This is a genomic window from Nitrospirota bacterium, from assembly GCA_040757595.1.
Taxonomy (GTDB): domain Bacteria; phylum Nitrospirota; class Nitrospiria; order Nitrospirales; family Nitrospiraceae; genus JBFLWP01.
This window is the reverse complement of record JBFLWP010000001.1, coordinates 269171-353442: the sequence shown is the minus strand read 5'-3', so window position 1 is coordinate 353442 and position 84272 is coordinate 269171. Positions and strand designations below refer to the sequence as shown.

Below are 84272 nucleotides of genomic sequence, written 5' to 3'. Positions count from 1 at the left end.
ACTCTCTTCCTCTTGTACCCGCTTCTTAAGCGGGGCGCCTTCCGTCCGAATACTTCGGCGCACCCACGCGGCTCCGATGCCCGCTCTGGTAACCCAGCCTCTCCGTTTGCACAGGTTGCACATGCCGTGGAATTTGGCTAGAATCTGGACAGAATGCGGTATGAGATCATTCTTGCCCCTGAGGCCGCCGAAGACCTGGGAAAACTGAAGGCGTATGTGCGGGCGACAGTACGAGACGCAGTTGAAAAGTACCTTCGCCATGAGCCGAGCAAGACAAGCAAAAGTCGAATCAAACGTCTCAGAGGCGTGAGGCGTCCCCAGTATCGCTCACAGGCGGGGGATATCCGGGTGTTCTATGATGTCGCGGAAGGAGCCGTTGAAATCCTGGCCATCGTGCCGAAGTCTCAAGCCGCTTCGTGGCTTGAAGCCATAGGAGAAACAGAATGAAAAAGGTAGCGCTCTCAGAGGTGAAAGACGACCTGTCTAAATATTTGCGCGCGGCGGAAAAGGAAGAAGTTCTGATTACGCGGCACGGGAAGCCGGCCGGCATCTTGATTGGGTTTGAATCCGAAGACGAGTGGTTTGAGTACCGCCTGGAGAACGATCCGCGATTCTTGAAGCGAATCGAGTCGGCCCGGCAGAGTTTACGAGCAGGACGCGGAGTGCGGTTAGAGGAAGTTGAGAAGTAGGCAAGTCAGGCCGCACGCTGCGGCCAGTTGTGGCCTGCCCGTTGATCAAGGCTTCAGCAGAATTGGCATTCTGATCGAGGTCAGCTTCCAAGAAAGCCCTTGTCGCTGTCTAAATGGGGAGCAGTATACCGTCGCCGACGAGCGTGCGGGTTTTGTCCAACACTTCCACTTGCAACACGCCACCAGCAATTGTCTGAATCTCTTCGGCGGTGAGCTGGTAGTTCTGGACCTTGGTGTAGCTCTCGACATAGGTGCCCGCTTGCTCCAACGCCACCTGTTTGGCCTTCTGCAAGGCCATGGATTCGGCGAAGGTCATGGTCTCCCCCTCGCCCATCGTATAGGTGCCTTCGGCGGTCAGGACTTTGGTGTCGGCGTGGGCGGGTAGAGGCAGGCTCAGGCTGAGCAGGATGGGAAGTGTGAGGATGGCCGAACGCAGGTTCAGCATCTTGGACGCAGCGGTCACGAGAGCGGCCCGCGAATTACGGCTTGCGGCGGTGGGTCCGCCAATAGGTGATCCCTGCGCCAATGGTGGCGATGATGAGCAGGACTAGTAAGTTCCAGTCAAAGGGTGTCATCTTTTCCCTCCAGCCAATAGGCCCATAGGAAAAGCACGCCTGTTAATATGGCTCCTAACGACCGCTATCCGATCCGACGCGGCTTTTGACAGGGCAAGGGCAGGAGCAGGAGAATACAATCGTCAGTGCTATGGGCACCTTTTCGATCAAATTCGTTCTCAGGCACCCGCTCCGTTCCGAGCAGCAATTGGAACTCGAAGGACTGGTTGATACCGGTGCGCTGTTCACGCGGGTTCCCGCCGATCTGCTGGGTCGGATCGGCCTGGCTCCATCGGGGACGAGGGCGGTGCATTATGCGGACGGCACCAAGGATGCCGTGCCGGTGGCGAAGGCCGATATCGCGATCAACGGAGTGGAAACCGCGGCCATGGTGCTCTGCAGCAAGCCTAACTCGCTCGTGCTCTTGGGCGCCACCACTCTCGAAAGCCTTGGCCTCGGCGTTGACCCAATCCACAAGCGGCTGATCCCCATCGAAGCTCCCATGGCCTGATTTTGCCCGCCCTTCGCCAGACTGCCCCTCAAATCTTCATCGCTTCCTTCACTTCTTCCAGCGTCTGGCGGGCGACCTTGGCGGCGCGCGTGCTACCTTCCTGGACGATCTCCTCGACCTGGCTGGGCTTGGCGGTCAGCTTGGCGCGGCCCTCCCAGATCGGCGCGAGCTTCTCCACCATCACGTCGGCGACGAGCTTCTTGCATTCGATGCAGCCGATCGCAGCCGTCCGGCACTCGCGGTTGACCCGGTCGAGCACCGGCTGCTGGGAGTAGATCTTGTGGAAATCGTACACCGGGCAGATGTCCGGGTTGCCGGGATCGGTCCGCTTCACCCGCGCCGGGTCCGTCACCATCGTCTTGAGCTTCTGCCGCACGACGGTCTCGGAGTCGGAGAGGTTGATCGTGTTCCCGTAGCTCTTGCTCATCTTGCGCCCGTCGGTGCCGACGACCCTGGGGAACCTGGTCAGGTGCTCCATCGGTTCCGGGAAGACCGGCTTGTAGAGCTTGTTGAAGCGCCGGGCGATCTCGCGCGTGAGCTCCAGGTGCGGGAGCTGGTCCTTCCCGACCGGCACGAAGTCCGGCTTGTAGAGGAGAATGTCGGCCGACTGGAGCACCGGGTAGCCGAGGAACCCGTAGGTGGAGAGGTCGCGCTCCTTGATCTCCTCCTGCTTCTCCTTGTAGGTCGGGTTCCGCTCCAGCCAGGGGATCGGCACGATCATCGAGAGGAGCAGGTGCAGGATCGCGTGCTCGGGCACGTGCGACTGGACGAAGACGGTCGAGCGCCGCGGGTCGATGCCGGCGGCGAGCCAGTCGATCAAGACCTCCCGGGAGAATTCCCGGATGCGGCTCGTGTCGGCGTAGTTGGTGGAGAGGGCGTGCCAGTCCGCGACGAAGAAGAAGCACTCGTACTGCTCCTGCAGCGCCTTCCAGTTCTCCAGCGCGCCCAGCAGGTTCCCCAGGTGCAGGAGCCCGCTCGGCTGCATCCCGCTCAGGACTCGCTTCCGTGCCTGTGGTGTCATGCGCTTGCTCCTATTGAAGGACCGCGGTCAGGATCGTGCCGGCCATGAGGTGGACCATCGTGCCGGTGATCGTCCGGATCACGTGGATCTGCGGGTCCAGGACGATCAGCCCCACGATGATCAGCATGCCGTAGGGCTCCAGCCGGGTCAGGGCGATGGCCGGCCTGGCCGGCAGGAGGCTGGTCAGCACCCGCCCGCCGTCCAACGGCGGGATCGGGATCAGATTGAACATCATCAGCAGAATATTGATGAAGACCGAGTAGAGGGCCATGGCCGCCAGGGGGAGCAGCAGCATGCCCAGGAGGTCCTGGCGCGGGGCCGTGCCCGGCTGCGGGGGCCAGGAGGCGGCCAGGGACGGGTCAACGGCCAGCAGCAGGCTCAGCAGGAGCGCGCTCGCGACGGCCAGCAGCAGGTTCATGCCCGGCCCGGCTGCGGCCACCAGCGCCATGTCGCGGCGGGGATTGCGCAGGTTGGCCGGGTTGATCGGCACCGGCTTGGCCCAGCCGAGGAAGAACCCGCCCGGCAGCAGGAGGCACAGGAGCGGCAGGATCACGGTGCCGAAGGGATCAATGTGCGCCAGCGGGTTGATCGTCAGACGGCCCTGCAACCGGGCCGTCGAGTCCCCGTGCCGGTCGGCCACCCAGCCGTGCGCGTACTCGTGCAGGACCATCGCCAGCAGCAAGGGTAGGGCCATGTAGGAGATCGTGTGGAGAATTTGACCCAACGAGTTCATGACGCGATCCTGGTGCGCTCCGGAAAGCTAATCCAACTGGACGAACCGGCCGTTCTTGACCTGCACGAGCACCACGTGACGGTCCAGCGTGCCGCCGGGCGTGAAGGCCGCCGGTCCGCTCAGCGTGGGCAGATCCGTCAGCTTCGTCAGGTGCTCGCGCACCGCCTTGCCGGAGGAGGCGCCGCGCTTGATCGCCTCCAGCACCAGGCGCGTGGCGTCGTAGGCCTGGGCCGCGAACAGCGTCGGGTTCGCCTGGAACCGCCGCCGGTACCGTTCGACGAACTCCCGCGTGCCCGGATCCGGACTGTCCGGGAAGAGCCCGGACACGAAGACGCCGCCTTCCACCGTCCGCTCGGCCAGGCGGAGCAGCTCCGGCGAGTTCCAGGCGTTGCTCCCGAGCAGGGGCACCTTGACGTCGTAAAAGAGCAACTGGGGGGCGAGCATCGCGATCTGTGAATAGCTGCCCGGGAGGAAGATCGCGTCGAACCCGGGCGTGTAATTGATCTTCGTCGCCCCCTTGCTCGTCTGCGTGGTCTCGGCGGTGCCGTAATGTTTGAGATCCTCCGCCTTCAGCCGCTTGATCTGGGGAGCGAAGTCCGTGTCGGATTCCGCATAGGACTCCGCCGCGATCATCTCTCCGCCGCGCTGCCGCACTTCCTGCCCGAAGAAGCGGGCCAGCTCCTGCCCGTAGGGGGAGTCCGGGTACAGGGTGCAGAAGCGCCGGTAGCCGAGCCGGTCCATCGCGTAGTCCGCCAGGCGCTTGGCCTGCTGCTGATAGGTCAGCGCGGTGCTGAACAGGTAGGGGCTCAGGCGGTGCACGTCCGGCAGCGTCGCGGCCGGGGTGATGAACGGGGTCTCGGATTCCTCCGCCAGCGCTGCAGCCGCCTGGAGCTCGCGCGAGAGCAGCGGGCCGACCACGGCCAGCGGCCGGTACTCCCCGATCAGGTCGCTCAGCTCGGCCCGCAGCACGCCCTTCTCGAGCCCGCCGGTGTCCTTGACCACCAGCCCCACGGAGGCGAGCCCCAGGGTTTCCTTCCCCTTCTCCAGCGCCAACCGGATGCCGTTGAGCGCCTCCAGACCGAACGAGCCCAGGCGGCCGGAAGTCGGCAACGCGACGGCGATGACGTACTGGCTGGCCTTGACCTTCGACTTGAAGGTCCGGAGCTGCTCCGCCGCCGTCTGCGCGTACTCGTGGTCCGGGAACCGCTCCACGAACAGGCGGAGATTGCGCTCCGCCAGATGCTCCTCCCCGCGGTTCGTGTGGTACTCGATCAGGCGCATCAGGGCCATGTCACCCGGGAACGTGGCCGGATAGGCGTCGCGCAACTGGAGCAGGGCTTTCCGGTCCATCCGATCCTGCACCAGCGTCCGGAGCCGGTCCCGGACCTCCGCCTGCTGCGGCTCGGGACTCAATCCCAACTCCTCCAGCCACGCCTGCACGGCGCGCGAGTAGTCCTTCTTGTAGGCCTGGACCTCTCCGATCAGGTGGAGCGCCTGGCGCTTCGTGTCCAGATCGAGATCCTGCTGGCGGGCCGGGGAGAGGGCGGACAGGGCCGCGTCCAGGTTGCCCGCCTGCATGTGAGCCGTCCCCAGCAGGACCCTGGCCCGGTCGGCATATTCCGAGTCGGGAAATTCCGTCAGCAGCCGCTCCAGGTGGCTCACCGCGTCGGGATAATTCTTTTTTCCGATCAGGGCCGCGCCCATGAGGAGGTACGCATGGGCCAGTTGCGGCGGCGAGGAGGTCGCCATGACGCTCTTGAGCGCGGCGATCGCCTCGTCTTCCTTCTGGGCGTCGAGCAAAGCCTTGGCGCGGGCCAGCGGATCCTTGGGCAGAGGTTGAGGGGCTGCATCGGTCTGCTGGGCTCGTGCGAGGCTCGGCTGGGTCCGGGGCAAGCCGTCCGGCAAGGGGACCCCGAGCAGGGCGAGCAGGACGGCGCACAGCCCGGCGACGCTCTTGCGCGACGGGCTGGGACGGGCCTGCCGCGTTGGAAAACCGTGGCGAGACATGATTTCACTGACTATAGGGAGCGACCTGCGGAGTGTCAAGGCAACGACGACGCGCCCCTTGTTGTGTTCCTGATCCCTCGCCGCTATAGTCTGGCTGGGGCAGCCGGCGGTGAGCCGAACCGGCGATCGAGTTGCCTCCCAAACGGCCCGATGGACGAGAGGACGGAGCAGCCGCTAGCCGAACCCTTCATCGAACGGTACCTGACCGACCTGCGCGTCGAGGGCGGGCTGTCCGACAACACCCTGGCGGCCTACCGGCGGGACCTCCAGAAGCTTCAGGACTTCCTCGCGCTGAGGCGCGTGCGCGACCTGGCCGACGTCACGCGTCAGACCGTCTCCGAGTTTCTCGCCCACCTCAAGCGCGCCAACCTGTCGCCCGCCTCGACGGCCCGGTGCGTGGCGGCGCTTCGCGGCTTCTTCCGCTTCCTCGGCCGGGAGCGGGTCACGCGCCAGAATCCCGTGCTGAGCCTGAGCACGCCGCGCCCGTGGGTGCGGCTTCCCAAGGTGCTTTCGCAGGCTCAGGTGACCGCGCTGCTCGACTACGCCGGCGGGAGCGGGCCGGAGGACAGGCGTGACGCCGCGATGGTGGAGCTGCTGTATGCGACCGGGCTCCGGGTGTCGGAGCTGGTCATGCTGCAGCAGGGACAGGTGAATCTGGCGGTGGGCTACGTGCTGGCGAGCGGCAAGGGGGCGAAGCAGCGGGTCGTGCCGATCGGTGAGACGGCCCGCCGGAAGCTGGAAGTCTACCTGGAACAGGCGCGCGGCGCCCTCGTGAAGGGGCGGCCGTCTCCCTATCTCTTCGTGACCAGGCGGGGCGGGCGGCTGACGCGGCAGGGATTCTGGAAGGCCTTGCGGGCTCGCGCGCGCCGGGCCGGCATCGTCAAGCCGATCTCCCCACACATGCTGCGGCACTCGTTCGCCACGCACCTGCTGGACCACGGCGCCGACCTCCGGTCGGTCCAGGCCATGCTCGGCCATGCGCGCATCACCACCACGCAGATCTACACGCACGTGGAGCGCGCGCGTCTCAAGCAACTGCACGCCGACCGGTTTCCGCGCAAAGTGCGACGCCGCCCGCGCCGGCCGCAGCCGGAGCCAGGAGCCGGTGATTGACAAGCGGGAAGGCCGCTCGTTACCCTCAGAGAACCAGAGAGGCGGGCCGCCGACGGCCAGACGACGAGATCACCCCGTGCGCACGCGATTCCAGAACTTCGACCCCAGGACCTTTTCGTTTCACCGCGACCCAGTGCTGGTGCTCGAGGAATTCTGGTCGCCGGACGAAATGGCCTATTTCCGCGAGGCGATGAGCCGGCAGAAGTGGACCGCGCTGAGCGAGATGCCCGAGGTCGCACGCTCGTTTCCCAACTGCGGGAACTGGGCCAAGGCCCAGATCAACGCCCCGGAGGCTTCGATGTTCCTGAACCGGGTGACGCTGCCCTGCATCGCCGACTACATCGAATCGTTTCCGAACATCAAGCAGCGCCACCTGGGCTTCTGTTATTACTCCTACGCGGCCGGGGACTGTCTGCCCATGCACGACGACACCGACCAGGGCTACGGAGCCGCTCCCGGCGCCTCGCTCCCGGCGAGACGGCTGGCCCTCGCCACGTATTTTCACCAGACCTGGGAGCCGGATTGGGGCGGCGAACTGTTGATCTACGAGCCCAAAGGCTCCCGGCAGGGAGAGCGCACGCTGGAGCTCTCCCATTGCATCATGCCCCAACCGGGAACCCTGGCGATCTTCGCCGTTCCGCGGTTCCACCGGGTGGCCCGCGTGGACACGTTGGCCGGAACGAACCGACGGCTCTCGATCGCCGGCTGGTTCATGACCGAGCATTGGTGACCTCACGTTCAGAGGGTCGTAAAGGATTCCTCGACGTCCCGCGTCGCGAAAATCCTCCGCGACAGAGCCGGCCACCGGTTGACAAGGCGGAGCGGACTTGGTACCATCCGCACCGTTCGCGCAACCATTCGGCAAGCTTGAAGATTCGGGCGGATAGCTCAGGTGGGAGAGCGCTGCCCTTACAAGGCAGAGGTCACAGGTTCGATCCCTGTTCCGCCTACCAGATTTCGGTGCCAGGTGGATGGGGGAGCCGCTTTTCATCGAACGTCATTCTTCCCTGCGTCAATGTCTTCAGGCTGTATTGATTCGTTGCCGGGCGGCGTCGGGCGCGCCGTCCTGTCCGCTATCTTTCCTGGATTTATGGGGCCGTCGTTCAGCCTGGTTTAGGACGCCAGATTGTCAATCTGGAGGTCGCGGGTTCAAATCCCGTCGGCCCCGCCATTTCCCCCGCGCGACATGGTGCAGGTTCGGAGCGTTCAGTTCCCTGGTCAGATCGGAGGGGATGCCCTAACGGAATGATGTTTCAAGCCGGTCCCATTGCCCTCATCGGCTCCCTCGGGTCGGTTTCGAAAATCGTTCTCCTCGTTCTCTTCCTTTTTTCGGTCGTTTCCTGGGCCATCATCCTGTACAAATGGCGGACCTTCCGCAGCGGCGAGCAGGAAGATCAGCGATTCCTGAACGCCTACGCCCGGGCGCAGGATAAGGACGAATTACGGCGCCACGCGCGCCGCCTGCCGGCCAGTCCCCTCGCGTCCGTGTTCCTCGGCGTCATGGAACGGCTTGAGCCGGAGGGGGACGGCCTTGCCCGCACATTCATGAGTCAGAGCGCGTCCGAGGCGCTTGAAGAAGCCGGAGGCGTGGATCGTCAGTACCTGGACCGGGTGGTGGCGCACCTCTTGCAGGATCAGATCTCGAAGCAGGAGGCGTACCTGCCGTTCCTGGCTACGACCGGCAACATCACGCCCTTCATCGGGCTGCTGGGAACGGTGCTGGGGATCGTCGACGCCTTCGGGGAGATCGGCAAGCAGGGGACCGCGAGCATCGCGGCTGTGGCACCGGGCGTAGCGGAAGCGCTGGTGGCCACGGCGGCCGGACTCTTCACGGCGATTCCCGCGGTGGTCGCGTACAACTATTATCTCACGAGGATTCGCAAAGCCGTCTTTCGGGCCGAGGCTTTCACCATCGAGTTCGTGAACTCGCTCAGGACCCGCGGGAAGGCGGTGGGAGTGCGCGGATGATCTTCGAGACGCGCCATCGCCGGTTCCTGGCGGAGATCAACGTCATCCCGCTGGTGGACGTGGTCCTCGTGCTGCTGGTGATCTTCATGGTCACGGCGCCCATGCTGTATCGGGGGATGGACGTCAAGCTGCCGACTTCGGCGAGCAACACGATCAAGCCGGAGGAGCGGATGGTTCTCACGGTCGAACGGGATCAGAAAATCTACCTCGACAAGGATGCGGTGCCGCTCGGCCAGTTGCAGGGGCGATTGCGTGCGGCCAAGCTTCGGAACGAGGACGTGTCCGTCTACCTTCGAGCCGACCGGGACGTGCCCTACGGGACCGTGGTGCAAGTCATGGACGAGGTGAAACGGGCCGGAATCGAGAAGCTCGGCATGGTGACGGAGCCAGCCCGGGAACCCATTGCCGGGCTTGGTGCAATGGGTGCCGAGCGGGTGGCCGACCGTCCGATCGGCCGGCCGGCCGGCAAGTGAGCGAGGGCGACGGGCGAAAATCATCGAACGGGAATCGGCGGGGATGACGGTCGAATCAGTGTTCCATCTGACAGCTCCGGAGCAGGATCCGGCGATCAAACGGATGCTGGCGCTCTCTGTCCTCCTGCACCTGGGCGTGCTCCTGCTGATCGGGAGCACCCGTTTGATGCCGAAAGGCGACCAACCCCTGTCCGCCTATCAGGTTTCGTTGGTGACGTTGTCCGTGCCGGCGTCGCGGCCGACTCCCCCGCCGCCGGTTCAATCCAAGCCGGAGCCTGCGCCGTCCAAGTCGGTTGAGGCGCCCGTTGCGTCCAAGCCGGTTCAAACGGCCAAGCTCGCAGCCAGGCCGAGTGCGATCAAGCCTGCGCCGGTGCCGCCGCCTTCCGTGGCCAAGCGATCCGGCAGCCAGATCCGGGACCTGCTCCGCGGCATCGAGCTGCCTCCCGACGTGCCCCAACTGGGGGACCTGCCCCGCGAGACGGCTCCGACCGCCCGCGTCAATCCGTCCCGCAACGATCCGGTGCCCCAGAAGTTTCGCAAGGACCTCGAACGGCTCAACGTGCCGGAAGCCGTGGCCCCGACGGTTTCGCAGGAGGTTGCGCCCAAGCAGCCGGCCAGCTCGCTGGCCAAGCAGTTCGAGAGTTTTCGAGCCGAGCAGGCGGCGAGGGCGAAGACCGCGCGCCCGATGCAGGACCACGAACCGGCCAAACCGGCTCCGACCGCGGCCGAGAGGCCGCCGGCCCAGCCCGTCCCGGCCGTCAACATGCGTGTCCCCGGCGCGTCCGCCGGCTTCGATCCCTACTGGGCGAAGGTCCAGCGGAAGATCAGCAGCCAGTGGGTGGCGCCGCCGGTGGACCTGTCCGGACGGTTCCTACAGGCCGTGATCAGCTTCCGGATAGACCGATCGGGCGTCGTGAGCAGGGTGATCGTCGAAAGGACCTCGGGCAACGGGTACTACGATGACGCGGCGCGGCGCGCCGTGTTGAGCGTCGACCGGCTCCCGCCGTTCCCGCCCGAGTTGTCCGGGCAGTCCCAGGACGTCCACTTCATCTTCACGGTCGGGCAGGAGGCGGGGTGAAGACGGTGAAGCGCATCCTCCTCCTCTCGTTCCTGCTGCTCGCGGTCCTGCTCGGCAGGCTCCTGGAGTCGGACGCCGCCGACGTGTTCCTGGAGGCGACGCGCCCCGATTTCCAGAAGATCCCAATCGCCGTGCTCTGGTTCCAGGATCGGGGCCTGAGCGACCGTCCGGGCGAGCGAGCCGCCGAGGTGCTCAAGAAGGACCTCCACCGCTCTCAAATCTTCTCGGTCGTTGACGCGGTGAAGCTGGGGATCAGGCCGGAGGACATCAACGACCCCCAGAAGGCGCTGTTCAAGAGAGCCGCGGAGAACGGCGTCACGGCGGCGGTCTGGGGCAACATCGCGACGCGCGACGCCGACCTCGTCATGGACGGCTACCTGTACGACGGCGCAAAGAATGAGGGAATGGTCGGCAAGCGCTACGTGGGACTGCCGAGCGTGCTGCGGCTGATGGTGCACCGCTTGGCGGACGAGCTCGTGTACCGGTACACGGGGGAGCCGGGCATCGCCCGGACGAAAATCGCGTTCGTGTCCGAGCAGCGGGGCGGGCGCGAGCTCTATCTCATGGACTACGACGGGTACAACCCCCGCCAGGTCACCGCGGACGGGTTTCTGAACCTCATGCCCCGCTGGTCGCCGGATCGGCGCTTTCTGGTCTTCACCGCCTATCGGAGCCGGAGCAAGCAGGACATCGACCTGATCGAGCTGGCCACCGGCAAGCGGTCCACGCTGGTCTCGACGGACGGGTTGAACATCACGCCGGCTTTTTCGCCGGACGGGCGCGAGCTGGCCTTCGCGAGCAGTCAGCACGGAAACTCGGAGATCTACAAGTTCGATTTCGGCACCAAAGCCACGATGCGCTTGACCAACCACTCCGCCGGCGACCTTTCCCCGTCCTGGTCGCCCACGGGGCGGGAGCTAGCGTTCGTCTCGGATCGGGGCGGAGGGCCCCAGATCTACCTCATGGGCGCGGACGGCTCCAACCTGCGCCGGCTCACGTTCGAGGGGGATTACAACGCCGCCCCGGCCTGGTCGCCGAAGGGCAACTGGATCGCACACGTCTGCCGCACGCAGGAACGGCAATACAAGCTGTGCCTGATCACCCCGGACGGGCTGAAGCGAATCCAGATCACGGCCGGCACCGGCGTGGACGACTCGCCTTCCTGGTCGCCGGACGGGCGCCATCTGGTGTTCAGTTCGACCTCGGGAGGGAAAAGCCACATCTACATGATCACCAGCGAAGGGTTGGATCTGGAGCGGCTGACTTCGGGCGGGTCGCATCACAGTTCCCCGTCCTGGTCGCCGGCCTGAGGGGGCTGCGGCGTGCTTGCTCTGGAGTGAAAACAACGGGGCATCAATGGAGGGAGCGATGACAATGCGGCGTGCATGGCAATCGGTCTGTCTCGTGGGAGCGATGGGGGGGCTGCTCCTGCTGGCGCCCGGCTGCAGCAAGAAAATCGGGGCTGATGCGGGAGCGGGAGATTTCCAGCCGGGGGCGGCGAAACAAGACCAGAGTCCAGCCGCGTCTGCTCAAAGGGAGCCGGCAATCTCCGAGCGGACCACGAGGGAGGGGAGGCCGGAAGAGGGCCGGTCGAGCCAGCAGGCGGCCTCTGCGCCGGAGCCGGCGGGTTCCGGTGACAACTCGCTGAAGGGTTTTGAGCCGGTCACCCCCGGGAAATCTCCGAAGGAAGAGCAGTTGGGCGGGGAGTTGATGGTGGCCAGGGCCGAGCCTTCCGAGGCGGCCCGCCAGGGGATGGAGGAGAGGCAGAAGGAGCAGCTTGCGACAACCGCGGCCGGTCTGGCGGACGTGTACTTTGCCTTCGACTCGGTGAAGATCACGAAGGACGGCGAGGCGTCCCTCGCGCAGGACGCGGAATGGCTGAAAGCCAATCCCAATCAACGGCTCACGATCGAGGGGCATTGCGACGAGCGGGGGACGCAGGCCTACAACATGGTCCTGGGAGAGAAGCGGGCCAAGACGGTGCGCAATTATCTGATCGAGCTCGGCGTCGCCCCGGAACGGCTGATCGTGGCCTCCTACGGCAAGGATCGCCCCTTCTGCAAGGAACATGAAGAGACGTGCTACCGGCAGAACCGGCGGGCCCATTTGGTGGTGCGGGCGCAGTAACGTCCGGCGCGGAAGGCGGGAAAGGCCGGGGGCGGAATGGGTGACGCGCGCATGATCGAGCGGGGCGGCGATCTCGGCACGAGCCAGCCGGGCCGGTGGGTCCGTACGGGTGCCGCAGGCCTGACGACGGCGCTGCTGCTGGCGGGCTGTCTGGCGCAGAAGGCGGAGCTCACGCAGATGGAGCGGGGCCTCAATGCCAGGATCGAGAAGCTGGACAAGCGGGAGAAGGATCTGGAGGCCAACATCAAGAAGGCCGAGGGGGATCTCGACCGGCTCGTCCATGAGACACGGGCAAAGTTCCTCAACGAGATTCGGGAGCTGAAGGGCGAGGACCTCGCGAGAATCTCCGGCGAGATCGAGAAGGAGTCGGAGCAAATCAAGAAGCTTGAAGGGCGGCTCGACGACCACGCCGCTCGGCTTGATCAGGCGCTTGCCAAGCGGGACGCGGACGCCGAGCGACGGTTTGCGGCGGTCGAGAAGGCGGTGGCTGATCAGGCTGCCGCGCAGACCGCCGCGCTGAAGGCCGATCGAGAGCGCCTCAGCGGAGAGATCGGCAAGCTCGTCGCGCAGATGGACGCGCTGGGTGGCACCATCGGCAAGATGGCCGCGACGGTGGACCAGCGCCTGGCGGAGCACGACAAGGCCCTGGGGGAGAAAAAGGCGCAGGAGCGCCAGACGGCCCAGCAACTGACGCAGTTGGGCCAGGCGCTCAAAGAGTTCAAGCAGGCCTTGACCGGCTTGGCCGACGAGATGGACCGACGGGAGAAGCGGGGCAACGAGCGGGTCAACGAGCTGGAGGCCTCGTTATCCAAACGGACCGATGCGCTGGCGGTCAAGATCGAAGCGGATGCCAAGGCCACCACCGCGCACCTCGCCGAGGTGAATCGCAGCGTCGGCTCGGTGGCCAAGACCCTGGAGGCCATGGGGGGCAAGTTCGTCGCGCAGGCGGAGGAGCAGGAGCGTCAGCTCAGCCAGGTGTCGGCCCATGTCCAGTCGCTCAGCCAGGAGATCGAGGAACTGCGCGCTATCCGGTCCCGCAAGGGCGCAAAGCCGGAGCGCGGCCACAACGGACCGGCCGGGCGGAAGGGGGACCAGCCGCATCAGCCGGCCGCCGCCCCCCAGAGCCATGTGGGGGGCCAAGCGGAAGCCTCGGATGCGGTCCCCGCCGGTTCCGCGTCCGTTCCGGTCCAGGCGCCTTCGCCAGACGAGCCCGGCCCGGCCAAGGGCGAGGCGGCCGCACCGGTCGCCGGGAGCGAAGCCCAGCCCGGCCAGCGGGAGGTCTACGACCGGCATCTCCAACAGTACAAGCAGGGCAACCTGGCCGGCGCGCTAGAAGGCTTCTCGGAGTTCCTGCAGCGGTACCCGACCTCCGACCTGGCTCCCAACGCCCAATACTGGGTCGGGGAGTGCTATTATGGGCAAAAGGACTTCGAGCGGGCGATCGAAGCCTTCGATCAGGTCGTGCACCGCTATCCGGCCAGCGAAAAGGTTCCGGCCGCGCTGCTGAAGAAGGGGATCACCTACCTGGCCCTCAAGGACAAGAAGCGGGCCTCCTCGGTGCTCCGGCAGGTCGTGGACGCTTATCCCAAGAGCCCCGAAGCCAACAAGGCGCTGGACAAGCTGGCGCAGATCAAGCAGGGGCGATGAATCAGATGCAGACCGTCCGATTCTCCCATCGCTGGATCCTGCTCGCGGCGGGCCTCGCCGCGCTCGGCCCTGGTGCTTGCGCCAAACACGCCGACTTCATGGAGGTGCGGGACGACCTGCGGGCCGTAACCAAGAGCCAGGAGCAGGACCGCAGGCGGCAGGAAGAGCTCCGGACCAGGATCGAGGCGCTCGAGGCGAAGGCGAGCAAGTTGGGGGGCAAGCCCGCCGCGGCCAAGGAGCCGGACGGCAGGGACGAGGAGTTACAGCGGCGAATCGGGGATCTGTCGGACCGGGTCCGGGATCTGGAGGCCCGTCTGGCCCAGCTCCAGGGAACGTCACCGGCGATGCTGGCGAAACCCGAGACGCAGACGAAACCGGAGCCGGGCACCGACGTGGCGCGCCAGTCCAGGCCGGCGAAGGTGCCGCCTCTCGAGCCGAAGCTGCCGCTGCCCGGCACGCCGGGGCTCAGCCCGACCAATGCGTACAACCTGGCTTACAACGACTACCTGACGGGCCGGTACGAGCTGGCCATCGCCGGATTCGAGCGGTTCCTGAAAGATTTTCCGTCCACCTCGCTGGCGCCGAACGCCCACTACTGGATCGGGGAATCGTATTACAACATGAAGGAGCCGGGCCGCGCGACGCAGGCCTTCGAGAAGGTGGCTCAGGACTATCCGCGCAGCGAAAAGGCGGCCTCGGCCCTGTTCAAGCTCGGACTGCTCTCGGCGGAGACCGGGGACGTCCTGAAGGCGCGCACCTATCTCAAGCGCGTGATCGAAGAATTTTCCTCCTCCAACGAAGCCAAGTTGGCCAAGAACAAGCTGGCCGAGTTGAAATGAACGGCCTCAGGCGCACGCCCCGTCTCTCCGCCGCGGGGTGGTTCCCAGACAGGGCGGTCCCGCGACGCTTCCGCCCCCCGTTCCCGTCTCGTCGGACTGGCTCGCGGAGGTTCCTCACGTGACCGGCGGCCCCGGCAAGATTCATGTCCTGCCGGCCGACGTCGCGGGTCGGATCGCCGCGGGCGAAGTCGTCGAGCGTCCCGCCGCGGTCGTCCGGGAGTTGATCGACAACAGCCTCGACGCGGGCGCCGCCAAGATCACGGTCGAGGTGACGGACAGCGGCCTGGGCGTGATCCGGGTGACGGACGACGGCGAGGGGATGACGAAGGACGACGCCCGACTGGCCTTCCAGCGCCATGCGACGAGCAAGCTGCGGTCGGAGCGGGACCTCTGGGCGATCACGACCCTGGGGTTCCGGGGCGAGGCCCTGCCCAGCATCGCCGCCGTGTCGAACATCAACCTGGTCACGGCCCGCCGGCAGGATTCGATCGGGACCAGGCTCGTCGCGACGGGCGGCGTCGTGACGAAGGTGGAGGAGGCCGCGGCGGCGCCGGGCACCCAGATCGAGGTGGCCGACCTGTTTTACAACACGCCGGCCCGCAAGAAGTTCCTCAAGTCGAAGGCGACCGAGTTCTCCCACATCTGCCAGGCGGTCCAGCAGGCGGCCCTGGCCTGGCCGCTCGTGCACGTGCGCCTCCGGCACAACGGCCAGGACGTGTCGGAATATGCCGCCGCGGCCTCCTGGAAGGACCGGGCGTTGCAGGTCTATGGGGCCGGGGCGCTCAAGCAGTTCCTGGAAATCAGAGGCGAACGGGCGGGAGTCAGGCTCGAAGGCCTCGCCGTTGATCCGAACCAGACGCGCGCGGCGCGGACGCCGCAGGATCTCTTCGTCAACCGGCGGGCGGTCAAAAATCCGACCGTGGCCCACGCAATCTATGACGGCTACGGAGCGGCGCTAGCCAAGGGGCGGCATCCCCGCTACGTCCTTTTTCTGGAGGTAGACCCGGGGCGCGTGGATGTGAACGTGCACCCGGCCAAGCGGGAAGTCCGGTTTGCCGACCAGGACCTGGTCCATCAGGTCGTGCGGCAGGCCGTCCACTCCGCGCTGGGCGGTCCGCAGACGGAGCCGGCCGGGCCGGGGACCGAGCCCGTTTCGTGGGGTGAGACGTCCCGCCGGCCCAGCCCTGCACCGTATCATCAATGGACCGCCGTCGGCGGAGAACAGGCCCGCCTGCACCTCACGCACGGGCAGCCGGAGCCGTCCAAGGATGGAGCGGGGCATGCCGGGACGGCCAGTGAAGCCGCGGTCCCTTATGCGGCCGGACCGTCGGGTGCGTTCGGTTGGGAGGTGGTCCCCCTCGGGCAAATTGCCCGCACGTTCCTGATCGCGCAGGTCGGTCCGGAGTTGCAGGTCATAGACCAGCACACGGCGCACGAGCGGGTGCTGTTCGAGCGGCTTTGGCGGGCCTGGACCAGCCAGACCGTGGCGTCGCAGCCGCTGTTGATTTCCGAGCCCATCGAGCTGCCGCCCGACCGGGCCTCGTTGCTGCAGCGGCATCTGGCCGATCTGGAGAAGCTGGGGCTGGCCATCGAACCCTTCGGGACTTCGGCCTTCGTGATCCGGGCGGTGCCGGCCCTGCTGGGACACCTCGACTACGGCTCCCTCGTGCAGGACCTGCTCGAGGATCTTTCCGAGTGGAGCTCGACCTCCTCGCTCGACGCGCGGGTCCGCCCGGTCCTGGCCTCGCTCGCCTGCCACGGGGCGGTCAGGGCCGGGCGGGGAATGGAGCTGGCGGAGAGCAGGCGGCTGATCGAGGAATGGGTCGGGGAAGGGCTTCCGATGACCTGTCCCCACGGGCGGAGGATTGCGCTGCGCCTGCCGGAAGAGGAATTGGCCCGTATCTTTGGGCGTTAGACGTGAAACGCAAAACGTGAAACGGAAGAGAGAGCAAACATGACCGGCGGCCTGTTCACGTCTCGCGTCTCACGGCTCACGACGGAGCTCAAGCCCGTCGTGGTCATTGCCGGACCGACGGCGGTGGGCAAGAGCCGGATCGGCGTCCTGCTCGCGCAGGCGCTGGGCACCGAGGTGCTGACCGCGGACTCCCGCCAGGTCTATCGCGGGATGGACATCGGGATGGACAAGCCGAGCCTCGACGAGCGTCGGGGGATCCCGCACCGGCTGATCGATCTCGTGGAGCCGGACGAACCGTTCAACGCCGGCCTGTTTCGACGCCGGGCGCTCGCGGAGATCGAGCGGCTCTACGAGGAGGGCCGGGTTCCGCTGGTGGTCGGGGGGACGGGGCTGTACATTCGCACCCTCCTTCGGGGGTTGTGGGACGGCCCCGTGGCAGATTGGAGCCTGCGGGCGAGGCTGATGGAAACGGCGCGGGCGGAGGGGCCGGAGTCGCTCCATCGGGAGCTGGCTCGCGTGGATCCGGAATCGGCCGGCCGGCTGCATCCGCGCGACCAGGTGAAGATCATCCGGGCGCTGGAGGTTCACCACCTCTCGGGCCGTCCGCTCTCGGAAGCCCATCGCGCCCATTCGTTTGGCGAGCGACCCTTCTCGCCCCTGCTCCTCGGCCTGACCCGGGAGCGGGCCAGCCTCTATCGCCGTATCGAAGCCCGGGTGGAGGAGCAGTTAGCCAAGGGACTGGTGGAAGAGACGGGGCGGCTGCTCGACCGGGGCTACGGACGGCACTTGGGCTCCATGAAGGGGTTGGGCTACCGGCAGATCGCCGGCTATCTGGCCGGCGAGTACTCCTACGAGGAGGCGGTGCGGCGGCTCAAGCGGGACACCAGACATTTCGCCAAACGGCAGCTCACCTGGTTCCGCAAGGAGCCGGGTCTGGTCTGGGTGAGGATCGAAGAGCGGGAGTCGCCGGAGCAGGTTGCGGCCAGGCTATTGGAACTGGTCGAGCGGTTCCTTTCGGAGCTGGCGGCCTCGGTCAGGTCCGGAGCCGGGCCGGCGGCGACCGGCACGGACGGTCGGTAAAGGAGAGAAGGGAAACAATGGCAAGGAAGACGAGCACGAAGAAACCGCAGGCGGACATCGGGATCATCGGCGGGAGCGGCCTCTACGAAATGGAGGGGCTGGAACAGGTGAAGGAGGTCCGGCTCAGCACGCCGTTCGGGCGCCCCTCGGACGCGCTCGTGCTCGGCACGATCGACGGCGTGAAGGTGGCGTTCCTCTCGCGGCACGGCCGCGGCCACCGGTTCAGCCCCAGCGAGATCAATTACCGCGCGAACGTCTACGCGCTCAAGTCGCTGGGCGTGACGCGCGTCATCTCCGTGAGCGCGGTCGGCAGCATGAAGGAGACGGTGCGGCCCGGCGACGTGCTGCTGCCGGACCAGTTCGTGGACCTCACCAAGCGCCGCGCCGGCACGTTTTTCGACCGGGGCGTCGTGGCGCACGTCGCGTTCGCGGATCCGGTCTGCGGCAGGCTCGCCGAGGCCCTGCGCAAAGCCGCGCAGGAAACCGGCGCGACGGTCCACCACAGGGGCGTGTACCTCTGCATCGAAGGCCCGCAGTTTTCGAGCCGCGGCGAGTCGCTGTTCTACCGGCAGTGGGGCGTGGACGTGATCGGGATGACCAACATGCCGGAGGCCAAGCTGGCCCGCGAAGCGGAGCTGTGCTACGCCACGATGGCGCTGGCCACGGACTACGACTGCTGGCACGAGAGCGAAGAATCGGTGACGGTCGAGGCGATCCTGGCCACCTTGCACAAGAACGTGGCGCTGGCCAAGCGCGTGATCCGGGCCGCGCTTCCGGTCGCGGCCGAGCCGCGGACCTGCCTCTGCGGGACGGCGCTCGCGAAGGCCGTCCTGACCGCCCCGAACCGGATTCCACGGGAAGCGCGGAAGCGGCTGGACCTGCTGATCGGCCGGTATCTCAAAAAGACGTGATGGGCGACGGGTGATGCGTGACGTATGAAGTGTGAAAAGAGTCAACCCATCACCGATCACCCATCACACTTCACAGACAACGCGTAACGAAAGGGCTGTGGGAAATGGGAGAGTTGCTCGTCGTCGGGTCGGTGGCGCTGGATACGGTCCGGACGCCGTTCGGGGTGGGAAACGAAGTCCTGGGCGGGTCGGCGACCTATTTCGCGACCGCGGCCAGCTACTTTACGGGTGTGAACCTCATTGCGGTCGTGGGGGAAGACTTTCCGGAGCAGCATCTCGCGTTCCTCAAGAGCCGCGGCGTGGATCTGGCCGGGCTCGAGCGGCGGCCGGGACGGACGTTCCGTTGGAAGGGCGAGTACACGCACCAACTGAACGAGGCCCACACCCTCGAGACGCACCTGAACGTGTTCGAGACGTTCCGGCCCAGGATTCCGGACCGGTACCGGTCGCCGGACCTGCTGTTCCTCGGCAACATCGATCCGGAACTGCAGCTCGACGTGCTGCGCCAGGTCAACCGGCCCAAGCTCGTGGCCTGCGACACGATGAATTTCTGGATCGAGGGCAAGCGGGACGCGCTGTGGCGCACGCTGGCAGAGGTGGACGTGCTGATCATCAACGACGGGGAGGCCCGGGCGCTCGGCGGCCAGCCGAACCTGGTCAAGGTGGCCAGGGACGTCCTGGCCCGCGGGCCCAAGCACCTCGTCGTCAAGCGCGGTGAGTACGGGGTGTTGCACTTCAACCGCACGTACACCTTCGGGGCCCCGGCCTTCCCGCTGGAGGAAGTGCGGGACCCGACCGGCGCGGGGGACACGTTCGCGGGCGGCTTCATGGGCTACCTGGCGGCGACGGGGAACCTGTCGGACGCGGCGATCCGCCAGGCGATCATCTTCGGCAGCGTCATGGCCTCGTTCACGGTTGAGGCCTTCAGTCTTGACCGGCTGCGGTCCCTCGATTACAAAGAGATCCAAGGACGGTTCCGCGAGTTCAAGCGGTTGACCCATTTCGAGGACCTGTCGTGAACAGGCGCGTGCTCCGGCGTTCCGGCTGGCCCGTCGGGCTCCTGGGAGCCTGTGCGACCGTGCTGCTCGGCACGGGGGCCGGCTGCGGCGCCACCGAAGAGCAGATCAAGAAGGCGGACGGTTATTATCGGGAGGGGTTCGCGAGCCTGGAGGCCGACCGCCAGCAGGCCTACGTCTCGTTCCAGAAGGCCGTCCAGGAGAACCCGAACCATCGGGACGCGCACTACTACATCGGACACATCCTGGCCAATCAGCGGAAATATGGGCCGGCCGAGCGGGAGTTTCGGGAAGTCATCCGGATCGACCCCGATTATTCGGAGGCCCACACCTATCTGGGCGTGGTGCTGGCCAGTCAGGACCGGTGGCAGGAGGCGATCAAGGAGTACCGCCGCGCGCTCGACAATCCGCTGTACCCGACGCCCGATGTGGCCCTGTACAACCTGGGGCAGGCGCTGGCGCGTGAAGGCGACATGCAGGGCGCGGCGCAAGCCTTCGAGGACGCGCTGCAGGTCAGACCGCCCAACGTCCAGCCGGCCCAGCTTCACCTCCAGTTGGGCATCGCGTACTACCGGCTCGGGAGCAACGAGAAGGCCCGCGAGTCGTTGAGGCAGGTGACGGCTCTGGACAAGGGCGGGCAGTTTGCCGCTGACGCCGAGAAGTGGCTCCGGCGGCTGAAGCCGTAGCGAGGCATCATGGAATCAGTCGGCGACTTCTTCAAACAGGTGCGCGAGACCAAGGGGCTCACCCTCGACGAGGTGGCCTCGAAGACCCGCATCAACCCCGATTTCCTGCGAGCCCTGGAGGAGGGCAACTTCTCCAAGCTGCCCGATCAGGTCTTCGCCAAGGGATTCGTGCGGTCCTATGCCCGGTCCCTGGGTCTGGACGAGGAGGACGCCATGCGCCGGTTCGTGGAATCGGCGGGGACGTTCTACGAGAAGCAGTCCGAGCTGGAGCAACTGCGGGTCCGGCAGGAGGAAGACGAGCGGCGCAAGAAGGCCAATCGCAAGGTGGTCATCGCCGCCGTCGCCGTCGCCCTGCTCGCGCTGGTGTTGCTCCTGGGGCGTGAGCAGGCCGCCGTGTCCCCCGGTCGCCAGAGCGGGGAACCGGAGCAGACCGGCAAGAAGCTGGCGGTCCCAAGCCGGCCCGCCCCGGCTCAGCCAGCACCGGCGCCGTCAGAGACGGCGCCTGCGGTGGCGCCCCAGACCCAGGGGAGCCAGCCGAGCGAGCCGGCCGCCTCCCTGCCGATGACCAGCGCGCCGAACGAGCCGTTGCTCGGGCTTCCCTTGGAAGGGGACGCGTCCCGGGACGGGCTGACCTTGGATATTGAAGCGCTGGAGCTCAGTTGGGTCGTGGTGCAGGTGGACGGAGCCAGCCCGCACGAGGCCCTGCTCCGGCCGGGGGAACGGGCCCGGTGGAAGGCCGCGGACCGGTTCACGCTCACGCTCGGCAACGCCGGGGGCGTCCGCGTGGAGCTGAACGGCAAGCCGGTCGGACCGTTCGGTCCCAGCGGCAAAGTCGCCCGCGACATCGTGATCAAACGTCCATGACGGGTGACGGCTCTCCTTCCTCTCTGACGCAACAGGCGATCGACTCCCTCCGCTCCCGCCTCCCGGCGCTTCCCACGGTCGGCGTCATTCTCGGCTCCGGCCTCGGTCGTTTCGCCGATCAACTCCCCATTCTCGCCACAATTCCCTACACGGAGATTCCGGGATTCGCCGCCTGTTCCGCGGCCGGACACGCGGGCCGGTTGGTCCTGACGGACCGCTGCGGTCCCCGCGTGGCGATCCTGCAGGGACGCGTCCACCGCTATGAAGGCCATTCCCTGGAGACGGTCACGCGGCCGGTCCGCGTCCTGGCCGGGCTCGGCGTCAAGACGTTGATCGTGACCTGCGCGGCCGGAGCGCTGGACGACGCACAGCCGGGGACGCTCCTGCTCATCGAGGATCACCTGAACCTGATGGGCGACAATCCCCTGGCCGGCGCCGGATTTCAATTCGTCGAGATGGCGCGGGCCTACGATCCGGACCTTCTGGGCCAGGCCGAGGGCGCGGCCAGGGCCGCCGGCCTGCCCGTCCGTCGCGGGATTCTGGCGGCCGTCACGGGGCCGAGCTATGAAACGGCTGCGGAAGCGGCCATGCTGGCCCGGTTGGGGGCCCACGCGGTCAGCATGTCCGTCGTGCCGGAAGTGATCGTGGCGCGCGCCCTGGGCCTCCGGGTCCTGGGGCTGGCGCTGCTGACCAACCGGGCCGGGGCCCCGTTGAGCCAACAGCAGGGACACGAGCTGGTCGTCGCGGAGGCGGAGAGGCGCGCCGCGTCGGTCGGGGCCGTGCTGGAGGGGGTCCTTCGCCGCCTGTGAACGGAGCCCGGCAGCCCCTGGCCGACCGCACAGGGAAAGCCTCTGTCGCTGGCGGAGAAGCGGCTGAAAGGGCTCAAATTTTCTTGACAAGCCCGAGAAGCGGTTGCTATATTCCTGCCGCTTTAGCGGGGGTTACCCGTCTTTATTTTCTCGCAACCTTGATCCAAACAAAGGAGGAGCTGTGATGCGGTATGTTTCGAGGTCAATCGGTCTCTTGACCGCGCTGATGTTCGTGGCGGCCACCGCGGCGGTGGCGGAGGAGCGGGACCCGCTGAAGCCCCGGGTTCCGGCCGACAAGATCGCCGAGGCCAAGGCGATGAAGAACCCGGTTCCCGCGACGCCGGAGAACGTCGCCAAGGGCAAGGCCCTGTTCGAGGGGAAGGGCACCTGCTTCAACTGCCACGGCAAGGAAGGCAAGGGCGACGGCCCGGCCGGCCAGATCTTGAACCCCAGCCCGCGGAACTTCACGAACTGCAAGTTCCACAAGAAGCGGAAGGACGGCGAGCTCTTCTGGGTGATCAAGAACGGCAGCCCGGGGACCGGCATGGTGCCGCTGATTCCGGCCGCGATCAACGAAGAAGAGGCCTGGACGATCATCAACTACGAGCGGAGCTTCTGCAAGAGCGGCGACTAAGCGCCGCCAGGGCTTTGCGGAATCGGAGAGGCGGAGGGGCGTCCCCCTCCGCCTTTTCTTTTGCCTCGGCTGGCCGCCGAAAACCGGCCCACGCGGGTCGGCTAGCGGGCGGTTCTCGTCAAGGTGAGTCCGGCGGCTTTGCTGGAAGCGGTCAGCGGCGGCAAGATCTGCGGGCGCTGGTCCTGGCCGAAGTCGCCCTTGGCTGAAGTCGGAACGGCTTGGCGGAGGAACGAGGCCAACTCGCCCAGCGTCACGTCTCCGTCGCGATTCGCGTCGGCCTCGCCCGCAAGCCCGCGCAGGAGATGGTACGTGAACAGCCCGTGCTTGAGCTGCTCCGGCTCGAGCCCCGGCTGTGTGCCGGTCGTCCCGATCAGCTCGACCAGGTTGCCGTTGCCGCCGGCCCACTTGGGCCACTTGCCTTTCGCCTTCGCGTCCTTTCCGAGCCGCGTCACGGATCCGTCGAAGATGAGCAGGGCGTGCCGCGCCTTCAGCTTGCCGAGCGTGTCCTGGAGGTCCTTGACCGGGTAAAGCCGCGCCGCCGAGGTGCCGCTTCCTTCGTACGGCACCAGGTAGGTCTCGCCTGAGACGTCGACCTTGGCGTGGCCTGCGAAGTACACGATCACGACCGACTCGCCGGTCAGGCGGGGCGGCAGCCAGTCCATCAGCGTCTCCTCGATGTCCGCTCGCAGCGCCTTCCGATCCTGGAGCACCCGTACGTTCGAGGCCGACACGCCGCCCAGGGACTGAAAATACGAGGCAACGAGTTCGGCGTCCCGCGCGGCGTATTTGCGGGCCGGGATCTGCTGGTCGCGGTAGCTCCCCAGGCCGATGGCGACCAAGTGCGTCTGGGGCCGCTGGAGCCCCGAGGAGGCCGGCACCCGATCCACGTCTTCATAGGAGCGGGCTGCCTGCGGGCCGGCCGACGCGCGCGTTCCTGCCGGCCTGACCGTGACGGCCACAGTCTGGACCGGGGCCGCGACTGCGCCGGCTGCGGCGAGGGACACCTGCAGCTCGCCCCGCAATTCTCCGGCCGAGGGGGGGAGCGTCGCGGGAAACTCCACGGAGCGTGATTCGCCGGGCTGGAGCGTCCCGATCGGCAGGCTCGTGGCCGGGAATTGCGAAAGGATCGCGGGGGAGCCGCTCAAGGAAACGGAGACGTTCTGGGCTGGCGCTTGGCCGGCGTTGATCAGGTCCACGCGGACCTTGACCCGTTCGCCGCTCTCCAGCACGGCGTTGTTGTTCTCATCCAGGACCGTCGCCTTGAAGGTGAGGCCGGCCGGGCCGGCCTGTGGCGGGACTGGCGCAGGCGCGGCCTGGATCGCAGGGGCGGGTTGGACCGGGGGAGCCGGCTCGCCCGGCGGTCCGGCGGCCTGGGCGTAGGCCGCGTCGGGTGCGAGGAGGTTGCGCGCGTGCTGGACGAACTGGACGGCGAGGCCGACGGCTGCATCGTGGAGAAATTTTTCCGACCCGAGGTAGGCGCACCGGTGCTGAGTTGGTTCCAGGATCAGCTTCTCCTGCCGGTTCGCCTTGATCGGCTGTTCGAGCAGCACCTTGCCGGAGGAGTCCTTGAAGAGGGCCAACACCTCGAGGGTCAGGTCGGTGGGCAGGCGGTCGTAAATGCCGTCCGTCTGAATCTTGAGCCCCGCCTGCTGGAGCGTCAGGTACACCTCGACGTCAGGCTTCACGCCGGCCGGGACCTTGCCGCCGGTATAGACGGCCTTGAAGTTCTGATAGGCGGCCTGGATCAGCACCGATTCGAGCTCTTCCCCGATGCGCATCTCCTGGGGGGCGTTGCAGGCGTTGGTGAACTGGTCGCGAGCCTTGACCAGCGAAGGATCGAAGTCAATCCTGACCGACATGGGGATCGGCGGCCCCATGTCCGGCAGGGTGGCGCGCATGAAGACCCCCTTGGCCTTGTCGCATCCGGTCAGCAGCGCGATCAGCAGCACGGGTGCGAGCCCCGCGAGGCCGCATCGCAGCGGGATGCGACCCTGATGGGTGATCCGGAGGTTGCTCATGATTCGGCGACGGTGCAACGTTGAGAGGGGTGGAACGCGTGCCGCACGCCAGCCACCGTACCGGAATCGGGTGGCAATTGCAACCGGCGCGAAGCTTGCCCCAGTCGGGCCGCTCGTTTATCCTAGGCGGCCATGCGCGTCCTCGGGCTCCTGAACATGCGCGATGCGGCAGCGGCCCTGGTTCAGGACGGGCGCATCCTGGCCGCGGCCGAAGAGGAACGGTTCGTCCGCATCAAGCACGTCACCGCGCTCCCGCTCCACGCGATCCGATACTGTGTAGAGGAGGCCGGCATCCGGCTGGACCAGGTGGATGCGATCGCGGTCCCCTGGAAGTATTGGATGATCGGCCGCCGCGCCGCCCTGGCCCTGACCGCCATGCTGCGCTCGCCGACGCTCTTCCGGGTGAAGGGGACGAGGGGAGTCGAACGGTTGGGCCGCGAGTGGGCCGAATTGGCCCTGCTCTCGCGCAAGCTGGCCGCCGCCCTCGGGCCCGTTCGGGCCCAGCCGGTCTTTCTGGACCATCACCTTTGCCACGCCGCCAGCAGCTTTCTCGTCTCGCCGTTCGAACGGGCCGCGATCCTGGTCGTGGACGGGGCCTCCGAGGCCCACACGGCGATGCTGGGGGTGGGGGAGGGGAGCTCCATCAAGGTCCTCTCGCGGATCGCCCTGCCCCACTCGCTCGGCCAGTTCTACGCGGCCGTCACGGCCTTCCTCGGCTTTGTCCCGGATCAGGACGAATATATCGTGATGGGGCTGGCGGCTTACGGCGAGCCGACGCTCGCGCCGCTCCTCCGCGAGCACATCCTGCGGCTGGAGCCGGACGGCGGGTTTTCCCTGAACGTCCGGCTGTTCGATTTCCACCTGGCCCGGGTCGGCGTCTTCCTGCCGGACCTCGTCCGCCTGCTGGGGCCGAACCGGAAGCCGGGGGAGGAGATCACCCAGCGGCATCGCGATCTGGCGGCCAGCGCCCAGCTCGTGCTCGAAGAGACGTTGCTCCACCTGGCGCGCCACCTGCACCGCCTGACGAAGGTGGACCGTCTCTGTCTGGCCGGAGGGGTGGCCTTCAACTGCGTGGCGAACAGCCGGCTGCGCCGGGAGTCGGAATTCCGCGAAATCTATGTTCCGCCGGCGGCCGGGGATGCGGGCGCGGCGCTCGGCGCGGCGCTCTGGCTGTCCGCCCGGCGCGGAACCCTCGCCCGGCGCGAGGTCATGACCCAGACCTACCTCGGGCCCCGGTTCGGCGAAGCCGAGTACCGGCGGACCCTCGCCCAGGCCGGGCTGACCTGGGAGACGCTGCCGGACGAGGATTTGTGCGTCCGGGTCGCGACGGAGTTGGCCCGGGGGCGCCTGGTCTTCTGGTTCCAGGATCGTATGGAATGGGGTCCCAGGGCCCTCGGCAACCGGAGCCTGCTGGCCGATCCGCGGCGGGAGGACATGCGGGAGCTCATCAACAGCAAGGTGAAGCTGCGGGAGCCCTTCCGGCCCTTCGCCCCCTCCGTGCTGGAGGAACGGGCGACGGAGTATTTCGACCTCCCGGAGCCGTCCCCCTTCATGCTGTTCACCTGTCCGGTGCGCCCCTCGGCCAAGGGCATCATCCCCGCCGTGGTCCACGCGGACGGAACGTCCCGCGTCCAAACCGTGGATCGGACGGCGAACCCCAAGTACCGGAAGTTGCTCGAGGCCTTCGACCGGCTGACCGGCGTCCCCGTGCTCCTGAACACCTCCTTCAACGTCAACGAGCCGATCGTCTGCACGCCGGAGGAAGCCGTCCGCTGTTTCCTCCGAACGGACGTGGATTGGCTCGTGCTGGGCAACCTGCTGGTCAGGCGCCCAGGAGGGCGCGTGATCGGTGACGCGTGACGAGTGAGTAGGTGTGGAAGGGCAGCGGGTGAATAAGGTTTGAGCGGGAACAACCGTCTGTGAGATCCGAAGACAATACCCATCACCCATCACCCGTCACTCATCACTCATCGCCCCTAACCCTCGATATCTTTCTCCTGGTCTTCGTCCTGAATCTCGCCTTGCAGCCGCCCGTGGAGCCGGACTTCGGCTGGCACCTGCGGAACGGCCTCGATCTGCTGGAGCAGGGGCTGAGGGTGCCGGCCACCGATCCCTACTCCCACACCATGCCGGACTGGCCCTGGGTGAACCATGCCTGGGGGACGGACGCCCTGATCGGGTGGTTGTACGGGGGGCTGGGGCAGGCCGGGTCCCTGGGCGTCATCCTCTTCTTTGCCTCGGTGACCGCCGCCGCGTTCCTGGTGAGCGCCGGGCAGGCGAGGGCTGGAAGCACGAGCCGGCTGCTGGCCGTGTCCGGGGCCCTCTGGGTCGCTCTCCCGTTCCTCGGCACCAGGACCCAGTTGGTGACCCTGCTCGGGCTGGCGGTGACGTTGCGGTGCTTCGACTTGTATCGCGCCGGGCGGGTTTCGTCCCTCTGGGGCCTTCCGCCGCTGTTCCTCCTGTGGGCGAATCTGCACGGGGGGTTCACCGCCGGTCTGTTCGTCCTGGGTCTGTTCGTCGTCGCGGCGGTGATCGTGCAGCTCCTGCTCGTCCGCTGGCCTGCGCTGGCCTCCCGTTTGGACGAGCCGGCCTTGACCTGGCCCCAGATCGCACATCTTGCGCTCGTGCTCGTGGCGGCCTCAGCTGCGACGTTGGTCAACCCCTACGGCTGGCGGCTGCACGGGGAGATCTTCAGCTCCTTGACGGACAAGCTGATGATCCAGACCCTGCACGAGTGGCAGCCGGTCTCGTTGGGCAACCGGGCCGGGGCGACGTACGTGGGGTATTTGATCGCGCTGGGGCTGGCGGTCGCGGGGCTCTATCGCCGGATCGAGCCCCTGCGCTGGACGGTCCTGCTCGTCTTTCTCGCGCTCTCGCTGCGTCACTGGCGGAACCTCCTGTTCTTCCTCCTGCTGAGCGTGCCGCTCTGGGCCGAGTTGCTCGGCGAGGCGGCCAGGCGGGTCTCGGCGCGCATCGGTGAACCTCGCGCGCAGAAGCGGTGGCTCCTGGCCGCGACGGTGGCGGCGGCGCTCGTCATCGCCTCTTTGGGACCGGACCATCTGGAGCGGGTGCTGCTGGCAGGCTTGGAGCCGGAGGCCTATTTCAAGACGACCGACTATCCGATCGAGGCGGTGCAATGGATCAAGGGCCATCGGGAGCAGGTCGGGACGAAACTCTACAACGATTACGGGCTGGGCGGGTTCCTCCTCTGGTGGCTGCCGGAGGAGAAGATCTTCATTGACGGGCGGATGCCGGCCTGGCGGATCGGCGACCGGTGGATCTTCTACGACTATGTCGCGCTCACGGCCTGGGACCCGCCGGAACTGCGGGTGCTGGACAAGTACGGCGTGGACTGGGCCATCGTCGGGCGCAATACCCTCCTCGACGACACCCTGGCACAGGAGCCGGCTTGGCGGGAGGTCTACGGAGATCCGAAGGTCACGATCTTTGTCCGGCGGAAATGAATCGAGGAGGTAGGTTGGCCGGGTGACGAACGGCGCGCGCATTCGGTGGCGCCATGATGCGTTGGCGCTGGGCTGCCGGTTGCGGCCCTCCTGTTGGCCGCACCCCTCATCGGAATAACAGAACGGGGTGCGGCACCGGGTCCTGCTCTCGACAGGCAGTTTCACGCCATGTCGCGGCCCTCAGCGCGCATCCGTTCCACCCGGCCGTCAATCCGAGGCTAAAGAAACGGTGACGGGGACAGGTCGCTCGTTGGACCTGTCCCCGTAGATGTCAGTGCCTCGAGGATCTACACCAATGGACTTAAAAGGCACTATGCCGGTCTGTATAGCACGCCAGCCCTGCGCTGTGGATATCCTTGACAAGCCGTCGAAACATATGAGAATCGCGCAATCGATCCCAGTCTAGCGGGAGCGGGATATACCGGTCAGTATATTCATTAGTTAGCGGCCATCCGATTCAAACAGGGTTCAGCAAAACGCCAAAGACAGGCAAGCGCGGCTGCTGCCGATGCGCGGCGGAATCCTGCGCATGACGTGGTTTATCTGCTTGACCTGGGTCCGCCTGTGCGGACTCTGAGAAATAGGGGGCAATAGCTGATCCACCCGAAAAGGCTAGGGAATCAGGTTCGCTGTGGCTCTTACGGCGGTGGGAGCCACAGGACTTGATCGGTGAGATCGGCGCCTTGGTAGGTTGACAAAAAGGAATGGAGCCGCTTCACGAGGACCCGGTACGGAACCTGATGGGACAAGATAATGCCGCTGTGGGAACGGCCGGCTTGGCCCCACTCCCGGGCGAGTCGTAGGAAATCCCGCGTGTCATGGGTCAAGATTGCACGGCCAGTCCGGGTCGCGTGACGAAGCTGGTCTTCATCAGAGGCGCCGAGGCGACCAGCCTGCTGCGCCGTCTGACAGTCCACTCCTTGTTGTGAGAGGAACGAGGCCAGCACAGTCGAGACAGATTCGTCGAGGTAGAGCTTCACCGGATGCGTGTATGAGCGGGGGCTGTCTTCAGGGCTTGACGTCGATCGTTGGATCGAGGGATTCGTGTTCGGCGATTTCCCGATCGATCTCGTCCCGGTGGTCATAGTAGTAGGAGAGTGCATCGTGAATCGCCGCAAGGCTGAGATGGGGAAAGGTCACACGAAGTTCTTCGGGGGTATTCCCGTGCTGCAGGATATAGATCACCACGGCCCGGACGGTGAACCGAGTCCCTGTAATGCACGGGCTGCCGCCACAGACAGCCGGATCACTGGTGATATGAGGATGTAGCACCTTCGGCATGGCGATCAGACATCCTTGTGGCAACCTAGCCTATCTGAAAACCTAGATTCGGTCAAATGCAGCGTGCATCCAACGCGGTTAGAGATTAGGTAGCTAGGCCCGGGGGTGGTTGTACAGACCTCGTGCGTAGTTCCGCCGCACCGCCAGCAGTTCGCGGAACATCCGCAGCCCGTCGCGCAGGACCCGGACCTTGGAGCCGGGCTGGTCGGCCCAGTTGATCGGCACCTCCGCGATCCTGTATCCCCGCCGTTGGGCGACGTAGAGCAGCTCCAGGTCGAACCCGTAGCCGTCGATCCGGGCCACGGAGAAGAGAGCCTGGGCCACGGCCGCCCGGAACAGCTTGAACCCGCATTGCGTGTCGGCGATGCCGGGAACGCCCAGCCGCTGCACGACCCGGTTGAACAGGTTCCCAAGCAGGGAGCGGTGCCGGCGGACCAGGACCGTGTAGCGGGGGTCGCGATAGGCCAGGGGGCGCGAGCCGATGGCCAGGTCCGCCCCGTCGCGGATGGCGGCCTCCAGCCGTTCCCATTCCTGAATCGGCGTGGCTCCGTCCGCGTCGGCCATCAGGCGCAGCGCCCCTCGGGCTTGGAGCATGCCGGTCCGGACGGCGCACCCCTTGCCGCTGTTCCGGGCGAGGCGGATGACCCGCACGGCCGGCTCGTCGGTCCCGAATTTCTCGACCAGTGAGGCGGTCCCGTCCGTGCTCCCGTCGTCCACGACGAGGACTTCGTAAGGGACGTGCCGGCGTGAGAAATAGGCCGTGATGCCGGCGAGATACGGGGCGATACGGGCTGACTCGTTGTAGGCCGGGATGACGACGGAGAGGGTGATCGGGCCAGAGGTGGTCACGCAGGCTCCGGGCCTCCGCTGAGAGCGGGTGGCGACAAGTGGGCGCCAGCCTACCCCGCCGGGGAGAGGATTGCAAGCCGGATCCGGGCGCGAAGCCTCCGGCGCCCTTGCGTCAACGAGATAAGCAAGGGATAATGAGCAAAAGTTCTCTCCAGAGCGGGAGGTACGTCATGTCTCCGATCGGTTCCCTCGCACGGTCCGTCAGCCTGCTGGCGGGAACGGCGCTCCTGGCCGCATGCGCGTCCACGGTTCCCCCCAGCCGGATGGAAGCCTACATGGGCCAGCAGGCGCTGGCCGAGTCCCTGCCCGAGTCGGCGCTGCCCGAGCAACGGCCGATCCACGCGGGCCTGGTGCTGATCGCGGACACGACTGCGCCCGATGCGGCCCCCCGCCTACCCGACGAGGCGCTGAACCAGATGGCGGAGCAACTGCAGGCGGAGGTCTCGAAGGTCACGGCGATCCGCATCGACAGGATCGTGCCGGCGGAGGGCCTCAGGCCGGACGGAGAGGCCGCCCAGTTCTCGGCGTTGGGGAAGAAGCACGGGCTGGACTATCTGGTCGTCGCCGTGGTCTCCAGCACCGAGGTGGAGTATCCGATCTACGTCGCCGTGATGTGGACAAGCCAAGTCGTGCCGGGTCTGCGGCGCGACAACTGGTCGCTGGTCGAGGTCGCGCTGGTGGACGTGAAGGCCGGCCGCTCCCTGCTGCATGCGGAGGGGCGGGGCTGGGCCACGCTGGATCGGCCCACCGTGCCGGACGTCAACCTCTGGTATCCGGTCATCTGGAAACGGCCTCTGGAGCCCAACTGGCGCTGGTGGCCGCCGACCTACGAAGGCGCTCCCCATACGCTCCGGATCATCGCGATGCACGAGGCGGTCAAGCGCCTGGTGCTGAACCTCCAACAGGCCTGGCTCGTCAAGCGCGACGCAGAGATGGCGGCTCTGCGGAGCTGAGGAGCCGCCCATCCCTTTACTGAGCCGCGTCCGTTCGATTCCCTGTCGGCCCCGCGATTGCCGCGCCGACAGGGAGTTTTTGTCTTTGAAGGCGGCTCGCGGGTTGGTGTAGAATGGCCCCACGGCCGGGATGGAACCGGCGGACGGGACGGGGAAAAGACTTGAATTATTGAGGGCCTGATTATGCTGACGCGCGAGCGAGGTGACGAAGGGCGATGGGGTCGGAACGGCTGGCTGTCGGTCTGGCTGGCGGGCGTCCTGGGGGTGGGGCTGGTGGCTGCGTCCTGCGGCCTGCTGCCGTCGGTCGGGGACGCCGCAGTGCCCCCGTCGCTGGCCCAGGGCTTTTCGGAGATCGTCAAGAAGGTCACGCCTGCGGTCGTGAACATCGCGGTGACCGGCGGGGAAGGGCGACGGGAAGGCGGGCCGCGGCGCCGGCCGCTGCCGCCGGGGCCGTTCGGGGAGCCGCCCGGCGGCGGACCTCCGGGTGAGGAGCCGCCCGGCATGGAGCCGCCCATTCCGCCGCCGATGCCCGGCCCGCCCGGCCGCCCTGAGCAGAGCGCCGGCTCCGGCGTCATCATCGACGCGCAGGGCTACATCGTCACCAACAACCACGTCGTCGAAAACGCGAGCCAGATCACGGTGACGCTGAGCGATAAGCGCGAGTTCCCCGCCAAGGTCGTGGGCACGGACCCGAAGACCGATCTCGCGGTCGTCAAGATCGAGGCGCAGAACCTGCCGTCGCTCAAGTGGGCCGACTACGAGAAGGTGCAGGTCGGCGACCTGGTGCTGGCGGTCGGAAGCCCGTTCGGCCTGAGCTCGACCGTGACCCTGGGCATCATCAGCGCGCTGGGCCGCGGCAACGTGGGGATCACGGATTACGAGGACTTCATCCAGACGGACGCGGCGATCAACCCGGGCAACTCCGGCGGCGCGCTCGTCAACATGAACGGCGAGCTGCTCGGGATCAACACCGCGATCTTCTCCCGGACGGGCGGCTCCGAGGGCATCGGCTTCGCGATTCCCAGCAGCATCGCGCTGGACATCGCCGACAGCCTGATCAAGTCCGGCAAGGTCGTCCGCGGGTGGATGGGGATCGCGATCCAGGAGATCACGCCCGCGCTGGCCAAGTCCTTCAAGATTCCCGAGCAGCGCAAGGGCGTGCTCGTCAGCGACGTGAACGAGAACGGCCCGTCGTTCACCGCCGGCCTCAAGCGGGGCGACGTGATCATCGGGTTCAACGACCGCGAGGTCCAGAACGTCAGCCAGCTCCGGAACATGGTCGCGCGCACGACGGTCGGCCGCGACGCGAAGGTGAAGGTGCTGCGCAGCGGCCAGGAACAGATCGTCACGGTCAAGATCGCCGAGCGGCCCTCCGACGAGATGCTCGCGCGCCGCGAGCCGGCGGCGCCGGCTCCCTCGGAGCCGCAGGTGAAGCCCCCGGACAACGTGTTGGCGGCCTTGCGCGTCCAGCCGCTGACGCCGGAGACGCAAAGCCAGTTGAACGTGCCGGGCAAGGTCTCGGGCGTGGTGATCAGCCAGGTGGAGCCGGGGACCCCGGCGGAAGCGGCCGGCCTCCAGCGGGGCGACGTGATCCAGGAGATCAACCACGAGGTGATCAAGAGCCTGGAGGACTATCAGAAGGCCGCGGCCAAGATCAAAAAGGAAGAGATGGCGGTCCTCCTGCTCAGCCGGCAGGGCAACAACCTGTTCGTGGCGGTGAATCCGAAATAACCGGGAGCCGTCAGCATTCAGCCGCAGAGGTTCTGATTGCTCAAGGCTGAAGGCTGATCGCTGTCGCGCCGATGGACACCTCGAAGATCAAGAAGTGGCTCCAGGATTCGGTCTTCACGCCCCTCGAGGACAAGAAGATGCCGGTCATGGAGCACCTCGTGGAGCTCCAGGTCCGGCTCACCCGGGCGGTCGTGGTCGTGGGGCTGGTCTTCGTCGGGACGTTCTTCTTCGCCGACGAGCTGGTGCAGTGGCTCCGGGTGCCCCTCCAGAACATGTTCATCCCGGGCCAACTAGCCTGGGAGCCGACCGACCTGCCGTTGATCCCGTTCGTCTTCCTGGCTCCGGCCGAGGCCCTGTGGCAGAACGTCAAGGTGGCCGGCCTCTTCGCGCTGGTCCTTTCGACTCCGTACGTGTTGTGGGAGACCTGGCAGTTCGTGGTGCCGGGGCTCCACGTGCACGAGCGGCGGTTCGTCGGGCCGTTCGTGCTGATCAGCACGGCGGCGTTCTACGCCGGGATCCTGTTCTCGTTTTTCTTCGTCCTGCCGTTCGCGCTGAATTTCCTGATCTCCTACGGGGTCAACGCCGGGTTCATCCCGCAGCTCTCGATCGCGCAATACGTCGGCTTTGCCCTCTGGTTCCTGCTGATCTTCGGGCTGATCTTCGAGGTCCCGCTGGCCATCACGTTGATGGCCAAGCTGGGGTGGGTGGATGCGCCGTTCCTCAAGCGCTACCGGAAATGGGCCTTCCTGGGAGCGTTCCTGGTCGCCGCGATCCTGACTCCGACGCCGGACCCCTTCAACCAGTGTCTGATGGCGCTCCCGATGTACGTCTTCTATGAAGTCGGGATCGTGAGCGCCGGTTTCTTCAGCAAGAAGAAGACCCGGGCGACCGCGCCGGCCGAGGGCGGGGCGGCGGCGACGGCCGCGAGCGTCGCCCGGTCGGTCGTAGCCCAGCCGGCGGTGGCCGGCGAGAGCGAGTATGTGGGCGTGCAGACCGGCGGCCGGCGGCGCTGACTCGGTGTCGGCTTCCCGATGATCCGGGTGGCGGTCCTCGTGGTCAGCAGCAAGATCGCGACCGGCGCCGAGCCCGACCAGGAGCGCGAAGTGCTGGAGCAGATGGTCCGCGACCTGCCCGGCGAGGTGCTGGCTTACCGGGTGGTTCCGGACGACCGGAAGGAGATCCGGAACGGGCTGGTCCACTGGTGCGGGGAGCTCCGGCCGGACGTGATCCTGACGGTGGGCGGCACGGGCGTCCGTCCCACCGACTGGGCGCCGGAGGCGACGCGCGACGTGATCGAGAAGGAGGTCCCTGGCATCGGGGAGGCGATGCGGCAGGAGAGCCTGAAGAAGGTCCGGACGGCCATGCTCTCCCGCGGGACCGCCGGCATCCGGGGCGAGACGCTGATCGTCAACCTGCCTGGCAGTCCCAGGGGTGCCAAGGAGAACCTGGCGGTCGTCCTGCCGGTGCTGGAGCATACGGTGGAGAAAATGAAGGCGGTGAAGGGTCATGGGTGATGAGTGATGGGTGGCAAGACCAAAGAGCAAGGCCTCTGCTTCGTTCGTCGCTGCGCACCGATCACCTATCACCGATCACGGGGAGTTTGACGTGGCGAAGGAACTGAACATCATCCAGCAACCGGGCTCCGGCAGCGGGGACGTCTGCACCTACCTGTGGGCCTGCGCGATCTGCGACGAGACCGAGACCTGCCAAAAGGACAAGGAAGGGCACAGCCGCTGGCTGGTCGCCAAGCGCATGGAGCGCATCCAGTACAAGGTGCTCGTCATGAGCAACAAGGGCGGGGTGGGGAAGAGCACGGTCACCACCAACCTCGCCGTGAGCCTGGCGCTCAAAGGCCACGAGGTCGGTATCTGCGACATGGACATCCACGGGCCCAACATCCCGAAGATGGTCGGGGCGGAGGGGCAGAAGCTCAAGATCAGCACCTCGGGCGGGATCATCCCGTTCCAGACCTACAACCTCAAGATCGCCTCGATGTCTTTTTTGCTCCAGAACTCCGACGATCCGATCATCTGGCGCGACGCTTACAAGTACGAGTTCATCAACCAGCTCCTGGGCGGGGTGGAATGGCAGGACCTGGACTTCCTGCTCATCGACCTGCCTCCGGGGACCGGGAACGAGTCGGTGACGACCATCGACCTGATCGGGAACGTGAGCGGCTGCGTGATCGTGACGACCCCGCAGGAGGTGGCGCTGCTGGACTCGCGCAAGTCCGTCACGTTCGCCAAGGACAGCGAGATTCCGATCATCGGGATCGTGGAGAACATGAGCGGGCTGGATTGCCCCCATTGCGGGAAGCACATCGAGGTATTCCGGAAGGGCGGCGGCGAGGCCTCCGCGCTGGACATGGGCGTGCCGTTCCTGGGCCGCATCCCGCTGGACCCGGAGGTGGTCACCCAGTGCGACGCGGGAGAGCCCTTCGCGATGTTCTACTCGGACACGCCCACCGCCGACGCCTACCACGAGATCGCGAACAAGGTCGAGGCCTTCTGCAAGAAGAGCGGGTCGCTCCTGAAAATCGCGCCGAAACGGAACTGAGCCTGTGACAGGCGCGAGGCACGAGGCAATGGGCGAGAGGTTGAGGAAAGGGGTCGGCTTCCCCCATTGCCTCTAGCCTCTCGCGCCCCTAGCCGGGGAATTTATATGCAAGACTTGACGCCGTTACAGGACGCACAGAAGACGGTCCTGGCCGCCACGCCGGTGCTGGGCCTGGAAAAGGTCGGGCTGATGGAAGCGATCGGCCGGGTGCTGGGCGAGGATGTGATCGCCCCGCGGGACAATCCGCCCTGGGACAACTCCGCCATGGACGGCTTCGCGGTCCGCTGGGAGGACATCCGGCAGGAGCACGCGATCACCAAGCCGAAGGTCCTCACGGTCATCGAGGACGTGCCGGCCGGCAAGATGGCCGCCAAGACGGTCGGGCCGGGCCAGGCGATCCGGATCATGACCGGCGCGCCGGTCCCCAAGGGCGCCGACACCGTAATCAAGGTCGAGGACACCGAGTGCACCCCCGAGTCGGTGAAGGTCTTCAAGGAGGTGGAGCGGGGCGCGAACATCCGGCCCCAGGGGGAGGACGTCCGCAAGGGCGACTGCATCATCGCCAAAGGCACCCAGCTCCGGCCGGCCGAGGTGGGGATGCTGGCCATCCTGGCCAAATCCTTCGTGGTGGCCCACCAGCGGCCCCGGGTGGCGATCCTCTCCACCGGCGACGAGCTGGCCGACCTGGACGAGCGGCTCGACGAAGACAAGATCGTCAACTCGAACAGCTACGGGCTCGCTGCGGCCGTGCAGGAGGCGGGCGGCATCCCGATCCTGCTCGGCATCGCCAAGGACCAGCCGGCGGCGTTGAAAGAAAAGATCGCGCACGGGCTGAACGCCGACATCCTCGTGCTCTCCGGCGGCGTCTCGATGGGCGACTACGACTTCACCAAGGCGGTCTTCAAGGAGCTGGGCGCCGAGATGAACTTCTGGAAGCTCGCGATCCGGCCAGGACAGCCGCTGGCCTTCGGGAAGATCCAGGGCAAGCTGGCCTTCGGCCTGCCGGGCAATCCGGTCTCCTCGATGGTCACGTTCGAGATGCTGGTGCGGCCGGCCATGCTCAAGATGTCCGGACACCGCAGCTACGGCCGCCCGGTCATGCAGGCGGCCTTCCAGGAAAAATTCTCGAAGCGGAACGACCGGCGCCACTTCCTGCGGGGCATCCTGAAGAAGGAGGGCGACGTTCTGACCGTCCGCACGACGGGCGACCAGGGGTCCGGCATCCTGACTTCGATGGTGAAGGCCAACTGCCTGATCGACGTGCCGGAGGCCGTCGAGCGGCTGAATCCGGGCGACACGGTCACCGTCCACGTCCTCAGCAGGTATTGAGAAGAATGACAGGTTTATAACCATGCCGGCTCCCATTCCCATCCTCTGCTTCGTCGGCCGCTCGAACAGCGGCAAGACCACGTTGATCGAACGGTTGATCCCCGAGCTCGTGCAGGCCGGCTACCGCGTGGCCACGATCAAGCACGCGGGCCACGGGTTCGACCTGGACACGGAGGGGAAGGACAGTTGGCGGCACAAGCGCGCCGGAGCCAGCTCCGTGCTCGTGCTCTCCAAGGGCAGCCTGGCGATGTTCTCGGACGTGTCCGAGCAGATCAAGGTGGAGGAGCTCCGGGACCGGTTCCTGGACGCGGCGTCCGTGGACCTGATCATCGCGGAGGGCTGGAAGAGCGAGGGCTATCCCAAGATCGTCGTGCTGCGGGACCAGTTCGGCGAAGTGCCGGTTGCGCCGGACGGCCTGCTGGCGGTCGTATCCAACAAGCCGGTGGACCTCGGCGTGCCCTGCCTGCATCCGGACGACATCACGGCCGTTCGCGACGTCATCGTCCGTCACTTCCCCAAGACCCCGCCGGCATGATCAGTGCTCCCAAGGCCAGCGTCCTCATGGCGATCTTCGCCGGCGCGCTGATCCTGGCCCCGGCTGCGGTGTCGGTCACGGACCATCCCAAGTTCTGCGCGAGCTGCCACAACATCCGCCCCTCCTACGAGAGCTGGACCAGGTCGTCCCACAAGGAGGTCACCTGCGTGGACTGCCACGTGAGGCCCGGGGTGGAGGGGTTCGTCCGCGACAAGGCCGTCGCGGGGCTCAAGGACGTGGCGGTCTATCTCTTCGGCACCCCCACCGATCCGCACAACCTCCAGGCGACCGTCCACTCCGAGGTGTGCCTGGGTTGCCACCGGGAGATCCTGCGCGTCTCGGAAGTGGCCCCCCGCGACCTTCCGCCGCCCGTGAAGGACGTGGGCCTGGTCATGAGCCACCGGAAGCACATGGAGGCCTTCGCCAAGCGGGGCCGGGGGGAGGGCTGCACGACCTGCCACGCGCGGGTGGTGCACGAGCAGCCGATCAAGGGCTATCCGATCGTCATCCCGCGCGGCCACGTGGCGGTGGACACCAAGGCCTACGAGCCGGAGCACCCGGAAGGCTCCAGGTTGCGGGCCTCGTCGCTGGCCGACTGCTTCCGGTGCCACGACAACAAGACGACCTACGAGGGCAAGGTGCTCAGCAAACGCTGCGAGACCTGCCACCTGCCGGAGAAGATCGGGGAGTTTCTGTTTAACTAAGAACAGACCACAGGCAGCTTGCCGGGCAGGCAGAGGAGGTGAAGCAGATGCTTGCCACGCTCATCAAGAAGCTGAACACTGACAACCGATAACTTCTTATGCCGTTTCCCGTCGTCCAAGTCCAAAATCTGACCAAGCGGTTCGGCGACTTCACCGCCGTGGACGGGATCTCGTTCGAAATCCGGCAGGGGGAGATCCTCGGCCTGCTCGGGCCCAACGGGGCGGGGAAGACGACCACGATCCAGATGCTCCTGGGGCTCATCACGCCCACGGCGGGGACCATCCGGGTGTTCGGCAAGGACCTGGCCGCCCACCGGGAGGAGATCCTGAGCCAGGTGAATTTCTCCTCCACCTACATCTCGATGCCCTTCTCGCTCACCGTGGAAGAGAACCTGCGGGTGGTGGCGAAGCTCTACGGGCTCACCGAGGTTCCGCGGCGCATTGACGAGGTGGTCAAGAAGCTGGAGATGGAGGAGTTCCGGCACAAGGTCACGAGGCGGCTCTCTTCCGGCCAGATGACGCGGCTGACCCTGGCCAAGGCGATCCTGACCGAGCCGAAAATCCTGTTCCTGGACGAGCCGACGGCCAGCCTCGACCCGGACATCGCGCACAAGATCCGGGCCTTCCTGAAGGACGTGCGCCGGTCGGGCAGCCTCAGCATCCTCTACACCTCCCACAACATGCGGGAGATGGAGGAGATGTCGGACCGGATCATCTTCCTCCAGCGGGGGAAGATCGTCGCCGAGGGCACGGCGCAGGCGGTCATGGAACGGTTCGGGCAGAGGGATTTGGAAGAAGTGTTTCTGAAATTGGCACGTGAACGGTAGCAGCAGGCTCGGGGCACTGGGATCGAGGATCGAGGAGGAAAAACTCGGACATCCCTCGCGCCTCGTACCTCGAACCTCTTGCCGGAGTTGTTGAATGAAAGTGCACCGGATCAACGCGCTCGTCGCCCGCCACCTGTACCTCTACCGCCGCAGCCTGCCCCGGCTGATGGAGATCTTCTACTGGCCCTTCCTGGACCTGGTCGTCTGGGGCTTCATCACGGTCTACCTGATGAAGTTCCAGGGGCAGCTCCCCGGCGTGGTGACCTTCTTCCTCGGCGCCCTGATCCTCTGGGACGTGCTCTTCCGCGCGCAGCAGGGGATCACGATCTCGTTTTTGGAGGAGATCTGGGCCAGGAACCTCATGAACCTCTTCGCGAGTCCGCTCACGCCGGGCGAGTTCCTGGCGGCCACCATGGTGATGAGCGTCTTCAAGGTCGTGGCAGTCTCGGTCGTGATGGCGCTCTCCGCGCTCCTGTTCTATTCCTACAACGTGCTCGTCATCGGCCTGTCCCTCATCCCCTTCGTGCTGAACCTGCTCGTGGCCGGCTGGATCATCGGCGTCCTGACCACCTCGCTGATCATGCGGTTCGGGCAGGAGGCGGAGGTGCTGGCCTGGGGGATGGTGTTCCTCTTCCAGCCGATCTCCTGCGTGTTCTATCCGCTCGACGTGCTGCCTTCCTGGCTCCAGGCAATGGCCTGGGCCAACCCCGCCGCCCATGTGTTCGAAGGGATGCGGTTGGTGCTCACCCAGGGCACGCTGCCGGCCACCCACCTGGTCTGGGCCTTCGGCCTGAACCTCCTCTACCTGACGATCATGGTCGCCCTGTTCCACTACACGTTCAACGTCTGCAAGGAAAAAGGGTTGCTGGTGCGGGTCGGGGAATGAGGGTGTGCCTCGGCTGACGAAGGGACAGGAAGGACGCTGAACGGGGCCTGTCGCCGCCCACCCCGCCCGTCCTTGCGTCACCGTCTCTACCTAACAACGGGCAAGAACTGCCTGTATCCGTTCAGAATCTGTCGGGATGAATCTTGAGATTTACGCCGGAGGAGTGCCGGCACTGGTGTTGCTCAAGGGGAAACCCTTGCGAGCCGATAGAAGAGACGTGAGGCCAGCGGAGCCTGAACGGAATCGGGTCTGGCCGACGCGCAAATTAAAGGAAACGCGGGATGTCTTCTTTACCCGTCATCATGGTGCTGCTCATCGAGGCCGCCACTACGCTGCTCTGGCTGGTGAGCATCGTCACCGGGGCGATGAATTGACTGGCGATGGAAGGGACTATGCGTCACTCGAAACCTGAGTGGTGAGGCCGGGGATAGCCACCCAGGAGGTGTGCCATGCACTTCCTGCTGCTCCTCATTCTGCTTCTGGTCCTCCTGCAGCCCACTCCCTCACTGTATGCCTGCCAATCCGTTCCCGATCCGGACGCGTTTCTGCTCGGTTCGACCGCCGACATCCAGATCCTGCCCAACGGGCTTCTGATGGTGTCTTACGCCGATCCCTTGACCGGCCGGGTCACCCACGTGACCCTCCACCGGGTCCTGGCCACCCTGCCCGCCTCGCCGGATGACGTGTTTGCGCAGGACTCCGTGCCCGTGATCCTGTACCAGAGCGAGCGGACGGGCGGAGGCCTCGTCTATGCGGTCAGCGCCAACCCGCTCTACTTCGGGACCGACCCGGCCGGGGACGGCTTCCCGGCGCGTCTCTGGGAGGACGCCTTGGAGGACGGGCTCAACGGGAACGAGGTCTACATCCAGGCGGACGGGGCGGTGGAGATCGTGCCCGGCCAGGACGTTCCGGACGCCTGAGCGCCGCAATTCACTTGCAGATAGCCGGAGTGAAGGGGACGGACCGCTTCTTGTCCATGAGCCAGTCCACGTATTTGATCGACTCAGAGACCTTGGGCATGCTCCAGGTCACGTCCAGGAGATAGGGATCGCCCAGCCTCAGGTCGGGGAGCGGGGTGGTCTCGATCATGAGCACCGCATACTTGTTCCGGTAGTGGAAGATGACGCGGGCGGCCTTGGACTCTTCGTACTCGCGACGTCCGGTCAGGTCGTCTTTGCTCGCGACCAGGACCGTGATGCCCGCCTGCTGCATGCGGCTCATCACGTGGCAGAGCCCGCGCTTGGGCGCTTTGCCCGCGACGATGAAGATGCGCGTGATCTTCACGCCGCGCCCGGCCGCTTCCAGGTTGGCGCCGAGGTAGGGAGTGAAGTCCATCCCCTCCCAGTCGATCCCGTAGTCCACCGCGAGGATGTGGTCGCCCTTCTCGGTCCGCTCGATGCCGCGCAGCAATTCGAGGGGGGTCGTGTTGCGGAGCTGCGTCTGGAGACGCTCCTCCTTCAACTCCTTGGCCAACTCGTGCAGGACGTCGTGGATGCGGTCTTCGAGGTAGGGATTCCCCTTCGCCTGCTGCTTCATCTGGTCGAACAGGGTGTCAATCGGGGCGTCGGCGTGAGCCACCGGGATCCCCACGGCCACGGTCAAGGCCAGACACGACGCCAAGCCGGCCAGCTCCGCGAATCCCGTCAGCCTCGCCCTCCCGATCGAGTCGGCGACCCGGCCACAATCCTTCCGCATGCTCCCCCTCCTGCTGGCGGACGTTGCGTCCTCCGAAGGATATGCCAAGTCCTCCGGAAAAGCACGCCAGAGGGGGATTTTCAGCAGAACCCGTTCTGCCTGAACAGATACGCGGCGACGAGGACCAACGCGAGCACCGCCAACCGACGCCACCGCTGCTTCTTACGCATCTCGAGTTCAACGGGTGTCAGCGGATCATCCTGTCCCATGGTTCGTTCTCCTTTCGGGGCCCGCCGTTTCGCGGTCTTTCCGGGAGGGAGTCTCATCGGTCGGGGGAGGGGGCGCCCCCTCCGGTTTGGCGCGGCATGGCCGTAAAGGTCGGCGGGGAGAAGACCGACATCACGCTGTCCATCATGTTCCGGTATCGTTCTTCGAAGGTGGCCCCGTCGTACCGGGACAGCTCGTAGCACCCGAGCGGGTTCTCCAGGTCGTTCAGCAGGCACTTGTTGCAATAGGTGCATTCCTTCCCGGGATCAGGCCCGTCCTGCCGATCGAGTATCCGGGGCAGGTCGTTGTTGGCGATCAGGGGGCGCGCCATGGAGACGGCATCGCACCAGCCGTCCCGGATGACCTGGGCGATGCGCGACGCGTGCTGGAACCCGCCGGTGCAGAGGACGGGCACCTGCACGTGCCGCTTGATCTCCCTGGCGTACTCGGCGTTGATCCCTTCGATCACCGGACCTCGACGGCGCCGCCACAGCCACCGGAAGGCCAGCCCCGGCAGGCGGTGGTTGAAGACGAAGTAATTGAAGTGGGTCCGGACGCCCTGATTCAGCATGATGTCGTACCACCGTCTGGCCGCTACGAGCGGAAAGTCGCCGGGCGGGTTGCGGGGGTGGGGAAAGGTGCTGCCGCTGGAGATGTGGAAGGCGTCCACACCGTCGCCCCCGTCCTCCAGCCGCTGGCAGATCTCGATCGTGTCCTGGAGCGTATTGCCCTTCTTCTCCCAGGGGTACAGCCAGTCGTTGTGGTCCACGGCGTTGATCTTCATCTGGAGGTGGAAGCCGCGCCCGACCCGCTCGCGGATCGCCCGGACGATCTCGATCACGAACCGCGTCCGGTTCTCGACGGACCCGCCGTATTCGTCCGTCCGGTCGTTGATGCCGGAGCTCAGGAACTGCGTGATCAAGTAGCCGTTCGCCCCGTGCAGCTCGACCCCGTCCAGCCCCGCCTCCCTGGCCCGCCGCGCGCCTTCCGCGAACAGCGCGATCGTCTCCCGGATATCCTGCTTGGTCATGGCCTGACTCAGGAGGCCGTGGAAATAGTCCTTCCGGCTGGTCGAGCTCTGGGCCTTCTTGTACAGATTCTCGACCCCGCCCACGTCCTGCTGCCGGCCGGAGTGGCTCAACTGGAGGATGAACTTGCACTGATGGCGGTGGACGCGTTCGCCCACCGCGTGCCAGAACGGAATCTTGTCGTCGTGGTCAATCATGGCGTAGCTGGTCATGATGCGCCCGCGGACCGTCACGGGGGTGAAGGACGAGATGATCGCCCCCACCCCGCCACGCGCGAACTTCTCCTCCCAGTTGAGGCGCGCGTTGGTGCCGTGCCCGTTGTAGTCGTCGAACGTCCCCGAGACGTTCGACCGGACCAGCCGGTTCTTGACCTCCAGGCTGCGGAATCGCAGGGGTTGGAAGATGACCCGCCGGTCCTCATCGCTGGTGGGAGCGGGCGGCGCGACGGTTGTCCTGGAGCTGGGCATGGGCCCCTCCTTTCGTCTGTGCGCCAGGCGAGGCGAGACGGCCTAGCCGGGCCATCCGGCCATCGTGCCGGTCACCCAGGCCGGCACGTAGCGGCTCATCAGCAATCGGTAGATGGCCGGCTTGACGATCTGGCGCCGGCGCCGTTCGAGGCCCTCGACGATGGCGGAAGCCGCTTCGTCCGTCGTCAGGTCTCTGGCGAGCAGGGAGACCACCTTGGGGGCCTTCTCTTCGCTGCCGGGGTTGTGCGTCCAGTAGGAACTGGCGACCTTGCCGAGCACGACGAGCGTCACGTGAAGCCCCGTTCCCCGCAGCTCGGCCCGCAGGGCCTCGGTAAAGCCGCGCAAGGCGTGACGCGCCGCGATGTAGCCGCAGGCGTTGGGCCAGGCCAGGAAAGACGCGGGGGAGGTCACGTTGACCAGGTGGCCGCTTCCCCGCTTCACCATGTCCCCGAGGAACTCGCGCGTCACGTAGAGGGCGGCGAGGTAGGGCACCTCGATCATGCGCCGCGCGTCGTCAGGGGAGGTTTCGAGCAGGGGGAGCCAGCGGCCCGCGCCGGCATTGTTGATCAGCACGTCGGGGACGCCGGCGTCCGCGCGGACGCCGGCGGCCATGCGCGCCACCGCCGGCGCGTCGGCGAGGTCGGCCGGGTAGACCGACGCCCGTCCTCCTGCGGCCCTGACGTCCTCCGCAACGGCCTTGAGCCGGTCCTCGCGGCGGGCCGTCAGCAGGAGCCGGGCGCCTTTACCGGCCAGGGCCAGCGCTGTGGCCGCGCCGATCCCGCTTGAGGCGCCAGTGATCAGAACCGTCTGCCCGCGGAGCGGCATCGCCTGGCCACCAGCCGGCGAGCCGCCGGGTTGGGTTCCGGCTCAGAGGGGCGCGCGCCTGCTCACCGGCAATAAGAAGAAGCCGCAGGATGGGCCCAAGGCTAGGCCCCTTCGAGGCAAGTGTCAAGAGCGGCTCAGCCCAGCCCTTCCTTGAGCCGGTCCAATCGGGTGCGATCGAGCTGGACGAAGACGGCCTTCTCCTGCGTGACGGTCACCGTGCCGGGCGGCTGTCCCTTGGCCTTCCGGACCCATTTCCTTCTGGTGTAGATCACCTCTCCTTTGCCGCTCTTTTTCAAGTCGCTGTAGAGCAGGGCCAGGGTCGCCGCGTCTTTCAGGGTCTCGGGCGGCGGGGCGTCGCCCTTCCCCAGCCGCACGACCACGTGCGAGCCGGGGGCGCCCTGGGCATGGAGCCAGAGGTCGTCGCTGTGGGCGAACTTGAAAGTCAGCTCCTCGTTCTCGCGGGCGTTGCGGCCCACGTAGATGGGCAGGCCGTCGGCCGACGCGAAGCGGCGGAAGGGGCCGGAGCGGGAGGGGTGACGCGTGACGGGTGATGGGTGACGGGCGATGGGTCGGGAACGATCTTGTCGGGCCGGGGCCGATTCCGGTGGCGATGGGGTCCATTCTTCACGCTGCAGCGCCGCCATCTCCGCCCGGACACGCTCCAGCTCCCTCTCCGCCGCCTCCAGCCTGGGACGGATCTCCTGTTGAGCCGAGAGGTGCTTGCGGTGCTTGCGGAAACAGTCGTCCATGTTTCCCTGCGGGCCCTTGGCCGGATCGAGCGGGATGACCAGTTCGGGGAGCGCCGGATCGAAGTAGTCCACGACGGCGATCTGCTCCTGTCCCTTCTTGATCCGGCCGAGGTTGGCCTTCAACAGCTCCCCGTAACGTGCATAGTCCCTGTACCGTTCCGCCTTGTCCAGGTCCGATCGGAGCGCCTCGATCCGTCTGACGGCCTTCTTGACGGCCTTGCGCAGCTCCCCCAGTCGGGCCTGGCGCAGCCGCTCACGAGTCAACTCCTCCTCACGCTGCCCGTACCGCTCTTCGATGGCCAGAGACAGGGGAAAGGGAGAGGGACGACCGGGCTGAGGCAGAGGCTCCGCGACGTCTGCTCCGCCCGTAGCGTGGGGAGGTCTGGCCGGCGGGTGATAGAGCGCGCCTGCCTCCTCGGAGCCCTCGTTGAGGGTCGCAAGCACCCGCTCCTGGGCGTCCAGCAGCAGGAGATCGGACTTCTTGCCCGTCAGCTCGGCGAGCAACGCCCGGGGCCCGGCGTGGGCCGTCAGGCCCAGGCGGACGACGCGGTCCCCCCCGACCTGCTCGATCGCCTCGATGCGGGCGCCCTGAATCTGGGCGCGCAGGAACTGGCAGAAGGACGGCGGAAAGGGCGGGTTGGGCAGGCGCTGCGAGAGCAGGTGGAGGCGGGCCGTGCCCGGGTCGGCGGAGAGCAGAAGGAGCAAGGTCTTCCCGGACGATCGGATTTCCAGGGTGATCGTGTGCGGTGCGGGCTGGAAGACCTTCTGGATCCAGCCTCCGATCAACGCCGGACGGATTTCGCGGAGGACGGCGGCCAACTCTGCGGATGTAAGGCTCACGGGACTCTCTCAACGGTCGGCAACCGAGAAAAACCGCCGCCAGTGTGACGGGAAGATGGCCGCAAATCAAGGGAGCCGGTTGGCGCCTGAGCGCCGGGGGGCTGCCCTTTGCGCCGTTCCTGCCTGGGCCGGCAGGGAATGCCCAGTCGTCCGGGGAAGGGATGGTGCGCTCCTCGCCAGGCTCGAAGGGGAGCCGGCGGAAATCCGCGGTCTTCGCGTTGGCACAGCGGTTGCTGGGGTGTTGAGGGGGGACAGGTTAAGGAAAGTCCCGTGGACGCCGATAACGAACGCGGGGGGCGTATGGCACGGAACAGGAGCCGAATCGGCAAGCGGGGGCGCAAGCTCGACGCCGTGGTGAACGACATGAACCTATCGGCCACGATCGTGCTCTTCATGGGGGTGGGAGCCGCCAGTCTGCTGACGGGGCTCTCGATGCTCCTGTTTCGGTTGGCAGGAGGGTGAGCGAAGGCGGGCGACTCAGGCGCGCGACCGATCCGCGCGCAGAAAGGGGATGCCGCGATGAAATGCCAACGGTGCCGGGGACTCATGGTGGTAGATCATTACATCGACATGGAAGACGACAGCGGGCATCTCTGGCTGCGCGCCTGGCGGTGCATCACGTGCGGCGACGTGGTGGATTCGCAGATCCGCCAGCGCCGGCTGCTCCTGCGCTCGCGGCTGGGCAAGGCCCTGGCCGGTCGGGACGCCGGGCGGACCTACGAGACGGTGAAGCTCAGCGCATGATTCCGTTCTCCCCCACCGAATGGATCGCCCGGAAGGCGCAAGCCCTCCCGGCGAGAGGCACGGCTGGCCGCTCCGGCGGCCAGCCTGCCGCGCACCTCCGGCGGCGTGACCGCCGCAGTCAGCCAATCCGGCAGGATCGACACACGGCAGGGAATCCGCGATGAGTTCCGCCACGTCGGCACAGGGATTCAGCATTCGTGAGCTGATCGACGCCAGCCCCGCGATCATCTCGGTGATCGACACGGATCGGTGGGAGGTCCGGTATCAGAATCAAAGCGGCCGGCAGTTGATGGGCCAGCTCGACGGGAAGACCTGCTATCAGCACATCCCGAAGCAGCCGGCCCGGTGCGGATTTTGCCGGGCCCTCGAGGCCCTGCGGACCGGAAAAGCCACCTCCTCGGAGGTTCCCATGCCGAACGGACAGTGGCTGCTGGTCCAGTGGTCCCCGATCCGCTCGAAGGACAGCCGGCTTCTGGCCGTGGAAACCATTACCGACATCACGGACTCGAAGCAGCGCGAGCAGGAGTATCGTGAGCTCAAGGATCGGTTTGAGGCCTTGGCCTCGCTCGATCCCCTGACCGGGCTGCTGAATCGCCGCGGATGGATGGACAAGGTGGAGCGGATCGTCGGCCGGGCGGCCCACGACGCCGACGCGCTCAGCGTCCTGCTCGCGGACATCGACCACTTCAAGCTGATCAACGATTCCTGGGGGCACGCCGTCGGCGACCAGGTGTTGAAGACGCTCGGGACCCTGCTCCTGCAGCAGTTCCGTCCCACCGATGTCATCGGGCGGTGGGGCGGAGAGGAGTTCATCATCCTGCTCTCTCCCTCCGTTCAGGAGTTGCGGGACATCGCCGAGCGGGTCAGGGAAGCCGTGGCGGTCAGCCCATTCCTGCGCGAGGGAGGGGCGGAGACCGTTCCCGTCACCATCAGCATCGGCGGCGCCACCGTGGTTCCTTCTTGCGGAGGACGACGCGAGTTGGAAGAACTGATCCAGATGGCGGACCGCATGCTCTATCTCGCCAAGCAGAGCGGGCGGAACCAGGTCTGTCTGCGGTAATCCCTTCCCTCCCTTTCCCTTTCTTCTTCTTCCGTCCTGTCGGCGAGGCTTGACGGTGCCCGAGGCGCCCGATAGCATGCCTGCGACATGGATGGCCAGACGCCATTCCGACAGGCCGAGCGCGTGCTCGAATGGGACCGGGTCTTGGAGATCCTGGCCGGCCAGGCTCGCTCCACCATGGGGATCGAGCGGTGCCGATCCCTTCCGCCGGAGGCCGGGCTCGATGCGGCGACCAGCCGGCTCCGGGAAACCGCGGAGATGCTGGCGCTGGGCGAGGGCACGGACCCGTTCCCGTCGCCGGCCTTCCCCGACGTGCGCGAGGCCCTGGGCCGTGCGGCCAAGGGCGCGTCCCTGGAGGCTCACGACCTGCGGGACCTCTCGATCCTGCTGGGCGTGGGGAGGCAGGTCGTCCGCTACCTGCGGGCTCGGGCCGAGCAGGCCCCGGCCCTCTGCGCCGCGGCGTCGGGCGTGGAGGGGTTGGGCCAACTGGAGTCTCTCAGGGACGCGATCGACCAGTGCGTGGATCAGGAAGGCAACGTCCGCGAGTCGGCCACGCCCGATCTGCGCCGGCTGACCCGCCATGCGCAGGACCTCAAGCAGCAGATGCGGCACCGGCTGGAGGCGATCCTGGCCTCGGCCCGCTACGCCGAGGTCCTGCAGGAGCGGTACTTCGCGCAACGGGAAGGGCGGTACGTCGTGCCGGTCAAGTCGGAAATGCGCACGAAGATTCCCGGCATCGTGCACGACGTCTCGGCCAGCGGGGCCACGGTCTTCTTCGAGCCGCGCGAGCTGGTTGAGTTGAACAACGGGATCAAGGTCGCGGAGCTGGATGTGGAGCGGGAGGTCAAGCGGATCCTCGCGGACCTGTCCGTCCAGGTGGCGGCCCACGGGCTGGCGCTGAAGCTGGGCGCCGAAGGCCTGGCCGAGCTGGACTGCATCGCGGCCAAAGCGGCCTTCGGCCGGCTGGTCAACGGCCGGGTCGTCGCCTTGAACGGGGTCGGGCGCGTGGCGCTGCGGCAGGCGCGTCATCCGCTGCTCGTCCTGGCCAGGGAGCGGGTCGTCGCCAACGACATCCTGCTGGACGAATCCGTGCGGGTATTGATCGTTTCCGGACCGAACACCGGCGGGAAAACCGTCACCCTCAAGCTCCTCGGCCTGTTCGCGCTCATGGTGCGGGCCGGCCTGCCGGTGCCCTGCGGGGCCGATTCGGTCATGGCGTTCTTTCCGGAGGTCTACGCGGACATCGGGGACGCCCAGGACCTGACCCGGGACCTCTCCAGCTTCTCCGCCCACGTCACCCAGATGATCCGGCTCCTGGAGCACGCGGCCTCGGCGTCCCGGCCTCGCGGGGCCGGAGAGGCGCCGTCGGGAGGCAGCGGGGCGCTCGTGCTCCTCGACGAGCCCGTCACCTCCACCGACCCGGCCGAGGGGGCGGCGCTCGCGGAGGCCCTGTTGCTGCGCCTGGCCTCGCTGGGGATGAAGGTGATCGTGACGACCCACTACAACCGGCTCAAGGTCCTGGCCCAGACGACGCCCGGCTTCCTGAACGCCTGCGTCGAGTTCGATGTCGCCCGGCTGGCTCCGACCTACCGGCTCCTGATGAATCTGCCCGGCGGCTCCTCCGCCATCGAGATCGCCGGCCGTCTCGGGATGGACGAGGAGCTGCTGGCCCACGCCCGCGGACTCCTGAGGCGGGAGGACCAGACGCTGGAGCGGATGCTGACGGATCTCCACGACCGGCAGCGGCGGCTGGACGAGGACCTCGAGCGGACCGCGGCGCTCAGAGAGGAGGCGGAGCGGTCCGCGCGGGAGGCGGAAGCGATCGCGGAGCGGCTGCGCCGCTCGGAGCAGGAGGAGCGGAAGGGAGCCAAGCGGAAGCTGACGGAGACGCTCCTGCACGCCCGTGCTCAGGTGCAGGCCGCGCTGGACGAGCTGAAGCACGAACGGACGCAGGCCAGGGCTCGCGAGACCAAACAACGGCTGGCGGAGATTGGGGAGCGGGCCCGCCAGCTTCTGGTGAAGCCGGCCGAGACCGTGCCGGTCGAGCGGCTTCGTCCGGGGGATCGGGTCGAGATCGTCGGGCTGGGCACGGTCGGGACGTTGCTGGAGGCGCCGCAGGGGAGGAAGCGCGTGCGGATCCGCATCGGCGAGACTGAGATGTCCGTGGCCCCGTCGGGCCTCGTGGGGCTGGCCGGCAAGGGGGCGGAGCCCCAGCGGTCAAGCGGGCGGCCTGCTCCGGCGCGCCACGGGCAAGGGTCCTCCGCCGACTCCGAAGCCGCCGGCGTCGTGGACCTCCGCGGCATGGCCGCCGACGAAGCCGTGGAAGCCGTCACGGCCTCGCTGGACCGGGCGGCGCTCAACGGCGAGCCCTTCCTCCGCATCATTCACGGACACGGAACCGGCCGCCTCAAGACGGCCGTCCGGGAGTATCTGACCCACTCTCCCTACGTCGCCTCGTTCAGGCCGGGGGACCGGTCCGAAGGCGGAGACGGCGTCACGGTCGCCGAGCTGAAATAACGGCCCTCCGTTCAGCCGCGCCTGACCAGCTCCACCCCGGTCAGGATCGTGGCCCCTCCGAGCACCATCTGGGCCGTCACCGGTTCATCCAGAAACAGATAGGCCAGCACGACCCCGAAAATCGGGACCAGGTTGTGGAATGCACCGACCGTGACCGGCGAGAGGGCCCTCAGCGAGAGGTGGCGCAGAACGAAGACGCCGGCCGTGGCCAGCCCGATGTACAGGATCCAGAACCCGTCCTTGACCGTCAGGTGCAGGTTGTAGGGGACCGACCAGACAAGGCCCCCGAACAGGAGGATGAACGTGCTGCTGCCGAACATGACGGTGGTGGCGATGGGGGCCCCGTACCGTCGCACGATGCCGGAGCTGAGCACGATCGAGGCTGAGGCGGAAACCGTAAAGACGAAGACCAGCGCATCGCCGAACCCGACGCCCCGGTCCTGAAACCCCTCCGGGATCGAGAGCAGGCAACCGGCCAGCGACAGCAGGATCCCCGAGACCTTCGCGAGACTCAACCGCTCCTTTCTCATGAGAAAGCTGAACAGGGCGGTCAGGGAGGGGTTGAGGCTGTAGATCAGGGCGTAGTGGGTCACGCTGGTGTACAGCAGAGCCCAGGCGGCGCATCCGTAGGCCACCCCGACTCCCAGGAGACCCAGCAGGGTCAACCGGAACACGTCTTTCCACGTCAAGCCGAACAGCTCCTGGCGCGGGCCGGTCAGCGCGATCAGGAAGAGAAACAGGAAGGCGATCAACAGCCGCAGGCAGACCAGCTCGAACGGAGGGATGGTGCCCTCTTTCAACACGTCTTTGGTCACGGGCGACACCGTGCTGAGCATCAGCATGGCGGAGAGGAGGTAGACGAGGGAGGTGGAGTCGCGAGAGCTGTCTGAATGGCTGAAGACCATGAGCCGCTTCCCCTCAGCAGGTGCCTAAGCAGGCGGCCGCATGGTCCTCGATGAACCGGAAGAGCTGCCGTTCATGGTCGGGGGATATGACGGTAATCCGTCCCCCCACGTGCGGGTAGGCCGCATGGATCACCTGCAGCGTGCAGCGGAGCGGGTGCCGGGCTGAGAGCGCACATTCGAGCTCTATGGAATCGCCCTGGGCCAGAGTCATCTCCGTCTTCAGCCCGATCCCCTTCTGGGTGACCTCCACAACTTCACAGGTGGCCCGTCTGTCCCCGTGACAGAGTTGCCCTGTCCGGCTGATTCTGACTCTGTACAATTCTCGTTGCATCTTTCTCGATGCGGATCTTGTCGAGACGCGCTGCGCAATCGTCTCGTGCTGATCGGAGCACGGCAAAGAACGGGGAAACTTCCGAGTCCGGGACACGGGGCACCTCTAGTATCGGTTGTCGCACGCACCGGCTTGAGGCAGGTGATCTTGGTGGTTTTGGTCTGTTGGTGGTGGAAAGCCACCAGGATGACTCTGTCCATCGAGCGGTCTCATGAAGAAGATCAAGAGCTTGGAGGGAAGCTGCGTGGCATTGCGCTTGCCTCACACAGAAGGGGTGCGGAGACGGGGATAACCCTGGTCACGGTGATGGCGCTCGGCTGAGCCGAAACGGCGGCCGGGGCGGCAAGGGAGGAGGTTGCGATGAAACGACGGCTTGAACCAGTCGATTTGATGGTCGCGGTGGGCGTCTTTGCAACGGTGCTCGGCGGATACTTCATCTTCATATCCGCAAACGGCACCCTCGAAGCGGCCGCATCCCAGACGGACTCGGCCGCACAGCTCGTGAGCCCGTTGGACGCGATGCAATGGGTGCAGCCGGCTCTGGGACAGGCGATCGTGGAGGATTACCTCCTGGAGCGGCAGGAACAGCGCGACATGGCCAAGGCCGCGATGGCGCTGAGCCGGGCGCTGCTCACCGGCCAGCGCGTGCAGTTCACGCCGTTCGAACTGGTTGAGCGGGTCGGAATGTACGAGACCTCCCTGGAGGCCGACCATGCCATCCGGGTCCAGTACGTGCTGGGGCGCACGATCGTGAACTTTACGACGAGAGGCGTGAAAAACGGGCTCCTGTCGCCGGCCCAACTTGACGGGGGCTACAACCGGCGAATGATCCGTCTCGCCGAGCTGAACGCCGGCCGGATGGAGGAGGACTACCAGCGCCTTCATCAGTCGCTGCTTGGGTGGCAAATCGTGGCGACCAGCCTGGCCCACGATCAGCTCGCGAGCCAGGTGCAGCAGCGGATGGGGGAGGCAATCGCCGCCTTTACGCTGGTTCAGGATGGGTACCGAGAAGCCCGCGCTGGAACTCAGGAGCAACTGGCTGCGGTTACCATCGCCTCGATTCACCACGAGCAGGTCGCGGATCGCTTCGATCACCTTGCCTCAGCCGACGCCCTGACGAGGCCCGGAGAGACCGTGCCGATGACGCAGCCGCGCTCCTGGCCGGAGGTGCCGGTCGGGTTCCTGTTCGCGGCGTCGGCTCTGTTGGTCGGGCTGTTCCTGGCCGGGCTGCTCACGCCGAGCGTCGAGCATGAACCGGTTTTTGTGGCGGAGGGCCAGGCGGAGGCTGCCGGGGGAACATACCGGAAGACAGCGTAACAACGCCGGCCTGGCCGGAGAAATTGCCATGTCGTGGGGATACTGGGGGATCGTTGCAGGTCTCGTGGCTTTGCTGTCACTGGTTTTCATCTGCCTGGAAATCCTGTACTCCGGGCGACGGATGACGATCGGGGACGAAACGGCGCCTGCCGGTCGCTCCGAACAGACAGGATCCAGCTCGAAGCATGCGGCCTGACGATCTGCCTGCTTGGTGAGGCGGATCGAGGCAAGCCTGGGCAGCCGGGCTTTGCCTGAGGGGTAGCCATGGCTTCCGAGAGACCACGTTCCGAAACCCTCGTGCTCGAGGCGCTCCCGTCCGGCTCGGTCATCACGATGGAACAGTTGAGCCGGCAACTCCCCCAATTGAGCTGGAACGAGATCTTCCACGCCGTCGACGCCCTGAGTCGTCAGGGCGTCGTCCTTCTCCGCAAGCGAGGGTTCGAGTACGAATTGCTGGTGTGCCGTCAGGTTGGGGCCCGCCGCGTCGAACAACTGCACTCTTCCGGAGCCTAATCGAACGTTCTGTGGGCGGGAGGCTATACGGCATTGTTGGACAGGCGGTCACCAGCAGTCCCAACCCCGTCGTTCAAGAAGGAGGTGTGGTTATGAGAGTCCATGCGCTCATAGGCGGAGTCGTCATCGTCGTCGCGCTGGCCCTGCTCAGCGTTCCGCTGGTCCTCGCGGCCGATCAGCCGGGGCAAGGCTCTTCAGTGCAAAAGGAGGCGACGCAACAGAACATTGAGACCAAGGCCGCGCCGCAGAAGGAGGCATCGTCCCACACCGAACTGGGTCCCGGCATGGAGCGTCCGATGAAGGTGCCGGAGAGCATAGGGAGGGAGGACGCCAAGAGCCCCTACGGCGAGCGGCAGATCTTCGATGAGCAGACGCTCGAGGACATGAGGCTGCAGGACGAGATTTCCAGCCTCGGCTTCTGAGCCCGCCTCAATGGGGCGAAGCGGAACGCGATCAAAGAAGGAGGTGGCTATGAAAGGCCCCGGATTGAATCGCTTGTCGATTGCCCTGGCCGGTGCCTGCTCCCTGTGTCTGGTCGCGGCCATCGCGCTGGCCCAGAGCAATTGGGTCGACGAGATCACGAACTCGTTGGCCTTCTACAAAACTAACTATCCCTCCTCGAACTGGGATCCCTACCTGCAGAAGCTGAACCTCGTCCGTGACGCCATGAACCGGGGCGATCAACGCACCGTCAAGGTCGAGATGAACCGGTTCTTCAGGATGCTCCAGGGACGGGCGCACGGGATCAACGACGTCGCTGCGGACGAGCTGTTCAACTTCTCGGTCATGGTGACGCCCGTTCAGGAATACGGGATCTCGGTGCCCGCACCGATACTGGCTCAGTAATGAGGAGCTGGGAGACGGAGTCAACCCGCGGCCGGGATGGAACGCGCGTCGTGCATCCCGGCCGTGTTGCCATGGAGGAACGTCATGCGCCTTGCGGCTTCGATCTTGAGTCTGGCGATGGTGTCAATGGCGGTTCCGGCGCTGGCCGATCAGAGCGATCATGGAGGCATCGGCACACACAAGACCATGACCGGAAAGGTGAAGAAGATTCGGTCGGGCCTGATCTTCGTGCAGCCGCCGAACGGGCTGCAGTTTCGCGGCATTAGCCCAGGGAAAGCCGAACGGATGGGACTGCACGAAGTCCAGCCGGGCGAACAGGTGACCCTGGTGGTTGACGAGGGCAACGTGCTCGTAGATGCGCACAAGGCGGGCGTTCCGCCGGCCGGACATCGCCTCGTGAACGGCAGGTTGGACTATGCGGACCTCTATTGGGAAGAGATCAAGCTCTCGACTCCGGAGGGAATCGAACGGTTTCCGGTCGATACGCTGAGCGGGAGCAAGCTCTCGGTCTTCCAGGCAGGCGCGACAGTCACAGTCGAGTTGGACGAGGACAATACGGTGATCGACATCCACCGATCCCGCTGATCGTGCCCGAATGCCTTGACTTGCCCCCGAACCGCCAGTACCATCGTTGCGAGCGTGCTTTACCCGCCTGCCGAGCGTTCAGCAGGCGGGCGGGCCGCGTCTCTTCGCCACGGGCGAACGTTTCGAAATCCGGTTGCGCCGAGGGCAGACTCGATGCGGACCGTTGAGCGTTGGGTGTTGCCGGCACTGATGGCCGTGGGGTGGGTGGCGGCGTTCCCCGCGGAAGGCGTTTGTGCGAAGGAGCGGGAGTTTTCGCCGCAGGGTCCGGCCCTTCAGACCGTGCTCGAATTCGAAACGACGGCGCGCTTTCTTGCCATTCTCCTCGAATCCGGCCGCGCTGTGATCAATGAAAATCAGGATCTCTTCGACGATCCCGGCAAAGGGGAGAAGGGATTTTCTCCGGGGGTGTTCGAGCAGCAGCTCGTCGAGGATTTCCGGAGCCGTTCCACGATCGACCTGCGCGACCTCGCGACGGCGCGCGTGCCGCAGCGAGCCAAGGAGTTGCTTCCGGTCCTCGTCACGACCGGCAAGCAGGTCGTGGCGGAAGCTCAGGCCCAAATCAACCAGCGGGGGGTCGGCTTCAAGGGATTCATTCCCGCCGTCTTCGGTGCGCGGGTGGCTGGGCGGTTTCTGGAGCTGACGGGCGTACGGCTCAAACAGACGGCGCTTGCTCCGCGCAATCCGTCGAACGGGCCCGACGCCTTCGAGCGGGCGGCGCTCCAGGAATTTGCCGCCTCCGCCTATCCGAAGGAGAAGGTGATCAGCGAAGTTACCGCCAAGAGCGGGGCGCTGAGACTCATGTACCCGCTCTACACGACGCGGCGGTGTCTGGAATGTCACGGAGAGCCGAAGGGCGCTCCGGACCGGACCGGCCACCCCAGGGAGGGGCTCAGGCTGGGACAGAACGCAGGAGCGATCAGCGTGACGATCCCGATTGGCAAATGATACGGACTGCTCTGTTCCTATTGTTGCTGCTAGGCTCGGGCAGCGCCAGCGCCGCCGAAAGTCAGCCGGGACCGACCGAGAAGCCGGCCGGCAGCGGCGTGATCGTGCACGAAGACGGGTACGTCCTGACCGCCTACCACGTCGTTTCCAACGCCAAACGGATCACGGTCGTCACGCCGGGGGAGTTTCGCGCGCCGGCCTTGCTGGTGAGCGCGGATCGCGACCAGGATCTGGCCCTGCTGAAAATCGAGACCGTCGGATTGTCGAAAGCACCATTGGGCTATGCCGGCATGGTGAGGCTGGATCAGGAAGTCATCGCGGCCGGGTTTGCTTTCGGGCTGCGCGAGGTCTCGGTCTCGCGCGGGCGCGTGACCGCGGTTCGCACGAAGGGGGTGCGTCGCGTCTTCCAGATCGATGCCGCGGTCAATCCGGGCAATAGCGGGGGGGCGGTGTTCAACCGATTCGGCGAAGTGATCGGGATCATGACGACCAAGTTCCACCATCCCTCCGGAATCGTGCCGGAAGGCATGGCCTTCGCCGTGCCCATCAGTTATGCGACTCCGCTGCTGGCCAACATTCCGGATTTCGACTTCACGGCCATCGGCCTGGCTGGCAGAAGCACGAGCAAGCGCAAGGCGCGGACGTTGGACATGGAACAGTCGGTGCGGGAGGTGGCCAGGACCACGGTGCGGATCGAGACCGTCACGGTGCCGGAGCCGCCCGCGGGGACCGCCGTCCCCCCCGCGCTGGCCTCCGGGCGGGAGGCGATGGCCGGCCAGAAGCAGGAGCCCGGTCGCAAACCGGCCGCCGAGGAGCGGGATGATTCCGGAGAGATCGTCAAGGTGAATCAGCAACTGGCGACGACTCAGCAGGAAGAACTGCGTCGGCTGGCGCAGCAGGGGATCCCGTCGCCGCCGGGCATGGTGTTGATTCCGGCCGGAGAATTCCTGATGGGCTCCGAAGACGGGCTGCCCGATACCAGACCCAGACATCGCACCTACGTGAGCTCCTTCTGGATCGACCAGTACGAAGTCGTCAACGAACGGTATCGCGCCTGCGTCAGGAGTGGGGCCTGTTCGCCGCCGAAGGACACGCGCGCCTTTGACGATCCCCAGAAGGCCGACCACCCGGTGACGAACGTGACGTGGGCACAGGCTCGTGCCTTTTGCGAATGGAAGGGAGGGCGCCTCCCGACCGAGGCCGAGTGGGAGAAAGCGGCGCGCGGTACCGATGGGCGGCGGTACCCCTGGGGGAATTCCTTCGACGTCGTCAAGGTGAGGCTGAAAGAGCGGGCTCTGAAGCCGGACGGTAACGGCACGGGGCCGGTCGGGGCGGTTCCCGGAACCGCCTCGCCTTATGGGGTCTTCGATCTGACCGGCGGCGTGTGGGAATGGGTGAAAGACTGGTACGCGGACGATTTTTACGCGACGGCTCCGGCCCATGATCCGCAGGGGCCGCTCAGGGGCTCCTTCCGGGTTTTCCGCGGGGGGGACTGGAGCCAGGGGCCGCTGGAACTCCGAACCAGTTATCGGGGATGGGACGAGATGACCTACTGGGGGCCAACCCTGGGCTTCCGCTGCGCGGCGGACGCGCCGTAACGGGGAAAGCGACTAGCTGGCGGCCGTTAGCCAGCCGCCTTAGGCATCGAGCCACTGTTGAAGGAGTTCGTCGAGGGCCGTCAGCCGCATCGTCTGGTCGCTCAGCGAACCGACGGAGATGGCCGAGTCCGGCAGGTGGAGAAAGGCCTTGTCCGCCGCCTTGGAAGGCATGAGCGCGTGTACCGGAAGGTCCGGAGCCAGGGCTTCACGGGCTTTCAGGAATGCCTGGGTGTGGACCAGCGAGTCCCCGGAGGCAGGATCGACCAGCAACAACAGGCCGGTCGCCTCGGGCAAGTACTGTTCCCAGACCGACCAGAACCGCTTCTCGGTGCGGACGGCGACGAGGTGCAGGACGGTTTTAGGCGAGATCCTGATCCGGCCGACATCAATGCGGTGGTTGGGCTGCGGCTCCTCGACGCCCACGGCGGCCCATCGCGAGGAGGACAGGTCCTTGACCAGCGCATGAATCAGCTCGCTCTTGCCGGACCGGCGGACGCCGGCGACCAGCAGGCGGATGCTGGCCGGCGGGGGCTCCCCGACGACCGTCCGTGACGTGCGTATCTGTTCCGCGACCGCCTCGAGACGATTCAGAATCCTTCCAACCAGCTCCGATTGCGCTCCGCTCCCGGTTTCGTCGGGAGCCTCTCGGGGCGAAGCCGCCGCCTCGTGCTCCTCCAGCGTTCGAAGGTCTTGCAGGAGCAGGTTGGCCATGCTCGCCGTGATCGGCATCCGCTCCGGAACCGCATCCGGAAGGAACAGGAACCGACCGCTCTTCCACCCGAGCAAGATGAACAGGGGCTCCTCCCGCTTCGGGGAGCGGATGTCGGCTTCCACGATCACGCCGTCCTGAAAATAGATCGTGCCGGTCCGCTCGCCGTGGCTGAGCACGAGGGCACCGGTTCTCTGCTCCATCTCCAAGGCCTGGATCATGTCCAACAGGTCCACGTCCTCCAGCCGGCCGCTCAGGCCGATCCGTTCCAGGGGAATGTTGCGCACCAGCTGGAGGCGATCCATGAGGGTCTCCACGCTCTGGGTGAGCCGCTCGAGCGGGCAGGGCTTGGTCAGGTAGTCGTCGGAGCCGATTTTCCGGGCCTTGGTCCGGTCCGTGTCCTGATCGCGTGCGGTGAGGAAAATGAACGGGATGGCGCGGGTCCTGGCGTCCCGTCGGATCTGGCTGCAGAGCTCGTACCCGTCCAGGCCGGGCATGCCGATGTCGGCGACGATGACGTCCGGGCAATCCTCGGAGATCTTGCGCAGAGCCGCTTCACCGTCCACGGCCGTGTCGACCCGGTAGTCGTGGGCCTGAAGGTAGAGGGACACCACCCGCAGCCACTTGGGGTCGTCGTCCACTACGAGGATTTTGGACGCCATGTTCGTGAGGGGCGAGGCGTAAGGGGTTTCGTCTCACGCCTCACGGTTCACGTCTTACGTCAGGATTTGCGGTTGCCCCAACCCCGTGATCACGTCGTCCGTGATGACGACCCCCTTGACGCCTTTCAGCGCCGGAACCTCGTACATGAGGTCCAGCATGACGTCCTCGAGAATCGCCCGGAGGGCGCGCGCGCCGGTCTTCATCGAGGCCGCGCGATGCGCGATCGCCTTGACCGCCGCGGGGGTGAATTCCAGGTGCACCTGCTCCAGCTCGAACAGGGACTGGTATTGCTTTATCAGCGCGTTCTTGGGCTCGGTCAGGACGCGGACCAGCGCGGCCTCGTCGAGATCGGCGAGCGTCGTCAAGACCGGGAACCGGCCGATGAACTCCGGGATCAGGCCGAATTTCAGCAGGTCCTCAGGCTGGGTCCGCTCCAGGAGGCCGCTGTGCCCGGCCGCCTCGCGTGCGGTCGGGCCCGATCCGAACCCGATCTGCCGGTGCGTGGTCCGCTGGGCCACGATCTGGTCGAGCCCCACGAACGCGCCCCCGCAGATGAACAGGATGTTGGTGGTGTTGACCTGGATGTATTCCTGCTCCGGGTGCTTGCGGCCGCCCTTGGGAGGCACGTTGCAGACCGTGCCCTCCACCAGCTTGAGCAGCGCCTGCTGGACGCCTTCGCCGGAGACGTCCCTGGTGATCGAGGCGCTTTCGGACTTCCGGCTGATCTTGTCGATTTCATCGATGTAGATGATGCCGGCCTCCGCCCGCTTGACGTCGAAGTCCGCGGATTGGACCAGCTTCAGCACGACGTTCTCCACGTCCTCCCCGACGTAGCCGGCTTCCGTCAGCGTGGTGGCGTCGGCGATCGCGAAGGGAACATGCAGGATGCGGGCGAGGGTCTGAGAGAGGAGGGTCTTGCCGGTGCCGGTCGAGCCGATCATCAAAATGTTGCCCTTTTGAAGTTCGACCTCCTTCAGGCGCGATCGGCTGAACACCCGCTTGTAGTGGTTGTGAACCGCGACCGAGAGCACCTTCTTGGCCCGATCCTGGCCCACGACGTACTGGTCCAGGAGGGCCTTGATCTCGGTCGGCTTGGGCAGCACCGCCGGTTGGCCCCCGCCGGTAGGCCCGGCCCCGCCCCCCTCGGCCAGGAACGTGTTGCAGAGCTTGACGCACTCGTTGCAGATGAGCAGGCTGGCGCCGGCGTGGCAGCTCTCGCACTGGTAGGGAGCCGGGCTTTCGACGAGGCTTCTGACGGCCGGCTCCGGCTTGCCGCAGAAGGAGCACTGGCGTGGCTTGTTCCGACTCGGCTTGGATTCCCAAAACATCGCGGACGGGTTCCTTCAACGCCCCATGATAGCCTTGACCGACGGGCAACTCAAGCCGTGGCTCCGGCGGCCCGGCCGGATGGGAATCGGACCAGGAACCGGCTGCCCTTCCCCTCTTCGCTGTCCACGGTGAGCGTGCCGCCGTTGCCCTCGATCAACCGCTTGACGTTGGTCAGGCCCAGGCCGGTGCCGTATTCCTTGGTCGTGAAGAACGGCTCGAAGATCCGCTCCAGGCTGGCCCGGGGGATGCCGCAACCGGTGTCGGCCACCTCGATCTCGATCCATCCGTCGTCGCTTCTGGTCGAGACCGTCAGGCGGCCCCCGTCCGGCATGGCTTCCCGGGCGTTGATGAGCAGGTTCACGAGGGCTTCCTTCACCTGCTGGGGATCCACGTTGACGGACGGGAGGTGCTCGGCGAAGTCGGTGAGGACCTCGATGCGCTCGGGTCTTTCCTGCGCCTTCCACTGCCAGAGGGCGGCTTCCGCAAGGGCGTCCGGCGCCATGGCCTTGGGCTCCGGCGGCTTCTGCCGCGCATAGCGGAGGAAATCGTTGATCCGGTGCGTGAGCCGGTCCACCTCGTCCATGATGTACCGGGCGACTTCCTGCTTGACGGCGTCCGACTGCTGCGTCTCGAGCACCAGTTGGGCGGAACTGCGGATCACGCCCAGGGGATTCCGCAGGTCGTGCGCCAGCGCCGCCAGCAACTGGCCGACCGAGGCCAGCTTTTCACGCCGGATCAGCTCCTCCTGCTGGGCCTTGACGGTGCGCAGGCTCGTTTCCAGCGCGCTCCGCATGGCCTGGAAGGTCCGCGCCAGGTCCTCGATCTCGTCGCCGGTGCGAATCTCGACCGGAGTCGGGTCCGGCTGGGGCGTGAAGGCGTCGACTGACTCGGGCAGCGCCGCCACGTTGCGTCGCAGGGCATCCGCTTGGCGCCGGAGCGTCAGGATGGGGCCGACGATGCGCCGCCCCACGACGAAGCCCAGCGAGGCCAGGACGATGACCAGCCCGAACCCGATCAGCCCGACCGTCACCAACAGCGAATAGATCGGCGCGTAGGTCTCCTCCGGCTGCTGCCGGACGAAGGAGAACCAGCGCTCGCCTCCCAGGCTGGACGTGCTCAGCTTGTGGGCGAACTGGACCGGGGCGGCTCCGACGATGGAATTGTGGCCGCCGTGGGCGTCGTCCTCCGCGACCAGCCACAGCGGTTGATCCCGGGCCAGTTGATTGAGGAGGGCCTGGTGGATCAGGTGTGCGGTCGGCGGCAGCACCGGACAGATGAGCGGGGTGCCCTCGGTATCCAGGAGCATCCCGTGGCCGGTCTTGCCGATGTGGATCGGCAGGATCGTATTCACGAGCACGGCGCGTCTGACGACCAGCCCGACGGCTCCGATCGGCTCCGTATGGCGCTTGTCGAAAATGGGCACGGCCACCTCGAAGACGTAGTCGTTGAGCGGGAGGTCGAACTGGATGGAGCCGACGTAGGCCGTGCCTTCCTCGAAGGCTTCCTGCCACCATTCCTTGTCGCCGTAGAGGTAGGAGGCTTTGGGATCGGACGCCGCGACGAGCGCTCCGCGGCTGTCCGCGATCACGACCCGCACGTAGTAGCCGACTTCGCGGGCCCATTCGTTCAGATAGGTGGTGGTGCTGGGCAAGGGGAGCGGGAGCCCCTTCGAGCGGGCCGCCAGCCAGTCGGCGTGCTCGGCTTTCAGAAGGGCCCGGATCTGCGCCTCAGTCTTGCCGTCGAAGCGGCGGTTGGCTTTCTCCACGGCCTGCCGGATCTGGACCGGCACCAGCGCGAGCCGCTCGGCGCGGTCGATTTCCATGTCCACCGCCGCGGCGATGCGGATGGCGGTCGAGCGCGCGATCTCCTGGAAGCCGTTCCCGATGGAATGTTTCAGGCTCTCGGTGCTGTAGAGGTAGGTGGCCAGGAGCGCCGCGACGCCGGGCACGATCCCGACGATCAAGAGAGCGACGAAAAACTTCTTTTGAAGGCCCCCGGTCCGTTCCATGCCGTCGCTCGTCCATCGTGAGGCGTACCTCGTGACGAGACGCGAGATACGAACGACGCTTCACTGGAGGTTGTATTTCGCCATCCGGTACCGCAGCGTGTTGCGGGTGATTTTCAGCAGGCGGCTGGCTTCCGACACGTTCCCGCCGGTCTTGTGCAGCGCCTCCTGCAGCATCGCCTTTTCCAACTCGTCCACCGACAGGCCGAGCGAGAGCAGCGACGGCAGTTCCTTGGTCGCCGCCGGGCCCGAATGGTGCAAGGGGGCGGGAAGGTGCTCGGGCCGGATCTCCCCGTCCTTGCAACTGATGGTCAGCCATTCCACCACGTTGTGCAGCTCCCGCACGTTGCCCGGCCAGGGGTACTGTTGCAGCGCGGCGAGGGCCTCGGAGGAGACCTTGCGGATGCGGGAGCCCCGCTCCCGCTCCGCCGCCTGCAGGAACGATTCGAGCAGGGCCCGGATGTCTTCCGGTCGCTCGCGCAGCGCCGGGATGTGCAGCGGGCAGACGTTCAGGCGATAGTAGAGGTCTTCGCGGAACCGGCCCCTCTTGATCAGATCGAGCAGATCCTGGTTGGTGGCGCAGATGAACCGGATGTCCACCTTGACGCCGCGCACCCCGCCCAGCGGTTCGACGAGCCGGTCTTCCAGCACCCGCAGGAGCTTGACCTGCGCGGTCGGGCTCATCTCCCCGATCTCGTCCAGGAACAGCGTGCCCCGGTCCGCCAGTTGGAACCGGCCGATCTTGGCCTTCTTGGCGTCGGTGAAGGCGCCCTTTTCATAGCCGAAGAGCTCGGACTCCAGCAGGCTCTCCGGGATGCCCGCGCAGTTCACGTTCACCAGGGGCCCGTCGGCGCGGGCGCTGGCGTAGTGGATCGCGCGGGCCAGCAGCTCCTTGCCGGTCCCGCTTTCGCCGGTGATCAGCACGGTGGCGTCCGTGCGGGCCACCTCCATGGCCAGCCGCTTGACCTCGGCCATCCTTTGCGAAGCGCTGACGATCCGGTCGAACCCGAACCGCTCGCGCAGGCCGGCCCGCAGGGCCTGGTTGTCCTGCGAAAGCCGCCGGAGTTGAAGAGCCCGGGCGATGATCAGCTTGAGCTCCTCGTTGTCGACCGGCTTCGAAATGTAGTCGTACGCGCCCTTGCGCATGGCCTCGACGGCGGACTTGACCGTGCCGAAGCCGGTGATGATCAGGACCGGCGCGTCCGGCGCCAGTCGCTTGGCCGCTTCGAGCACGTCCAGGCCCGTGGCTCTGCCGAGCTGGAGGTCGGTGATGACCAGGTCGACCCCCGGCGTCTCGCCCAGGATTCGGATCCCCTCTTCCGCGGTGCTGGCCAGAATCAGGTCGTAGCCCTCTGCCTTCAGCACCAGCTCGAAAAGCCGGCGCATCCGCTCTTCGTCTTCGATCACGAGGAGGATTGGGGAACGCATGTCAAGACAAGGTGGAAGTACGAACGATGAATTCAGCCTTCATCCTTGTTGGTTCATGGTACTGCGAGCCGGGCTGAAGGGCAAGGCTCAAGGGCCGACTCCGGCGCGGCCCAGGCGGGGCGCGCTAGCGGCCGGCGGTCCGGGGCATCAGGTTTTCCAGCGAGAGCCGGACGTTGCGGAGCAGGCCGGCGTGCTTGGCTCGTCTGATCGCACTGTGCCGGAACGTGGACGCGAAGTCCTGCTCGCTCAGCTTCTGGAGCGTCGCCAGATGGGGAGCCAGGGTCAGCGGAGATGGCTGGAAGGCCGGCTCCGTCGTCGGCGTGGCCTCGACGTTGTAGGGGCAGGCGTCCAGGCAGTCGTCGCAGCCGAAGATGCGGTTCCCCAGCTTGGGCGCCAGCTCGGCGGGAATCTCGTCGTCCGGACGATGCAGTTCGATGGTCAGGTGCGAAATGCATCGGGTCGCGTCCACCATGTAGGGTTCTGCAATGGCGCCGGTCGGACAGGCGCGGAGGCAGAGGGTGCAGGACCCGCAGAGGTCCGTGCCCGGTTCGTCCGGCTCAAGGGCCAGCGTCGTCAGGACTTCCCCCAGGAGGAGCCAGGAGCCGAATCGGGGCGAGACCAGGTTGGAATGTTTGCCGATCCACCCGAGGCCGGCCTGCTGGGCCCAGGCCTTTTCCATGATCGGGCCCGTGTCCACGTAGCTGCGGGTCCGGGCATCCGGGGCGAGCCCCTTGATCCGTTCTTCCAACTCCTCCAGCCGCCCGGCCAACACCCGGTGGTAATCCTGGCCCCAGGCGTAGCGGGCGATCCGTCCGTGGCCGGGACTTTCGTCCGCCCGGTGCCCCGTATAGTAGTTCATACCCACCGCGATCACGGAGCGACAGCCGGGCAGGACCAATCCAGGGTCGGCCCGGCGCTCGGGAGTGCGGGCCATCCAGGCCATGGCGCCGTGATAGCCGCGCCGGAGCCATTCACGGAGCCTGGCCAACAGTTGATCGGGCAGCCGGGAGGGGGAGGCGGGGGAAGCATCAACGCGGGCGATCCCGACCTCGTCGAACCCCAGGTGCCGCGCTTCCTGCTTGATCCGCTCGGTCAGGACCATGGGTCAGGCCGTGCCGGGCGACGAGCCGGCCGATGAACGGCGCCTATCGGGATTGCGGCTGGTACGGGGCGCCGGTGCCCGAGCAGTCGAAGACCACCGCGAACCGCGCCGAGCATTGACTGCTCTTGCACCGGTCGCAGGTGCCGGTGATCTTGGTCTTCCAGTCCGTGTCCTTCTCGCTGAACCGGCAGCTCGTGTTGCCCCCCTTCGAGATGTTGGCCCAGGGCTTGGTCGTGTCTGGGACGCGGGCGACGAGGCAGCCGGGAGGGATCGGCACCTGGCAGCTCTGCTTGGCTTGGCCCTTGGTCATGCCGAAGGTGCAAGTGGATTCGGTCGTGGGGGTCGAGTCGCCAGGCGGGGCCGCCTCGGCCTGGCCGGGGACCGCGAGCCAGAGGCCGAGCAGGCCGATCGAGAGTCCGAGGGCTTGTCTGTACGTCATGGTCTTCATTCCACCTCTCCATACTTCATCGTTCATCCTTCACACTTTTCCATGCTAGCACAGCCGTTCCCTTGCGGCCAATGGCAGCGGGGCGTAGAATCGGCGGCAAGGCAACGATGAATGCTGAATGATAAACGCTGAACGAGGGCGTGGAGAGTATCCTTTCCGCCATTCATCGTTTCGCGTTCATCGTTCATCATTGGGGTGTTGATGGACAAGCGCGAGATTGCCGGGGTCCTTGAGGAAATCGGGCTCCTCCTGGAGCTGAAGGGCGAGAGCCCGTTCAAGAGCAAGGCCTATTACAACGCGGCCCGGGTGATCGAGACCCTCACCGAGGACGTGGACGCCCTGGTCGCTTCCGGGCGGATTCGGGAACTGCCCGGGATCGGCCAGGCCCTGGCGGAGAAGCTGGCGGAGCTGGTCGGAACGGGCCGGCTGGCCTATTACGAAGAGTTGAAGCGGACCGTCCCGCCCGGCCTGGTCGAGATCACGGTCATTCCCGGGCTCGGACCTAAGAAGATTCAGACTCTGTGGACCCAGTTGGGCATCACGACCGTGGGGGAATTGGAGTACGCCTGCGTCGAGAATCGCCTGGTCGGTCTTCCCGGTTTCGGGCAGAAAACCCAGGAGAAGATCCAGCAGGGGATTCTCCAACTCAAGAAGCGGCAGGGCTGGCATCTCTACGCCACGGCGTTGGGAGAGACCAGGCGGATCATCGAGGCGCTCCGGAACGCCGCCGGAGTTCGACGAGTGGAAGCGGTCGGGGACCTGCGGCGGTGTCTGGAGGTGGTTCGCTCGATCGAGGTGCTCGTCGGCGCGGCTCGCCCCGCGTCCGTACTGGATGGGCTGCGGCAGGTCGGAGGGATTGGCGATCTCGCAAGCAGCGGCGCCGCGATCACGGGCAAGTCCCCGCTCGGCGTGCCGGTGCGGGTGGAGATCGTGGACGACATCACGCCGCAGCTCCTGATGGCCAGGACCGGCAGCGAAGCCCATCTCCGTGCCTTGGCCGAACGGGCGGCGCGGCTCCGCGTCCCCTGGAGCCTCGACCTCGATGCGGCCGGCCAGAAGGTTCCCGAGGCCGACTCGGAGGAGGACCTGTACCGCGTGCTCGGCCTACCCTTCATCGAGCCGGAGTTGCGGGAGGGGCTGGGCGAGATCGAGGCGGCCGAAGCCGGCCGCCTGGAGCGTCTGGTCGAGGCAAGGGACATCCAGGGCGTGTTCCACAACCACACGACCGACAGCGACGGATCAGCCAGTCTGGAGGAGATGGTCGCCTCGGCCAAGGCCCTGGGCTATCGCTACATCGGCATTTCTGACCACAGCCAGTCGGCCTTTTACGCCAACGGCCTGAAGGAGGACCGGGTTCGCGCGCAGCACGCGGCCATCGAGGCGCTGCGCAAGCGCGTCTCCGGCATCGCCGTCTTCAAAGGCATCGAGGCCGACATCCTGCCCGACGGGACGATGGACTATCCGGACGAGGTCCTGGCCCGGTTCGATTTCGTCATCGGCTCCGTCCACAGCCGGTTCAACCTGTCGGAGGAAGAGCAGACCGCGCGTGTGGTCCGGGCGCTGGCCCATCCCTACGTCACGATGCTGGGGCACCCCACGGGCCGGCTGCTGCTCTCGCGGGAGGGCTACCGGATCGACATGACGCGCGTGCTCGACGCGGCTAGGGACTGCGGCAAGGTGGTGGAGATCAACGCGAACCCCCACCGGCTGGATCTGGACTGGCGGCTCTGCTCCTACGCGAAGGCCCAAGGGGTGAAGGTGAGCATCAATCCCGACGCGCACGCGACGGACGGGCTGGAGGACGTGCCCTTCGGCGTGAACGTGGCCAGGAAGGGCGGGCTCACGGCGGCGGACGTCGTGAACACCCTGGGGGCCGAAGAGATTCTCCCCGCTTTGGCGGCACGCCGGCGCTCTCCGTGAAGCTCTCGCGGCTTCTCGTAACGGCGCTGTTGGTCCTTCCGAGCCTGGCCCGGGCCGCCGGAGAGCCGGCCGAAGGTCTGTTGGTGCAGTCCGAGCCGGCCGGCGGTCTCCGGGCCAGGGCCACGCTGCACCTGCCGGCTCCGCCGTCCGCCGTCCAGCACATCCTCACCGACTACGACCATTGGCCGAGCCTGTTCAACGTCACGATGCGGGTGAACCGGGTGGACCGCCGTCCAGGCCTGGTCCTCGTGGACCTGGCCATCGGCCATCCCTTTCTCTTCGGGGAAAGCCGGCTGGTCTCCGAGAACCGTGAGTTGCCGGAAGGAGGGCTGGTGACCTCGCTCCTCTCGGGGGACTTCAAACGATACCACCGGGTCTGGAAGCTCAGCCCGGACGGGGACCCAGCCGCGACCAGGGCGGAGTTCGAACTCCTGGTGGAAGCCGACACCTGGGCGCCGGACTGGCTCGTGGCGTTCGAGCTCCGCCGCCAGCTCGAAAAGCACTTTCATCTGCTGCAACGGGCGGTGGAGAAGCGGGCTCACTGACGGGGAAAGACGAACTCGGCGACCTCCGCCTGCTCCAGGCCCTGCTTGACCAGCCCGGCGAGGTCGAAGGGCCGCTCGACCTTCCGAATCTGGTCGAGCGTGGCCCTCGTGGCCGGATGGGGCGGCACGAACAGGCGGCAACAGTCCTGGTCCGGCTCGATCGAGGTCTCGAAGGTGCCGATCCGCTGGGCCTGCTCCGTGATCTCCGCCTTGTCCATCCCGATCAGCGGGCGGAGGACGGGCAGTTGCGCAGCCTCGCCGACGACGCTCAAGTTCTCCGGGGTCTGGGAGGCGACCTGGCCCAGGCTGTCGCCCGTCACCAGCGCCCAGCACCGTTCCTTCCTGGCCACCTCCTCCCCGATCCGCAGCATCATCCGCCGGTAGAGGACCACGCGGAAGGGAGCCGGCGCCTCCAGCACGATCTGCCGCTGAATCTCGCCGAACGGGACCAGGTACAGGCGGGAATGGTGCTGATAGGGCGTCAGGTGCTCGACGAGCTCGCGGACTTTCTCCTCCGACGCGCGGGACACGTACGGCCGCCCGTGGAAGTGCACGAAGACGGCCTTGCAGCCGCGCTTCATCATCCGATAGGCGGCGACGGGAGAATCAATGCCGCCTGAAATCAGACAGGCCACCTTCCCGCTCATGCCGACCGGCAATCCGCCCGGTCCCTCTTCGCGGCGCGTCGAATAGTAGGCCTCGCGTGCGAGAATCTCGATGCGGACCGTGAGATCGGGGCGGCTCAGGCTCACCCGTTTCCCGGTCACCCGACAGAGGTGGGCGCCGATCTCCCGATCCACGTCCATCGAGGTGAAGGGAAACCGTTTGTCGGCGCGCTTCGTCGAGACGCGGAAGGTCTCGAACGACAGGCCGCGCACCTCTTCGCCGACCGCCTGTTTCAGCGCGCTCAGGTCCGGGCGCGACCGGTCCAGCGGGACCGCATGGGCCAGGGAGAAGTGGACGACCCCGAAGGCGCGGGCGAGGCGATCCTTCACGAGGTCCCAGGAAGTTTCTTCCTGGAGCAGGATGCGGATGCGCCCTGGCAGTGCCTCGACCTGCCTGAGGCCCAGGTCGCGCAGGAGGAGACGCAGGTTCTTGACCAGCCGCTGCTCGAAGAAGGGGCGGTTCCGGCCCTTGAGGGCCAGCTCGTGGTAGTGGGCGATGACGCAGCGCATGTTTAGAGGGTGATGAGTGAAGGGTGATGGGTGATAAGTGGGGAGAAGAACGTTGTCCTAATCAGTCTCCGCCCGTCACACATCACCCATCACGTATCACCATGACTTTCGAGGAAGCGTTCGGCGTCGATGGCGGCCATGCAGCCGGAGCCGGCGGCCGTGATGGCCTGGCGGTAGCGGGAATCCTGCACGTCGCCCGCGGCGAAGACGCCGGGCACGCTGGTTGCGGTGCCGTCCTTGGTCAGGATGTAGCCCCGCTCGTCCATCTCGACCTGCCCCTTGAAGAGGTCCGTGTTGGGCCGGTGGCCGATCGCCACGAAGACCCCGGCGCAAGGCAGCTCCGAGACCTTGCCCGTCACCACGTTCTTGAGGCGCACGCCGGTCACGACCGTTCCGCCCAGGACCTCCTCCACCACCGAGTTCCAGACGAACGCGATCTTCTCGTTCTTGAACGCCCGGTCCTGCATGATCTTGGAAGCGCGCAGCCTGTCCCGCCGGTGCACGACCGAGACCTTCGTCGCGAATTTCGTGAGAAAGCCAGCTTCCTCCATCGCACTGTCCCCGCCCCCGACCACGACGAGTTCCTTCCCCCGGAAGAAGTATCCGTCACAGGTGGCGCAGGTGGAGACGCCGTAGCCGGTCAGCCGGGACTCGCCCGGCACGCCGAGCTTGATGGCCGAGGCGCCGGTGGCGATGACGAGGGCCTTGGCCTGAACCGGCTGCTCCCCTTCGATCGTGATCGTGAACGGCCGGCTGGCGAGGTCCACGGAGGTCACGTCGCCGGACAGGAATTGCGTCCCGAACCGCTCCGCCTGGGCCCGCATGTCCTTCATCAGGTCCGGTCCCAGGATGGCGCGGGAGAAGCCGGGATAGTTCTCCACCTCGGTCGTGGTGGTCAGTTGCCCGCCCGCCTGCAGCCCCTCGACGACCAGCGGAGACAAATTCGCCCGCGCCGTGTAGATGGCGGCGGTCAACCCCGCCGGTCCCGAGCCGATGATGACGACGTTCCGCATGAGACCGACTTTATCACAAGCGGGCCGTGGACGCCATTCCCGCCCTGTAGCCCGTGCCCGCGCCCGGCCCGCTTGCCATGCTAGGAGAAAATTGCTACGCTCACTTCCCCGCTTTGTGGGTGGTATCCGATGCCCCGTAACGACCAAGTCATCCGCCAGTGGCACCTGCTCCAGCATCTTCAGGCTTCCCAGCGCGGTCTCACGCTTGAGCAGTTACAGGAAAGGCTCCCGTCGGAGTATGCCCGGCATGCGCGCACCATCCGCCGGGATCTGGAAGCCCTGACGGTCAAGTTTCCCCTCCTCGCCGAGCGCGTTGACGGGCAGGTCCGGTGGCGCCTCATGGAGGAATTTCGGAACGTTCCGGCGCTCGCGTTTGCTCCCACCGAGCTGATGGCTCTGGCCTTCAGCCGGCACTTGCTGACGCCGCTGCAGGGAACCGAGGTGCAAAGCGCCCTGAATTCGGCCCTCGCCAAGGTGTCAGCCCGCATTTCCCCGCACGCGATGACCTTTGTGCAACAACTTCAGAGCGCCTTCTCCGTGGGCCTCGGCCCGCACAAGAGCTACAGGCAGCACCGGGACACCATTGATGCGCTCACCCGAGCCGCGACGCAGAAACGGACCGTGCAGATGCGCTACTACTCGGCGTCTCGGAATGAAACCAGACGTCGAGAGGTGGACCCGTACTGTCTCCGGTACGTGGACGGCGCGTTGTATCTGATTGGGTATTGCCACTGGCGAAAGGATGTCAGGATGTTCGCCGTCGAGCGGGTCAAGGCGCTCACGCTGACCGACCACCCGTATCAGATGCCGTTGCACTTCAACGTGGACGCCTACGTGGAGGATGCGTTGGTCGTGATGCGGGGAAAGCGCATTGAGGTGGAACTCCTCTTCGACAAGACCACCGCGGCCTGGGCCAAAGACCGGATCTGGCACTCGAGTCAGAAGCTCACGCGGCTCAAAGGCGGCGGGCTCCGCATGACCCTGACCGTCGCCGACACGCGCGAGTTGCTGGGATGGGTCTTGAGCTTCGGAGCCGGTGTCCGAGTGGTCCAGCCTGAGAGTCTCCGGAAGACGGTTGAAGAAGAAGCCAGGAAGATTCTTGGTCGAACGTGACCTCGGTTGTCACGAGCTCCGGTTGGCTTGTCCGACGATTGAGTGCGGAAGTGCTTGGTTCACAAAGAGAATCGAGGCGCTGAGGCATTTTTTTACGATAGGACCTGCGATGTCACAGTCCCTTGCTACGATGCTTCCGTAAAAAGCTCCTTTGATCGCCCTCTCCACCCTGCGGGAGAGGGGATGGAAGAGGGAGCGCTGTGAATCCCTCTCCCCTCCGTGGGAGAGGGGACGGGGGAGGGGGGAGACAGAGTCGGTCAGGGGTCAGGAGGTTGCCATGCGGATCAACGGTCTCGTGGTGGTACTGATGCTCTGGAGCGCGGCGGCCTGGGCTGAGACGGGGTTCGATTCCAAGTACGAACGAGACTATAACATCTTCAACCCGATCACCGAGCTGCGGCCAGACAATCCGCTGAACCCGATCAACGCGGTGGACCCGCGGAACCCCTTCACCCCGATCAACCGGTATGACCCGGGCAATCCCGCCAACCCGATCAATCGCTACAACCCGAACAACCCCTTCAACCCGATCAACGAATATCGCCCGGACAATCCCCTGAACCCCATCAACCGCTACAATCCCGACGTGCCGTTCGCGCCGCTGGACGGGGGGAGTGGCCGAAGGAGATAAGGGCCATGATGCGTGTCGGGCTACGGAGCGAACAGTTCTGCAAGGAGTGCCAGTACGCGGTCGGCCGTGGCTTGGTCGATCGTGCCCAGGCGTTTGACCAAGCGGGTTTTGTCCACCGTGCGGAGTTGATCCAGGACGATTTGCCCGGTCTTGCGCCGGAAACGAACAGGTACGCGAGTGGGGTAGGGTCGGCTCTTCGTCGTCATCGGTGCGACGATGACCGTATCAATGTGGCGATTCATTTCATCGGGAGAAATCACCAGGCAGGGGCGAGTCTTTCTGATCTCCCGTCCTTCCGTGGGATCGAGGCGAACGAGGTAGACGTCGAAGCGACGGGCTACCACCGCCAGTCCTCTCGATCCCATCGAGAGGGGGACATACGCCCGTGGTCCAGGAATTGGTCGTCTCCGGTCTGGTGCATGGCGCGGAAGGCGTCGTCCCAGCCGCTGCGGGGCCGTGAGGCTGAACGCACGACCAACTGGCTCCCCTGGACCTCGACTTCCACGGGACCGTCGAGATGACACTGATGGAGCAGCGATTTCGGAATGCGGATGCCGCGAGAGTTCCCGATGCGGACGATCTTGGTTTTCATGACGAAGGTGCCTCTCTGCCAGATGTGGCTACGATGTAATTACACGGGGCTTGGTCTCTCTGTCAAGGGATCGTCGCGGAAAGGCGGCCGACCGATGACCTTCTCCGCCGGCGTGACCGGGTACGGACGGTGAGCGCCATCTCTGAGGTGGAAGAGTGGGACACATGAGCGACGACACGAAAAGATAGTTCGCACGCTGGTCCGAGCAGCCCACGGGGCATGACCCGTATCCGTTTCAGGTCCGCTTCGCCTGCGCCCCGACGCTGTTTTCAAGACCCTCGCCCCTTGTGGGAGAGGGTGCGGGTGAGGGGGCACGGAGCGGTGCGGGTCTCTTAGTGGACGTGCCCACCGGCCTGGGGAAGACGGCGATGGCGGTGCTGGGGTGGCTGTGGCGGCGGGGTCCCAAGGTTCCGGATGAGGCGTGACCGAGCCTTGGTGGTCCAGGAAAAGGTCGAGCGGCGGATTTTCCTGATCCGTGGGCACAAAGTCATGCTCAGCACGGACTTGGCTGAACTGTACGGGGTTGCACCCAAGGTGCTCGTCCAAGCCGTCAAACGGAATGTCGAGCGATTTCCCGGCGACTTTATGTTTCAGCTGACTTTTCAGGAGGTTAGAGACTTGAAGCCACAAGTTGTGACTTCAAGTTGGGGCGGGGCGCGTCGCGCTGCTCCCTATGCTTTCACTGAGCATGGCGTCGTGATGTTATCAAGCGTCCTCAGGAGCCGCCGTGCCATCCAGGTTAACATCGCAATTATGCGCGCCTTTGTGAAACTGCGCGCAATGGTTGCTGCGAACAAAGAGTTGGCCGACAAGCTCGCAGAACTTGAACGGAAGGTCGAAAGCCATGATGGACATATTCGTTCCCCAGTCGAGGCCATTCGTCAACAGATGAGCCAGCCGGCCCAGCCGGGACGGCGGATCGGGTTCGACGTGAAGGCCGGGTCGGCTCGCCCATCGAGTGCAGGACGGAGATAAGCGAGCGGGGGCAATGGACAACGACACCAACAGACAGTTTAGGCACTGGTTTCAACAGGCCACGGGGCATGACCCGTATCCGTTTCAGGTCCGCTTCGCCTGCGCCCCGACGCTGTTTTCAAGACCCTCGCCCCTTGTGGGAGAGGGTGCGGGTGAGGGGGCACGGAGCGGTGCGGGTCTCTTAGTGGATGTGCCCACCGGCCTCGGCAAGACCGCGATGGCGGTGCTGGGGTGGCTGTGGCGGCGGCGGTTTCATCCTGACAACGCGATCCGCCAAGCAACACCGCGCCGGCTGGTGTACTGCTTGCCGATGCGGGTGCTGGTAGAGCAGACAGTCAGGGAAGCAAAGCAGTGGATCGCTGAACTTGGGAAGCATTATCCCCAAGAAATGGCTCGCCCACCAGGTGTGCATATCCTCATGGGTGGAGAGATTGACAACGACTGGGATACGTATCCTGAGGGCGATGCGGTCTTGATCGGCACGCAAGATCAATTGCTTTCACGCGCGTTGAACCGCGGCTATGCGATGAGCCGGTACCGATGGCCGATGCACTATGGCCTGTTAAATAACGATTGCCTGTGGGTTATGGATGAGGTCCAGTTGATGGGAGTCGGGCTCGCCACTACTGCTCAGTTACAGGCCTTCCGCGAGCGATTTGGCACGTGCGGCCCAGCGAAGTCTGTGTGGATGTCAGCCACGTTGAAAACCGAAGCTCTCGCCACAGTCGATTTTGCCGAACAAGCAAAGGCTCTTCCAAGCCTTTCCTTGAGCCGCGATGACACCCGGCATGCTGATATTGAGAAGCGTGTGAATGCCAAGAAGTCCTTACGTAGGGCTCTCACGAAGTGGACGCAGGAGAGTGAAGACACTTATGCCGAAGAGTTGGCCGAGGAAGTGTGTCACCAGCATCAAGAAGGTGCGCTGACGTTGGTGATTGTGAATCGTGTGGGCCGTGCCCAAAGCGTGTTCAAGGCGTTGCAGCACAAGTTCAAGGGTGCGAAACCCCAACCCGATCTGTGCCTCATTCATTCTCGGTTTCGACACACAGAACGCAAACGTTTCGATCAAGCCCTAAAAGAGAAACCGGCCCAAGACCGAATTGTGGTGGCCACCCAAGCGATTGAAGCCGGTGTGGACATCTCAGCGCGAACCCTCTTCACTGAGCTGGCACCTTGGTCGTCGCTTGTCCAGCGGTTCGGGCGCTGCAATCGGTATGGGGAGTGGCAAAAAGACGAACCAGCCAACGTGTTCTGGATTGATGTAGAAACGTCGTCGGTCAACAAGAAGGGGGAACAGGAACCGTCTCCCCAGGCCGCTTTGCCTTATGAACTTGAGGAGCTGAATTGGTCACGTGGGCAATTGACCAAACTGAACGACGTCGGTCCAGCCACAGTGTCCAAGATCAGAGCGCCTGAAAGAGAGAAGTACGGGCACGTGCTCCGCCGCCGCGATGCCCTCGACTTGTTTGACACAACGCCCGATCTCGCCGGAAACGACATTGACGTATCACGGTACATCCGTGACGGGAGAGATACGGATGCGCAGGTGTATTGGCGTGAGTGGGAGGGAGAACAGCCGCCGATAGACGCACCTGCACCACGTCCCGACGAGTTATGCCCGGTCGGAATAGGCCGATTCAAAGAATTCCTGAAGAAAGACGTTCGTGCCTACAGATGGGATGGCTTGGACCGCCAATGGGTTCAAGTGACCAAGGAGCATGTCTGGCCGGGACTGACGATCCTTCTGCACATCTCTGAAGGAGGCTATAGCGAGGACCTCGGCTGGACTGGAAACCCTGAAGACCACGTATCCCCGGTCCCGCTTCCGGCCGAGCTACCTTCTAACGACGCGATTGACGAGGACCAGTTCACGTTCATCAAGCGTTTTGTGCTCTTATCCGAGCACTCAAAGGACGTGGCTCAGGAAATGGCAAAACTCAAAACGGCGCTGGATCATCCAGAGCGCGGGATTCCCTGGAACGATTTGCTGACGGCCGCTCGCTGGCACGATCTTGGAAAGGCGCATCCCGTCTTCCAAAAGATGCTACTTGCGCCATTGGCTGCTGCTGATCCGAAGAGAACGGATGGTCCATGGGCCAAGTCCGATCACAGAAGCAGCCATTGCGATCGCAAGCATTTTCGGCATGAACTCGCGTCGGCCCTGGGGCTCTTACTCCACAAGGAATCAGACCTTGCCGCTTATTTGGCCGCGGCACATCATGGAAAAGTTCGGCTTTCGATTCGATCATTACCGGATGAGGAGATGCCCCCGGACGGTCGCCGGTTTGCCCGTGGGGTATGGGAAGGAGATGAACTACCCGCCGTTGATCTTAAAGACGGCATCATGACCCAGCCGCTGGTTCTCACCCTGAGTTTCATGGAGATGGGCGAAGGCCCGCACGGTCCGAGTTGGTTGGAGCGGATGCTCCGGCTTCGCGAACAACACGGGCCATTCCGGTTGGCCTGGATGGAGAGTCTGGTGCGCGTGGCGGACTGGCGTGGGACAGAGAAAGAAGGAGACGGTCATGCCTGATCTGAGGCTTGAGGGCTGCCGGCCCGAGCCATTGGCCCACTATCTGAAAGCGCTCGGGGTTCTACGCCTAGTCAGCGAGCAGGTTGATACAGAAGCCAGGGGATGGTGGGCAGAGGATGTGTTCTGGCTCCGGACGAAACTGACGCGCGAAGAACTGGAGAAGTTCTTTCTGGTGAACTATCGCCCGACGCCGATTGTTGCCCCGTGGAACGGAGGTAGTGGATTTTACTATCAAGAAGAAAAGCTCAAGGAAAAAGACCCTGTAACAGGAAAGCGTAAGAAGACCGGTGTTCGTAATCAGCCGACGGCTGCGACTCGAATTGTAGATGTAGTGGCAAAATCAACAACTGATCGCCTCGCTGACTACCGTCAGGTGATCCAGCGAGTACGCTCGATTTTACAATCGAGAAACTATCAGGAAGCGCCGGGCGATGAAGAAAAAGAATCCTTGATGCGAGAGCTTCGCGGCCAGTTGCCGGATATGGCAGTCCATTGGTTGGACGCGGTCTTTTTGCTCACAGATCAGAAACCAAAGTACCCACCGCTCTTGGGAACTGGGGGCAATGATGGCAACACGGACTTCTCAAGTAATTTTATGCAGAGGTTACTGGATTTGGTTGAAGGGGCCACGGGAATGCCATCCAACCACGCTTCTGCATGGTTGCAGGGGGCGTTGCTCGGTATTCCGGTGAAGGGCCTTAAGAAGGGGGCGGCAATCGGTCAGTTTGATCCTGCGGCGTCCGGGGGAACTAATGCAGGCCCTGGCTTCGAGGTGGATTCACTGATCAATCCGTGGGACTTCGTTCTCATGATGGAAGGTGCTCTTGTCTTCGCTGCGGCGGCTACCAAGCGTTTATGCCTCAGTGGACCGGGAGAGCTCAGCTACCCTTTCACGACGCGGGCGACACCGGTGGGATATGGGAGTTCAAGCGAAAGTGGTGACAATCCGCGGGGGGAAGTATGGGTACCTCTTTGGTCGGCTCCCACGCGGTTCATAGAGGTGACGAGTCTTTTCTCCGAAGGGAGGGCACAGATTGGCCGAAGACAGGCCAGCAACGGTGTGGACTTTGCTCGTGCAGTGGCATCGCTGGGGACAGACCGCGGAGTTCAGATGTTTCACCGGTACGGCTTCTTGCAACGTAACGGCAAGAATTTCTATGCAACCGGAATTGGCCGGTGGATAGTAGGGCCGCGCCCAGAAGTGAACCTTCTGAACGAACTCGACCGGTGGTTGATGCAATTTCGCCGAGCCGCTACGGGGAACACCGCCCCTGCGCGAATGGGAGAGGCTTTAAGGAATATCGAGCGAGCGATCATGGAGTATTGCCAAGCCGGAGGCGCGCTCAGGATGGCCAATGTTCTGATCGCCCTCGGTGAAGCGGAAGCGGCTTCGGCAAAGACTCCCAAATTTCGCCAGAAGCATTTCTTGAGACCCGTACCATTACTGTCACCGCGCTGGCTAGATGTCGCGAACGACGAAAGCCCGGAATTCCGTCTGGCCGCGTCATTGGCCTCGGTCGGTATCCGCGAAAACATGGAGCCCATTGAGGTCAGAGCGGGATACGTCACATGGCTGGAGGCCGAGACCCATCCCCGCGTAGTATGGGGGCACGGTTCGCTCACGAATAACTTGATCGCTGTCTTGTCGAGGCGGTGTCTGGATGCGCAGCGAGAAGAACAAAAAGGCCTGCCGTTAAGAGGACGGTATCCCGCCGCGCTTAGTGATGTCCACGAGTTCATTGCTGGCAGAGTGGACGAACAGCGGTTGGAGGCGCTTCTGCGTGGGCTGAGTTTGGTCAATTGGGATTATGTTCAAACTCAGCCTTCGACATCGGACACGAACGAGGTTCCGTTACCCGCACTCTACGCGCTCCTGAAACTGACTCACCTTCCAGGCGCGCTGAGGGACGTGGTGATTCCCTACATTCCCGCTATCCTCGGGCGTGCAGCCATGGGACAGGCTGGTGAAGCTTCTCGTCTAGCCATTCAGCTCTTGCGCGGGTGTGGGTTCATCCCGATGGTGGAAGTCGTTGTGGAGCCACCGACGGTCACGCGTCGGATTGCTGCAGCGGTGTTGTTCCCCATTTCGAAGCGGGACGAACTGCGCCTGGCCGCAGACATTCTCAAGCCATCGGAACAAGGAGTTCCAATCGAATCTGCAACGAAAGGCTAACGAGAAAGGAGACCGCGTATGGGATCGCCAGTGGACTTCAGCAAGCTCAAGGACGCCCCACGCTTACTAATCGAAGCAGATCTGCAACCTATCCAAGGCACCCGCTTTCAACCGACGGGATTTCCCGATCTCGGCGCCGCCACCTACACGCTGCACGACGGAACGGAGATGCTGTTGGTCGAGTCAGCGCAGAGTATGGCAAACCGGCTAGAAGCTGTGTGTTGGGATGAGGCGAAGGGTGACCTTGTGGAACCTTTAAGAGGTCTTCCTTACGTCGTGGTGAAAGAAGACGGAAAAGTCATCACAAACTCGCTGCTAGAGTCACATCGTCTGAATTCTCCGTACATTCTCGAGGGAAAGGATAAAACCTTTTTTGAAACTCTAAAAAAAGAGTTGGGCGCGATGGAGAAGGGACCGGTAGATCTCAAATTGTTGGCGTCGGTACTCCTCAAATACGACGCAAATGCGTTGCTTCACGGTGTATTCCTCGCCAAAAGCGACTTAGCAGGTGGGCGGCTACGATTGCCCAGAAGCTTGTCAGCCTTCATCGAGGCGTGTGGCGTGACGGTCGTGGCGAACGGGGGAGTCAAAATGGATCGGGTTGACCCGGAAGGCGACACCGCGAAAGGATTTGGACATGTGCCGTATCACCGCGATGAGTACACCGCCGAGAAAATAACCGCTTATTTCAACTTGGACCTCAAGCAGATAAGGAGCTTTGGTCTGGGAGAGAACGTAGAGCGACTGCTGATAGGACTTGCCTTGTATAAGATTCAGAAATTTCTGAATGAAGGGTTGCGGCTTCGCACAGCTTGCGATCTGGAGGTCAAGAAGACGACGGTAACACGGCCCCAGACTTTTCAGTTATCGGAATTAAAGGAACTCACTGACGAGCTGCCAAACTTGATTAAGGCCGTTGCATCAGAAGGGAAATTTGCCAAGCCACCTATTACCACGGTCTCCTTTAAAGGCGAAAAAACATGATCGCGCTCAGTATCAGCTTCCTTGCTGGCCGGTATCATGCCACGCCGTGGGATCGGCATGTGAACGAAGGCGCCGTGGAATGGCCGCCCTCGCCATGGCGGATTCTGCGGGCACTGATTGCCGTCTGGCATCGGAAGTTTGCAAAAGAGATCCCTGAGTCCTCGCTCAGGCCTTTAATTGAGCGGCTGACCGAGCTGCCGGTCTTCCACTTGCCCAAAGCCTCGTTGGGGCACACGCGGCACTTCATGCCGCAACGACATCCGTTGGGCGCAGATAAGACCAAGGTGTTTGACGCCTTCGTCTCCGTGGGTCCTCAGGATTGTCTAGTTGTCGCTTGGCCCGACGTGACTTTGACACCAGAAGAGAAACGAGTACTGACATGCCTGGCGTCGGGGCTCGGCTATTTGGGTCGCGCGGAAAGCTGGGTGGCGGCCGAGGTGTTGGAACACTGGGATGGTCACGTCACTGCCCGTCCAATTGACTCTGCAGAAGTGATCCAAGGCGAGCGGGTTCGTGTTCTTGCGGCGATGACACCAGAGATGTTCGCCGCATGGAAAGAGCGATTCACAGCCCAAGCACTTGGCATGGGTGGCATGACTACTACCAAGGGCAGAAAGAAAAAGGCTGTGCACAGTCCGGTCCCTCAAGATTTATGGAGCGCGCTGCATGCCGAGACCAGCGACCTTCAGTCGCAGGGCTGGTCTTCGGCACCAGGAAGCCGATGGGTGGATTATGTGCGTCCAGAGGATTCCTTTCGAGTGACGTACCAACGAAAAGCACGGGTCGAACAGATTCGGCCGACTGTTGCTCGCTATGCGCTCTTTAGTACGGTGCGGCCTCGTTTGACCGATGCGCTTTTCATCGGGGAGCGTATGCGTCAGGCCTTGATGGCCAAATCACGTGGCCTGAATGGGACGGAGCATGCCATGCCTGTCTTCTCTGGAAAGGCAGCGGACGGAATGCCTTTGAACGATGATCATGCTCACGCTTTCTATTTGTCCGGCGACGAGGATGACGATGGGCGAATTGACCATGTGACGGTGTATGCCCCTCAGGGCTTCGACAGGCATGCTCAGCAGGCGTTGGGTGCCGTCAAACGGCTATGGGGCTCAAGCGGGCATGACGTTCACACAGTGCTCATTGGACTGGGTCAGCCCCAAGATTTTGGCGGGCTTGACAGGCATAAAGGCCAAAGTGCTGCGCTCGCTTCGTCTCGAACGTGGCAATCCAGCACGCCGTACATACTCGCGCGCCATCCCAAGAAGAATGGGAAAGATTCTCCATTTGTTCAGGTGAAATTGGACTTGCGCCGTCGTGGCTTCCCTGAACCTGAGACCATCCAACCGATAATGCACACGTATCTCGGCGGAAAGAAGGTGCGATGGCTGGAATTCCGGCGAATGCGGATCGGCGGGGGAGGTCGCCTAGCCGATCCTCGTGGCTTTGGCTTTCGGATCACCTTTGCAGAACCGGTCCAAGGCCCCTTCGCCCTCGGCTACGCATGCCACTTCGGCCTGGGGCAGTTTGTGGCGGTGGGAACCGAAACCGTGACGAGTGACACGTGACAAGTGACGGGTGGCAAGCGATGCGTGAGGGGATAACCGCGAACCACCGGGCGTGAGGAGCGAAAGGAGAAGTCAGATGGAGACCACCGCAGGCCTGGTTTCACGGGCCGCGCTCAAGGCGATCGCGGACCGATTGCGCGAGCGCTATGGCGCGGAACGGGTGCTGGTCTATGGCTCGGTCTCGCGCGGCGAGCCGACCGAGCACAGCGATATTGACCTGTTGGTCGTCGCTCCGACCAATGAGCGGTTTTACGAACGAATGGGGTCGGTGCTGGCCCTCGTGAGAGACATCAGCCACGGTATTCCTCTTGCGCCGATCGTGCTGACGCCAGAAGAGTTGGCAACCCGTCTGGCTCGTGAGGATCAGTTCGTCCAAGAGATTGTGCAAAGCGGGGTAGAGGTGTGAGCGCCGAACAGAAAGAAGATTCCCCCTACGCGGACGATTGGTTGAAGGTTGCTCGTCGGGACTGGCATCGGATGCACGTCCTGCTGGCCGATGGGGATGCGGATGGAGCCGGGTTCTTTCTCCAGCAGGCCGTGGAGAAGTATCTCAACGCGTTCTTGCTGCGGCAGGGATGGAAATTGAAGAGGGTGCATACGCTACAAAGTTTGCTGGATGAAGCGGCGGCCTTCGCGCCGGAGGCGGCGACGATGCGCCCCGTGTGCGAGAGAGTTTCCGGATTCTACCTTGGCGAGCGTTATCCGAGCGTCGGAGCCGAAGGACTGCAAGCCGAAGATGTTCGTCGCGAATTACCCGAAGCTCGTGCGCTGATCACCAAGCTCTTTCCGGATGAACGCCTGGAATAAGCCCGCCAGTTGCCACTTCGGCCTTGGGCAGTGTGTGGCGGTGGGGGAGGAGACGGTGATCGGTGATGCGTGATGGGTGAAATGCCCACCCTCACCGTGGCCCTCTCCCTTCGAGGGCGAGGGGCTCGGAGGTGGGCGAGGAAGTTACGGCAGCAGGTCGGCGACAGACACCGAGGCGTCGGGACGGGCGAGCGGCGCGATCCTGTCGGTTGCCATCAGCCGCCGGCTGGTTTGGTATCGAGCCGGCTGGTTAGGAGGGAAAACCGGGTCTTGGTACACTTCGAGACAACGGTCCACAAAGTTGACAATCCAGTATTCCGGGACGCCGGCGCGGGCGTAGATGGCGGCTTTGCGGTCCCGGTCCTTTTCAAGGGTGGTATCAGCGACTTCGACAACAAGGAGGGCGGTCCGAGGATGCTCGGCGACGTAATCCCTTGGGGTGCCGGAGACGACGGCTAAGTCCGGCTCGGGTTCTGAGTCAGGGTCCACGATGAGCGGCAACTGGACACGGACCCAATGGTCAGGGCCAAAGACGCGCTGGAGGACACGCTCAACGAGTCCGACTGTGGCCGCATGGGGACTGTTCTGCGGGGTCATGGTCAGAATCTCGCCGTCAAGGAGCTCGACGCGTTCCTCGGGCTGCAGCACGCCCGCTTCCACTATGCGCTCGTATTCGGCGCGGGTCCAGCGGCGTGTCTGAAGGTCTGGGGTTGACATGCTGATCGTTTCTCCAAAGTAGGCGTCAGTTTATCAAATCACCTCTAACGTGGCAATGACGGCAGGGGTTTGTGCTGTTCTTTGACAATTGAATAGCCTGTGGAGGCAACATGAGCGAGGACATGAACGGGGCGGGCGCCCGGTTGGTGGCCGAGGAGCCGCTCCTGCCGGTTCGGATGCTGAACGAATTCGCCTACTGTCCGCGATTGGCCTATCTCGAATGGGTGCAGAGCGAATTCACGGACAGCGCCGACACGGTCGAGGGGCGGTTCCACCACCGGCAGGTGGACGAGGCGCCGAAGAGACGACCCACGCCGACTGAGGGGGAAGGAGGTCAGGAAGAGGCGATCCATCAACGGTCGGTGTGGCTGTCTTCGGAGCGGCTGGGGATCACGGCCAAGATAGATCTGGTCGAAGGAGTCGGCGCCGCCGTGGCCCCGGTGGACTACAAGCGCGGCAAGCGTCCGCATGTGGACAAGGGCGCGTGGGAGCCGGAGCGGGTGCAGCTCTGCGCGCAAGGGCTGATCCTGCGGGAGAACGGGTACGAATGCGACGGCGGGTTCCTCTATTTTGTGGGTTCGCGCGAGCGGGTGGCGATCTCCTTCGATCCGGAGTTGATTGAACGGACGCTCACGCTGATTCACGAGATGCGGCAGGTGGCCAGGGGCGGGAGCATCCCCCCGCCGCTGGTGGACAGTCCCAAGTGCCCGCGGTGCTCGCTGGTGAGGATTTGTCTGCCGGACGAGGTCGGCTGGCTGCGGATTGATCGCGACCAGGATTCGGCGGCGATTCGCAGGCTGCTCCCGGCGCGCGACGACGCCCTGCCGCTCTACGTGCAGCAGGCCGGGGCGCGGGTCGCCAAGGACGGCGACTGCTTGAAGGTGTGGGACCGCGACACGCTCCTGGCCGAAGCCCGTATCGTGGAAACGTCGCATGTGGTGCTGTTTGGTTCTGTGCAAGTCAGCACCCAGGTCGTTCAGGAGCTGTGCAAGCGGGAGATTCCCATTTCCTATCTCTCCAGCGGCGGCTGGCTCTACGGGGTGACCACCGGGCTGGCCCACAAGAATGTGGAGTTGCGACGGCGGCAATATGCGGTCGCAGCCGATCCGAGGCAGTGTCTGACGCTGGCCCGGCGATTCGTGCAGGCGAAAATCGCGAACTGCCGGACCATCCTGCGGCGCAATCACCAGGCGGCGCCGGAGCAGGTGCTGCAGGATCTCAAGAACGATCAGCAGCATGCGGGGTCGGCGGACTCTCTGGAAGAGCTGCTCGGGATCGAAGGGACGGCCGCACGCCGGTACTTCACGGAATTCGCCGGGATGTTGAAGGGAGACGGCGAGCGCTTGCCTTTTGACTTTGACGGACGCAACCGGCGCCCGCCCCGTGATCCGGTCAACGCGATGCTCTCGCTGGCCTATGCGCTGCTGGTGCGGGAATGGACCGCGACGCTGCAAGCCGTCGGACTCGATCCCTATCTCGGCTTCTACCATCAGCCTCGCTACGGTCGCCCGGCGCTGGCCCTGGACCTCATGGAGGAGTTCCGTCCGTTGGTTGCCGATTCGGCGGTGCTGACGGCGATCAACAACGGCGAGATTCGCCCAGGGGACTTCATCCAACGGATGGGCGCCGTGGCGATGACCCAGGAGGGCCGGCGGCGATTCATCGAGACCTGCGAGCGGCGCATGGGACAAGAGATTGCCCACCCGGTCTTCGGCTACCAGATCAGCTATCGGCGCGTCCTGGAGGTGCAGGCCCGCCTGTTGGGGCGGTATCTGCTCGGTGAGATTCCAGAGTTTCCGTCCTTTACGACGCGGTGACCGATGCGCCACTTGTACATCGTGACGTACGACATTTGCGATCCGAAGCGGCTGCGGCGCGTGTTCAAGACGATGAAGGGATTTGGTACCCATCTCCAGTTATCGGTGTTTCAGTGCGACTTGCCGGACATTGATCTTCTCAAGATGAGGGAAGCGTTGGGCGGGATCATCAACCACAGCGAGGACCAGGTTCTGGTCATTGATCTGGGCCCGACAGAAGGCCGGCCCATTAAGAGCATCGAGTCAATCGGCAGGGCCTATGAGCTGACTGAGCGTCGGGCCGTGGTGGTGTGAGATGCGCTGCCGCCTCTGGCGCGAGAGGTGCGGTGGTCGTCGAGACGCTCGCAGCGCTCGAAACGCAGAAATGTTCTGTGTGGTCAAGAAATTCTGGAGTGAAAGGAGGTGGGTGCCACGGTGCTAACGTTCCCTCGTGACCATGCGAGAAGACCCGCTCGCGACATGCGCTGGAAAGCGAGGCAATGTCTTGAGTTGCGAGACAACTGATTCCACGGCAGCGATGCCGTGGCCCCATTGAAGCCATCTGGAGGCGCGGCCATGACGGACGGGGTGGTCGTCGATTCCACGGCAGCGATGCCGTGGCCCCATTGAAGCTTCACGCCGGGGTCCACGTCCAGCTGCCCGCTCACAGATTCCACGGCAGCGATGCCGTGGCCCCATTGAAGCTCGACCCAGAGCGTCAGGCCGGCCTGCACGAATCCCGATTCCACGGCAGCGATGCCGTGGCCCCATTGAAGCACGCCCGCTTGCGTCAAGCCGAGCTGGGCGGCCTTCGATTCCACGGCAGCGATGCCGTGGCCCCATTGAAGCTGCGTGGCTCCCCCGCGGCCCACTCAGGCGGCCCCCTGGATTCCACGGCAGCGATGCCGTGGCCCCATTGAAGCGCGCCGTCCCCGTTCATGATCTCGTCGTCCATCACGGATTCCACGGCAGCGATGCCGTGGCCCCATTGAAGCGACCGTGAAAATCGCCAGCTCGTTCCGCCGGCCGGGCGATTCCACGGCAGCGATGCCGTGGCCCCATTGAAGCC

General features: G+C 65.2%; 83 protein-coding genes, 2 tRNA genes and 1 CRISPR repeat array. Of the genes, 59 read left to right on the top strand and 26 right to left on the bottom strand.

Features of this window, described 5'->3' with window-relative positions:
• The first annotated feature begins 153 nt into the window (after positions 1 to 153).
• On the top strand, positions 154 to 447 hold the full coding sequence (locus tag AB1411_01830) for a type II toxin-antitoxin system RelE/ParE family toxin (GenBank protein MEW6542330.1): 294 nt from the start codon (positions 154 to 156) through the stop codon (positions 445 to 447).
• Complete coding sequence (locus tag AB1411_01825) at positions 444 to 689, top strand: type II toxin-antitoxin system Phd/YefM family antitoxin (GenBank protein ID MEW6542329.1); 246 nt, start codon at positions 444 to 446, stop codon at positions 687 to 689. Before AB1411_01830 ends, AB1411_01825 begins: the two co-directional genes overlap by 4 nt.
• Positions 690 to 798: 109 nt before the next feature.
• Here the strand turns inward: AB1411_01825 and AB1411_01820 are convergent, their stop codons facing one another.
• The gene (locus AB1411_01820) at positions 799 to 1134 is read right to left on the bottom strand and encodes a hypothetical protein (GenBank protein ID MEW6542328.1); all 336 of its coding nucleotides are present in this window, start codon (positions 1132 to 1134) and stop codon (positions 799 to 801) included.
• 260 nt (positions 1135 to 1394) lie between these two features.
• On the opposite strand from AB1411_01820, the gene AB1411_01815 reads away from it, so the two are divergent.
• Positions 1395 to 1754: a retroviral-like aspartic protease family protein gene (locus tag AB1411_01815; protein ID MEW6542327.1), complete on the top strand. Its 360-nt coding sequence runs from the start codon at positions 1395 to 1397 to the stop codon at positions 1752 to 1754.
• Positions 1755 to 1782: 28 nt separating this feature from the next.
• Here AB1411_01815 and trpS read toward each other — a convergent pair whose 3' ends face one another.
• The 3 genes from trpS to AB1411_01800 are packed head-to-tail and all read right to left on the bottom strand — an operon-like array spanning position 1783 to position 5515.
• On the bottom strand, positions 1783 to 2775 hold the full coding sequence (gene trpS / locus AB1411_01810; GenBank protein MEW6542326.1) for a tryptophan--tRNA ligase: 993 nt from the start codon (positions 2773 to 2775) through the stop codon (positions 1783 to 1785).
• 10 nt (positions 2776 to 2785) lie between these two features.
• Complete coding sequence (locus AB1411_01805) at positions 2786 to 3508, bottom strand: site-2 protease family protein (GenBank protein ID MEW6542325.1); 723 nt, start codon at positions 3506 to 3508, stop codon at positions 2786 to 2788.
• A gap of 27 nt (positions 3509 to 3535) precedes the next feature.
• Positions 3536 to 5515 (bottom strand): penicillin-binding protein activator, encoded by a 1980-nt coding sequence (locus tag AB1411_01800; protein ID MEW6542324.1) that lies wholly within the window; start codon positions 5513 to 5515, stop codon positions 3536 to 3538.
• Positions 5516 to 5665: 150 nt separating this feature from the next.
• Between AB1411_01800 and xerD the strand changes: the two genes are divergently transcribed.
• The 19 genes from xerD to AB1411_01705 all read left to right on the top strand — a co-directional run bounded on the left by xerD (position 5666) and on the right by AB1411_01705 (position 22675).
• Positions 5666 to 6628: a site-specific tyrosine recombinase XerD gene (gene xerD, locus AB1411_01795; protein MEW6542323.1), complete on the top strand. Its 963-nt coding sequence runs from the start codon at positions 5666 to 5668 to the stop codon at positions 6626 to 6628.
• A gap of 76 nt (positions 6629 to 6704) precedes the next feature.
• Positions 6705 to 7358: a 2OG-Fe(II) oxygenase family protein gene (locus AB1411_01790; GenBank protein MEW6542322.1), complete on the top strand. Its 654-nt coding sequence runs from the start codon at positions 6705 to 6707 to the stop codon at positions 7356 to 7358.
• Between the two features lie 147 nt (positions 7359 to 7505).
• Positions 7506 to 7581 (top strand) — tRNA-Val (locus tag AB1411_01785).
• A 139-nt stretch (positions 7582 to 7720) separates the two neighbouring features.
• Positions 7721 to 7799, top strand: a tRNA-Asp gene (locus AB1411_01780).
• 77 nt (positions 7800 to 7876) lie between these two features.
• Positions 7877 to 8596: a MotA/TolQ/ExbB proton channel family protein gene (locus AB1411_01775; protein ID MEW6542321.1), complete on the top strand. Its 720-nt coding sequence runs from the start codon at positions 7877 to 7879 to the stop codon at positions 8594 to 8596.
• Positions 8593 to 9069, top strand: coding sequence for a biopolymer transporter ExbD (locus AB1411_01770; GenBank protein MEW6542320.1), 477 nt, complete (start codon positions 8593 to 8595; stop codon positions 9067 to 9069). Before AB1411_01775 ends, AB1411_01770 begins: the two co-directional genes overlap by 4 nt.
• 43 nt (positions 9070 to 9112) lie before the next feature.
• Positions 9113 to 10147 (top strand): TonB family protein, encoded by a 1035-nt coding sequence (locus AB1411_01765; GenBank protein MEW6542319.1) that lies wholly within the window; start codon positions 9113 to 9115, stop codon positions 10145 to 10147.
• A complete protein-coding gene (tolB, locus tag AB1411_01760) occupies positions 10144 to 11457 on the top strand; it encodes a Tol-Pal system beta propeller repeat protein TolB (protein ID MEW6542318.1) in 1314 nt (437 codons plus the stop codon). The genes AB1411_01765 and tolB overlap by 4 nt, the downstream gene beginning before the upstream one ends.
• Positions 11458 to 11515: 58 nt before the next feature.
• Positions 11516 to 12274, top strand: a complete 759-nt coding sequence (gene pal / locus AB1411_01755) for a peptidoglycan-associated lipoprotein Pal (protein ID MEW6542317.1) — start codon at positions 11516 to 11518, stop codon at positions 12272 to 12274.
• A gap of 36 nt (positions 12275 to 12310) precedes the next feature.
• Positions 12311 to 13921, top strand: coding sequence for a tol-pal system protein YbgF (ybgF, locus tag AB1411_01750; protein ID MEW6542316.1), 1611 nt, complete (start codon positions 12311 to 12313; stop codon positions 13919 to 13921).
• On the top strand, positions 13918 to 14760 hold the full coding sequence (gene ybgF, locus AB1411_01745; GenBank protein ID MEW6542315.1) for a tol-pal system protein YbgF: 843 nt from the start codon (positions 13918 to 13920) through the stop codon (positions 14758 to 14760). Before ybgF (AB1411_01750) ends, ybgF (AB1411_01745) begins: the two co-directional genes overlap by 4 nt.
• Positions 14761 to 14878: 118 nt before the next feature.
• Positions 14879 to 16675 (top strand): DNA mismatch repair endonuclease MutL, encoded by a 1797-nt coding sequence (gene mutL / locus AB1411_01740; GenBank protein ID MEW6542314.1) that lies wholly within the window; start codon positions 14879 to 14881, stop codon positions 16673 to 16675.
• A gap of 39 nt (positions 16676 to 16714) precedes the next feature.
• Positions 16715 to 17755 carry a tRNA (adenosine(37)-N6)-dimethylallyltransferase MiaA gene (miaA, locus tag AB1411_01735; GenBank protein ID MEW6542313.1) on the top strand — a complete coding sequence of 347 codons (1041 nt, stop codon included), beginning with the start codon at positions 16715 to 16717 and terminating at the stop codon, positions 17753 to 17755.
• A 17-nt stretch (positions 17756 to 17772) separates the two neighbouring features.
• Positions 17773 to 18666: an S-methyl-5'-thioadenosine phosphorylase gene (mtnP, locus tag AB1411_01730; GenBank protein ID MEW6542312.1), complete on the top strand. Its 894-nt coding sequence runs from the start codon at positions 17773 to 17775 to the stop codon at positions 18664 to 18666.
• A gap of 104 nt (positions 18667 to 18770) precedes the next feature.
• Positions 18771 to 19685, top strand: coding sequence for a PfkB family carbohydrate kinase (locus AB1411_01725; GenBank protein MEW6542311.1), 915 nt, complete (start codon positions 18771 to 18773; stop codon positions 19683 to 19685).
• Entirely contained in the window at positions 19682 to 20368 is a 687-nt protein-coding gene (locus AB1411_01720; protein ID MEW6542310.1) for a tetratricopeptide repeat protein, read from the top strand. The genes AB1411_01725 and AB1411_01720 overlap by 4 nt, the downstream gene beginning before the upstream one ends.
• 9 nt (positions 20369 to 20377) lie before the next feature.
• Positions 20378 to 21232, top strand: coding sequence for a RodZ domain-containing protein (locus AB1411_01715; GenBank protein ID MEW6542309.1), 855 nt, complete (start codon positions 20378 to 20380; stop codon positions 21230 to 21232).
• Positions 21229 to 22041 carry a purine-nucleoside phosphorylase gene (locus AB1411_01710; protein MEW6542308.1) on the top strand — a complete coding sequence of 271 codons (813 nt, stop codon included), beginning with the start codon at positions 21229 to 21231 and terminating at the stop codon, positions 22039 to 22041. Before AB1411_01715 ends, AB1411_01710 begins: the two co-directional genes overlap by 4 nt.
• A gap of 184 nt (positions 22042 to 22225) precedes the next feature.
• A complete protein-coding gene (locus AB1411_01705) occupies positions 22226 to 22675 on the top strand; it encodes a cytochrome c (protein MEW6542307.1) in 450 nt (149 codons plus the stop codon).
• Between the two features lie 101 nt (positions 22676 to 22776).
• Here AB1411_01705 and AB1411_01700 read toward each other — a convergent pair whose 3' ends face one another.
• Positions 22777 to 24693, bottom strand: a complete 1917-nt coding sequence (locus tag AB1411_01700; GenBank protein MEW6542306.1) for a caspase family protein — start codon at positions 24691 to 24693, stop codon at positions 22777 to 22779.
• A 132-nt stretch (positions 24694 to 24825) separates the two neighbouring features.
• On the opposite strand from AB1411_01700, the gene AB1411_01695 reads away from it, so the two are divergent.
• Together AB1411_01695 and AB1411_01690 are read left to right on the top strand one after the other, a co-directional pair.
• On the top strand, positions 24826 to 26553 hold the full coding sequence (locus AB1411_01695) for a carbamoyltransferase C-terminal domain-containing protein (protein MEW6542305.1): 1728 nt from the start codon (positions 24826 to 24828) through the stop codon (positions 26551 to 26553).
• A 59-nt stretch (positions 26554 to 26612) separates the two neighbouring features.
• Entirely contained in the window at positions 26613 to 28157 is a 1545-nt protein-coding gene (locus AB1411_01690) for a hypothetical protein (protein MEW6542304.1), read from the top strand.
• Positions 28158 to 28795: 638 nt separating this feature from the next.
• Here the strand turns inward: AB1411_01690 and AB1411_01685 are convergent.
• The 3 genes from AB1411_01685 to AB1411_01675 form a co-directional block, all read right to left on the bottom strand.
• Entirely contained in the window at positions 28796 to 29242 is a 447-nt protein-coding gene (locus AB1411_01685) for a DUF5615 family PIN-like protein (protein ID MEW6542303.1), read from the bottom strand.
• On the bottom strand, positions 29166 to 29438 hold the full coding sequence (locus AB1411_01680; protein ID MEW6542302.1) for a DUF433 domain-containing protein: 273 nt from the start codon (positions 29436 to 29438) through the stop codon (positions 29166 to 29168). Before AB1411_01680 ends, AB1411_01685 begins: the two co-directional genes overlap by 77 nt.
• A 93-nt stretch (positions 29439 to 29531) precedes the next feature.
• The gene (locus AB1411_01675) at positions 29532 to 30287 is read right to left on the bottom strand and encodes a dolichyl-phosphate beta-glucosyltransferase (GenBank protein MEW6542301.1); all 756 of its coding nucleotides are present in this window, start codon (positions 30285 to 30287) and stop codon (positions 29532 to 29534) included.
• 170 nt (positions 30288 to 30457) lie between these two features.
• On the opposite strand from AB1411_01675, the gene AB1411_01670 reads away from it, so the two are divergent.
• The 11 genes from AB1411_01670 to AB1411_01620 all read left to right on the top strand — a co-directional run bounded on the left by AB1411_01670 (position 30458) and on the right by AB1411_01620 (position 40728).
• Entirely contained in the window at positions 30458 to 31240 is a 783-nt protein-coding gene (locus AB1411_01670; GenBank protein MEW6542300.1) for a hypothetical protein, read from the top strand.
• 183 nt (positions 31241 to 31423) lie between these two features.
• On the top strand, positions 31424 to 32971 hold the full coding sequence (locus tag AB1411_01665) for a Do family serine endopeptidase (GenBank protein MEW6542299.1): 1548 nt from the start codon (positions 31424 to 31426) through the stop codon (positions 32969 to 32971).
• Between the two features lie 71 nt (positions 32972 to 33042).
• Positions 33043 to 33984: a twin-arginine translocase subunit TatC gene (gene tatC, locus AB1411_01660; GenBank protein ID MEW6542298.1), complete on the top strand. Its 942-nt coding sequence runs from the start codon at positions 33043 to 33045 to the stop codon at positions 33982 to 33984.
• Positions 33985 to 34002: 18 nt separating this feature from the next.
• The gene (locus AB1411_01655; GenBank protein ID MEW6542297.1) at positions 34003 to 34485 is read left to right on the top strand and encodes a MogA/MoaB family molybdenum cofactor biosynthesis protein; all 483 of its coding nucleotides are present in this window, start codon (positions 34003 to 34005) and stop codon (positions 34483 to 34485) included.
• 91 nt (positions 34486 to 34576) lie between these two features.
• On the top strand, positions 34577 to 35527 hold the full coding sequence (locus tag AB1411_01650; protein MEW6542296.1) for an Mrp/NBP35 family ATP-binding protein: 951 nt from the start codon (positions 34577 to 34579) through the stop codon (positions 35525 to 35527).
• Between the two features lie 105 nt (positions 35528 to 35632).
• Positions 35633 to 36856 carry a gephyrin-like molybdotransferase Glp gene (gene glp / locus AB1411_01645; protein ID MEW6542295.1) on the top strand — a complete coding sequence of 408 codons (1224 nt, stop codon included), beginning with the start codon at positions 35633 to 35635 and terminating at the stop codon, positions 36854 to 36856.
• Between the two features lie 22 nt (positions 36857 to 36878).
• Entirely contained in the window at positions 36879 to 37391 is a 513-nt protein-coding gene (gene mobB, locus AB1411_01640; GenBank protein ID MEW6542294.1) for a molybdopterin-guanine dinucleotide biosynthesis protein B, read from the top strand.
• Positions 37388 to 38095, top strand: coding sequence for a NapC/NirT family cytochrome c (locus AB1411_01635; GenBank protein ID MEW6542293.1), 708 nt, complete (start codon positions 37388 to 37390; stop codon positions 38093 to 38095). Before mobB ends, AB1411_01635 begins: the two co-directional genes overlap by 4 nt.
• Before the next feature lie 98 nt (positions 38096 to 38193).
• On the top strand, positions 38194 to 38922 hold the full coding sequence (locus tag AB1411_01630) for an ABC transporter ATP-binding protein (GenBank protein MEW6542292.1): 729 nt from the start codon (positions 38194 to 38196) through the stop codon (positions 38920 to 38922).
• 94 nt (positions 38923 to 39016) lie between these two features.
• The gene (locus AB1411_01625) at positions 39017 to 39808 is read left to right on the top strand and encodes an ABC transporter permease (GenBank protein ID MEW6542291.1); all 792 of its coding nucleotides are present in this window, start codon (positions 39017 to 39019) and stop codon (positions 39806 to 39808) included.
• Positions 39809 to 40257: 449 nt separating this feature from the next.
• Positions 40258 to 40728 (top strand): hypothetical protein, encoded by a 471-nt coding sequence (locus AB1411_01620; GenBank protein ID MEW6542290.1) that lies wholly within the window; start codon positions 40258 to 40260, stop codon positions 40726 to 40728.
• Between the two features lie 10 nt (positions 40729 to 40738).
• Here the strand turns inward: AB1411_01620 and AB1411_01615 are convergent, their stop codons facing one another.
• The 5 genes from AB1411_01615 to AB1411_01595 all read right to left on the bottom strand — a co-directional run bounded on the left by AB1411_01615 (position 40739) and on the right by AB1411_01595 (position 45619).
• Positions 40739 to 41503 (bottom strand): hypothetical protein, encoded by a 765-nt coding sequence (locus tag AB1411_01615; GenBank protein MEW6542289.1) that lies wholly within the window; start codon positions 41501 to 41503, stop codon positions 40739 to 40741.
• Between the two features lie 80 nt (positions 41504 to 41583).
• A complete protein-coding gene (locus tag AB1411_01610; protein ID MEW6542288.1) occupies positions 41584 to 41712 on the bottom strand; it encodes a hypothetical protein in 129 nt (42 codons plus the stop codon).
• 53 nt (positions 41713 to 41765) lie between these two features.
• Positions 41766 to 43205 carry an NADH:flavin oxidoreductase gene (locus AB1411_01605; protein MEW6542287.1) on the bottom strand — a complete coding sequence of 480 codons (1440 nt, stop codon included), beginning with the start codon at positions 43203 to 43205 and terminating at the stop codon, positions 41766 to 41768.
• Between the two features lie 42 nt (positions 43206 to 43247).
• The gene (locus tag AB1411_01600) at positions 43248 to 44030 is read right to left on the bottom strand and encodes an SDR family NAD(P)-dependent oxidoreductase (protein ID MEW6542286.1); all 783 of its coding nucleotides are present in this window, start codon (positions 44028 to 44030) and stop codon (positions 43248 to 43250) included.
• A 134-nt stretch (positions 44031 to 44164) separates the two neighbouring features.
• The gene (locus tag AB1411_01595; GenBank protein MEW6542285.1) at positions 44165 to 45619 is read right to left on the bottom strand and encodes an NFACT family protein; all 1455 of its coding nucleotides are present in this window, start codon (positions 45617 to 45619) and stop codon (positions 44165 to 44167) included.
• A 300-nt stretch (positions 45620 to 45919) separates the two neighbouring features.
• On the opposite strand from AB1411_01595, the gene AB1411_01590 reads away from it, so the two are divergent.
• The 4 genes from AB1411_01590 (at position 45920) to AB1411_01575 (ending at position 49940) form a co-directional block, all read left to right on the top strand.
• On the top strand, positions 45920 to 46081 hold the full coding sequence (locus tag AB1411_01590; GenBank protein ID MEW6542284.1) for a hypothetical protein: 162 nt from the start codon (positions 45920 to 45922) through the stop codon (positions 46079 to 46081).
• Between the two features lie 57 nt (positions 46082 to 46138).
• Positions 46139 to 46363: a hypothetical protein gene (locus tag AB1411_01585; protein MEW6542283.1), complete on the top strand. Its 225-nt coding sequence runs from the start codon at positions 46139 to 46141 to the stop codon at positions 46361 to 46363.
• Positions 46364 to 46523: 160 nt separating this feature from the next.
• Positions 46524 to 47423: a diguanylate cyclase gene (locus AB1411_01580; protein MEW6542282.1), complete on the top strand. Its 900-nt coding sequence runs from the start codon at positions 46524 to 46526 to the stop codon at positions 47421 to 47423.
• A gap of 87 nt (positions 47424 to 47510) precedes the next feature.
• Positions 47511 to 49940 carry an endonuclease MutS2 gene (locus tag AB1411_01575; protein MEW6542281.1) on the top strand — a complete coding sequence of 810 codons (2430 nt, stop codon included), beginning with the start codon at positions 47511 to 47513 and terminating at the stop codon, positions 49938 to 49940.
• Between the two features lie 11 nt (positions 49941 to 49951).
• Here the strand turns inward: AB1411_01575 and AB1411_01570 are convergent, their stop codons facing one another.
• Together AB1411_01570 and AB1411_01565 are read right to left on the bottom strand one after the other, a co-directional pair.
• Complete coding sequence (locus AB1411_01570; protein MEW6542280.1) at positions 49952 to 50845, bottom strand: DMT family transporter; 894 nt, start codon at positions 50843 to 50845, stop codon at positions 49952 to 49954.
• Between the two features lie 13 nt (positions 50846 to 50858).
• Complete coding sequence (locus AB1411_01565; protein ID MEW6542279.1) at positions 50859 to 51176, bottom strand: PilZ domain-containing protein; 318 nt, start codon at positions 51174 to 51176, stop codon at positions 50859 to 50861.
• A 360-nt stretch (positions 51177 to 51536) separates the two neighbouring features.
• Between AB1411_01565 and AB1411_01560 the strand changes: the two genes are divergently transcribed.
• The 7 genes from AB1411_01560 to AB1411_01530 all read left to right on the top strand — a co-directional run bounded on the left by AB1411_01560 (position 51537) and on the right by AB1411_01530 (position 56980).
• Positions 51537 to 52493, top strand: a complete 957-nt coding sequence (locus tag AB1411_01560; protein ID MEW6542278.1) for a hypothetical protein — start codon at positions 51537 to 51539, stop codon at positions 52491 to 52493.
• A gap of 264 nt (positions 52494 to 52757) precedes the next feature.
• The gene (locus AB1411_01555) at positions 52758 to 53006 is read left to right on the top strand and encodes a hypothetical protein (GenBank protein MEW6542277.1); all 249 of its coding nucleotides are present in this window, start codon (positions 52758 to 52760) and stop codon (positions 53004 to 53006) included.
• Positions 53007 to 53098: 92 nt separating this feature from the next.
• Positions 53099 to 53428 (top strand): hypothetical protein, encoded by a 330-nt coding sequence (locus AB1411_01550; protein MEW6542276.1) that lies wholly within the window; start codon positions 53099 to 53101, stop codon positions 53426 to 53428.
• A 49-nt stretch (positions 53429 to 53477) separates the two neighbouring features.
• Positions 53478 to 53852: a hypothetical protein gene (locus tag AB1411_01545; protein MEW6542275.1), complete on the top strand. Its 375-nt coding sequence runs from the start codon at positions 53478 to 53480 to the stop codon at positions 53850 to 53852.
• An 84-nt stretch (positions 53853 to 53936) separates the two neighbouring features.
• A complete protein-coding gene (locus AB1411_01540) occupies positions 53937 to 54437 on the top strand; it encodes a hypothetical protein (GenBank protein MEW6542274.1) in 501 nt (166 codons plus the stop codon).
• Positions 54438 to 54611: 174 nt separating this feature from the next.
• Complete coding sequence (locus AB1411_01535; protein MEW6542273.1) at positions 54612 to 55382, top strand: DUF3365 domain-containing protein; 771 nt, start codon at positions 54612 to 54614, stop codon at positions 55380 to 55382.
• On the top strand, positions 55379 to 56980 hold the full coding sequence (locus AB1411_01530; protein MEW6542272.1) for an SUMF1/EgtB/PvdO family nonheme iron enzyme: 1602 nt from the start codon (positions 55379 to 55381) through the stop codon (positions 56978 to 56980). The genes AB1411_01535 and AB1411_01530 overlap by 4 nt, the downstream gene beginning before the upstream one ends.
• Positions 56981 to 57019: 39 nt before the next feature.
• Here AB1411_01530 and AB1411_01525 read toward each other — a convergent pair whose 3' ends face one another.
• The 6 genes from AB1411_01525 to AB1411_01500 form a co-directional block, all read right to left on the bottom strand.
• On the bottom strand, positions 57020 to 58351 hold the full coding sequence (locus tag AB1411_01525) for a response regulator (protein MEW6542271.1): 1332 nt from the start codon (positions 58349 to 58351) through the stop codon (positions 57020 to 57022).
• A 54-nt stretch (positions 58352 to 58405) separates the two neighbouring features.
• On the bottom strand, positions 58406 to 59680 hold the full coding sequence (clpX, locus tag AB1411_01520; protein MEW6542270.1) for an ATP-dependent Clp protease ATP-binding subunit ClpX: 1275 nt from the start codon (positions 59678 to 59680) through the stop codon (positions 58406 to 58408).
• 50 nt (positions 59681 to 59730) lie between these two features.
• Entirely contained in the window at positions 59731 to 61689 is a 1959-nt protein-coding gene (locus tag AB1411_01515; GenBank protein MEW6542269.1) for an ATP-binding protein, read from the bottom strand.
• A gap of 60 nt (positions 61690 to 61749) precedes the next feature.
• Positions 61750 to 63114, bottom strand: a complete 1365-nt coding sequence (locus AB1411_01510; GenBank protein ID MEW6542268.1) for a sigma-54 dependent transcriptional regulator — start codon at positions 63112 to 63114, stop codon at positions 61750 to 61752.
• A 124-nt stretch (positions 63115 to 63238) separates the two neighbouring features.
• Positions 63239 to 64216 carry a tRNA epoxyqueuosine(34) reductase QueG gene (gene queG, locus AB1411_01505; GenBank protein MEW6542267.1) on the bottom strand — a complete coding sequence of 326 codons (978 nt, stop codon included), beginning with the start codon at positions 64214 to 64216 and terminating at the stop codon, positions 63239 to 63241.
• Between the two features lie 43 nt (positions 64217 to 64259).
• Positions 64260 to 64664: a hypothetical protein gene (locus tag AB1411_01500; GenBank protein ID MEW6542266.1), complete on the bottom strand. Its 405-nt coding sequence runs from the start codon at positions 64662 to 64664 to the stop codon at positions 64260 to 64262.
• 201 nt (positions 64665 to 64865) lie between these two features.
• Here AB1411_01500 and polX point away from each other — a divergent pair, with 201 nt between their 5' ends.
• Positions 64866 to 66584 carry a DNA polymerase/3'-5' exonuclease PolX gene (polX, locus tag AB1411_01495; protein MEW6542265.1) on the top strand — a complete coding sequence of 573 codons (1719 nt, stop codon included), beginning with the start codon at positions 64866 to 64868 and terminating at the stop codon, positions 66582 to 66584.
• On the top strand, positions 66581 to 67129 hold the full coding sequence (locus AB1411_01490) for an SRPBCC family protein (protein ID MEW6542264.1): 549 nt from the start codon (positions 66581 to 66583) through the stop codon (positions 67127 to 67129). Before polX ends, AB1411_01490 begins: the two co-directional genes overlap by 4 nt.
• On the opposite strand, the gene thiI is transcribed toward AB1411_01490, so the two are convergent.
• Both thiI and trxB read right to left on the bottom strand, forming a co-directional pair.
• Positions 67123 to 68304, bottom strand: a complete 1182-nt coding sequence (gene thiI, locus AB1411_01485) for a tRNA uracil 4-sulfurtransferase ThiI (protein ID MEW6542263.1) — start codon at positions 68302 to 68304, stop codon at positions 67123 to 67125. The two genes, AB1411_01490 and thiI, sit on opposite strands and share 7 nt — an antisense overlap.
• Positions 68305 to 68393: 89 nt before the next feature.
• Positions 68394 to 69317, bottom strand: coding sequence for a thioredoxin-disulfide reductase (gene trxB / locus AB1411_01480; GenBank protein ID MEW6542262.1), 924 nt, complete (start codon positions 69315 to 69317; stop codon positions 68394 to 68396).
• A 129-nt stretch (positions 69318 to 69446) separates the two neighbouring features.
• On the opposite strand from trxB, the gene AB1411_01475 reads away from it, so the two are divergent.
• On the top strand, positions 69447 to 70430 hold the full coding sequence (locus AB1411_01475; protein MEW6542261.1) for a WYL domain-containing protein: 984 nt from the start codon (positions 69447 to 69449) through the stop codon (positions 70428 to 70430).
• Between the two features lie 277 nt (positions 70431 to 70707).
• The gene (locus AB1411_01470; GenBank protein ID MEW6542260.1) at positions 70708 to 71061 is read left to right on the top strand and encodes a hypothetical protein; all 354 of its coding nucleotides are present in this window, start codon (positions 70708 to 70710) and stop codon (positions 71059 to 71061) included.
• Positions 71062 to 71081: 20 nt separating this feature from the next.
• Here AB1411_01470 and AB1411_01465 read toward each other — a convergent pair whose 3' ends face one another.
• Together AB1411_01465 and AB1411_01460 are read right to left on the bottom strand one after the other, a co-directional pair.
• Positions 71082 to 71405 carry a type II toxin-antitoxin system PemK/MazF family toxin gene (locus AB1411_01465; GenBank protein MEW6542259.1) on the bottom strand — a complete coding sequence of 108 codons (324 nt, stop codon included), beginning with the start codon at positions 71403 to 71405 and terminating at the stop codon, positions 71082 to 71084.
• A complete protein-coding gene (locus AB1411_01460; protein MEW6542258.1) occupies positions 71399 to 71653 on the bottom strand; it encodes an AbrB/MazE/SpoVT family DNA-binding domain-containing protein in 255 nt (84 codons plus the stop codon). The genes AB1411_01465 and AB1411_01460 overlap by 7 nt, the downstream gene beginning before the upstream one ends.
• Positions 71654 to 72088: 435 nt before the next feature.
• On the opposite strand from AB1411_01460, the gene AB1411_01455 reads away from it, so the two are divergent.
• The 7 genes from AB1411_01455 (at position 72089) to AB1411_01425 (ending at position 80690) form a co-directional block, all read left to right on the top strand.
• Positions 72089 to 72628 carry an ORF6N domain-containing protein gene (locus tag AB1411_01455; protein MEW6542257.1) on the top strand — a complete coding sequence of 180 codons (540 nt, stop codon included), beginning with the start codon at positions 72089 to 72091 and terminating at the stop codon, positions 72626 to 72628.
• 13 nt (positions 72629 to 72641) lie between these two features.
• Complete coding sequence (gene cas3 / locus AB1411_01450; GenBank protein MEW6542256.1) at positions 72642 to 75161, top strand: CRISPR-associated helicase Cas3'; 2520 nt, start codon at positions 72642 to 72644, stop codon at positions 75159 to 75161.
• The gene (gene csx17, locus AB1411_01445) at positions 75154 to 77334 is read left to right on the top strand and encodes a type I-U CRISPR-associated protein Csx17 (protein ID MEW6542255.1); all 2181 of its coding nucleotides are present in this window, start codon (positions 75154 to 75156) and stop codon (positions 77332 to 77334) included. The genes cas3 and csx17 overlap by 8 nt, the downstream gene beginning before the upstream one ends.
• A gap of 18 nt (positions 77335 to 77352) precedes the next feature.
• Complete coding sequence (cas7u, locus tag AB1411_01440; GenBank protein ID MEW6542254.1) at positions 77353 to 78318, top strand: type I-U CRISPR-associated RAMP protein Csb1/Cas7u; 966 nt, start codon at positions 77353 to 77355, stop codon at positions 78316 to 78318.
• Positions 78315 to 79883: a type I-U CRISPR-associated protein Csb2 gene (gene csb2, locus AB1411_01435; GenBank protein MEW6542253.1), complete on the top strand. Its 1569-nt coding sequence runs from the start codon at positions 78315 to 78317 to the stop codon at positions 79881 to 79883. The genes cas7u and csb2 overlap by 4 nt, the downstream gene beginning before the upstream one ends.
• Positions 79884 to 79959: 76 nt before the next feature.
• Positions 79960 to 80289 carry a nucleotidyltransferase domain-containing protein gene (locus AB1411_01430; GenBank protein MEW6542252.1) on the top strand — a complete coding sequence of 110 codons (330 nt, stop codon included), beginning with the start codon at positions 79960 to 79962 and terminating at the stop codon, positions 80287 to 80289.
• Positions 80286 to 80690, top strand: coding sequence for a HEPN domain-containing protein (locus tag AB1411_01425; GenBank protein ID MEW6542251.1), 405 nt, complete (start codon positions 80286 to 80288; stop codon positions 80688 to 80690). Before AB1411_01430 ends, AB1411_01425 begins: the two co-directional genes overlap by 4 nt.
• A gap of 144 nt (positions 80691 to 80834) precedes the next feature.
• On the opposite strand, the gene AB1411_01420 is transcribed toward AB1411_01425, so the two are convergent.
• Positions 80835 to 81407 carry a Uma2 family endonuclease gene (locus AB1411_01420; protein MEW6542250.1) on the bottom strand — a complete coding sequence of 191 codons (573 nt, stop codon included), beginning with the start codon at positions 81405 to 81407 and terminating at the stop codon, positions 80835 to 80837.
• 110 nt (positions 81408 to 81517) lie between these two features.
• Between AB1411_01420 and cas1 the strand changes: the two genes are divergently transcribed.
• Both cas1 and cas2 read left to right on the top strand, forming a co-directional pair.
• On the top strand, positions 81518 to 83224 hold the full coding sequence (gene cas1 / locus AB1411_01415; protein ID MEW6542249.1) for a CRISPR-associated endonuclease Cas1: 1707 nt from the start codon (positions 81518 to 81520) through the stop codon (positions 83222 to 83224).
• 3 nt (positions 83225 to 83227) lie between these two features.
• The gene (gene cas2 / locus AB1411_01410; protein MEW6542248.1) at positions 83228 to 83518 is read left to right on the top strand and encodes a CRISPR-associated endonuclease Cas2; all 291 of its coding nucleotides are present in this window, start codon (positions 83228 to 83230) and stop codon (positions 83516 to 83518) included.
• Between the two features lie 208 nt (positions 83519 to 83726).
• Positions 83727 to 84271: direct repeats of the CRISPR family, unit length 36 nt; unit sequence GATTCCACGGCAGCGATGCCGTGGCCCCATTGAAGC.
• Position 84272 lies beyond the last annotated feature (1 nt).

Excerpts from the sequence above, each read along its gene's own strand:
- AB1411_01830 (MEW6542330.1), top strand. The coding sequence starts at position 154 with ATGCGGTATGAGATCATTCTTGCCCCTGAGGCCGCCGAAGACCTGGGA.
- AB1411_01825 (MEW6542329.1), top strand. The coding sequence starts at position 444 with ATGAAAAAGGTAGCGCTCTCAGAGGTGAAAGACGACCTGTCTAAATAT.
- AB1411_01820 (MEW6542328.1), bottom strand. The coding sequence starts at position 1,134 with ATGCTGAACCTGCGTTCGGCCATCCTCACACTTCCCATCCTGCTCAGC.
- AB1411_01815 (MEW6542327.1), top strand. The coding sequence starts at position 1,395 with ATGGGCACCTTTTCGATCAAATTCGTTCTCAGGCACCCGCTCCGTTCC.
- trpS (MEW6542326.1), bottom strand. The coding sequence starts at position 2,775 with ATGACACCACAGGCACGGAAGCGAGTCCTGAGCGGGATGCAGCCGAGC.
- AB1411_01805 (MEW6542325.1), bottom strand. The coding sequence starts at position 3,508 with ATGAACTCGTTGGGTCAAATTCTCCACACGATCTCCTACATGGCCCTA.
- AB1411_01800 (MEW6542324.1), bottom strand. The coding sequence starts at position 5,515 with ATGTCTCGCCACGGTTTTCCAACGCGGCAGGCCCGTCCCAGCCCGTCG.
- xerD (MEW6542323.1), top strand. The coding sequence starts at position 5,666 with ATGGACGAGAGGACGGAGCAGCCGCTAGCCGAACCCTTCATCGAACGG.
- AB1411_01775 (MEW6542321.1), top strand. The coding sequence starts at position 7,877 with ATGTTTCAAGCCGGTCCCATTGCCCTCATCGGCTCCCTCGGGTCGGTT.
- AB1411_01770 (MEW6542320.1), top strand. The coding sequence starts at position 8,593 with ATGATCTTCGAGACGCGCCATCGCCGGTTCCTGGCGGAGATCAACGTC.
- AB1411_01765 (MEW6542319.1), top strand. The coding sequence starts at position 9,113 with ATGACGGTCGAATCAGTGTTCCATCTGACAGCTCCGGAGCAGGATCCG.
- pal (MEW6542317.1), top strand. The coding sequence starts at position 11,516 with ATGACAATGCGGCGTGCATGGCAATCGGTCTGTCTCGTGGGAGCGATG.
- ybgF (MEW6542316.1), top strand. The coding sequence starts at position 12,311 with ATGGGTGACGCGCGCATGATCGAGCGGGGCGGCGATCTCGGCACGAGC.
- ybgF (MEW6542315.1), top strand. The coding sequence starts at position 13,918 with ATGAATCAGATGCAGACCGTCCGATTCTCCCATCGCTGGATCCTGCTC.
- miaA (MEW6542313.1), top strand. The coding sequence starts at position 16,715 with ATGACCGGCGGCCTGTTCACGTCTCGCGTCTCACGGCTCACGACGGAG.
- mtnP (MEW6542312.1), top strand. The coding sequence starts at position 17,773 with ATGGCAAGGAAGACGAGCACGAAGAAACCGCAGGCGGACATCGGGATC.
- AB1411_01725 (MEW6542311.1), top strand. The coding sequence starts at position 18,771 with ATGGGAGAGTTGCTCGTCGTCGGGTCGGTGGCGCTGGATACGGTCCGG.
- AB1411_01715 (MEW6542309.1), top strand. The coding sequence starts at position 20,378 with ATGGAATCAGTCGGCGACTTCTTCAAACAGGTGCGCGAGACCAAGGGG.
- AB1411_01710 (MEW6542308.1), top strand. The coding sequence starts at position 21,229 with ATGACGGGTGACGGCTCTCCTTCCTCTCTGACGCAACAGGCGATCGAC.
- AB1411_01705 (MEW6542307.1), top strand. The coding sequence starts at position 22,226 with ATGCGGTATGTTTCGAGGTCAATCGGTCTCTTGACCGCGCTGATGTTC.
- AB1411_01700 (MEW6542306.1), bottom strand. The coding sequence starts at position 24,693 with ATGAGCAACCTCCGGATCACCCATCAGGGTCGCATCCCGCTGCGATGC.
- AB1411_01695 (MEW6542305.1), top strand. The coding sequence starts at position 24,826 with ATGCGCGTCCTCGGGCTCCTGAACATGCGCGATGCGGCAGCGGCCCTG.
- AB1411_01685 (MEW6542303.1), bottom strand. The coding sequence starts at position 29,242 with ATGACCACCGGGACGAGATCGATCGGGAAATCGCCGAACACGAATCCC.
- AB1411_01680 (MEW6542302.1), bottom strand. The coding sequence starts at position 29,438 with ATGCCGAAGGTGCTACATCCTCATATCACCAGTGATCCGGCTGTCTGT.
- AB1411_01670 (MEW6542300.1), top strand. The coding sequence starts at position 30,458 with ATGTCTCCGATCGGTTCCCTCGCACGGTCCGTCAGCCTGCTGGCGGGA.
- AB1411_01665 (MEW6542299.1), top strand. The coding sequence starts at position 31,424 with ATGCTGACGCGCGAGCGAGGTGACGAAGGGCGATGGGGTCGGAACGGC.
- tatC (MEW6542298.1), top strand. The coding sequence starts at position 33,043 with ATGGACACCTCGAAGATCAAGAAGTGGCTCCAGGATTCGGTCTTCACG.
- AB1411_01655 (MEW6542297.1), top strand. The coding sequence starts at position 34,003 with ATGATCCGGGTGGCGGTCCTCGTGGTCAGCAGCAAGATCGCGACCGGC.
- glp (MEW6542295.1), top strand. The coding sequence starts at position 35,633 with ATGCAAGACTTGACGCCGTTACAGGACGCACAGAAGACGGTCCTGGCC.
- mobB (MEW6542294.1), top strand. The coding sequence starts at position 36,879 with ATGCCGGCTCCCATTCCCATCCTCTGCTTCGTCGGCCGCTCGAACAGC.
- AB1411_01635 (MEW6542293.1), top strand. The coding sequence starts at position 37,388 with ATGATCAGTGCTCCCAAGGCCAGCGTCCTCATGGCGATCTTCGCCGGC.
- AB1411_01630 (MEW6542292.1), top strand. The coding sequence starts at position 38,194 with ATGCCGTTTCCCGTCGTCCAAGTCCAAAATCTGACCAAGCGGTTCGGC.
- AB1411_01625 (MEW6542291.1), top strand. The coding sequence starts at position 39,017 with ATGAAAGTGCACCGGATCAACGCGCTCGTCGCCCGCCACCTGTACCTC.
- AB1411_01620 (MEW6542290.1), top strand. The coding sequence starts at position 40,258 with ATGCACTTCCTGCTGCTCCTCATTCTGCTTCTGGTCCTCCTGCAGCCC.
- AB1411_01615 (MEW6542289.1), bottom strand. The coding sequence starts at position 41,503 with ATGCGGAAGGATTGTGGCCGGGTCGCCGACTCGATCGGGAGGGCGAGG.
- AB1411_01610 (MEW6542288.1), bottom strand. The coding sequence starts at position 41,712 with ATGGGACAGGATGATCCGCTGACACCCGTTGAACTCGAGATGCGTAAG.
- AB1411_01605 (MEW6542287.1), bottom strand. The coding sequence starts at position 43,205 with ATGCCCAGCTCCAGGACAACCGTCGCGCCGCCCGCTCCCACCAGCGAT.
- AB1411_01600 (MEW6542286.1), bottom strand. The coding sequence starts at position 44,030 with ATGCCGCTCCGCGGGCAGACGGTTCTGATCACTGGCGCCTCAAGCGGG.
- AB1411_01590 (MEW6542284.1), top strand. The coding sequence starts at position 45,920 with ATGGCACGGAACAGGAGCCGAATCGGCAAGCGGGGGCGCAAGCTCGAC.
- AB1411_01585 (MEW6542283.1), top strand. The coding sequence starts at position 46,139 with ATGAAATGCCAACGGTGCCGGGGACTCATGGTGGTAGATCATTACATC.
- AB1411_01580 (MEW6542282.1), top strand. The coding sequence starts at position 46,524 with ATGAGTTCCGCCACGTCGGCACAGGGATTCAGCATTCGTGAGCTGATC.
- AB1411_01575 (MEW6542281.1), top strand. The coding sequence starts at position 47,511 with ATGGATGGCCAGACGCCATTCCGACAGGCCGAGCGCGTGCTCGAATGG.
- AB1411_01570 (MEW6542280.1), bottom strand. The coding sequence starts at position 50,845 with ATGGTCTTCAGCCATTCAGACAGCTCTCGCGACTCCACCTCCCTCGTC.
- AB1411_01565 (MEW6542279.1), bottom strand. The coding sequence starts at position 51,176 with ATGCAACGAGAATTGTACAGAGTCAGAATCAGCCGGACAGGGCAACTC.
- AB1411_01560 (MEW6542278.1), top strand. The coding sequence starts at position 51,537 with ATGAAACGACGGCTTGAACCAGTCGATTTGATGGTCGCGGTGGGCGTC.
- AB1411_01555 (MEW6542277.1), top strand. The coding sequence starts at position 52,758 with ATGGCTTCCGAGAGACCACGTTCCGAAACCCTCGTGCTCGAGGCGCTC.
- AB1411_01550 (MEW6542276.1), top strand. The coding sequence starts at position 53,099 with ATGAGAGTCCATGCGCTCATAGGCGGAGTCGTCATCGTCGTCGCGCTG.
- AB1411_01545 (MEW6542275.1), top strand. The coding sequence starts at position 53,478 with ATGAAAGGCCCCGGATTGAATCGCTTGTCGATTGCCCTGGCCGGTGCC.
- AB1411_01540 (MEW6542274.1), top strand. The coding sequence starts at position 53,937 with ATGCGCCTTGCGGCTTCGATCTTGAGTCTGGCGATGGTGTCAATGGCG.
- AB1411_01530 (MEW6542272.1), top strand. The coding sequence starts at position 55,379 with ATGATACGGACTGCTCTGTTCCTATTGTTGCTGCTAGGCTCGGGCAGC.
- AB1411_01525 (MEW6542271.1), bottom strand. The coding sequence starts at position 58,351 with ATGGCGTCCAAAATCCTCGTAGTGGACGACGACCCCAAGTGGCTGCGG.
- clpX (MEW6542270.1), bottom strand. The coding sequence starts at position 59,680 with ATGTTTTGGGAATCCAAGCCGAGTCGGAACAAGCCACGCCAGTGCTCC.
- AB1411_01515 (MEW6542269.1), bottom strand. The coding sequence starts at position 61,689 with ATGGAACGGACCGGGGGCCTTCAAAAGAAGTTTTTCGTCGCTCTCTTG.
- AB1411_01510 (MEW6542268.1), bottom strand. The coding sequence starts at position 63,114 with ATGCGTTCCCCAATCCTCCTCGTGATCGAAGACGAAGAGCGGATGCGC.
- queG (MEW6542267.1), bottom strand. The coding sequence starts at position 64,216 with ATGGTCCTGACCGAGCGGATCAAGCAGGAAGCGCGGCACCTGGGGTTC.
- AB1411_01500 (MEW6542266.1), bottom strand. The coding sequence starts at position 64,664 with ATGAAGACCATGACGTACAGACAAGCCCTCGGACTCTCGATCGGCCTG.
- polX (MEW6542265.1), top strand. The coding sequence starts at position 64,866 with ATGGACAAGCGCGAGATTGCCGGGGTCCTTGAGGAAATCGGGCTCCTC.
- thiI (MEW6542263.1), bottom strand. The coding sequence starts at position 68,304 with ATGCGCTGCGTCATCGCCCACTACCACGAGCTGGCCCTCAAGGGCCGG.
- trxB (MEW6542262.1), bottom strand. The coding sequence starts at position 69,317 with ATGCGGAACGTCGTCATCATCGGCTCGGGACCGGCGGGGTTGACCGCC.
- AB1411_01475 (MEW6542261.1), top strand. The coding sequence starts at position 69,447 with ATGCCCCGTAACGACCAAGTCATCCGCCAGTGGCACCTGCTCCAGCAT.
- AB1411_01470 (MEW6542260.1), top strand. The coding sequence starts at position 70,708 with ATGCGGATCAACGGTCTCGTGGTGGTACTGATGCTCTGGAGCGCGGCG.
- AB1411_01460 (MEW6542258.1), bottom strand. The coding sequence starts at position 71,653 with ATGAAAACCAAGATCGTCCGCATCGGGAACTCTCGCGGCATCCGCATT.
- cas3 (MEW6542256.1), top strand. The coding sequence starts at position 72,642 with ATGGACAACGACACCAACAGACAGTTTAGGCACTGGTTTCAACAGGCC.
- csx17 (MEW6542255.1), top strand. The coding sequence starts at position 75,154 with ATGCCTGATCTGAGGCTTGAGGGCTGCCGGCCCGAGCCATTGGCCCAC.
- cas7u (MEW6542254.1), top strand. The coding sequence starts at position 77,353 with ATGGGATCGCCAGTGGACTTCAGCAAGCTCAAGGACGCCCCACGCTTA.
- csb2 (MEW6542253.1), top strand. The coding sequence starts at position 78,315 with ATGATCGCGCTCAGTATCAGCTTCCTTGCTGGCCGGTATCATGCCACG.
- AB1411_01430 (MEW6542252.1), top strand. The coding sequence starts at position 79,960 with ATGGAGACCACCGCAGGCCTGGTTTCACGGGCCGCGCTCAAGGCGATC.
- AB1411_01420 (MEW6542250.1), bottom strand. The coding sequence starts at position 81,407 with ATGTCAACCCCAGACCTTCAGACACGCCGCTGGACCCGCGCCGAATAC.
- cas1 (MEW6542249.1), top strand. The coding sequence starts at position 81,518 with ATGAGCGAGGACATGAACGGGGCGGGCGCCCGGTTGGTGGCCGAGGAG.
- cas2 (MEW6542248.1), top strand. The coding sequence starts at position 83,228 with ATGCGCCACTTGTACATCGTGACGTACGACATTTGCGATCCGAAGCGG.